The 110,834-nt window shown below is 62.5% G+C and carries 119 protein-coding genes and 2 riboswitches (2 of these 121 only partly in view); of the genes, 69 read left to right on the plus strand and 50 right to left on the minus strand.

The annotated features are described in order from the left end of the window. From dnaJ to RHP72_RS06925, 7 genes are all read left to right on the plus strand, one after another. On the plus strand, window positions 1–471 hold the end of the coding sequence (gene dnaJ, locus RHP72_RS06895; protein ID WP_003944329.1) for a molecular chaperone DnaJ. 702 nt of this gene lie to the left of the window's left edge; 471 of the gene's 1,173 nt are visible here — the last part of the coding sequence; its start codon lies beyond the left edge, outside the window; its stop codon occupies window positions 469–471. Next, complete coding sequence (locus tag RHP72_RS06900; RefSeq protein ID WP_003944355.1) at window positions 468–878, plus strand: heat shock protein transcriptional repressor HspR; 411 nt, start codon at window positions 468–470, stop codon at window positions 876–878. The genes dnaJ and RHP72_RS06900 overlap by 4 nt, the downstream gene beginning before the upstream one ends. 332 nt (window positions 879–1,210) lie before the next feature. Next, window positions 1,211–2,425 carry an ABC transporter substrate-binding protein gene (locus tag RHP72_RS06905; protein WP_007726702.1) on the plus strand — a complete coding sequence of 405 codons (1,215 nt, stop codon included), beginning with the start codon at window positions 1,211–1,213 and terminating at the stop codon, window positions 2,423–2,425. Beyond that, the gene (locus RHP72_RS06910) at window positions 2,422–3,279 is read left to right on the plus strand and encodes a branched-chain amino acid ABC transporter permease (RefSeq protein ID WP_311094496.1); all 858 of its coding nucleotides are present in this window, start codon (window positions 2,422–2,424) and stop codon (window positions 3,277–3,279) included. Before RHP72_RS06905 ends, RHP72_RS06910 begins: the two co-directional genes overlap by 4 nt. 1 nt (window position 3,280) lies before the next feature. Continuing rightward, window positions 3,281–5,131: an ABC transporter permease subunit gene (locus RHP72_RS06915; protein WP_311094848.1), complete on the plus strand. Its 1,851-nt coding sequence runs from the start codon at window positions 3,281–3,283 to the stop codon at window positions 5,129–5,131. Continuing rightward, on the plus strand, window positions 5,131–5,850 hold the full coding sequence (locus RHP72_RS06920) for an ABC transporter ATP-binding protein (RefSeq protein ID WP_003944438.1): 720 nt from the start codon (window positions 5,131–5,133) through the stop codon (window positions 5,848–5,850). Before RHP72_RS06915 ends, RHP72_RS06920 begins: the two co-directional genes overlap by 1 nt. Before the next feature lie 132 nt (window positions 5,851–5,982). Next, on the plus strand, window positions 5,983–7,158 hold the full coding sequence (locus RHP72_RS06925; protein WP_311094497.1) for an NADH:flavin oxidoreductase: 1,176 nt from the start codon (window positions 5,983–5,985) through the stop codon (window positions 7,156–7,158). A 91-nt stretch (window positions 7,159–7,249) separates the two neighbouring features. On the opposite strand, the gene RHP72_RS06930 is transcribed toward RHP72_RS06925, so the two are convergent. Further along, on the minus strand, window positions 7,250–7,711 hold the full coding sequence (locus RHP72_RS06930; RefSeq protein ID WP_311094499.1) for a hypothetical protein: 462 nt from the start codon (window positions 7,709–7,711) through the stop codon (window positions 7,250–7,252). A gap of 176 nt (window positions 7,712–7,887) precedes the next feature. Here RHP72_RS06930 and RHP72_RS06935 point away from each other — a divergent pair, with 176 nt between their 5' ends. Further along, a complete protein-coding gene (locus tag RHP72_RS06935) occupies window positions 7,888–8,547 on the plus strand; it encodes a response regulator transcription factor (protein WP_003944425.1) in 660 nt (219 codons plus the stop codon). Between the two features lie 7 nt (window positions 8,548–8,554). On the opposite strand, the gene RHP72_RS06940 is transcribed toward RHP72_RS06935, so the two are convergent. After that, the gene (locus RHP72_RS06940; RefSeq protein WP_311094501.1) at window positions 8,555–8,995 is read right to left on the minus strand and encodes a hypothetical protein; all 441 of its coding nucleotides are present in this window, start codon (window positions 8,993–8,995) and stop codon (window positions 8,555–8,557) included. 217 nt (window positions 8,996–9,212) lie between these two features. On the opposite strand from RHP72_RS06940, the gene RHP72_RS06945 reads away from it, so the two are divergent. From RHP72_RS06945 to RHP72_RS06960, 4 genes are all read left to right on the plus strand, one after another. Beyond that, window positions 9,213–10,838 (plus strand): NAD(P)/FAD-dependent oxidoreductase, encoded by a 1,626-nt coding sequence (locus RHP72_RS06945; protein WP_007726712.1) that lies wholly within the window; start codon window positions 9,213–9,215, stop codon window positions 10,836–10,838. After that, window positions 10,835–11,632: a mycofactocin-coupled SDR family oxidoreductase gene (locus RHP72_RS06950; protein ID WP_058038555.1), complete on the plus strand. Its 798-nt coding sequence runs from the start codon at window positions 10,835–10,837 to the stop codon at window positions 11,630–11,632. The genes RHP72_RS06945 and RHP72_RS06950 overlap by 4 nt, the downstream gene beginning before the upstream one ends. Before the next feature lie 4 nt (window positions 11,633–11,636). Beyond that, the gene (locus RHP72_RS06955) at window positions 11,637–12,467 is read left to right on the plus strand and encodes a mycofactocin-coupled SDR family oxidoreductase (protein ID WP_007726714.1); all 831 of its coding nucleotides are present in this window, start codon (window positions 11,637–11,639) and stop codon (window positions 12,465–12,467) included. Between the two features lie 115 nt (window positions 12,468–12,582). Continuing rightward, window positions 12,583–12,885 carry a hypothetical protein gene (locus RHP72_RS06960; protein ID WP_007726715.1) on the plus strand — a complete coding sequence of 101 codons (303 nt, stop codon included), beginning with the start codon at window positions 12,583–12,585 and terminating at the stop codon, window positions 12,883–12,885. A gap of 186 nt (window positions 12,886–13,071) precedes the next feature. Here the strand turns inward: RHP72_RS06960 and RHP72_RS06965 are convergent, their stop codons facing one another. Then, window positions 13,072–14,505, minus strand: a complete 1,434-nt coding sequence (locus RHP72_RS06965; RefSeq protein WP_311094502.1) for an FAD-dependent oxidoreductase — start codon at window positions 14,503–14,505, stop codon at window positions 13,072–13,074. A 423-nt stretch (window positions 14,506–14,928) separates the two neighbouring features. Between RHP72_RS06965 and RHP72_RS06970 the strand changes: the two genes are divergently transcribed. Further along, on the plus strand, window positions 14,929–15,240 hold the full coding sequence (locus RHP72_RS06970; protein WP_228401988.1) for an STAS domain-containing protein: 312 nt from the start codon (window positions 14,929–14,931) through the stop codon (window positions 15,238–15,240). A gap of 236 nt (window positions 15,241–15,476) precedes the next feature. Then, complete coding sequence (locus tag RHP72_RS06975; RefSeq protein WP_082900991.1) at window positions 15,477–16,748, plus strand: EAL domain-containing protein; 1,272 nt, start codon at window positions 15,477–15,479, stop codon at window positions 16,746–16,748. Between the two features lie 57 nt (window positions 16,749–16,805). Here the strand turns inward: RHP72_RS06975 and RHP72_RS06980 are convergent, their stop codons facing one another. After that, window positions 16,806–17,048, minus strand: coding sequence for a hypothetical protein (locus RHP72_RS06980; protein WP_065352072.1), 243 nt, complete (start codon window positions 17,046–17,048; stop codon window positions 16,806–16,808). 72 nt (window positions 17,049–17,120) lie between these two features. Next, window positions 17,121–18,491, minus strand: coding sequence for a cytochrome P450 (locus RHP72_RS06985; RefSeq protein WP_007726721.1), 1,371 nt, complete (start codon window positions 18,489–18,491; stop codon window positions 17,121–17,123). A gap of 91 nt (window positions 18,492–18,582) precedes the next feature. On the opposite strand from RHP72_RS06985, the gene RHP72_RS06990 reads away from it, so the two are divergent. Then, complete coding sequence (locus RHP72_RS06990; protein ID WP_042452208.1) at window positions 18,583–19,203, plus strand: TetR/AcrR family transcriptional regulator; 621 nt, start codon at window positions 18,583–18,585, stop codon at window positions 19,201–19,203. Here RHP72_RS06990 and RHP72_RS06995 read toward each other — a convergent pair. Together RHP72_RS06995 and RHP72_RS07000 are read right to left on the minus strand one after the other, a co-directional pair. Then, on the minus strand, window positions 19,181–19,858 hold the full coding sequence (locus tag RHP72_RS06995; RefSeq protein WP_042452206.1) for an AAA family ATPase: 678 nt from the start codon (window positions 19,856–19,858) through the stop codon (window positions 19,181–19,183). The genes RHP72_RS06990 and RHP72_RS06995 overlap by 23 nt on opposite strands. Beyond that, window positions 19,855–20,289: a nucleotidyltransferase domain-containing protein gene (locus RHP72_RS07000; RefSeq protein ID WP_037131485.1), complete on the minus strand. Its 435-nt coding sequence runs from the start codon at window positions 20,287–20,289 to the stop codon at window positions 19,855–19,857. Before RHP72_RS07000 ends, RHP72_RS06995 begins: the two co-directional genes overlap by 4 nt. Window positions 20,290–20,381: 92 nt before the next feature. Between RHP72_RS07000 and RHP72_RS07005 the strand changes: the two genes are divergently transcribed. After that, window positions 20,382–20,582: a hypothetical protein gene (locus RHP72_RS07005; protein WP_311094503.1), complete on the plus strand. Its 201-nt coding sequence runs from the start codon at window positions 20,382–20,384 to the stop codon at window positions 20,580–20,582. Next, window positions 20,579–21,064 (plus strand): flavodoxin family protein, encoded by a 486-nt coding sequence (locus RHP72_RS07010; protein WP_210378144.1) that lies wholly within the window; start codon window positions 20,579–20,581, stop codon window positions 21,062–21,064. Before RHP72_RS07005 ends, RHP72_RS07010 begins: the two co-directional genes overlap by 4 nt. On the opposite strand, the gene RHP72_RS07015 is transcribed toward RHP72_RS07010, so the two are convergent. The 3 genes from RHP72_RS07015 to RHP72_RS07025 all read right to left on the minus strand — a co-directional run bounded on the left by RHP72_RS07015 (window position 21,037) and on the right by RHP72_RS07025 (window position 22,281). Further along, complete coding sequence (locus RHP72_RS07015) at window positions 21,037–21,282, minus strand: hypothetical protein (protein WP_007726731.1); 246 nt, start codon at window positions 21,280–21,282, stop codon at window positions 21,037–21,039. The genes RHP72_RS07010 and RHP72_RS07015 overlap by 28 nt on opposite strands. Further along, on the minus strand, window positions 21,282–21,668 hold the full coding sequence (locus tag RHP72_RS07020; protein WP_003944423.1) for a nuclear transport factor 2 family protein: 387 nt from the start codon (window positions 21,666–21,668) through the stop codon (window positions 21,282–21,284). Before RHP72_RS07020 ends, RHP72_RS07015 begins: the two co-directional genes overlap by 1 nt. 112 nt (window positions 21,669–21,780) lie before the next feature. After that, entirely contained in the window at window positions 21,781–22,281 is a 501-nt protein-coding gene (locus RHP72_RS07025; protein ID WP_007726733.1) for a flavin reductase family protein, read from the minus strand. 240 nt (window positions 22,282–22,521) lie between these two features. Between RHP72_RS07025 and RHP72_RS07030 the strand changes: the two genes are divergently transcribed. Then, window positions 22,522–23,223 carry a PadR family transcriptional regulator gene (locus RHP72_RS07030; protein ID WP_081557518.1) on the plus strand — a complete coding sequence of 234 codons (702 nt, stop codon included), beginning with the start codon at window positions 22,522–22,524 and terminating at the stop codon, window positions 23,221–23,223. Between the two features lies 1 nt (window position 23,224). On the opposite strand, the gene RHP72_RS07035 is transcribed toward RHP72_RS07030, so the two are convergent. From RHP72_RS07035 to RHP72_RS07055, 5 genes are all read right to left on the minus strand, one after another. Beyond that, window positions 23,225–24,007 (minus strand): IclR family transcriptional regulator, encoded by a 783-nt coding sequence (locus tag RHP72_RS07035; protein WP_007726735.1) that lies wholly within the window; start codon window positions 24,005–24,007, stop codon window positions 23,225–23,227. A 210-nt stretch (window positions 24,008–24,217) separates the two neighbouring features. Further along, the gene (gene bphC, locus RHP72_RS07040; protein ID WP_311094504.1) at window positions 24,218–25,129 is read right to left on the minus strand and encodes a biphenyl-2,3-diol 1,2-dioxygenase; all 912 of its coding nucleotides are present in this window, start codon (window positions 25,127–25,129) and stop codon (window positions 24,218–24,220) included. A 39-nt stretch (window positions 25,130–25,168) separates the two neighbouring features. Then, window positions 25,169–26,350 (minus strand): acyl-CoA dehydrogenase family protein, encoded by a 1,182-nt coding sequence (locus RHP72_RS07045; RefSeq protein WP_003944352.1) that lies wholly within the window; start codon window positions 26,348–26,350, stop codon window positions 25,169–25,171. Window positions 26,351–26,401: 51 nt separating this feature from the next. Beyond that, window positions 26,402–27,598, minus strand: coding sequence for a Rieske 2Fe-2S domain-containing protein (locus tag RHP72_RS07050; protein WP_065455982.1), 1,197 nt, complete (start codon window positions 27,596–27,598; stop codon window positions 26,402–26,404). A 126-nt stretch (window positions 27,599–27,724) separates the two neighbouring features. Beyond that, entirely contained in the window at window positions 27,725–28,270 is a 546-nt protein-coding gene (locus RHP72_RS07055; protein WP_311094506.1) for a hypothetical protein, read from the minus strand. A gap of 222 nt (window positions 28,271–28,492) precedes the next feature. Between RHP72_RS07055 and RHP72_RS07060 the strand changes: the two genes are divergently transcribed. Then, window positions 28,493–30,067, plus strand: a complete 1,575-nt coding sequence (locus RHP72_RS07060) for an AMP-binding protein (RefSeq protein ID WP_039972740.1) — start codon at window positions 28,493–28,495, stop codon at window positions 30,065–30,067. A gap of 24 nt (window positions 30,068–30,091) precedes the next feature. Here the strand turns inward: RHP72_RS07060 and RHP72_RS07065 are convergent, their stop codons facing one another. Together RHP72_RS07065 and RHP72_RS07070 are read right to left on the minus strand one after the other, a co-directional pair. Further along, window positions 30,092–30,775 (minus strand): response regulator, encoded by a 684-nt coding sequence (locus RHP72_RS07065; protein WP_042452198.1) that lies wholly within the window; start codon window positions 30,773–30,775, stop codon window positions 30,092–30,094. Then, on the minus strand, window positions 30,772–32,304 hold the full coding sequence (locus RHP72_RS07070; protein WP_311094507.1) for an ATP-binding protein: 1,533 nt from the start codon (window positions 32,302–32,304) through the stop codon (window positions 30,772–30,774). The genes RHP72_RS07065 and RHP72_RS07070 overlap by 4 nt, the downstream gene beginning before the upstream one ends. Before the next feature lie 275 nt (window positions 32,305–32,579). On the opposite strand from RHP72_RS07070, the gene RHP72_RS07075 reads away from it, so the two are divergent. Next, window positions 32,580–33,587, plus strand: a complete 1,008-nt coding sequence (locus RHP72_RS07075) for a Bug family tripartite tricarboxylate transporter substrate binding protein (RefSeq protein ID WP_397517609.1) — start codon at window positions 32,580–32,582, stop codon at window positions 33,585–33,587. Between the two features lie 94 nt (window positions 33,588–33,681). Beyond that, the gene (locus RHP72_RS07080; protein WP_003944372.1) at window positions 33,682–35,067 is read left to right on the plus strand and encodes a CitMHS family transporter; all 1,386 of its coding nucleotides are present in this window, start codon (window positions 33,682–33,684) and stop codon (window positions 35,065–35,067) included. A 6-nt stretch (window positions 35,068–35,073) separates the two neighbouring features. Here the strand turns inward: RHP72_RS07080 and RHP72_RS07085 are convergent, their stop codons facing one another. Beyond that, entirely contained in the window at window positions 35,074–36,261 is a 1,188-nt protein-coding gene (locus tag RHP72_RS07085; protein ID WP_311094509.1) for a nitric oxide synthase oxygenase, read from the minus strand. 235 nt (window positions 36,262–36,496) lie between these two features. On the opposite strand from RHP72_RS07085, the gene RHP72_RS07090 reads away from it, so the two are divergent. Next, a complete protein-coding gene (locus RHP72_RS07090) occupies window positions 36,497–37,657 on the plus strand; it encodes a globin domain-containing protein (protein WP_076948819.1) in 1,161 nt (386 codons plus the stop codon). 3 nt (window positions 37,658–37,660) lie between these two features. On the opposite strand, the gene RHP72_RS07095 is transcribed toward RHP72_RS07090, so the two are convergent. After that, window positions 37,661–38,407, minus strand: coding sequence for an FAD-binding oxidoreductase (locus tag RHP72_RS07095; protein WP_076948798.1), 747 nt, complete (start codon window positions 38,405–38,407; stop codon window positions 37,661–37,663). 16 nt (window positions 38,408–38,423) lie between these two features. After that, window positions 38,424–39,620, minus strand: coding sequence for an FAD-binding oxidoreductase (locus RHP72_RS07100; RefSeq protein WP_007726748.1), 1,197 nt, complete (start codon window positions 39,618–39,620; stop codon window positions 38,424–38,426). A 182-nt stretch (window positions 39,621–39,802) separates the two neighbouring features. Between RHP72_RS07100 and clpB the strand changes: the two genes are divergently transcribed. The 5 genes from clpB (at window position 39,803) to pyrE (ending at window position 45,935) form a co-directional block, all read left to right on the plus strand. Beyond that, a complete protein-coding gene (gene clpB / locus RHP72_RS07105) occupies window positions 39,803–42,355 on the plus strand; it encodes an ATP-dependent chaperone ClpB (RefSeq protein WP_007726750.1) in 2,553 nt (850 codons plus the stop codon). A 158-nt stretch (window positions 42,356–42,513) separates the two neighbouring features. Further along, window positions 42,514–43,467, plus strand: coding sequence for a hypothetical protein (locus tag RHP72_RS07110; RefSeq protein WP_311094510.1), 954 nt, complete (start codon window positions 42,514–42,516; stop codon window positions 43,465–43,467). Window positions 43,468–43,553: 86 nt separating this feature from the next. After that, on the plus strand, window positions 43,554–44,456 hold the full coding sequence (locus RHP72_RS07115; RefSeq protein ID WP_063315132.1) for a hypothetical protein: 903 nt from the start codon (window positions 43,554–43,556) through the stop codon (window positions 44,454–44,456). Window positions 44,457–44,502: 46 nt separating this feature from the next. Next, on the plus strand, window positions 44,503–45,303 hold the full coding sequence (locus RHP72_RS07120; RefSeq protein ID WP_037131478.1) for an SDR family oxidoreductase: 801 nt from the start codon (window positions 44,503–44,505) through the stop codon (window positions 45,301–45,303). A gap of 98 nt (window positions 45,304–45,401) precedes the next feature. Continuing rightward, window positions 45,402–45,935, plus strand: a complete 534-nt coding sequence (gene pyrE, locus RHP72_RS07125; RefSeq protein WP_003944385.1) for an orotate phosphoribosyltransferase — start codon at window positions 45,402–45,404, stop codon at window positions 45,933–45,935. Window positions 45,936–45,986: 51 nt separating this feature from the next. Here the strand turns inward: pyrE and RHP72_RS07130 are convergent, their stop codons facing one another. The 3 genes from RHP72_RS07130 to RHP72_RS07140 are packed head-to-tail and all read right to left on the minus strand — an operon-like array spanning window position 45,987 to window position 48,307. Beyond that, the gene (locus tag RHP72_RS07130; protein WP_003944384.1) at window positions 45,987–47,243 is read right to left on the minus strand and encodes an MFS transporter; all 1,257 of its coding nucleotides are present in this window, start codon (window positions 47,241–47,243) and stop codon (window positions 45,987–45,989) included. 23 nt (window positions 47,244–47,266) lie between these two features. Then, the gene (locus tag RHP72_RS07135) at window positions 47,267–47,710 is read right to left on the minus strand and encodes a MarR family winged helix-turn-helix transcriptional regulator (protein ID WP_003944339.1); all 444 of its coding nucleotides are present in this window, start codon (window positions 47,708–47,710) and stop codon (window positions 47,267–47,269) included. A gap of 33 nt (window positions 47,711–47,743) precedes the next feature. Next, window positions 47,744–48,307: a TetR/AcrR family transcriptional regulator gene (locus RHP72_RS07140; protein ID WP_007726755.1), complete on the minus strand. Its 564-nt coding sequence runs from the start codon at window positions 48,305–48,307 to the stop codon at window positions 47,744–47,746. 63 nt (window positions 48,308–48,370) lie between these two features. On the opposite strand from RHP72_RS07140, the gene RHP72_RS07145 reads away from it, so the two are divergent. Together RHP72_RS07145 and RHP72_RS07150 are read left to right on the plus strand one after the other, a co-directional pair. Continuing rightward, window positions 48,371–49,051, plus strand: coding sequence for a lysophospholipid acyltransferase family protein (locus RHP72_RS07145; RefSeq protein WP_311094511.1), 681 nt, complete (start codon window positions 48,371–48,373; stop codon window positions 49,049–49,051). A gap of 49 nt (window positions 49,052–49,100) precedes the next feature. Beyond that, window positions 49,101–49,814 carry a lysoplasmalogenase gene (locus RHP72_RS07150; RefSeq protein WP_007726757.1) on the plus strand — a complete coding sequence of 238 codons (714 nt, stop codon included), beginning with the start codon at window positions 49,101–49,103 and terminating at the stop codon, window positions 49,812–49,814. A 4-nt stretch (window positions 49,815–49,818) separates the two neighbouring features. Here the strand turns inward: RHP72_RS07150 and RHP72_RS07155 are convergent, their stop codons facing one another. Then, window positions 49,819–50,262 carry a hypothetical protein gene (locus RHP72_RS07155; protein ID WP_311094512.1) on the minus strand — a complete coding sequence of 148 codons (444 nt, stop codon included), beginning with the start codon at window positions 50,260–50,262 and terminating at the stop codon, window positions 49,819–49,821. A gap of 34 nt (window positions 50,263–50,296) precedes the next feature. Between RHP72_RS07155 and RHP72_RS07160 the strand changes: the two genes are divergently transcribed. The 6 genes from RHP72_RS07160 (at window position 50,297) to RHP72_RS07185 (ending at window position 54,336) form a co-directional block, all read left to right on the plus strand. Further along, window positions 50,297–51,079 carry an SDR family oxidoreductase gene (locus RHP72_RS07160; RefSeq protein WP_003944309.1) on the plus strand — a complete coding sequence of 261 codons (783 nt, stop codon included), beginning with the start codon at window positions 50,297–50,299 and terminating at the stop codon, window positions 51,077–51,079. Between the two features lie 67 nt (window positions 51,080–51,146). Continuing rightward, the gene (locus RHP72_RS07165) at window positions 51,147–51,746 is read left to right on the plus strand and encodes a DUF6636 domain-containing protein (RefSeq protein ID WP_003944380.1); all 600 of its coding nucleotides are present in this window, start codon (window positions 51,147–51,149) and stop codon (window positions 51,744–51,746) included. Then, complete coding sequence (locus RHP72_RS07170) at window positions 51,746–52,438, plus strand: TrmH family RNA methyltransferase (protein ID WP_007726764.1); 693 nt, start codon at window positions 51,746–51,748, stop codon at window positions 52,436–52,438. The genes RHP72_RS07165 and RHP72_RS07170 overlap by 1 nt, the downstream gene beginning before the upstream one ends. Window positions 52,439–52,495: 57 nt before the next feature. Then, on the plus strand, window positions 52,496–53,617 hold the full coding sequence (locus RHP72_RS07175) for a glycoside hydrolase family 76 protein (protein WP_003944321.1): 1,122 nt from the start codon (window positions 52,496–52,498) through the stop codon (window positions 53,615–53,617). Window positions 53,618–53,628: 11 nt separating this feature from the next. After that, window positions 53,629–54,057 (plus strand): alpha/beta hydrolase, encoded by a 429-nt coding sequence (locus RHP72_RS07180; RefSeq protein WP_311094513.1) that lies wholly within the window; start codon window positions 53,629–53,631, stop codon window positions 54,055–54,057. A gap of 93 nt (window positions 54,058–54,150) precedes the next feature. Then, entirely contained in the window at window positions 54,151–54,336 is a 186-nt protein-coding gene (locus RHP72_RS07185) for a hypothetical protein (protein ID WP_238704686.1), read from the plus strand. On the opposite strand, the gene RHP72_RS07190 is transcribed toward RHP72_RS07185, so the two are convergent. Further along, window positions 54,299–55,297 (minus strand): GNAT family N-acetyltransferase, encoded by a 999-nt coding sequence (locus tag RHP72_RS07190; RefSeq protein WP_311094514.1) that lies wholly within the window; start codon window positions 55,295–55,297, stop codon window positions 54,299–54,301. The two genes, RHP72_RS07185 and RHP72_RS07190, sit on opposite strands and share 38 nt — an antisense overlap. A gap of 91 nt (window positions 55,298–55,388) precedes the next feature. Here RHP72_RS07190 and RHP72_RS07195 point away from each other — a divergent pair, with 91 nt between their 5' ends. Together RHP72_RS07195 and RHP72_RS07200 are read left to right on the plus strand one after the other, a co-directional pair. Further along, entirely contained in the window at window positions 55,389–56,741 is a 1,353-nt protein-coding gene (locus RHP72_RS07195; RefSeq protein WP_311094515.1) for an LLM class flavin-dependent oxidoreductase, read from the plus strand. 44 nt (window positions 56,742–56,785) lie between these two features. Further along, window positions 56,786–57,913: a GTP-binding protein gene (locus RHP72_RS07200; RefSeq protein WP_054187136.1), complete on the plus strand. Its 1,128-nt coding sequence runs from the start codon at window positions 56,786–56,788 to the stop codon at window positions 57,911–57,913. An 11-nt stretch (window positions 57,914–57,924) separates the two neighbouring features. On the opposite strand, the gene RHP72_RS07205 is transcribed toward RHP72_RS07200, so the two are convergent. Both RHP72_RS07205 and RHP72_RS07210 read right to left on the minus strand, forming a co-directional pair. Continuing rightward, a complete protein-coding gene (locus tag RHP72_RS07205) occupies window positions 57,925–58,587 on the minus strand; it encodes a DedA family protein (RefSeq protein WP_003944306.1) in 663 nt (220 codons plus the stop codon). Window positions 58,588–58,616: 29 nt separating this feature from the next. Continuing rightward, on the minus strand, window positions 58,617–59,354 hold the full coding sequence (locus tag RHP72_RS07210; protein ID WP_003944390.1) for a VTT domain-containing protein: 738 nt from the start codon (window positions 59,352–59,354) through the stop codon (window positions 58,617–58,619). A gap of 181 nt (window positions 59,355–59,535) precedes the next feature. Here RHP72_RS07210 and fbaA point away from each other — a divergent pair, with 181 nt between their 5' ends. Then, the gene (gene fbaA, locus RHP72_RS07215) at window positions 59,536–60,573 is read left to right on the plus strand and encodes a class II fructose-bisphosphate aldolase (protein WP_007726777.1); all 1,038 of its coding nucleotides are present in this window, start codon (window positions 59,536–59,538) and stop codon (window positions 60,571–60,573) included. A 79-nt stretch (window positions 60,574–60,652) separates the two neighbouring features. Here fbaA and RHP72_RS07220 read toward each other — a convergent pair whose 3' ends face one another. Then, complete coding sequence (locus tag RHP72_RS07220) at window positions 60,653–61,507, minus strand: nuclear transport factor 2 family protein (protein ID WP_118602858.1); 855 nt, start codon at window positions 61,505–61,507, stop codon at window positions 60,653–60,655. A gap of 125 nt (window positions 61,508–61,632) precedes the next feature. Between RHP72_RS07220 and RHP72_RS07225 the strand changes: the two genes are divergently transcribed. From RHP72_RS07225 to RHP72_RS07235, 3 genes are all read left to right on the plus strand, one after another. Next, window positions 61,633–62,049 carry a DUF3151 domain-containing protein gene (locus tag RHP72_RS07225; protein ID WP_007726781.1) on the plus strand — a complete coding sequence of 139 codons (417 nt, stop codon included), beginning with the start codon at window positions 61,633–61,635 and terminating at the stop codon, window positions 62,047–62,049. Next, on the plus strand, window positions 62,036–63,181 hold the full coding sequence (locus RHP72_RS07230) for an aromatic acid exporter family protein (RefSeq protein WP_003944297.1): 1,146 nt from the start codon (window positions 62,036–62,038) through the stop codon (window positions 63,179–63,181). The genes RHP72_RS07225 and RHP72_RS07230 overlap by 14 nt, the downstream gene beginning before the upstream one ends. A gap of 91 nt (window positions 63,182–63,272) precedes the next feature. Beyond that, window positions 63,273–64,202 carry a cation diffusion facilitator family transporter gene (locus RHP72_RS07235; RefSeq protein ID WP_311094517.1) on the plus strand — a complete coding sequence of 310 codons (930 nt, stop codon included), beginning with the start codon at window positions 63,273–63,275 and terminating at the stop codon, window positions 64,200–64,202. Here the strand turns inward: RHP72_RS07235 and RHP72_RS07240 are convergent. Then, window positions 64,192–64,656, minus strand: coding sequence for a pyridoxamine 5'-phosphate oxidase family protein (locus tag RHP72_RS07240; RefSeq protein ID WP_029538588.1), 465 nt, complete (start codon window positions 64,654–64,656; stop codon window positions 64,192–64,194). The genes RHP72_RS07235 and RHP72_RS07240 overlap by 11 nt on opposite strands. 64 nt (window positions 64,657–64,720) lie before the next feature. Here RHP72_RS07240 and RHP72_RS07245 point away from each other — a divergent pair, with 64 nt between their 5' ends. Further along, window positions 64,721–65,674, plus strand: coding sequence for a YafY family protein (locus RHP72_RS07245; protein WP_311094518.1), 954 nt, complete (start codon window positions 64,721–64,723; stop codon window positions 65,672–65,674). Here RHP72_RS07245 and RHP72_RS07250 read toward each other — a convergent pair. After that, a complete protein-coding gene (locus tag RHP72_RS07250) occupies window positions 65,671–66,612 on the minus strand; it encodes a DUF808 domain-containing protein (RefSeq protein ID WP_007726787.1) in 942 nt (313 codons plus the stop codon). The genes RHP72_RS07245 and RHP72_RS07250 overlap by 4 nt on opposite strands. Window positions 66,613–66,852: 240 nt before the next feature. Here RHP72_RS07250 and RHP72_RS07255 point away from each other — a divergent pair, with 240 nt between their 5' ends. Further along, entirely contained in the window at window positions 66,853–67,509 is a 657-nt protein-coding gene (locus RHP72_RS07255) for a class I SAM-dependent methyltransferase (RefSeq protein WP_007726788.1), read from the plus strand. 28 nt (window positions 67,510–67,537) lie between these two features. Here RHP72_RS07255 and RHP72_RS07260 read toward each other — a convergent pair whose 3' ends face one another. Both RHP72_RS07260 and RHP72_RS07265 read right to left on the minus strand, forming a co-directional pair. Beyond that, complete coding sequence (locus tag RHP72_RS07260; protein WP_042452159.1) at window positions 67,538–68,707, minus strand: thiolase family protein; 1,170 nt, start codon at window positions 68,705–68,707, stop codon at window positions 67,538–67,540. Next, window positions 68,704–70,119 (minus strand): MFS transporter, encoded by a 1,416-nt coding sequence (locus RHP72_RS07265; protein WP_064114292.1) that lies wholly within the window; start codon window positions 70,117–70,119, stop codon window positions 68,704–68,706. The genes RHP72_RS07260 and RHP72_RS07265 overlap by 4 nt, the downstream gene beginning before the upstream one ends. Before the next feature lie 58 nt (window positions 70,120–70,177). On the opposite strand from RHP72_RS07265, the gene RHP72_RS07270 reads away from it, so the two are divergent. Then, window positions 70,178–70,675, plus strand: coding sequence for a helix-turn-helix domain-containing protein (locus RHP72_RS07270; RefSeq protein WP_003944415.1), 498 nt, complete (start codon window positions 70,178–70,180; stop codon window positions 70,673–70,675). 92 nt (window positions 70,676–70,767) lie between these two features. After that, window positions 70,768–72,006, plus strand: a complete 1,239-nt coding sequence (locus RHP72_RS07275) for a DUF222 domain-containing protein (protein ID WP_311094519.1) — start codon at window positions 70,768–70,770, stop codon at window positions 72,004–72,006. 100 nt (window positions 72,007–72,106) lie between these two features. On the opposite strand, the gene RHP72_RS07280 is transcribed toward RHP72_RS07275, so the two are convergent. The 3 genes from RHP72_RS07280 to RHP72_RS07290 all read right to left on the minus strand — a co-directional run bounded on the left by RHP72_RS07280 (window position 72,107) and on the right by RHP72_RS07290 (window position 74,107). Then, entirely contained in the window at window positions 72,107–72,595 is a 489-nt protein-coding gene (locus tag RHP72_RS07280; protein ID WP_007726792.1) for a GNAT family N-acetyltransferase, read from the minus strand. Between the two features lie 70 nt (window positions 72,596–72,665). Next, complete coding sequence (locus tag RHP72_RS07285) at window positions 72,666–73,436, minus strand: site-2 protease family protein (RefSeq protein ID WP_311094520.1); 771 nt, start codon at window positions 73,434–73,436, stop codon at window positions 72,666–72,668. Continuing rightward, window positions 73,433–74,107: a hypothetical protein gene (locus tag RHP72_RS07290; RefSeq protein ID WP_311094521.1), complete on the minus strand. Its 675-nt coding sequence runs from the start codon at window positions 74,105–74,107 to the stop codon at window positions 73,433–73,435. Before RHP72_RS07290 ends, RHP72_RS07285 begins: the two co-directional genes overlap by 4 nt. A gap of 283 nt (window positions 74,108–74,390) precedes the next feature. On the opposite strand from RHP72_RS07290, the gene RHP72_RS07295 reads away from it, so the two are divergent. After that, window positions 74,391–75,680 carry an adenylosuccinate synthase gene (locus RHP72_RS07295; RefSeq protein ID WP_003944351.1) on the plus strand — a complete coding sequence of 430 codons (1,290 nt, stop codon included), beginning with the start codon at window positions 74,391–74,393 and terminating at the stop codon, window positions 75,678–75,680. 52 nt (window positions 75,681–75,732) lie between these two features. Here RHP72_RS07295 and RHP72_RS07300 read toward each other — a convergent pair whose 3' ends face one another. Beyond that, on the minus strand, window positions 75,733–76,203 hold the full coding sequence (locus tag RHP72_RS07300) for a 5' nucleotidase, NT5C type (protein WP_065454891.1): 471 nt from the start codon (window positions 76,201–76,203) through the stop codon (window positions 75,733–75,735). 45 nt (window positions 76,204–76,248) lie between these two features. After that, window positions 76,249–76,479 (minus strand): hypothetical protein, encoded by a 231-nt coding sequence (locus RHP72_RS07305; RefSeq protein WP_003944349.1) that lies wholly within the window; start codon window positions 76,477–76,479, stop codon window positions 76,249–76,251. Window positions 76,480–76,540: 61 nt separating this feature from the next. Here RHP72_RS07305 and RHP72_RS07310 point away from each other — a divergent pair, with 61 nt between their 5' ends. After that, window positions 76,541–78,016, plus strand: a complete 1,476-nt coding sequence (locus RHP72_RS07310; protein ID WP_019749471.1) for a PLP-dependent aminotransferase family protein — start codon at window positions 76,541–76,543, stop codon at window positions 78,014–78,016. A 47-nt stretch (window positions 78,017–78,063) separates the two neighbouring features. Beyond that, window positions 78,064–79,167, plus strand: a complete 1,104-nt coding sequence (locus RHP72_RS07315) for a class I SAM-dependent methyltransferase (protein WP_311094522.1) — start codon at window positions 78,064–78,066, stop codon at window positions 79,165–79,167. 60 nt (window positions 79,168–79,227) lie between these two features. On the opposite strand, the gene RHP72_RS07320 is transcribed toward RHP72_RS07315, so the two are convergent. From RHP72_RS07320 to RHP72_RS07330, 3 genes are all read right to left on the minus strand, one after another. Beyond that, window positions 79,228–80,328, minus strand: coding sequence for a CaiB/BaiF CoA-transferase family protein (locus tag RHP72_RS07320; protein ID WP_042924245.1), 1,101 nt, complete (start codon window positions 80,326–80,328; stop codon window positions 79,228–79,230). Between the two features lie 107 nt (window positions 80,329–80,435). Next, window positions 80,436–82,502 carry an ABC transporter ATP-binding protein gene (locus RHP72_RS07325; protein WP_042924214.1) on the minus strand — a complete coding sequence of 689 codons (2,067 nt, stop codon included), beginning with the start codon at window positions 82,500–82,502 and terminating at the stop codon, window positions 80,436–80,438. Next, the gene (locus RHP72_RS07330; RefSeq protein WP_007726810.1) at window positions 82,499–84,232 is read right to left on the minus strand and encodes an ABC transporter ATP-binding protein; all 1,734 of its coding nucleotides are present in this window, start codon (window positions 84,230–84,232) and stop codon (window positions 82,499–82,501) included. The genes RHP72_RS07325 and RHP72_RS07330 overlap by 4 nt, the downstream gene beginning before the upstream one ends. A gap of 320 nt (window positions 84,233–84,552) precedes the next feature. Between RHP72_RS07330 and RHP72_RS07335 the strand changes: the two genes are divergently transcribed. The 6 genes from RHP72_RS07335 (at window position 84,553) to RHP72_RS07360 (ending at window position 89,018) form a co-directional block, all read left to right on the plus strand. Further along, a complete protein-coding gene (locus RHP72_RS07335) occupies window positions 84,553–84,675 on the plus strand; it encodes a hypothetical protein (protein WP_003944443.1) in 123 nt (40 codons plus the stop codon). Window positions 84,676–84,885: 210 nt separating this feature from the next. Next, window positions 84,886–85,008, plus strand: coding sequence for a hypothetical protein (locus RHP72_RS07340; RefSeq protein ID WP_019749478.1), 123 nt, complete (start codon window positions 84,886–84,888; stop codon window positions 85,006–85,008). Between the two features lie 362 nt (window positions 85,009–85,370). Then, the gene (locus RHP72_RS07345) at window positions 85,371–85,517 is read left to right on the plus strand and encodes a hypothetical protein (protein ID WP_007726811.1); all 147 of its coding nucleotides are present in this window, start codon (window positions 85,371–85,373) and stop codon (window positions 85,515–85,517) included. Between the two features lie 240 nt (window positions 85,518–85,757). Then, window positions 85,758–87,263, plus strand: coding sequence for a GGDEF domain-containing protein (locus tag RHP72_RS07350; protein ID WP_223304638.1), 1,506 nt, complete (start codon window positions 85,758–85,760; stop codon window positions 87,261–87,263). Between the two features lie 40 nt (window positions 87,264–87,303). Beyond that, window positions 87,304–88,539, plus strand: coding sequence for a formate-dependent phosphoribosylglycinamide formyltransferase (gene purT, locus RHP72_RS07355; RefSeq protein WP_003944342.1), 1,236 nt, complete (start codon window positions 87,304–87,306; stop codon window positions 88,537–88,539). Next, entirely contained in the window at window positions 88,536–89,018 is a 483-nt protein-coding gene (locus tag RHP72_RS07360; protein ID WP_042924222.1) for a DUF456 domain-containing protein, read from the plus strand. Before purT ends, RHP72_RS07360 begins: the two co-directional genes overlap by 4 nt. Here RHP72_RS07360 and RHP72_RS07365 read toward each other — a convergent pair. Together RHP72_RS07365 and RHP72_RS07370 are read right to left on the minus strand one after the other, a co-directional pair. Further along, complete coding sequence (locus RHP72_RS07365) at window positions 88,922–89,761, minus strand: amidohydrolase family protein (RefSeq protein ID WP_223304639.1); 840 nt, start codon at window positions 89,759–89,761, stop codon at window positions 88,922–88,924. The genes RHP72_RS07360 and RHP72_RS07365 overlap by 97 nt on opposite strands. A gap of 109 nt (window positions 89,762–89,870) precedes the next feature. Continuing rightward, entirely contained in the window at window positions 89,871–91,268 is a 1,398-nt protein-coding gene (locus tag RHP72_RS07370) for an FAD-dependent oxidoreductase (RefSeq protein WP_003944405.1), read from the minus strand. A gap of 230 nt (window positions 91,269–91,498) precedes the next feature. On the opposite strand from RHP72_RS07370, the gene RHP72_RS07375 reads away from it, so the two are divergent. The 3 genes from RHP72_RS07375 to RHP72_RS07385 are packed head-to-tail and all read left to right on the plus strand — an operon-like array spanning window position 91,499 to window position 93,619. Then, window positions 91,499–91,924 (plus strand): hypothetical protein, encoded by a 426-nt coding sequence (locus tag RHP72_RS07375; protein ID WP_007726820.1) that lies wholly within the window; start codon window positions 91,499–91,501, stop codon window positions 91,922–91,924. A 46-nt stretch (window positions 91,925–91,970) separates the two neighbouring features. After that, a complete protein-coding gene (locus RHP72_RS07380; protein WP_007726822.1) occupies window positions 91,971–92,399 on the plus strand; it encodes a rhodanese-like domain-containing protein in 429 nt (142 codons plus the stop codon). Then, window positions 92,396–93,619, plus strand: a complete 1,224-nt coding sequence (locus RHP72_RS07385) for an O-succinylhomoserine sulfhydrylase (protein WP_172403504.1) — start codon at window positions 92,396–92,398, stop codon at window positions 93,617–93,619. The genes RHP72_RS07380 and RHP72_RS07385 overlap by 4 nt, the downstream gene beginning before the upstream one ends. Window positions 93,620–93,662: 43 nt before the next feature. Here RHP72_RS07385 and RHP72_RS07390 read toward each other — a convergent pair whose 3' ends face one another. From RHP72_RS07390 to RHP72_RS07425, 8 genes are all read right to left on the minus strand, one after another. Then, window positions 93,663–94,259, minus strand: coding sequence for an alternate-type signal peptide domain-containing protein (locus RHP72_RS07390; RefSeq protein ID WP_311094523.1), 597 nt, complete (start codon window positions 94,257–94,259; stop codon window positions 93,663–93,665). Then, entirely contained in the window at window positions 94,259–95,854 is a 1,596-nt protein-coding gene (locus tag RHP72_RS07395; protein WP_311094524.1) for a signal peptidase I, read from the minus strand. The genes RHP72_RS07390 and RHP72_RS07395 overlap by 1 nt, the downstream gene beginning before the upstream one ends. Before the next feature lie 5 nt (window positions 95,855–95,859). Continuing rightward, on the minus strand, window positions 95,860–96,462 hold the full coding sequence (locus RHP72_RS07400) for a SipW-dependent-type signal peptide-containing protein (protein WP_063314824.1): 603 nt from the start codon (window positions 96,460–96,462) through the stop codon (window positions 95,860–95,862). Further along, window positions 96,446–97,090, minus strand: coding sequence for a signal peptidase I (locus tag RHP72_RS07405; protein ID WP_063314823.1), 645 nt, complete (start codon window positions 97,088–97,090; stop codon window positions 96,446–96,448). Before RHP72_RS07405 ends, RHP72_RS07400 begins: the two co-directional genes overlap by 17 nt. Further along, window positions 97,087–97,653, minus strand: coding sequence for a hypothetical protein (locus RHP72_RS07410; RefSeq protein WP_311094526.1), 567 nt, complete (start codon window positions 97,651–97,653; stop codon window positions 97,087–97,089). Before RHP72_RS07410 ends, RHP72_RS07405 begins: the two co-directional genes overlap by 4 nt. Before the next feature lie 4 nt (window positions 97,654–97,657). Continuing rightward, window positions 97,658–98,215: an alternate-type signal peptide domain-containing protein gene (locus tag RHP72_RS07415; RefSeq protein ID WP_047269467.1), complete on the minus strand. Its 558-nt coding sequence runs from the start codon at window positions 98,213–98,215 to the stop codon at window positions 97,658–97,660. Between the two features lie 290 nt (window positions 98,216–98,505). Then, window positions 98,506–99,321 (minus strand): HAD-IIA family hydrolase, encoded by an 816-nt coding sequence (locus RHP72_RS07420; RefSeq protein ID WP_311094527.1) that lies wholly within the window; start codon window positions 99,319–99,321, stop codon window positions 98,506–98,508. Window positions 99,322–99,358: 37 nt separating this feature from the next. Further along, entirely contained in the window at window positions 99,359–100,126 is a 768-nt protein-coding gene (locus RHP72_RS07425) for a sulfite exporter TauE/SafE family protein (protein WP_003944404.1), read from the minus strand. Between the two features lie 199 nt (window positions 100,127–100,325). Further along, window positions 100,326–100,420: riboswitch (SAM riboswitch) on the plus strand. 7 nt (window positions 100,421–100,427) lie between these two features. Here RHP72_RS07425 and RHP72_RS29405 point away from each other — a divergent pair. From RHP72_RS29405 to RHP72_RS07480, 12 genes are all read left to right on the plus strand, one after another. Further along, window positions 100,428–100,505, plus strand: a complete 78-nt coding sequence (locus RHP72_RS29405; protein ID WP_350318888.1) for a putative leader peptide — start codon at window positions 100,428–100,430, stop codon at window positions 100,503–100,505. 110 nt (window positions 100,506–100,615) lie between these two features. Further along, entirely contained in the window at window positions 100,616–101,590 is a 975-nt protein-coding gene (locus RHP72_RS07430) for an amino acid ABC transporter permease (protein ID WP_212633984.1), read from the plus strand. Beyond that, window positions 101,587–102,372: an amino acid ABC transporter ATP-binding protein gene (locus RHP72_RS07435; protein ID WP_192712077.1), complete on the plus strand. Its 786-nt coding sequence runs from the start codon at window positions 101,587–101,589 to the stop codon at window positions 102,370–102,372. Before RHP72_RS07430 ends, RHP72_RS07435 begins: the two co-directional genes overlap by 4 nt. Window positions 102,373–102,406: 34 nt before the next feature. Continuing rightward, the gene (locus RHP72_RS07440; protein ID WP_007726832.1) at window positions 102,407–103,378 is read left to right on the plus strand and encodes an ABC transporter substrate-binding protein; all 972 of its coding nucleotides are present in this window, start codon (window positions 102,407–102,409) and stop codon (window positions 103,376–103,378) included. A 10-nt stretch (window positions 103,379–103,388) separates the two neighbouring features. After that, window positions 103,389–104,498 carry an FAD-dependent oxidoreductase gene (locus tag RHP72_RS07445; protein ID WP_311094528.1) on the plus strand — a complete coding sequence of 370 codons (1,110 nt, stop codon included), beginning with the start codon at window positions 103,389–103,391 and terminating at the stop codon, window positions 104,496–104,498. An 8-nt stretch (window positions 104,499–104,506) separates the two neighbouring features. After that, a complete protein-coding gene (locus RHP72_RS07450) occupies window positions 104,507–105,097 on the plus strand; it encodes a GNAT family N-acetyltransferase (protein ID WP_042925869.1) in 591 nt (196 codons plus the stop codon). A 17-nt stretch (window positions 105,098–105,114) separates the two neighbouring features. After that, a riboswitch (SAM riboswitch) is annotated at window positions 105,115–105,209 on the plus strand. 8 nt (window positions 105,210–105,217) lie between these two features. Next, a complete protein-coding gene (locus RHP72_RS07455) occupies window positions 105,218–105,307 on the plus strand; it encodes a putative leader peptide (protein ID WP_310504006.1) in 90 nt (29 codons plus the stop codon). 139 nt (window positions 105,308–105,446) lie between these two features. Next, on the plus strand, window positions 105,447–107,084 hold the full coding sequence (locus RHP72_RS07460) for an ABC transporter substrate-binding protein (protein ID WP_311094529.1): 1,638 nt from the start codon (window positions 105,447–105,449) through the stop codon (window positions 107,082–107,084). Window positions 107,085–107,086: 2 nt separating this feature from the next. Further along, a complete protein-coding gene (locus RHP72_RS07465) occupies window positions 107,087–108,085 on the plus strand; it encodes an ABC transporter permease (protein WP_003944382.1) in 999 nt (332 codons plus the stop codon). Further along, entirely contained in the window at window positions 108,078–108,968 is an 891-nt protein-coding gene (locus RHP72_RS07470) for an ABC transporter permease (protein WP_042925872.1), read from the plus strand. Before RHP72_RS07465 ends, RHP72_RS07470 begins: the two co-directional genes overlap by 8 nt. Beyond that, window positions 108,965–110,587, plus strand: coding sequence for an ABC transporter ATP-binding protein (locus tag RHP72_RS07475; RefSeq protein WP_058228024.1), 1,623 nt, complete (start codon window positions 108,965–108,967; stop codon window positions 110,585–110,587). The genes RHP72_RS07470 and RHP72_RS07475 overlap by 4 nt, the downstream gene beginning before the upstream one ends. After that, window positions 110,574–110,834 carry the beginning of an LLM class flavin-dependent oxidoreductase gene (locus tag RHP72_RS07480; protein WP_054186920.1) on the plus strand. The gene runs 858 nt beyond the window's last position, so the window shows 261 of its 1,119 coding nt (coding positions 1–261); it begins with the start codon at window positions 110,574–110,576; its stop codon lies beyond the right edge, outside the window. Before RHP72_RS07475 ends, RHP72_RS07480 begins: the two co-directional genes overlap by 14 nt.

The following is a 110,834-nucleotide window of genomic DNA, read 5'->3' on the forward strand; positions in this document are numbered from 1 at the left end:
ACCAATCGCACACGGACCATCACGGTTCGCGTGCCTGCCGGTGTGAGTGACGGTCAGAAGATCAGACTCAAGGGCAAGGGCGAAGCGGGACTCCGCGGCGCTCCGGCCGGCGACCTGTTCGTCAACATCCGCGTCAAGCCGGACAGTGTCTTCGGACGCAACGGCGACGACCTGACACTGACGGTTCCGGTGAGCTACGGCGAGCTGGTGCTGGGAACGACACTGTCCGTGCCGACTTTGGAAGGCCGTGTCGGAGTGAAGGTTCCGGCTGGAACGGTGGACGGACGCATTCTGCGAGTTCGCGGACGCGGTATCCCCAAGCGGCCGGACGGTGCCGGTGACCTTCTGGTCACGGTCAAGGTATCCGTTCCGCAGAAGTTGGACGACCCGGCGATCGAAGCGCTGAAAACCTATCTCGAAGCCGAGAAGGCGAGCGGGTTCGATCCACGGGCCGGGTGGGCCGGTGCATGATGACAGAGCGACCGCAGAATCAATGGGATGCGACGGTCGATCCTGACGCTCAGATCTTCGTGATCTCGGTGGCAGCCGAGTTGGCCGGAATGCACGCGCAGACATTGCGTAACTACGACCGACTCGGGTTGGTCACCCCGCATCGAACCACCGGTGGCGGACGACGCTACTCCCCGCGCGATGTTGCGCTTCTTCGTGAAGTACAACGGCTTTCGCAGGACGAGGGAGTCAACCTTGCCGGAATCAAACGAATCATCGAACTGACCAACCAGGTCGAGGCTCTGCAGCATCGCGTCCGCGAATTGGCCGAGGAGATCGCGAAAGTCCATGCGGGCTATCGCCGGGATCTCGTGCCGATTCCGCGCAACAACGCGTTGGTGGTCTGGAAGCCCCGCAACCAGCGATAGTCGGACCTTTACACAAACGGCTCCACGCCCTGTCGGATTCATTTCGTCGAATCCGCCAGGGCGTGGAGCCGTTTCGGCGTTTCCACCCAGCGGGAAGAGATCTGTCGACGCCGCCTCAATGTGCATAGCGTCCGCTTCCATGACTCCACTTTTCAGCGTTTGACGTTATCCAGATCACATTCTATGCTCCATCCCAAGCAACTGCTTGCTAGATCATCAAGCGGGTGCTTGGTTGGTTGGTGCTCGAAATCAGGCACGTCCACCGGCCGATCATTCTTTCGTCAGGTATTCGCCTGACGTTCGGTGCATACATGTGTTCTAGGAGTGCAGACATGAATCGTCGGCCCATTCTTGTTGCGGCAGTTGCCGTGACGGCTCTGGCTCTTGCAGGGTGCAGTGGTTCTTCGGAGTCCGACGGAGGTGCGGACTCGCCCTACCGTGTGCTGCTGACCGGCGGGATCAGTGCACAGGGAGTCCTCGCGGCTAATTCGCAGACCTCGCTGCTCGCCACCAAGGCGGGCGTTCAGGTCCAGAACGAAGCCGGGGGGATCGGTGGCCGTCAGATCGAGCTCACTACGGTGGACGACGCGGGTGACGCAACCATCGCCGTCACCAAGCTGCGCGAAGCCATCAATTCGGGGAACAAGCCTGACCTCTACCTGAACTCGGGTCCGTCGTCGATCGCGGCTGCGGTTCTGCCGATCCTCAAGCAGAACAACATTCTCTCGATGAGCATGGCTCCCTCGCCCGATTCGACGGACCCCTCGAAGTTCCCGCTCAACTTCGATCTGGCTCCGGGTGCGACCGATACCGCTCGCGGAATTTCCGAGTACGCGAAGTCCAAGGGTTACAGCAGCGTCGGAGTCTTGCACGGCAGCACCGCTTACGGTGAGCTGTTCGGCGAAGAAATGACCAGTGCTTTGCAATCCGCAGGTCTGAAGGCCGCCGGTAACGAGGAGTACGACGCCGCCGCTTTGGACATGACGGCGCAGTTGCAGTCGCTCAAGAATTCGGGCGCCGCGGCAATCGCCTTGGATGCGTACGGCGCTCCTCTCGGATACGTGTTGCAAAGCCTCGAGCGACTCGGCTGGGACGTGCCGCTGGTCGGAAACACCTCCGTGTCTGCCACCAACCTGATCGCGAATGATCCGCCGGCCGGTGTGCTCGGCACCCCGCAGGTGAAGAACCTGGTGACGCAGGTGTTCAGCAGCACGGTGTTCGATCCGAACAACGCACTCGTCAACACGATGGTGGACACGATGGCTTCGCTGGGCTCCATCCCGTCGACGCTGATCCTCGCAGACAACTACGACGCATTCCCCCTCGTCGCGGCGGCAGCGGAGAAGGTCGGCAGTTCGACCGATCCGAAGAAGCTCGCCGAAGCACTGGAAACCACTGAGGTCCAGGAGAATGCCAAGACCGCATTCCTCTCGCGCTACAACTTCAGCTCCGACAACCACGGCCCGAACCCGGACACCAGCGAGCTGAAGTTCATCAGCCCGACGAAGATCCTCAACGGTCAGTTCGGAAACCCGGCTGCGTCATGACCATTCTGTGGTCCGGGTTGGCGCTCGGCGCGGTCTACGTGCTGGTTGCCATCGGGTACAACATCGTTTTCGTTTCCTCCAACACATTCAACTTCGCTCAAGCTCAGCTGATGATGGTGGGCACCTTTGTCGCCTACACGGGTCTGGTGACCCTGAAACTCCCCGTTCTCGTGGTGGCCGTCATGGCTACCGTGACCGTGATGCTCCTCGCCTCGGTCGAGGAGATCGTCGCGATCAGACCGGTGGCCGATCACCAGAACCAGTTGGTCACGACGTTGGGTGTCGCAACTCTGCTCAACGGCGCCACTCAATTGATCTGGGGTAGTGAACCTCTCACGGTTCCGTTCTTCGGATCGAACGAACCGATCACCCTGCTCGGCGGCCGTACCTACCCGGTCGAGATCGCTCTGCTGGTTGCGGCGATCGCACTGGTCGTCGGGTTGAGTTACGTCTCGAAGAAAACGATGACGGGTCTGGCTCTGATCGGCATCTCCGAGGATCGTGAAGCGGCGATGCTGCGAGGAGTCAACGTACGACGGTTGGCACTGGGAGCGTTTGCCTTCTCGGGTGCCTTGGCCGGTGTCCTCGGACTCTTCGTCGGCCCCAAGACGTTTGCAGTTGCGACGTTGGGTGCAGCGTTGGCCCTCAAGGGATTCGTGGCGTTGGCGATCGGCGGGTTCGGCTCTCTGCCTGGCGCTGTGATCGGCGGTCTGACCGTCGGCCTGGTGGAATCGTTCACCGCCCTGTGGGCGGGAAGTCAGTACAGCAATATCGCCGTCTTCACGGTGCTGATCGTCATCTTGATGGTCAAACCGGCTGGACTGTTCGGCAATGTCCGAGAACGGGTGGTGTGAGATGGTAAGTGCGTGGCGGACTTTCCGTTCCCTACCGAGCTGGATCATCCCACTCGTCCTGGCCGTGGTGATCCTGCTGCTGCCCGTGATGGGACTCGACCTGTCGGCATCACGTCAGATTCAATTGGCCTGCATCCTGGCACTTGTGGTCAGTGGCCTGAACTTGAGCCTCGGCTTTGCCGGTGAACTGGCACTCGGCCAGGCAGCGATGTACGCGGCCGGTGCCTACACCGCGGGTCTGATGTCCCAGGCAGGTCACACCGACATTCTGCTTCAGCTTGCTGCCTCCGGAGCAGTGGCACTGGCGGTCGGAATCCTGACCGGTGTTCCCGGTCTGCGCCTGGGCAACTGGTCCCTGGCGATGACGTCGTTCTTCCTGGTTCTGCTGGTACCTGACGTACTGGCGATCTTCGGTGGCAAGACCGGCGGCCGAAACGGCCTCACCGGTATGGAGCCGCCGACGTTCTTCGGTTCCGAACTCGACACCCAGCAGTACTACATGGTGGTCGTCGTCGTGACCGTGCTCTGGTTCGCGGTGATGCGTAACCTGGTGGTCTCGCGGCACGGCATCGCGTTCCGCACGCTCAAGCAGTCGCCGGTTCTGGCGTCGTCGCAGGGTGTATCGGTGTTCCGGATGAAGCTGCTCGGTTATGCCATCGGTGCGTTCCCCGCCGGTCTGGCGGGTGCGCTGTTCGCCAACACCGACCTGTTCATCTCGCCGGAAGCCTTCGGGTTCACCTTTGCCACAGCAGTTCTGGCGGCGTCGATCCTCGGCGGTGCGGCAAGTGTGTACGGCGCCGTGGTCGGTGCCGCGATCATGCAGCTCGGTCCCAACCAGTCGACGGCGTTCCAGGAGTATTCGCTGATCTTCTACGGCGGCTTCCTGATCATCGGCGGTGTGCTTCTCTCCGGGGGTTTAACCAAGGTCGGGCGAGCGATCGTCTCGAAACTCGATCGCAAGGCCGGCCTGGGCGTAGTCACCGCAAAGGAAAACAGCGGTGGGACAACGGAACTGGCGCCGATCAACGGAGCACGGTTGGTGGTCGACGGAGTCTCCAAAGCGTTCGGTGGCAACCAGGCGCTCAATGCGGCAACCCTGACCGCAGAGGCCGGTAAGGTCACCGCGTTGATCGGGCCCAACGGTTCGGGTAAGACGACCATGCTCAACATGATCTGCGGCTTCTACACCGCAGATGCGGGCGTGATCACGATCGGTGACACGGTGGTCTCGCAGTCGTCGCCGCACAAGGTGGCGCGCGTGGGTGTGGCGCGCACGTTCCAAACTCCGACGATTCCGGAAAACATCACGGTTCTGAAAGCTGTTGCATCCGGACGTTATTCGGTGCACCGAGCGTCGATGGCGTCGGCTGTGCTTCGCCTGCCCAGCTTCCGCAGGATCGCGAAGGCCGACATCGTCGAGGCCGAGCGTGTCCTCGAACTCGTGGGGATGTCGCACTTGCGCAACGAGATCGCGACGTCGCTGCCCCTGGGGATGCGTCGCATGCTCGAGGTTGCTCGCGCCGTCATCGCCGAACCGAGGGTCGTCCTCTTCGACGAGGTGGCATCCGGACTCGACGAGGACGAACTCGAACGCCTGGCAGATCTGATCCGGGTACTGCGAGATGCCGGGGCGACAGTGGTGTTGGTGGAGCACAACTTCCGCCTCGTCCTCTCGCTGGCCGACGAGATAGTCGTGCTGGCGCAAGGGCAGGTGATCGCCACCGGCGATGCGGCAACCATCGAACATCACCCACGCGTCTTGAGCGAGTACCTCGGAGTCAAGTCCGGTGACGAAGAAGCACTTCTCGAAGAAATCGGCGCGGTAGACCATCAGACCAGTGAGGTGAAGTGATGGAACCGATTCTGAAGGTCCGAAACTTGCAGACCGGGTACGGCGATCTGCGCGTCGTCTGGGATGTCTCGTTCGACGTCTATCCCGGTCAGGTGACCGCCCTGCTCGGACGCAACGGCGCAGGCAAGACGAGCACGCTCCGTGCCCTGTCCGGCCTCAACAAGGTGGCCTCCGGAACCGTCGAGATGGACGGTGCCGACATCACCGGAGTCCCCGCGCACAAACGGGTACGACAGGGGATGGCGTACGTGCAGGAGGGCAAGCGGGTCTTCCACAAGCAGACCGTCGAGCAGAACCTCCTGCTGGGCGGGTACACCCGCAAGGCAAAGCGCGGCGAGCTTATGGAATCCGTCGAATCGATGTACGAGATGTTTCCGATCCTGGGGGAGAAGCGTTCGCTTCCCGCCGGTTCCATGTCGGGCGGTCAGCAGCAGATGCTCGCGATCGGCGCAGCGCTGATGGCGCAGCCGAGGTTGCTCCTTCTCGACGAACCTTCGGGCGGTCTCGCTCCCGTGATCGTCGGTGAGGTGATGGACCGCGTCCAACAACTCAAGGAAACCGGCCTGGCTGTTCTACTGGTCGAGCAGGCAGTCGAGGCCGCGATGAGCGTCGCCGATCATGTCACGGTCCTCGACATCGGCAAGGTGGTTCTCGACGCCGATGCCAAGGACATCGACGACCTGGCAGTGCTCAAGGATGCGTATTTCGGACGCGTCTGAACTGCAATGACGGCTTCAGCCCGGCCACCTCGGCCGGGCTGAAGCCGTTTCCCGCTCCGTGGCACGGGCCCTAGCCGGCTCGGGGCCATCGATCTACCGTCCTGTAAACAACTCCCGCGAGAGGCAAACTCGATGACCACTGCTCCCGACGTGCTCGCCCCGGCAAAGCTCGGCCCGGTGACCCTTCGAAATCGAATCATCAAGTCCGCGACATTCGAAGGCAAAACTCCCGACGCCCTGGTCACCGACGAGCTGATCGAGTTCCATCGTCGCCCAGCCGCCGGCGGAGTCGGGATGTCCACCGTCGCGTATTGCGCCGTCGCACCGGAAGGGCGCACCGAATACGGCCAGCTCTGGATGCGGCCCGATGCCCTCCCCGGGCTTCGGCGGCTCACCGATGCAATTCACGCCGAAGGTGCTGCTGCGTCGGCGCAGCTCGGCCATGCCGGTCCCGTGGCGAATCAGAAGTCGACCGGACTGCCCGCGCTGGCACCGTCGAGTTCGTTCAATCCGTTGAGCATGAGGATGATTCGCACTGCCACGACAGCGGACATCACCAGAATTGCGGCCGCGCACGGGAGCGCTGCGCGACTTGCCGTCGAGGCAGGATTCGACGCCGTCGAGATCCACTTCGGTCACAACTATTTCGCGAGCTCGTTCCTGAGCCCGAAACTCAACCGTCGTAAGGACTCCTACGGCGGATCGCTGGAGAACCGGGCTCGCGTCGTACTCGAAACTGCACGCAGTGTGCGCGATGCCGTCGGTGACAAGGTCGCGATCTTGGCCAAGCTGAACATGGACGACGGTGTGCCAGGCGGATTCTGGGTGGACGAAGCAATCCAGGTGGCGCAGTGGCTCGAAGCATCCGCAAGCGTCGACGCGCTCGAGTTGACGATGGGCAGTTCACTGCTCAACCCGATGTACCTGTTCAAGGGCGATGCGCCGATCCGCGAGTTCGCCGCCGCGATGCCGCAACCTGTTCGACTCGGTGTGCAGTTGGTGGGTAAGAGCATGTTGCATACCTATCCGTACAAGCCGTTGTTCATGCTGGAAGAGGCTCGGCAGATTCGTGCTGCGGTGAAGTTGCCGCTCGTGCTGCTCGGAGGTGTCACGGACAAAGCGGGCATGGATACCGCAATGGCGGAAGGGTTCGAGTTCGTCGCCATGGCACGGGCGCTGCTCAGAGAACCGGATCTGATCAATCGGATCGCGGCCGAATCCGATACCCAATCACTGTGCATCCACTGCAACAAGTGCATGCCCACGATCTTCAGTGGCGCCCGCTGCGTGTTGGTCGAACGCGTCTGAGCTGGTCAGCGCACACCACGTCCCGACATCCATGCGGATACCGGGTCGTGGGCCGTAGCGGATCAAGTTCGTGGTCGCATCAACGCTTGGTTCAGTTCTGCGTGAAGACGTCGAAGGAGGCGTTCATCGTGGGGTAGCCGGTGGCCATGTAGTCGGTGAGGATGACGTGCGTCGGGTCGCCGATGATGCGAGTCCCGTCGAGGGTGGGGTTGCCGGCGTAGTTGTTGGCAGCCATGACCGTCTGGACGCCGTCGGCGACGTTGTAGGTGACGTCGACACCGATACCGCGGGGATCGCTGCTGTAGGCGGTGACGATCTCGGTGGTGTGCGGGGCCAGGTAGGAGCGGGGGCCGTTGATCCACTGTCCGTAGGGGTTGGACGCGCTGTCCAGCAGCATCGGGTTGTCGGTGTTGTTGGTGATGGTCATGGCAACCGTCGGGCCGTCGGTGGGCATGGTGCCGGCGTTGGCGATCGCTGCGGTTCCCAGTGCGGTTCCGCCGACAGCGAGGGCGATTGCGGTGACTGCTACGAAGCGAGTGGTGTTGGTACGCATGATGTCTGCTCCTGGGATGGTGTGTGGTTGCCGTTCTCGGCGATGAATCAATCTTGTCGCGAATGAGTGCTGCAGTATGTCCGCCGACGGGGCCGTGGCGGGGTTGAATCTCTTGTCCCCCGATCGGGGGAGGCGTAAGTGCTCGCATTGCTGGTACGGGCGTGAGAAAGTGAGCAATGCGCGAAGGCACGAAGCCGCTGGCCGGCAAGGTTTCCGTGGTGGTCGGCGACGATCACCCACTGTTCCGTGAGGGCGTGGTTCGGGCTCTGACCGGCAGTGACAGCATCGACGTCCTGGGCGAGGCCGACGACGGCGCAGCAGCGCTCGCAATGATCCGCGAACTACGCCCGCAGGTCGCGCTGCTCGACTTCCGGATGCCGCACCTGGATGGAACTCAGGTCGCCGCCGCAGTCGTTCGAGACGAGCTTCCGACGCGTGTGCTTCTGCTCAGCGCTCACGACGAATCGTCTGTCGTGTACCAGGCCCTGCAAGCCGGTGCTGCCGGATTCCTGCCGAAGGAATCCACTCGCGCCGAGATCGTGAGCGCCGTGCTCGACTGTGCTGCGGGACGAGATGTGTTGCCGCCCAGTATCGCCGCCGGATTGGTAGGAGAGGTTCGGCGTCGTAGTGAACCGTCCGGTCCGACGCTCAGCGCGCGCGAACGTGAGGTTCTCGGATTGATCGCGCAGGGCGCCAGCATCCCGGTCATCGCCTCACAACTCTTTCTTGCGCCCTCCACCGTCAAAACCCACGTGCAGCGCCTCTACGAGAAACTCGGAGTCAACGATCGAGGCGCCGCCGTCGCCGCTGCAATGCGGCAGGGATTGTTGGAGTGAGCAAGCGTCACCGAAGCACGTACGTGACGTTCATGGCCGGGTAACCCGAGGTCATCGTCACCGTGACGTCGTGGCTGTCGGGGGCGTACGTACCTCCGGCATCCGCCCTGGTCTTCGAGTTGGTAGCACTGAAGACAAACACTCCACCGTCGTCGGAGCGGTACGTGAGCACGATGGGGAAGTCGTTCTGGTTCTTGCTCGTGGCCACAACGTTCACGTTCATGTTGGGGAGGATGTAGTCCGCCGGCGGGACGACCCAGTCGCCGTTCGGGTTGGATGCGTCGACCAGATACAGGGCCCCGCGACCCGAATTGCTGATCATCGCCGTCGTGACGGATGTGTCGGTCATCGACTTCACCGTGTTCGCACCGGCGGAGCGGGCAACCAGAGCTGCCATGCTGAGGCCGGAGAAGGAAAATGCTTCAGGTCGAATTGTGTTGGTGCTCATCATGTTCTCCTCGATTTGTCGGTCTCGGTGACCGTGTGTTTCTGTGATGAGACAACTATGGCCCCGAAATCCCTTCGGGTCTGTCCACCTACGGGTCCGAGTGCTGGACGACATCGCTGTCCCCCGATCGGTGGACACCAACGCTCTCCACTGCCGTAGCCCACCCAGCGGGAGAACCCGTTCCTCTACCAACCAACCCACTCGTAGCGTGGCCACCATGACCGATCCTGACTTCTCCACCGCACCACTCGACGTCGTAGTCATCGGCGCCGGCGTCGCCGGCATGTACGCCATGCACCGACTTCGCGAGCAGGGGCTGCGTGTCCACGGCTTCGAGGCGGGCTCCGGAGTGGGCGGCACGTGGTACTTCAACCGCTACCCGGGCGCACGCTGCGATGTCGAGAGTTTCGACTACTCCTACTCGTTCTCCGAAGAGTTGCAACAGGATTGGGACTGGAGCGAGAAGTACGCCGCGCAGCCGGAGATCCTGTCCTACCTCGATCACGTCGCCGATCGCTTCGACTTACGCAGTGGGTTCACTTTCGATACCCGTGTCCTGAGCGCACAGTTCGACGAGGACTCGTCGACGTGGCGAGTGCACACCGACGGTGGTCATGACGTCACCTCGCGGTTCGTGGTGTGCGCCACGGGCAGCCTCTCGACCGCGAACGTTCCGAACATTGCAGGTCGCGAGACTTTCGGCGGTGAGGTCTTCCACACCGGCTTCTGGCCGCACGAGGGCGTCGATTTCACCGGCAAGCGAGTGGGAGTGATCGGCACCGGATCGTCGGGCATCCAGTCCGTTCCGTTGATCGCCGAGCAGGCCGATCACCTCTTCGTGTTCCAGCGGTCCGCGAATTACAGTGTGCCGGCGGGAAACACGCCTCTCGATGACAAACGACGCGCAGAGATCAAGGCCGACTACGCCGAGCGTCGAGCGCTGTCCAAGCGCAGTGGCGGTGGATCTCCGTTCGTTTCGGATCCTCGCAGCGCGCTCGAGGTATCCGAGGCCGAGAGAAACGCGGCCTACGAGGAGCGGTGGAAGCTCGGCGGTGTCCTGTTCGCCAAAACCTTCGCCGACCAGACCAGCAACATCGACGCCAACGCGACGGCGGCCGCATTTGCCGAGGCCAAGATCAGATCGGTGGTCGAAGATCAGGCCATCGCCGACCTGCTGATCCCGAACGACCACCCCATCGGGACCAAGCGGATCGTGACGGACACCGACTACTACCAGAGCTACAACCGTGACAACGTGAGCCTGGTCGATCTCAAGAGCGCACCGATCGAGGCAATCGACGAGGCCGGGATCAAGACGACCGACTCGCACTACGAACTCGACGCATTGGTGTTCGCCACCGGTTTCGATGCGATGACCGGGGCACTCGATCGCATCGAGATCCGTGGCCGCAACGGCGAGACCTTGCGAGAGAACTGGCATGCGGGTCCGAGAACCTATCTTGGTTTGGGAGTTCACGGCTTCCCGAACCTGTTCATCGTCACCGGGCCGGGCAGCCCGAGTGTGCTGTCCAACATGATTCTCGCTGCCGAACAGCACGTCGACTGGATCGCCGACGCGATCAACCACCTCGATTCGGCGGGCATCGACACCATCGAGCCGAGTGCCGAAGCCGTGGACAACTGGCTCGAGGAGTGCTCACGCCGGGCGTCGGCAACATTGTTCCCATCCGCGAACTCCTGGTACATGGGAGCCAACATCCCGGGAAAGCCGAGGATATTCATGCCCTTCATCGGAGGCTTCGGTGTCTACTCCGACATCTGTGCAGACGTGGCAGCAGCGGGATACCGAGGCTTCGAGCTGAACAGCGCGGTGCACGCATGAGCCGGCTGGAGGGCAAGCGGGTACTCGTGACGGGTGCTGCCGGAGGAATGGGACGCTCACACTGTGAGCGGCTCGCCGAGGAAGGCGCGTCCGTGATCGCGTTGGATGTCGAACAGGCGCAATCGGGGTTGGCGGAAACCGCTCAGGCAGTGCGTGATCGAGGTGGTGTCGCGGTCACCGGTGTGGCGGATATTCGGGACTTCGACGGTCTGGCCGCCGTCGTGGCCGAGTGCGTTACCGAACTCGGCGGGTTGGACGTCGTGGTCGCGAATGCAGGCGTCTACGACACGCCGGGACCGTCGTGGACCATCGATCCTGCAGTGTGGAACCGCTCGCTGGACGTCAATCTGACCGGCGCGTGGCACACCGTCAAGGCCTGCGTTCCGCACTTCGGCGACGGTGGATCCGTCGTTCTGGTCAGCTCGACAGCGGGAATCAAAGGTATTGCCGGAGCAAGTCATTACAGCGCAGCCAAGCATGCCGTGGTGGGCCTGGCCAGAACGCTGGCCAACGAGTTGGGGGCGCAGAGTATCCGCGTCAACTCCGTGCATCCGGGTTCGGTACGTACCCCGATGATCATCAACGAGCGAGTGTTCGCGAACCTGTGCCCGGACATCGAGAATCCCACCGAAGCAGACGCTGCTGCAGTGCTCAGCGCTCGCAACTTGCTGCCGGTTCCCTGGGTCGATCCGGTGGACGTCAGTAATGCGGTCCTGTTTCTCGCATCCGCGGAGTCCCGCTACATGACCGGCTGTCAGTTGGTTGTCGACGCCGGCCTGACCCAGAAAGTGTGAATTGATGACTTCTCGATTGGAAGGCAAGATCGCGCTGATCACGGGTGCGGCACGAGGAATCGGGCGGGCTCAGGCCGTGCGTTTTGCCGAAGAGGGCGCGGACATCATCGCGGTCGACGTGTGCACTTCGGTGGAAACCACAGTCACGCCGCCCGCGACGGAGGCCGATCTCGATGAGACAGTGGCGCAGATCCGGGCGCTGGGGCGAAAGGTCGAATCTGCGGTAGTGGACGTTCGGGATCTCGAGGCACTACGCAGTGCCGTGGACTCGGCCGTCGGAACGCTCGGTGGTCTCGACATCGTCTGCGCTACAGCTGGTATCACGTCCTCCGACGGGGCCCTGACCATGTCGGAAACGATGTGGCAGACCATGCTGGACGTCAATCTGACCGGCGTGTGGCACACCACGACCGTCGCGGCTCCGCACTTGATCGCGCGGGGCGGGGGATCGATGACACTCACAAGCTCCATCGCCGGACTTCGGGGGCTGGTCGGAGTCGCGCACTACACCGCAGCCAAGCATGGAGTCGTTGGTCTGATGCGTTCGCTGGCAAAGGAACTGGCTCCGCACAACGTACGCGTCAATACGGTCCATCCCACCAACGTCGACACCCTCATGATTCAAAACCCGTTGGTGCGCGGCAAGTTCCGCCCCGATCTCGAGAACCCGACGCGCGAAGAATTTGCTGCCGCAGCGATGACGATGAACATGCTCGCCATTCCGTGGATCGAACCGGTGGACGTAGCGAACGCTGCTCTGTTCCTGTCTTCCGACGAGGCTCGCTACATCACGTCGGTCGCCCTGCCGGTGGATGCAGGAAGTTCGTCCCGCTGAGGTTTCGAACAGCTGAAATCTTGAACAGCTGAAATCTTGAACAGCTGAGGTTTTGACACGCTGAGTTCCGCCACGGTGTGTAGCGTCGGTTTCACCTAACCGAAAGGCGTATACCGTGGCGGAACGGCGCTATCTGGAAGTCACCGTCGGGACCAACATCGTGATGGTCCTCGACCACCGCACGGTGGAGGTCTTCGACCGCACCGCCGCGAGCACGAGCGAAGTGGCTCGTTGGCATGTCGAACACATTGCGGTGAAGGCGAAACCGTCGAAGTCGGGACTGAAACTCACCATCGGGAACAGGCTCGCCGACGACTCGATCGCGGTAGCGGGTCCACGGGCATCGCTGACTGTTCCGCCGGAGAACGAGGCAGCCGTCATCGCGTTCTTCGACGAGGTCAAGGCTGCTCGGGTGTGAATCGGCAGAAGACCTTCGGCGCGGATGATTCGGATTCTCTCGGCGAGCATGTCGTACGCTGCCACGATAGCGTCCCGGTACGAATCCCGGTTTCATCCGGCGCAGAGGATTCATCTGCGTGACGATCGACCACAACTGACCAGCCACGTAATCGTGCGTGGCTAGTCAGTCGAAAGGCCGGCGATATCAAGCTTTACGCGCGGCGGCATGGGCCCCGGCGACACGGCCGAATGCGAAGGCGTCGGCAATGTGGAATCCGCCGTCCTTGGCCGCGCTGTAGGTGGAACTGACCGCGCCCGCGGCGTAGAGGCCAGGAATCGGATTGCGGGCAGTATCGAGTACGCGGGAATGACCGTCGCGGCGCGGCCCACCGCTACTCCATCCCAGCAGTGGCGACCCGGAGACGGCGTAGAACGGAGCGGTAGCCACCGGGGCCAAAGTTTCGGGATGGCGGCCGAACGAATGGTCGATGCCGTCCGCGCACGCCTCGTTGTAGCGTCGCACGCTCGTTTCCACGACTGTTGGGTCCAGTCCGAGTTTCTCGGCGAGTTCGGCGAGCGTGTCCGCCTTTAGGATCCATCCCTTGTCGATCTCGGCTTGATTGTCCGAGCTCCACTCGTACCCTTCGTCGAGAACCCTGTGGCCGACGGGCAGTGCGTCGCGGCCGGGGCTCAGCTGTCCGGCCAACCTCATCGTCTCGTCGAAGACGACGTTCATCGGTTGCACCGGAAAGTGTTGGTAAGAACCCTCTCTGAACACATGACCATGCCGCATTTCGGCTGACTCGTCGGTGAAGCGTCTACCTTCCCGGCTGAGGAACACATAGTTGTGCGCGTTCCACAGTGCGAGGAAGAATCCAGTCGGATTTTCGAGGTCGCCGGGAATTCCCGTAATGGTCATCATGTTGTTCATGTGCCACAGATCGGCGCCCACGGCCTGTGCCATGCGGTGACCGTCGCCGGTTGCCGATGGTGAGCCCCAGATCTTCGGATTCTCCAGACGCAAGTAGTCGCGCACCATCGTCGGATTTGCTTCGAATCCTCCGGTGGCAAGGATGACGCCCCGGCGTGCCTGGATCTGCGAAGTCTTTTCACCCGAACGGATCTCGACTCCGGTCACCGCTCCGGATTCATCCGTCAGCAGTCCGGTGGCTTCGGTGTCGAATAGTGTTGTGACGCCGCGTTCAGCGAGAGCGGAGACGAGGAACCGGTAGAGAAGTTCATTGCCCATCTTCCCTTCGACGGTGTCCATCCCTGCGTAACAAGAACTTCCGTCAAGTTCGGCGAACTCTGCCGTGGAATGGAAATCGCCGGTCATCGCTACAGTTGCACCCAGACTGCGGATCCAGTCGGACAGTCCGTGAGTGTTCTCGGCCCAGGCATCGATGACGTCCTCGGCAACGGGGAACTCCCCGTTCAACGAACGCAGGAAGGTTCGGGCGGCAGCGGGGTCCTGGTTGACGAACCATCCACTGCCGGACAGTCGAGTGTTGCCGCCCGCGGAATCAGGTCCGCTCTTTTCCAGAATCACGACCGATGCGCCGTCGGCGTGCGCTTGGAGCGCTGCGGCCGATCCGGCAGCGCCCGATCCGATGACGAGTACGTCGACAATGTTATCCATGTCACAGAAGGTATTGCGGAATGGTGGTGCGGCGAACCCACCTTCCCGATGAGCGAGAAAGCCAGTGGTCGACGCCGCAGAGACGTCGCCCCGCAGGCACGTCGGGGGCCAGGCGAGGTAGCGGTTCAGTGCGTCGGGGGTGGCGCCAAAAGTGCGATATCGCGCTGTGACGTTTTCGAGACCCTAGCGTTATAGATGTGGTTGTGTCGGCGAAACCTGCCGGTGGCAGAGTTCGTCTGGAACGCAGTGACCGACACGGTTGGTTATCCGACGCACAGTGATTCATCGCTGATTCGGGCGGTGGGGCACGCCGAGTCCAGACAAGAGGCTTTCATGACTACGATCAACGAACGTTCTTCAGCTGCAAATGTTCTCGATCTCTTTGACAGCGCCGGCCGAGAAGGGCATCGGTACAGTATCGACGTGGAAAGCTACACCCCTTCGTATGCGGTACTGAGACTTGCCGGAGAATTGGACATGGGTCAGCGGGTGGAATTGGTGCACGCGCTCGACCGACTTCTCCTGGTCGGAACCGATATTCACGTCGATCTCTCCGGCGTGACCTTCATGTCGTCCGGAGTGGCGAATGCCGTTGTCGATGCTGCGGGGCGTGGCAACAACCGCATTCGCTTGTTTGCCCCGACGCGAGCGGTCTCCATGATCTTTCAGGCTCTCGGCGCCTCCGAACTCATTGCGGGCGTTGCCACGTCGACCGCTGATGCTCTCGGTGCTTGAGCCGGAAACAACTCCCACGAACGATGTGAAGTGAGCAGTGCTCGATACGCGTTGACTTGGTATCTGGTCTGATCTGCGTGTCGATGTGCACTTTGCGGCGCGGGATCAGGTTGTCGTCACCGGGTTGCGCCGAGATTTGCGGTAGTCTCGTTCGGTGTCGAGCAGCCGGCGCTGCCATCGACGCGTCCGGCCGCATGAACGCTTGGTGGTCCCGACTCGTAGTGAAGAGCCACACCATGGCGTATGACACCAGCAACGGTTCGACATCGTCGAATTCTCCGATCACCCAGTTCTCCGATGTGATTGGTCTGGAAGTAAGCATGCAGTTCGCACCGATACGCCGCCTCGACGACCACGCACTTGCAGGCGCCGAGTTGCAATTGCGTGGGCCTGACAATTCCTCTCTGTGTTCGGCGCATGCCCTCCGTCGCGCCTCGCAATTGATGCAGCAACGCTCGGAATTCGACAGTCACAAACTGGCCATGTCCCGTACTGCACTCGCATGCACCGTCGCGGATCGCCTGCCGTTGCTGGTGGCAGTCGACTCGGCTTCCCGAGCAGCTCTGAACGCTCCTGGTATCGAAGGAGCGACGAGAAATCTGCAACGGATCGTCATCACGGTTGACAGCGCATCGGTGCTTACCGATCCACACAACTCTCTGGCAGTGATCAGAGAAGCCCGCGCGGGCGGTCGTCTGATTGCACTCGACGGTGTCGGCATCGACAGGCACTCGGCGACACTTCTGTCTTTGGTCGAACCCGACATCATTATCACTTCCGCTGAATTGCTTTCCAAGGCAGCATATTTCGAAGTGGGAACGACGGTGCACGCGCTCGGCGCCTACGTCGAGCGATCGAACGCGATTATCCTTGCCGAGGGTGTCGACTCGGAATCGTCCCGTCTTGCCGCAATCACCATCGGAGCCACATACGGAACGGGTGAGTTGTATCCCGCAGTCGACGATCCGAGTTCACTGTTGTCCGAACCGGTCGTCGCGATGCCCGACAGTCCGGTGTGGAGTGATCCCATCCCCGAGGTGGGCACTCCCTACTCGATCGTGTCTGCTCACAGCCGGATCCGGCGCGGTACCAAGCGTCTGTTGATCCAACTGAGCAAGTCCCTCGAAGCGCAAGCCGCCACATCGGGTTCCTCGATGCTTGTTCTGGGCACCTTTCAACAAGCCGAGCATTTCACCGCATCCACAACAGCACGGTGGCGTCACCTCGCCGACACCGTAGGGTTCGCCGGTGTCTACGGTGTCGGACTGTCCGTGATGCTCGACGGTAAAGTTCAACACGCGCCGCTCGACCCGGGTGATGATCTCGTCAACGAGTGGACGGTCGTCACTCTGGGACCGCACCATGCGGCGATGCTGTCGGCGCGAGATCTTCATGACAACGGTCCAGATCTCGAGCGGACCTTCGACTTCGTGCAAACCTACGATCGCACCGCCGTCACCCAGGCAGCGCACTCTATTCTTCGTCGTTACCCCACGACGAATTCGTGAAACCGGTGCCAAGGTTCTCGACGTTCGCCGCGAGCGCTGCCCGACCGGCGATCGTGGCTAAGGATTGGCCGGGCGCCGCGCAGCACGTCTCTTTGCTGCAGAGTTGAGTAGATACCTTTCGGCGACCGTGTAGTCCGTGACGGTTGCGCCATCCGGCGCTGTGGTGTGGGTGAGCAGTTCGAGATAGCGGCGACGGAAGACATGGGCGTCGGATTCTGCGAGTAGGAACTCCGCCGCTGAGACGACCTCTGGTTTCGGAGCAGCGCGTGCATGCCGGTTTCGGGCGGGCCGAGTGCTCATGTTTTCCTCTGGATTTCGAAAGCGTCTGTGCCGGTAGTCATGTGCGAGTTGATCCTGACGTCTGTTCGGTCGCTACCGGTCATGAGAAGTCGTGAGTGGTTTCAGATCGATCGGCTGTCCGTCGGAGGGGAACGGCAAGGACATGTAGTTGAGAGGGGCGGTGTAGCCGGGCGCGACCTGCCAATCGAAGCGTGTGAGCAGGTGGTGCATGATCGCTTTGATTTCGACGCCGGCGAAGTGCATGCCGAGGCATTTGTGCACGCCTCCACCGAACGGTTCCCAGGCATACCGGTGCACCTTGTCTTCACGTCGGTGGTCCGCGAAACGTTCGGGATCGAAATGTTCGGGGTCGGGCCAGTACTGCGGCATGTGGTGAGTGAAATGTGGCACCACTGACACGTAGGTCCCAGCGGGTACGAAGTGGTCCTGTATCTGGGTGTCACACACCGCTCGGCGAGCCATGACCGGCACGGGAGCGACGAGTCGGAGGCATTCTTTCATCACCAGGTCCAAGCCGGCGAGTTGGTCGAGTTCGGCATAGCTCGGCGTCGACGTACTCAGTGCGAGTGATTCCGCCCGACATCTGTTCTGCCACTGAGGATTCTGGCCGAGATATTGCATCATTGTCGAGATGGTGATGGTGGAGGTGTCATGTGCGGCCATCAGCAGGAAGATCATGTGATCGATCACCTCGCCGTCGCTGAAGCGCTGTCCGGTGTCTGATTCGATGTGACAGAGAACGGAAAACAGGTCGTCGGTTTCGCGTGAACGGCGCGCAGGTAGGTAGCGGCGGAAGAAGTTTTCGAGGGTTCGGCGCCCGTCGAGGCCGCGCTTCCATCTGGTGCCGGGAACTCGATAACGGATCACCGAGGTTGCAGCTTGCACGCAATCGACGAAAGCTTTTTTCACAGAGTCGATTTCGTTGTCAGTGGTCCCTTCCGCGCCGCCCATGAAGATGTCGGTCGCGAGGTTGAGTGTGAGAGCTTTGAGGGCGGTGTAGGCGCGGAACCCATCGGACGGAGTCCAGGCGTCGAGCGCGGAGGCGATCGCGGGATTCAGCACGTCCACGGTCTTTTCGAGACGCGATCTCGTGAAGGCTTGTTGCATGATGCGTCGTTGTCGTAGGTGCTCTTCGGAGTCGAGAAGCATCAGACCCCCGTGAAAGAAGGGGCCGATGAGCACTGACCAACCGTCGCTGTTGACAAAAGCGCGGTCCTTGTTCTGGAGAACTTCTTGGCATGCGTCGGGCCCGAGGGCTGCGACCCACCGTCTACCGGCCATCGAGAACCACGAGACCTCGCCGTAACGATCCCAGCGTTTCTGCATCAGAGCGAGAGGGTCGCGGATGTATTCGAAAGTTTGCCCTATTCCGGGTAGTCCCGAATTGCCTGAGATGGGACGCAACTGCGACCGGATGGGTGGAGCGGCCAGGATTTTCGACATCACGTACCTGCCTTCCGTTTGCATCTGACAGTGGCGCCTGTCAGATGGGGGTAGTCTGCGTCACAGTCGCGTCGTCTGTCAAGATCGACTCATGGCTTCTCCCACGCCCCGTCGATATGCCGGTCTGAGTGGTGAGCAGCGGGCCGCGCTTCGGCGTGAAAGCTTGCTCGCAGCAGGACTGGACGTGTTTGCGGCCGCGGGCAGGCAGGGTGCCACCATGACCGCCATCTGTGCGCATGCCAAGCTGACAGAGCGATATTTCTACGAGAGTTTCACCAGCAGGGACGAACTCCTCCAGCAGGTTTTCGACGGAATCGTCGACGAGGTGCGCGTGGCCGGAATGGCTGCACTCCGAACGACCGAGGGGACACGGGAGGAGCGCGTGCGGAGCGCCATTGCTTCGTTCGTCAACATCCTGACGGACGATCCTCGAAAAGGGCGTGTCGCGATGGTCGAGTCGGTGGCTTACGAGCCGCTGCGCACTCACCGGCGGGGAGCGCTGCGTGGGTTCGCGCAGATGGTGGCCGACGAGGCTGCGCTCTTGTACGGCGATCGAGCTTGGCCTCCCCATCAGGGTGAGATCAACGGATTACTGTTCGTGGGCGGCCTGGCCGAATTGGTGACGGCCTGGCTCAACGGCGAAATCGACATCACGCCCGCTGAGATCGTGGATGCCGCAACCTTCCAATTCACATCCACAGCGCACCGATGAAACGCGGGGCCGGCGATGCGGACTGCCAACTCCAGTGGGCGGCATGTGTCGTGATTCGAGGCAGTTTCGGGTCTGAATTGTCGATGACACTGTCCGCGCGGGTCCAGGGCTCTGCAGCCGCGAAGTACAGACGTTGGCCGCCGACATAACGGTTCATCGACGGGTGTTCCGGATCCGCGTTCGTTCCGTCGCGAAGGTTCATTCGCTCGGCGGTGATCTCGAAGGGCACGTCGAGAAAGATCGAATAGTCCCATCGGGAAGCAAATTCGTCCCGATGCAGAAAGAGTCCCTCGACGAGGACTACGGCTCCGTCGGCTGCATGCAAGTACGCGTCGCTGTCCCGTCGTGGTCGGTACTCGCGGTTACCTCCCGGTCTCAGAGGGGCGAGAACATGACGCTCGAGGGCGTCGTAGTCGTAGCTGTCGAGCCAGAAGCCTTCCGGTGACAGCCGACCTCTGCGATGGCGAATCTCCGGCGGATTGAGGAAGTCGTCGACGTGAATCACAATGGCGGGGCGTTCATTCAGCTGTGCTGCAAGACTTTTCGTGAATGTCGTCTTGCCGCTCCCGTCGACGCCGTCGATCGCGACGACGGGAGAGCCGCGCAGCGCGTTTATTTCGGCGGCCAAGGTCTCGAAGACCGTCTTGGTGCTCATCGAGCAGTTCTTCCCGCGCTCGTAGCGACGCGAAGAGGCCCGGTGTCGTACAGGATTCGGTGGCCGTCTTCGAGGACGCGTCGAGTGCCCGCGTCGAGCGGAAGGTCGGCCCAGCTCTCGCTCGCGAAATTCAGTTCGACGAGGAGGCCGGACCGTAGGCGGAAGCGTCGTTCTCGGACTGGCCCCCAGTTGGCGGCTCTGATGAATCGCGCGTCGGGGCGGAGCCGGTCGAACCAGTCTTCATTTGCGAGCGCGTTCGCGTCGTCGGCCAGGATCATCAGATCAAGATCACTCGCCATACGCTCCGCGCCGCGCGCGTAGGACCCGACCAGCGCTACAGCTTTGACGTCATCGTGCTCAGCGGCCCATCGTTCGACGTCGACGAGCAGCGCGTTCACCGCACGTCTTCGCCCCTTCAATCGTGCTGACATACCGGCATCATTCCCCATCTCCACCATTGTCCGTAGCTTCGCCGGGACCTCTATCCTGGAACTGTCGGTGACAAGCCAGGGGAGGGATGCGTATGTCCAAGGAAGTATCGGCGGGTCTGGCTGTTGGTGCGATGGTTCTTGTTGCAGGCTTGATCTGGACTGGATTTCCCCTCGACACGTATTCGATTGTCGCCGTGATCTTTGCAATGTGCGGTGGATCCATCACTTGGATCTACGTACGCGCAAATGAAGAGAGCACCGGAGACGCTGCGACGAAAGAAAGAAATCAATGAAGACGATCATCGTGTGTACCTCTGTCTCCCATGGCAATACGAAGCTGATCGCCGACGTCATCGGAGAAGTTCTCGATGCTCGCGTGGTCGAGCCCGGTGACATCGACGCCGCGCAGCTCGCCGACTACGACCTGGTGGGGTTCGGCTCCGGCATCTACCTACGCTCGTACCACGCAGATTTACGCTCGTTCGTCGAGGCACTCCCCGAAGAACGACGATCCAAGGCTTTTGTCTTCGCCACCAGTGGATTTCCTGACAAGGGGATTCATCGCTTCTCGCGTCCACTGGTTCAGTTGCTCGAACAGAAGGGCTTCGAGGTGGTCGCAGCCTTCTCGTCCCGTGCGTGGGATACCTATCTCCCGTTCAAGCCTTTCGGCGGTATCCGGAAGGGGCGGCCGAACGCCGACGACTTGGAATCGGCGCGCATGTTCGCCGAAATGCTACGCGGAAGCGTTCAGGACAGCTTGCCCGGCACCGGGTAGCTGCGCAGGCTCATCTCCAGCTCACCGGCGTCGGCAAGGTCGTTGATCGTCTGGCGTAGAGCGCCACACGTCCGCTGAGCGTTGGCACGGCTGTTCGCGCGACCCAACTCCGGGCACACTTCCTGCGACTCTTCGAGCCATTGGACGCTGGTGTGCGCTTCGCTGTACTTCTCGACGAGGACGCGATTTCCGCAGTTGCGGCAACTGACCTGACGCATCAGCGTGCAATCAGATCGGCCGGTGACCAGAAGGCGCGCATGCTCGTGATCTTGGCGTCCTCGTCGAAAGTCATGACGTCGATCGGTTCGACCTCGTAGACCTGATCGCCCACCGGTGTGACGACGCGGAAGTGGAAGGCCGCGCTGGATCCGCTCACCCGCAAGGTAAGCAGTTCCGTCTCTTGCGAACCGCCCTCGAGAGCGCCGTAGAACTCGGTGATCGCGGCCTTGCCGACGCGGGGTTCGCTGCCGACCGGGTCTTCGAGCGTCGCGTTCTCGGCGTAGAGGGCAGCGATGTCCGCTGACGATCCGCGAGCCACGGCGTCGAGGTAGGTGGTAACCGTCGCCGTGATCGCGGCCGTGGTGTCTGGTTCGAGAGTGGTCATCGAGTTAGTCCGATCAGTCGAGAAGTTCAGGGTCTGACAACTACTTCGGACGCTATCGGTGCGGGCTCGATTCGGCGCCGGCATCTCCCACGCAGCGGGACAGCCTGAGCACTCAGGCGTCGAAGCGTCCGAATCCGCCGCGGTAGAACAGAAGCGGACCGTCGTGGCGCAGCACGTTCAGATCGGTGATGCGCGCGACGACGATGGTGTGATCACCGGCGTCGTGCTCCTGCTCGACCGTTGCTTCGATGCGGGCGAGCGCGCCGCTCAGCGCCGGAGCACCGTTGCCGGCGGCATCCCACTCGACGCCGAGGAACTTGTCCGTCCCGCCGCGCGCGAACGCCGAACACATGTCCTGCTGATCGTGGGCGAGAACATTGATGCAGAGAGTTCCCGTTTCGCGAAGCTTCGGCCAACTTGTCGACGTCTTCGCCGGGCAGAACGAGAGCAACGGGGGATCAAGCGATACCGAGACCAGGGACTGGCAGGTGAAACCGAGGGGTGAATTTCCGTCGTGAGCGGTGATGACGGTGACGCCGGTGCAGAAATTGCTCATCACGTTGCGAAGTGTGCGTCCGTCCAGAACTGGCGGCTCGGCGTTTTCCACGGTCATGTCGTCTCCTTGTTCAAATCTTTTGTTCAAAACTCTGCAAACAGCTTCAGAAGCAACGATGTGTGGCGCCGCGGCCGTAATCCAGCGGCAGTCCCACTCAATGGCAGCAATGGCTTCTCGGCACGGGTCAGGACCGACCGAGTGGCAGGTGGAGGGGTTTCGAGCAAATTTGATCCCGCTCAGCGGTCCGTTCGGATTCTACGAAACCAGCAAATGACCAGTGATTGTTAGACTTCGGGCATGTCCGAACCTGATGACGTGTCCCGAGGACTTCCCGCTACCAGCTGGGCAGTGCTCGGGATGCTGACGTTCGGGGAGGAATTGACCGGAAACGATTTGAAGAAGTGGGCTGACTGGAGCGTCGGCTTCTTCTACTGGAGCCCGTCCATCAGCCAGGTGTACGCAGAACTGAAGAAGCTCGAAAGCATCGGGTTCGTGGAGTCCCGGGTCGTCTCCGAACCAGGGGTGCGAGGCAAGCGCCTTTACTCCATTACGCAGTCAGGAACCGACGCCGTCCGGACGTGGTCACGGGAGGCACCGGTGGAAGTTCCGGTGCTCAAGCACGGTGTGATGTTGCGTCTGTGGATGGGACACCTCAACGAGCCCGAGCGACTGAAGGCGCTGGTGGAAGCCCACATCGCCAATGTCGAAGAGCAGATTCGACGCGCGAAACTCCACGCAGATCATGCCGAGAACGAGCCGGCCTGGTCGTTCCCGGTCATGACGTTGCGATGGTCGGAACGGTACTTCCGAGCCGAGATCGAACTTGCTCGCGAACTGCTCGACGACATCGATCGTGCGACCGCCGAGTTCGCGAACGTCGCCGAGCACGACCGACTGGGATCACCGTTGCCCTCGACGCCTGGCAGATGGAAGAACGTCGAGGAGTACGTGTTGGCGCTCGAGCAAGCCGGGCTCACCGGCAACGGTTCGAGTATCTGAGTCAGGCCCCGGCTGCGGTCGGCATGTTGCGCAGCAAATGACGACGTTGCAAAGTCGGAGTGACGCTCAGCGATCCGCCGTCGATGCCTCGCCAAATGGCAGCGGCCGCCATACGGACCGGCGCTGCGCTGACGTGGTCGAGGCGGAGGGCCTTCGACGGCGCGCAGATGGATACCGCGGCGACGGCGCGGCCGATGGGGCCGATCGGTGCCGCAAGACAGCTGAATCCCGGTAGGCCGTTTCCGGATTCGAAGGCCACCCCGGACTCGCGGATTCTGGCGAGGTGGGGCAGTGCGTAGCCCGAGGACTTCGGCGAACCGAACGCGAGCAGTGCCTGACCGATCGCAGTGGTCTCGGCGCGGCGTCGACCACCGACACGCGTCGGCACTGCGGCGGCGAGGCGTCCGCCGATCTTCTCCATGTAGACCACATCGGGCCCGTCGAGGATGCCGAGGTGAACCACGAATCCGGTGACTCGGTAGAGCTCATGGAGAAGGGGCATGGCTGCAGCGTGGAGGCGGTCCTGATGAACCGCGAGCGATCCCAGTTCGACGAGGCGCATACCGAGTTCGTAGTCACGGCCGTCGCGACGCAGCCAACGCATCGAGACAAGACGTTCGAGCATGCGGTGGGCTGACGAGCGGGGAAGGCCCGTGCTCCGAACGACTTGAGCGAGCGTCAACCTGCCGGGACCGTCGAAGGCGTCGAGAACCAGCGAGACGCGATCGAGAATTGCTGTCGGGGCCGAATCGGCGCCTAAAGCATCCACAGCCTGCAGTGTCATCGTGTACCTCACTTCTCTTAGAGCTCCACAACCAGTGAACTGGCTATTTCAATTAGAAATAGTGTCATAGAGTTACGGATTTGTGAAGTGGATCACCGGTCTGTTTTCGGGCGCGTCGCGGTGGAAACGACGAGGGGGTTTGCGCGAATGCTCGCGCAAACCCCCTCGTCGTTTAACTACTGGCAGGTATTACATCGCCACCGGCGGGTACTACATAGCTGCCAGTGGTTCGCTTCCGGACCAGTCGTGGTCCCAGTAGCTGTCAGCGGTGATCTCCTCGGAGGAGTACGAGTCCTGATCCACCCTCGCGCCCTCGGTGCCGAACTCGATGTCCCAGCCGCCGGGTGCGCGGACGTAGAAGGAGATCATCTTGTCGTTGGTGTGACGACCCAGGGTCGACGACACGGAGAATCCATCCTTCATCACGCGGTCGAGTGCCTGGCCGACGGCGTCGAGGGTGTCCACCTCGACCATGATGTGAATCAGGCCGGGTGCGCCGCCGTGCGGTGCCGGGCACAGGGCCAAGCTGTGGTGACGCTCGTTGACGCCCATGAAACGGATTCGCAGCGGCCCGAATTCAGGCGGGGCCGGCAGGCGGAAGGCGCCGCGCGGGTAGAAGCCGAGCACCTCGGTGTAGAAGTCGAAGCTCGCAGCACTGTCCATGACGGGGAGTACGACGTGGCCGAGACCCTGTGAGCCGGTGACGAATCGAGCGCCGAAGGGCGTCACCACGGGGCTGTGGTCGAGGATCGCTCCGTGGAAGACCTCGATGGCTGCTCCGCCGGGATCGGTGAAGGCGATGACCTCTTCGACCCGTCGAGCATCTGCTTCGGCGAGCGAAAGCTGCTCGACCTCGGTGCCGTTCTTTTCGAGTGCTTCTTGAACGCGGCGCAGTGCGGCGTGGTCGGCGACCTCCCAACCGATGTTGACGATCTCGTCGCGCTCACCCTCGACGACGACGATGCGAGCAGCACGCTCGTCGAGTCGTAGGTAGAGCGCGTTCTCGTCCGGCCCACTGCCCTTGGCGAAGCCGAGGACGTCGAAAGCGAAAGTGCGCCAACGTGCCATGTCGTTGGTCGAGATCTTGACGTAGCCAAGTCCCTTGATGTCGGTGCGTGTCATCGTGTCTTTTTCCTGTCGATTTCTTGTGTCGAAGTCTGATCAGATCATCGCCCGCAGCGGACCCTGCGGGTCTGCGCCGAGACGGCTCAGTGATGCGGCGTGGAAAACGGTGCTCGGCACGTGAATTGCGTGATGCTGTCCAGCATGAGCATCGCGCCAGAATCGCTGAAGCGGCTTGTCCATCCGCAATGCGTTGCCACCGCAGCGTGGGTAGACCTGATCGATTGCGTTGACGGCGCGCCAGGCGGCCTGTACCTGAGTCTGACGCCCCTCCGCGCGCTGCTCGAAGGTCACTTCCTTGCCAGCGTCCACTCGATCCCACATGCGGTCGACGTTGGCAAGCAGGGTGTCGCGCGCAGCCCGGATGTCGGCGGTTGCCTGACCGATGGCGAACAAGGTGTACGGGTCGTCCTTGATCGCCGTGCCCTGCGCGTTGATGCGATCGGCTTGGTACTCGTTGGCGTGGAAGAGCATTCCCTCGCAGATGCCGATCGTGGCGGCGGTGATTCCGAGGGGGAAAATGTTCGACCACGGCATGAGGTACAGCGTCTCGGTGCGCCCGTACTTGCGCACTGCCGTGCCGTCGATGACCTCGTCGCAGTCCATGACGCGGTAATCGGGGACATACGCATCCTTCACTACGAGATCCTTGGAGCCGGTGCCGCGAAGTCCCATGACATCCCACGAGTCTTCGATGATCTCGTAGTCGGTGCGCGGAATGATCACATGGAGCATGCGCGGCGGCATCTCCATGTTGCCGTCCTTGTCACACGCCATCGCGCCGAGGAATGCCCAGTCGCAATGGTCGGTACCGGAGGAGAACTGCCAGCGGCCGGAGAACTTGTAGCCGCCGTCGGTGGGGATACACATTCCGCCGGGCATGTACGGCGATGCCATCCAGGTGTCGGGATCGGATCCCCAGATCTCCTGCTGCACCTTGGGATCCGCGAACGCGAGTTGCCACGGGTGAACTCCGACGATCCCGTGGACCCAGCCGGCCGACGGGTTCAGTGAAGCCATGCGCATGACGGTTTCGGCGAATTCGCGCGGATGCGCCTCCATGCCGCCATGCTCCTTGGGCTGCAGCATGCGGATGGAACCGATTGCCTTCATCTTCTTGGCGGTGTCGTCGGCCACCCGGCCGATCCGCTCGGCCTCGATGCCTTCGGCGAAGATGTCGTCGGCCATCGCGTTGATCTGTTCGAGCACTTCGTACGTCATGTTGTTCCTTGCATCCAGTCTGGTTGTCTCAGCAGTGTTTTCGACTGCGGATCAGGAGGTTGTCTCGAGTGCCTGGGCGTCGCGTGCGGCAACGTTTTCGGCGACTTCCCGCTTCCAGCTCTCCACTGCGCGGGTGGTGTCGATCTCGAATTCGAAGCGCTTCGTCATGTCTTCCGTGACATTCTCGACGTCGGTGTAGAACTGGTTGTACCAGCGACGCAACTGGTAAACCGGGCCGTCCTCCTCGGAGAGCAGGGGGTTGTCGATCGGAGCTTTGTTCTTCCAGATCTCCACGTCCTGAAGGAATCCCATCTCGACGCCCTCGGTGAACTGCGCGGCCATCGCGGCAGTGGACTCGTCGTCCATACCGGGTAGCTTCTTGACCATCGCGCCGTACTGCAGGACGAACGCATTGTTCGAGATCGGGTAGTGGCAGTTGATCAGGACGGTCTCGATGATCTGCCCGTTGGCTTCGCTCTTGATCCAGTCGATCATGTAAGACGGTCCGAAATATGAAGCATCCGAACGGAGCACAGCGTTGGGATCGCCGTAGTTGGTGCCGCTGATGACGTCCTCACGTCCCACCGATTCCATGTACTGGCTCGCGACATGACCTTCGAAGATGTTCTTGAAGTACTTGGGGAACGAGTAGTGAACGTAGAAGAAGTGGGCCATGTCCACGACGTTGTCGACGATCTCGCGGCAATGAGAGCCTTCGATGGTGAGCGTGTTCCAGCTCCAGTCGCTCCACTCATCGCTTCCGAAGCCCTCGATGTCGGGGATCGTGACCTCGGCGGGCGGGGGATTTCCCTGGGGATCGTGCCAGACGAACAGCTGACCGTTCTTCTCGAGAGTGATCCATGCCCGCGTCTTGGCCAGCGGCGGAACGCGTCGTGCGTAGGGGATCGCCGTACATTTTCCGTTACCGCTCCAACGCCAGTCGTGGAACGGGCAGGCGATCGAATCGCCCTTGACGGTTCCGTGAGCGAGGTTGCCACCCATGTGGCGGCAGTAGGCGTCGAGAATCTTGATGTCGCCCTTGCTGTCGGCGAAGACGACAAGGCTGGTGCCGAATGCCTCGATCTGGTGGGGCTGACCGTCGCGATAGGTATTGCTCAGTCCGAGGCAGTGCCATCCACGTGCGAACCGTGCGGGAGGCGCTGCCGCTTCGATTTCTCGAATTTCCTCGCCGGCGCCCGTCTGCGTCGGGGTGTCCGTAGTGGTGAGTGGGCCGGTTCCGAGTGCCATGTCTTCCTCCGAGCCGCGTCTTGCGACGCTCCAGTGATGTGATCCGTCTCATACAACGACGAAGCGTCCGCTGGAGATACGGCAGTTCCCGCTGGATGGAACGCCTACTCGGTGACCTGCAGAGATTCAGCTCGCGAGTGTCGCCACATCGTCGATCGCGTAAGTCGCCCAGGCCCGGGCAGTGACGACCCCAGCGGGATCGGTGGCGACCAGAGCTACGTCGGCCACGCTCTCGTGGTCCTTCTCGTACGTCGCGAGCACTGTCACGGAGCAGTGCAGATCTGTTCCCGTGGAAGTCGCGGTGGAACGTCCGCGGAAGCGTCGTAGTGACGCCGAGCCGTAACGACGAGCAGCGAAATCAGCAAGGGCGGCAACGGAATCGGTTCCGGTGCCCGCTGTCGGGACTTCCCGGACGAAGACCTCGGCCACCAGATGTCCGGTCTGGTCGTGGTATTCGGTGATCCGCTCGAGTGTCGAACTCAACGCCCTCACGGATCCGGTGAGCAGTGCGCCGGGATCGGGGCGTCCGAAGAACACGACGTCCTGCTCGACGACGGCCCCGTCGGGTGCCGAGCACACGGTGCCGTACAACGAGTCGAAATCGGAGAGGAGCGTGGTGGCAGTACGCGGAGCAGTTGCCGTGAAGTGGGCGGTACCGAGGTTGGTAGTCATGACACTCTCCGTTGGACGCGACCGAGACGCTGTCGTCTCGGTGGGTACATCGACGCTAACCACCGCTCTCGCGGGTGACGACGGGCTTCCCGCTGATCGGGAGCATTCTCGGATTCGATCGAAGAGGTGGAACCTGTTCCAGTTTTGTGCAATTCTGGATATCGTATCCGTGACCGGGAGCACATCTCGATGACTGCACGCGCCGAGCAGAAGGAAGACCAGATGACAGACGAGTTCGCTGACCTGCACCGACCGGTATACGGTCCGGACCTGCTCATCACCGCTCTGGAACGCAATCACGACAAGCCCGCGCTGTACCTCGGCGACGTGATCCTCACCGGCGGTCAGATGCGCGATCAGATCAGCTGCTTCGCCCAGGCGCTCGCGTCTTTGGGAATCACTCAGGGCACCAGCACCGCGATGCTGTCGAAGAATCGCCCCGAGGTTCTGATCAGTATGGGCGCGACCATGATCACCGGCTGCCGGGCGAGCGCCTTGAACCCGATGGGATCGCTCGACGACCACAAGTACATCGTCGACGACGCCGAGATCGAGACGCTGATCTTCGATCCCAATGCCTTCGAAGAGCGTGCCGCCGAGTTGAAGGCGTCGTCACCCTCGTTGACCAACGTGCTCTCGATGGGGCCGTCCGAGGTGGGAATCGACATCCTCGCGCTGGCTGCCACGTTCGAGCCCGCGCCGCTGAAGGCAGCGCACGTCGACGCCGAAGACGCCAGCAGCATGGTTTACACCGGTGGAACGACCGGCAAGCCCAAAGGTGTTGTCGGATCCTTCCGTTCGGGTGCTGCGCTCAATCAGATCCAGATGTCGGAGTGGCAGTGGCCCGAGGACAACCGCTTCCTCATCTGCACGCCACTCTCACACGCAGGTGCAGCGTTCTTCATCCCGACCTTGCTGCGCGGCGGTGCGTTGATCGTCCTGCCTGCCTTCGAGCCAGGTGCTGTGCTCGAAGCGATCGAGAAGCACAAGATCACGGCAACCATGTTGGTGCCCACCATGATCTACATGCTCATGGACCACCCCGATCTGCCCAAGCGGGACGTCTCGAGTTTGCAGACGCTGTTTTACGGAGCGTCCGCGATGTCTCCCGCCAGACTGCAGGAGGGCATCAAGAAGTTCGGTCAGATCTTCTTCCAGTTCTACGGTCAGACCGAGTGCGGCATGACTATCTCGGTGCTGCGCAAGGAAGAACACCTCGCCGACGATCCGGCCCGCCTCGCCACGTGTGGGCGTCCGGTGCCGTGGCTCGACGTCCGGTTGCTCGACGACGACCTCAACGAGGTGCCGCAGGGAGAACTCGGTGAGATCTGCGTCCGTGGCCCGCTGATCATGAAGGGCTACTGGAAGAAGCCGGCCGAAACCGCCGAGGCGTTCCGGGGTGGTTGGCTGCACACCGGCGACATCGCGCGCAAGGACAAGGACGGGTTCATGTCCATCGTCGATCGCAAGAAGGACATGATCGTGACCGGTGGTTTCAACGTGTTCCCCCGCGAAATCGAAGACGTGATCTCGGCGCATCCGTCCGTCGCGTCGGTGGCGGTAGTCGGTGTGCCGGACGACAAGTGGGGCGAAGCCGTCAAGGCCTGTGTCGTACTTCGTGCCGGACTGACCGTCGACACCGAGGAACTGGTCGACAAGGTGAAGGCAGCCAAGGGTTCGGTTCACGCTCCCAAGAGCATCGACTTCGTGGAATCACTCCCGCTGACACCGCTGGGCAAGCTGGACAAGAAGGCGCTGCGCGCGCGGTACTGGGAGACCAGCGCCCGCGCGGTCTAGGAACCAGCGTCGTGTAGCGAAGGGTCAGCGTTTCCAGACGTAACGACGTTCCGGGCGGCCCACCACTCCGTATTTCAGCGAAGTGGTGGACCGCCCGGTTTCGTAGAGGTATTCGAGGTAGCGCCTCGCGCTCGCGCGTGAGATGCCGACCCTCTCGGAAATATCTGTGGCCGAGGCGGGTTCGGTTTCGTCTCGTAGTGCTGCCTCGACCAGCTGAAGGGTCTCAGGACTGAGTCCTTTGGGCAAACCTTTGTGGGACGACGCCCCGGGCGCGCCACCTGCCACACCGAAGGCCTCGTCCACTGCTGTCTGTTCTGCTTCGCCGGAGCTGTCGAGATTCGCATATGTCGATCGGTACCGCTCGAGACGCTCACGGAGAACCTCGAACGTGAAGGGCTTCATCAGGTAATGCACGACGCCGCTGCGCAGCGCTTTCTTGACCGAGCCGGCCTCACGCTCACTAGTGATGACAAGAACATCCAGCTCCGGTGCCAGCTCGCGAAACGGGGCGATCAGATCGAGTCCGGTGGTGCCGGGCAGGTGGACGTCGAGAAGAACCAGGTCGGGTTGCAACTCACCGACTGCGGCCAGTGCGGTCTCGGCCGAATGGGCAACGCCGCACACTTCGAAACCGTCTATCCGTGAGACGAATCCGCTGTGCACCTTCGCCACCATGAAGTCGTCGTCGACCACCAGTACCCGGATCATGCGCCCTCTCCGTCGTGTAGGACTGCGCTGAAGACAGTCCACTCGATGTCCTCTGCCGAACGAGTGCTCACGGTGACGTCGCCGCCCCGCCGACGACACGTCAGGCGCACCAGCGCCAAACCGAAACCGTGTCCGTCGCTCGATTGTCCCTTGGTGCTCCAACCCTGGCCGAACACCCTGTCGCGATTCTCCGGCGCGATACCGGGGCCGGCGTCCTCGACCCGAACTTCGACCGCGGTGCCACGGCCCCGAATCGACAACCGAACCTTGCGGCGCGAGGCTTCCGGCATCTCGCCGACGGCGTCGATGGCATTGTCGACGAGGTTTCCGACCACTGTCACGAGATCTCGTCCGAGTCTGCGGTCCACCGTCTCCAGATGTGTGTCCGCCGCCAGCTCGACCGTGACCAACCCCTGTGCAGCAGCACCTATCTTGGCGATCACGAGTGCGGCGGTGCCGACGTCGGCGATCTTCTCGGTCACGGTCGCGCTGACCTGCGCGCGCTCCATGGTCAGACCCTCGACGTAGCCGACCACCTCGTCGTATTCGCCGAGCTGGATGAGGCCGGAGATGGTGTGCAGTTGATTGTCGAACTCGTGGATGTGGGCGCGTAGTGCGTCGGTGCTGGTTTTGGTCACGTCGAGTTCTTCTTCCACGGAGCGCAATTCGGTGCGGTCGCGGAAAGTGGTGACCGACCCGATGGTGCGGCCTTTCGATTCGATCAAGACGGTGTTGAGGACGAGCAGGCGATCGCCGACAAGAACCAACTGATCGGATTCGGTTGTGCCGGAGGTCAGTACACTCTGGAGGCGGTCGTCGAGACCGAGGTCCCGCACCGATCTACCGGCGCTGCCGCGTGGGATGTCGAGGAGTTGGTGGGCACTGTCGCTCATCAGCACCACCTTTCCCTGCGCGTCGAATGCGATGACGCCTTCCTTGAGACCGCGCAGCATTGCTTCACGTTGGCGAACCAGGTCCAGGATCTCGCCGGCTTCCATGCCGAGGGTTTGCCGTTTTACCCTGCGGGCCAACAGGATCGAACCGACGCCGCCGAGAAGGGATGCCACCGCGAGGTATACCAGGAGATTCGGTGCAGACTGCAGCAGCCGTGTCCAGATCGAGGGGTACTCGATGCCGACGATCGCGGTTCCGGTAATCGCTCCTTCGCTGCCGAGAATCGGAACGTGCGCCTCCACGGCCTTGCCGGAGGGCGTGTCGACCAAACCCGTCCACGACCGATCCTCCGTCTGACGTGCGTCGATGCCGACATCACCGGGACGCGTCGAAATGACGACACTGCCGTCGGCGTCGGCAAGCGAGACGTAGGTGACGCCCGAGATGGCGCGTACCGAGTCGACCGAACCTTGTAGTCCGGAGCGGAGGCGGGTCTGCGCCTGGGGGAGTAGCTCGCGTACTGCCGGATTGGCTGCGAGCGATTCCGCTGGCGAGTGCGCGACGTCCCTCCTCGCGTTGGAAACTCGCGGACGACTGCGCGAGGGAGAGGGCGGTGACGCACACGAGAACTGCAACGACGATCAGAAGTTGCAGTTCGAGAAGTTGTGTCGCCAGAGTGTGCCGGCGGCGAAACAGCCGGGCAAACAGAGACGACTTGCTCTCTCGCTCCGCCTGCTCGTTTCCTGAGGACACCAGCCAGACCCTAGCCTTCAGTTCGATGCCGGGAAAGCGGCCGTTCGTGAGCACAATGAGCACAAATCAATTTGCTTTCCCAATGGTGACCCCAGTCACAAAGTGCGTCAGTATGAAACCTGTTCACACATCGGTACCGGCAGACAAGGACGAAGCCATGAGCACATCGAAGGGGCTGAGCAGGCATATCGCCCTGCTCGGTGCCTGCGCGATGACTCTCGTGCTCTCGACCGGATGCACTCCGGTCGAGTCCTTCTTCGCCGGTGGCCGAGCGGGTGAGAGTTCCGAAGAACTGCGCGTACTGGTGCCCTCGGTGGCCGGTGGTGGTTACGACCTGACCGCCCGGACCATGGTGCAAGCACTGGCCGACGAAGGGACCGTCGACGCCGACGTCGTTGTGCTGCCCGGATCGGGCGGCATCGTCGGACTCAACCGGTTGGCTCTCGAAAGCGGGAATCCCGACCTACTCATGGTCATGGGGCTCGGAGTTCTCGGTTCGCTCGAGATACTGCCGTCCGAGCACACACTTGCCGACGTGACACCGATTGCGAGACTCGTCGAAGAACCGGAAGCGCTACTGGTTCCAGCAGATTCACCGTACAAAACTCTCGCCGATCTGACGCAGGCCTGGGTGGCGGATCCGTCGTCGATCTCGATCGGCGGTGGTTCGAGTGAAGGTGGACCGGACGGGTTGTTCCGCCTTCTGTTCGCACGGGCGGTCGGCGTCGATCCGTCGCGCTCCCCGTACCGCATCTACGACGGCGGCGGCGAACTGCTTCCCGCACTGCTCACGAGGCAGGTCGACGTAGCCGCCACCGGTATCGGTGAGTACCTCGATCAGATTGCGGCAGGCACGGTTCGGGTCCTTGCGGTCAGTTCGCCGGCCCGTACCCCGGCGGTGGATGCGCCCACGATGGCGGAGTCTGGCGTCGACGTCACGTTCACCAATTGGCGCGGCCTCATGGCGCCGCCGGGCCTGACGGACGATCAGCGTCAGCACTTGCAGAATTTGGTGCGGGATCTGGCGGCAAGTCCGCGCTGGAACGAGCTGTCTCGCCGAAACGGTTGGAACAGTGCAGTTCTCGCCGAACCCGAGTTCTCCGCATTCCTCACCGATCAATCCCGGTTCGTCGACGCAACACTCGATCCGCCCGGCATCAACTGAGCACTACCGAAGTTTCGTTTCACCTCCACGAAGGTCACCGGCTCGATTTGCCGTGCCGTTTTTTCTCGGCAATTCAGCACTAAAGGAGTTCATCATGCTCGTCACACTCGGCTTCCTCATGGTTGCGGTGTTCATGTTCCTGATTCTCACCAAACGCGCGACCCCGGTGGTGGGACTGACTCTGGTTCCGGTGGCCTTCGGACTACTTGCCGGGGCCGGCCTCGGAATCGGCGACATGATCACCGACGGCATCAAGTCGCTCGCACCCACCGCGGCGCTGTTGTTCTTCGCGATCATCTTCTTCGGAATCATGATCGACGTCGGCCTCTTCGATCCGCTGGTCAAGCTCATCCTGCGGATGGTGCGAGACGATCCGATGAGGCTCGTGGTCGGAACCGCAGTGCTCGCGATGGTGGTCTCGCTGGACGGAGACGGTTCGACGACCTTCATCATCGTGACCTCGGCGCTGCTTCCGCTCTACCTCAAACTCGGTGTCAGTCCCGTCGTTCTGACGGTGATCGCCGGCCTGTCCAACGCGACGATGAACATCATTCCGTGGGGCGGCCCGACCGTCCGGGCCGCGAGCGCGCTGGGACTCTCACCCTCCGACGTGTTCGTGCCGATGGTGCCGTCGTTGATCGTCGGCCTGATCATGGTGCTCGGATTCGCGATTCACCTCGGGATCATGGAGCGCCGCAGGATCGGGACTTTGGTCCTGACTTCTGAGCGCATCCTCGAAAAGGTCGGAAACGGTGGAAGTTCCAGCACCGGTAGCGCCGGCACCGGCGGCTCGAACGACTCCGAGGACGACGGCGGCGACACCGGACGATTCATCGACGGCCTCGACCCCAAGCGGGACACCTTGCGGCCGAAATTGCTCTGGTTCAACGCTGCGCTGACGACGATCCTTCTCGTCGTACTCGTGATGGACATCCTGCCCATCCCGGTGCTGTTCATGATCGCGTCGTCGATCGCCCTCGCGGTGAACTTCCCGGCGGTCAAGGATCAGGGTGAAGCAATCGCACGCCATTCGTCGAGCATCGTCTCGGTGGTCGCGATGGTGCTGGCAGCAGCGGTGCTGACCGGCGTTTTCCAGGGAACCGGCATGGTCGAGGCGATGGCAGAGTGGCTGCTTCAGGTCATCCCCGACGCGATGGGCCCGCACCTCGCCGTCATCACGGGCGTCCTGAGTATCCCGCTCACGTTCTTCATGACCAACGACGCGTTCTACTTCGGTGTGCTGCCGGTGCTGTCCGAGACTGCAGCGCAGTACGGCATCGAGCCGGTGGAGATGGCGCGCGCCTCGATCACCGGGCAGGCCGTGCACATGCAGAGCCCGCTGGTCCCGGCGATCCTGCTACTGGTCACACTCGCCGGTGTTTCTCTGGCGGATCACCACAAGAAGGTTCTGTGGCGAGCGGGCCTGATCTCGATCACGATGCTCGTGGTCGGCGTCGGATTGGGGCAGATCCCCTTCTGAGCGCGATCAGTTGTGGAAGGGGCACCGGCCTTGGTCGGTGCCCTTCTTCTTTTTTGTCACGAAATTGGGCCGGATGTCGAGATCGGGCTCGTCGTACAGGCGGTGGAACGTCGGCGTGAGCGAGCTGGACATGGGCGGGTTCACCCATGACCAGTCGGTCGGGCACTTGCGCCCGGCCTTGTCCTCACGCGCGATGTGATCGATGAATTGCTTTGCGACAGTGTGATGGTCGACCATGATGACGCCGGCCTTGCGGTAGCTGTGGATAACTGCACGGTTCAGTTCGACCAGTGCGCGGTCCTTCCAGAGCGTGCGGTCGTGGCTCATGTCGAGCTCCATCATCGCTCCGATGGTGGGCAACATGTTGTAGCGATCGGTGTCGCTGAAGTTGCGTGCGCCTACCTCGGTGCTGACGTACCAACCGCTGAACGGCGTGCAGGGATAAACGATTCCGCCGATGTCGAGGTTCATGTCCGAGACCGCAGGGACGGCATGCCATTTAAGCCCCAGATCAGCGAACCAGCTGTATTCGGGGTGCTCGATCTCGACCTCGAGAACCAGGTCGGTCGGGACGTCGAAGTACTGCAGGGGTTCGTCGGGAACCGAAATCAGTACGGGGAGAACGTCGAACGGCGTACCGGCGCCCTTCCACCCCATCGCGGTGACCTGAGCAGTCAGATCGACGTGCCACGGGTCGCCCAGAATGGTGCCGTCAGGCTGCCGGTAGCCGGCGTAGCGGATCAGTTGCGGGCTGAGGATTCGGTACTCCTGACCGTCCTCGCGGGGGAGTGGTCCGACCGTCACGACCGACTGCAGAGCGCCGCCGTTGGTCGACAGTCGCAGGTGCTCCCAGCATGCTTCGGCGAGAGCGGAAGCCGTGACGGCATCGCGCGCGTCGATGAGTTTGAGGGTCCGCCAATGCGCGCGACCGACGCACCTGGCGTGGTTTCGCCACGCGAGTTTGGCGCCGACGAGCAATTCCTCCGCTGTGTGCGTGTAGGTGTCGGTCCGATGGAGTTCACGCAAGGCCTCACGCCGCCGAGACGTCGGGAGGTGGCCCAGTTCCGGAGAGTCGAAAAATTCGACGCACTCGAGTTCCCGACGTTGAAGCTCGGTCAGCGTCGGGGTAGTGGAGGCGATCTGGGACGTAAGCCCGCTATCGGTGGGCAATTCGTCCTGTCGAACAAAATCCACGGCACGACTCCTGTTTGGCTGGTTGAGATTTCGCTGAACGTTAGCTCGGCGATCGAGAGTGTCGAAGCTCTTGTTTATCTTGCACGCAAGAATAAGAAAGGGACGGTCACACCGCGAAATGGGGTCGCATTGTGACACTTGTCCAGAATGATTTACGAGTCAGACATTTGTGACATAAGCTGCAGACGAAATTCCGCGGCGGGTCTTGCCGCGTCTAGTCGGGACGAGGATGAGCGTGGATTCGCAAGCAATCTCTCTGGTCCGGTCGAGCTTCAAATCCGTCGCTGCGGTAGAAGATGGTCCGGAACGGCTCGCCCGTACCTTCTATTCGATCCTGTTCGCTCGATCGCCCGAAACCCGGGAGTTCTTTCCGGCAGCGATGGATGTGCAGCGTGACCGGCTTGTCAGCGCTATCGCTCACGTCGTCGAACGCCTCGACGAGTCCGACGCGATACTCGAGTACCTCGCTCAGCTCGGCCGCGATCACCGTAAGTACGGCGTCACCGACGAGCACTACACGGCAGTCGGCAATGCCTTGATCGAAGCACTCGAGACTTTCGGTGGCGCCGAAATGTGGACAGACGAGGTCGACAGCGCGTGGCGCAACGCGCTCGCGATCATCTCGGCAGCGATGATGGACGCCGCCAACGCGGAAGACGGTCCGCCCGCGTGGAGTGCCACGGTCATCGAATGCCGCCCGGTCATCAAGGGCGTCGCCGTCGTGCGGCTGCAACTCGACCAGACGATGGAGTACCGCGTCGGTCAGTACGTCAGCGTGCAGGTCGCCGCGAGGCCACGGATGTGGCGCTACCTCTCTCCGGCCACGCCGTACGACGGGACCGGAATCCTCGAGTTCCACATCCGCCAGGTCACCGGCGGGTGGGTCAGCCCGGTCATGGTGAACCAGACCGCTGTCGGTGACACCTGGGTGGTCGGTTCGCCCATCGGCGCCTTGGGGATTCCGGAGAACTCCAAGGACCTTTTGATGATCGCGTCGGGAACCGGAGTGGCTCCGCTGCGCGCTCAGATACTCGAGCTGATCCGACGCGGCAACACCCGCAAGGTCCACCTGTTCTACTCCGGACAGCATCCGTGCGATCTCTACGACCTTCCGCATCTGTGGAAGCTGGCAGAGAAGTACCCGTGGCTCACGATCATCCCGGTCTCCGAAGAAGACGAGAATCCGTGGTGGCACACCGAAGCGGAGCCACTGCCGCCGATCGGCATGAAGCGGCGCATCGTCGGCAAGGTCGGTAAGGTCGTGACCTCGTTCGGGGACTGGGCGGGCTACGACATCCAGGTCGTCGGCAGCGAATCCATGGTCAACAGCACCAAATTCAGGCTTCGCGCAGTGGGCATCGACGTCGACACCGTTCGCAACGACCCGACGTACTGACCGTCAGTACGGATCGAACTGAATGACCTCGGCCGGCGTTCCGGCCTCGATCAATCGATCACGCGTCGACCGAACCATGGCCGCCGATCCGCACACCAGGACCTGATGTTCGGTGAACGCACCGTACGACGCGACGACGTCGGCGAGCGTGCCTTCGATGAGATGATCGTCGCCGAATCCGATGTCGACGTTCAACCGGTCGAACCATCCGTCGGGCGGGCCGCCGTCGGAGAGATCTTCGACGACAGGAATGGGCTGCAACCACGGAAACTGGTCGGCGAGCAGCCACAGCATGTCCGCCGCATAGAGATCACGAAGCGTTCGGCCACCGAAGAAGAGGTACACCTGCGGCGGGTTCGGGGTCTGAGCCAGATCGAGAATGATCGACCGGAGTGGGGCCAAACCGGTTCCGCCCGCGACCATGATGACGGTGGGGCCGTTCTCGTCGACGGACAGGTTGCCGCGCGGGTCGAGGATCTGCCAGACGTCGCCAGGCTGGGTGTCCTTGACTATCGGACCGCTGACCCAACCGCCGGGAACCGTCTTGACGTGAAACTCCAACTTCCCGTCGTGTGAGGGAGGCAGTGCAGGGGAGAGTCGACGGAGCAACCGCGAATTCTGGGGGACGCTGACGTCGACGTACTGGCCGGGTCGGAACGGGACGACGTCGCCGACAAGACGAACAACCGCCAGATCCTCACGGAGACGGTGATGTTCGACGACTGTGCTCGACCAGGTTCGCTGGGCCATGAAAGTACTCCTGTAGTCAGTAGAGCGGGTCGTGCCGGATCTGGTCGAGCGGAGTTCCGCCGGCACGCAAGGCGTAGACGGTTGTCTTGATCATCGACGGTGACCCCGAGATCTGCACCTGACGGTCGGCCCACGAACCGAACTGCGCGACCACTTTTCCGATCGGTCCGATCAGCCGGCTGTGCATTCCGAACGGTGGTTCGAGCACCGGTCCGTTGTGCCACCAAGGGTTTTCGGGTTCTTCGGAAACCGGTACGACGGTCAACCACGGGTTGCTGAGCGAGATGTGCCAGAGGGTTTCGAGGTCGTACAGATCGCAGGGATAGCGGCCGCCGACGAACAGGTGCACGCGCGGGTTGTGCGCGCGTTGAGACATTTCCATCACCTGTGCCCGCAGTGGAGCGATACCGGTGCCGGACCCGATCATGAGAACGTCACGGTCGCTGGTGAAGTCGACCTCGAGGCCGCCGAGGGGAGTGGACATGACCCAGCGGTCACCGACGTTGGTCTCGCTGACGATCGCGGGGCTGACCCATCCTCCCGACACCTTGCGGATGTGGAACTCGAGCTGACCGAAAGGGTTGGTCGGAATCGCCGGTGAGTAATACCGCCACATTTTCGGGCGCTGGGGAATCTGAACACCTACGTATTGCCCCGCCCCGTACGGAATGGGTGGGTCGGCTTCGAGGCGAACAATCGCCAGATCGTCGAGGACTCGTTCGTGGCTGACCACGGTTGCGCCCCAGAGCGCCGGGGTCGTATCGGATTCGGCGCCGTCGGCCATCGTGCCGACGACGAGGTCGGTGAACTGAGACCAGGCCTCGTCCAGCTCCGGCGTCCACTTGTAGCGGCTGTGCGCGCTCGTGCCGTACATCGACCGAACCGCGCGCTTCAGAGCGACGCCGGCGGCCTCGTAGTGCTCACGCTCGACGCCGTAGCGACGGTGGTCGCGGCCGAGTTGGGTGAGGAACTTCCGGATTCGGCGATGCTGGGGCAGATTCTTCACGACGAACTCGATGGCTCTGAAGAAACGGTGGCCCTGCGATTCCATCCCGGCCGGGAACAATGAGCGGTACAGAGGATGTTCCGCAAAGAGGCCGGTGTAGAACACTGCCGAGAAGTGCGCACGGCTCTCTTCGTCGTCGGTCAGAGAATCGAGGCTGGATTGCAGACGGGCGATCACTGTCGGATCCAATCCATCCCCCTTTCGCACCAGCTGCAACTCTCGCCACAATTCTAGTACGGCTGAAAATGTGACCTACGAAACCAACTCGGCCTGGCGAAAACAAACTTGAGCGGAATAGACTCAAGTTTGTCCGCGTTGAGCATATTGACACAGTCGCAATACCAACCGGTCGCGGCTCTTCCCGTTCGACTTCGCCAGAAAGGTGACAAGTGGACTCGTTCACACCAACAACCAAGACCCAGGCTGCGATGACGGCTGCACTGCAGTCGGCGTCGTCGGCGGGTAACCCCGATATCCGGCCTGCCCATCTGCTGGTCGCATTGCTCGACCAGACCGACGGCATCGCTGCCCCACTACTCAAAGCTGTAGGCGTCGACCCCACGGTCGTACACCGTGAAGCACAGGCAATCGTCGATCGCCTGCCCAAGACAACCGGCGCAAGCTCCACCCCGCAACTCGGGCGTGAGGCACTCGCGGCACTCACTGCTGCTCAGCACCTCGCCACCGAGATGGACGACGAATACGTCTCCACCGAGCACGTCCTCTACGGACTGGCCGGCGGCGACTCCGACGTCGCACAGTTGCTCGTACGGCACGGCGCCACCCAGGACGCATTGCGTGAAGCCTTCACCACCGTCCGCGGCAGCGCTCGCGTCACCAGCCCGGAGCCCGAAGGCACCTACCAAGCGCTGGAAAAGTACTCCACCGACCTCACCGAAGCTGCACGTAGCGGCAAGCTCGACCCGGTGATCGGTCGCGACACCGAGATTCGCCGTGTCGTGCAGGTGCTCTCGCGTCGTACCAAGAACAACCCGGTACTCATCGGTGAGCCCGGCGTCGGCAAGACCGCGATCGTGGAGGGCCTTGCCCAACGCATCGTCGCGGGTGACGTCCCGGAATCGCTGCGAGGCAAGACCGTCGTGTCCCTGGATCTCGGGTCCATGGTCGCCGGTGCCAAGTTCCGCGGTGAATTCGAAGAACGCCTCAAGGCTGTCCTCGACGACATCAAGAACAGTGCCGGACAGGTCATCACCTTCATCGACGAGTTGCACACCATCGTCGGCGCCGGAGCCACCGGTGAATCCGCGATGGACGCAGGCAACATGATCAAGCCGATGCTCGCCCGTGGTGAGCTGCGGCTGGTCGGTGCGACCACACTCGAGGAGTACCGCAAGTACATCGAGAAGGACGCAGCACTCGAGCGTCGTTTCCAGCAGGTGCTCGTCGGTGAGCCCTCGGTCGAGGACACCATCGGTATCCTGCGCGGCCTCAAGGAGCGCTACGAGGTGCACCACGGCGTGCGCATCACCGACTCCGCGTTGGTGGCGGCTGCCGCGCTGTCGGACCGCTACATCACGTCGCGGTTCCTGCCGGACAAGGCCATCGACCTCGTGGACGAAGCCGCATCGCGACTTCGTATGGAGATCGACTCGCGTCCCGTCGAGATCGACGAGGTGGAACGCACGGTTCGCCGACTCGAAATCGAAGAAGTGGCACTCGAGAAGGAAACCGACGACGCGTCCAAGGCGCGGCTCGAGAAGCTGCGTCAGGAACTCGCGGACGACCGCGAAAAGCTCAATCAGCTCAGCACCCGCTGGCAGAACGAAAAGCAGGCCATCGACTCGGTGCGCGTGCTGAAGGAACAGCTCGAAACCCTGCGAGGAGAGTCCGAACGCGCTGAGCGTGACGGCGATCTGGGCAAGGCAGCCGAGTTGCGCTACGGCCGTATCCCGGCGCTCGAGAAGGAACTGGAAGAGGCAGCAGCCGCTTCCGGAGCTGCCTCCGACGGTGACGTGATGCTCAAGGAAGAGGTCGGGCCCGACGACGTCGCAGACGTGGTCGCAGCCTGGACCGGAATCCCCGCCGGCCGGATGATGGAAGGCGAAACCGAGAAGCTGCTCCGCATGGAGTCCGAACTCGGCAAGCGCGTCGTCGGCCAGACCGACGCCGTCGTCGCCGTCTCGGATGCGGTTCGCCGCGCCCGAGCAGGTGTCGCCGACCCCAATCGGCCCACCGGTTCCTTCCTGTTCCTCGGCCCGACCGGCGTCGGTAAGACGGAGCTCGCCAAAGCCTTGGCGGACTTCCTCTTCGACGACGAGCGCGCGATGATCCGCATCGACATGAGCGAATACGGTGAGAAGCACTCGGTGGCCCGACTCGTCGGTGCTCCTCCGGGATACGTCGGCTACGAAGCCGGTGGCCAGCTCACCGAAGCAGTTCGACGACGCCCGTACTCGGTGGTCCTCTTCGACGAGGTCGAGAAGGCACACCCCGACGTGTTCGACGTCTTGCTCGCAGTACTCGACGAAGGCCGACTGACCGACGGTCAAGGCCGCACGGTGGACTTCCGCAACACCATCTTGATCCTGACCTCCAACCTGGGATCCGGTGGCACGCGGGAGCAGGTCATGGATGCGGTACGCCACGCGTTCAAGCCGGAGTTCATCAACCGTCTCGACGACGTGGTCATCTTCGACTCGCTCTCCGAGGAGCAGTTGGAGCACATCGTGGACATCCAGCTCGAGCAGTTGCAGAAGCGTCTGGCTGCGCGTCGTCTCACCCTCGAGGTGAACGGTGCGGCTCGGATGTGGCTCGCAGTGCGCGGCTACGACCCGCTGTACGGCGCTCGGCCATTGCGTCGACTCGTTCAGCAGTCGATCGGCGACCAGCTCGCCAAGCTGCTCCTGGCCGGCAAGGTCCAGGACGGCGACACCGTGCACGTCGGTGTCAGCGAGGACGCGGATCAGTTGGTCCTCTCCTGATTCGGTAAGCGGAATGCCCCGTCGATCCACTTGGATCGGCGGGGCATTCGCATTTTGTTCTACCCTGGATGGCTGGATGCTCGAACCGGGGACGAGTGCACCCGCGCCTCTCCGAACGACTTCGACGCTCTTTCGTCCCAACCGAAGGTGAGCCAGGCATGACCGATCAGAACGATCCGCGTAACTCGGGTGGGCCGCGCCGTGAGGATCCCGAGGCCACCGAGGTGTGGGTGCGTACGCCCGACCAGCCGACGGAGCAGTACGGGACGGTGTCCGGCCAGAATCCGAACCAGCCGACGGAGTATTTCGGTCAGCAGCCGGGGGCACAGCAGTATCCCTACGGGGGCCCGGATCAGAACACGGAGTATTTGGGGCAGCAGGGTCAGCAGCCGAATCCCACTCAGGCGTTCCCTGCCTACAACCCGCAGTTCGATCCGCAGGCGCCGCCGCCTGGTGCGACGCAGGCCTATCCGCCGTACACCGCTCAGCAGTACGGGAACCCGGATCAGTACGGGAACACGCAGCAGTACGGAAATACACAGCAGTATCCAGTTGCCGGTGGTGGCGGTGGAGTTCCGCCGGAACAGCCGTTCATCGACGATGGATCGTCGGGCGGCGGTAAGAAGCGCAAGCTCGCGACGTGGGTGGCCGCCGGTGTGGTCGGGATCCTGGTCGCCGTGATCGCGATCATCGCGTTCTCGGCGTTCGGCTCGAACGACAAGGGCACCCAGACCGCTTTCGTTCCCCCGACCACCACGACGCAGGCGCCGACCACGACACCGCCGAAGGCCAGCACCACGGCGCCGACTCCGACGACGGATTCTCCGCTCAGCCAGCTTCCAGGCGGGCTCGGCGAAGTCATCGGTGACGCCGGGGGAGCCGTCGGCACCGTGAAGTCGAACGACGGCGGCACGTTGGTCATCGATTCGATCGGGGGTTCGCAGGTGACGATTCTGACCACCGCGGACACCACGCTCATCGCGCTCAACCGCGCCACCATCGCCGATCTGCAACCGGGAGACAACATCGTCGTCGACGGCACGCCGGTGGAGAACGGCACGATGACCGCCAACACGATTCTGAGTACGTCGCTGCCGAAGTTCGGCAACTGAGTCGTTCACGACACATCGGGCGAGTCCACCAGGGTGTCGCGGGAGGTTGAGGCCGCGAGTCGCTACCCTGGAGGGTGATGACTGGAATGTGGTTCGGACTGGCAGCAATTGCACTCGCAGGCGCGGGTGCGCTTCTGTACGTCGACAGGACGAGGCGAGATCAATCCGGGCGAGTGCGTCAGATCTGGGCCAAGGCGCAGGGTTACACGTACACGGCCACTGACGATCAGCTGGCAGGCGAATGGCACCGCGCGGTCATGGCCAAGCAGGACTACCTGACTGCTACCGACGTCGTCCGCGGCCGCCGTCGCGGAGAGCAGTTCGTGCTGTTCGACCTGGAGGAGACCGCAACCATCGTGGCTGTTCGCCGCGAGATCGGGTCGGACGTCGACATCGATCTTCGGTTGAAGTCGACGGCTCCGCCCAAGGACGGCGACCTGAACCTGTTGGGTGCGATCGGTTCACGAGTCGTCTTCGCGACCGATCTCGAGATCGCACGTCGTGTCTGTGATCAGCGCATGGTGGCGTTCACCGAATCGGTTCCGCCGTCGATCAGCATGCTGTGGAGCGAAGGGCAGTGGACGCTCGGTTCGCTTCCGGTGACCAGTAACGGCCGGGACTGGGACGCGGCAATCGAGTCGGTTGCGCGCCTGTCCGGCATTCTGCATGTCCTGCCTCCCGTCACCGATCCCAACGAACTCGAGGTCGATCACGATCCGAGCCGCCCGCGGCCGGGCGCCGAGAAGTCTCGCCCAACTCCGGATCCGGTAGAACAGCCCCGTTCGCGTCAAGAGCAGCCGCCCCGTGACGCTCCGCCGCGTGAATTTGCCCCGCGTGAGTCCGCACCGCGTGAGCCCGCACCGCGGGAGCCCGCACCGCGGGAATCTGCGCCACGTCCGGATCAATCGCTGCGCAAGCCCGAGGCGGCTGACAAGCCGGCTCAGCGTCCGGCGTCGCAGCGCTCGGGCACAATTCGCCCGGTCGACTGACCTTTAAGGTTCCCGTCCAGGCGTGATAACCACTAGCGTGGCCGGTATGTCGACTTCCCACTCGGATCGCCCTGTGCGTCCCGTTGCCCTGGTGACCGGACCCACCTCTGGTCTCGGCGCCGGTTTCGCCAAGAAATACGCCTCCCTCGGATACGACCTGGTTCTCGTCGCACGTGACGAGGTCAGATTGCACGACCTCGCGTCCGAGTTGAAGACGATGTTCGGCACCGAGTCGGAGATTCTGGTTGCCGATCTCGCATCGGAGGCCGGACGCGACACGGTCGCGCTTCGTCTGGAGAAAGGCGTCGAGGTGTTGGTGAACAACGCCGGGTTCGGTACCTCCGGCGAGTTCTGGACCGCCGATCCGGCGCTTCTTCAGTCTCAACTCGACGTCAACGTCACCGCCGTGATGCGGCTGACCCGTGCGGCGCTGCCCAGCATGATCGCGTCGGCGCACGGAACGATTGTCAACGTGGCGAGCGTCGCGGGCCTGCTGTCCGGGCGGGGTTCGACGTATTCGGCAAGCAAGGCCTATGTCATCTCGTTCACCGAAGGGCTGTCCGGCGGGTTGGCCGGGACGGGAGTGCGCGTGCAGGCGCTGTGCCCGGGCTTCATTCGCACCGAGTTCCACGAGCGCGCGGGCATCGAGATGTCCACGATCCCCAAGCCGATGTGGCTGAGCGTCGACCAGGTGGTTGCGGCGTCGATGAAGGATCTCGGTGACGACAAGGTCATCAGTATTCCGGGATTCCAGTACAAGGTCCTCACGACGGCCGGGCGTCTCGTTCCCAAGGGGCTGGTTCGCCGGCTGACCAACATCGTCGGACGTGGCCGCGGGCGGACGTAGCCCAGAGGCGGAAGCCGGACGTAGCCCAGAGGCGGAAGCCGGACGTAGCCCAGAGGCAGAAGCCGAACACAAGGCAGTGGTCGGTAGGCTGAGCACTCATGAGCGATCGTGAGGATTTGGCTGCGCTGGTGCGCGAATTGGCTGTTGTACACGGAAAGGTGACGTTGTCCTCGGGCAAGGAAGCCGATTACTACGTCGACCTTCGCCGCGCGACACTTCACCACAAGGCAGCGCCGCTGATCGGCTCGCTGCTGCGTGAACTGGTCGCGGACTGGGATTTCGACGCCGTCGGCGGTTTGACGATGGGCGCCGATCCGGTTGCCATGGCGGTGATGCACGCTCCCGGCCGACCGATCGATGCGTTTGTCGTCCGCAAGGCTGCGAAGGCCCACGGGATGCAGCGCCAGATCGAGGGCCCGGACATCGTCGGCAAGCGTGTCCTGGTTGTCGAGGACACGACCACGACGGGCAATTCGCCGTTGACAGCAGTGAAGGCCCTGCGCGAGGCAGGGGCCACCGTGGTCGGAGTCGCTACGGTCGTCGATCGCGCCACGGGTGCGGATGCGGTGATCGGTGCCGAGGGCGTCGAGTACCGCTCGCTGCTGGGCCTGGAAGATCTGAACCTGAGCTGACGCCCCGTGAGTGGTTAAGGAGTCCCTGCACTCCTCAACCACTCACAGGGGTCAGTCGCCTACGGTGACGGCGAGTGCTTCGTCGACGCTGTGCGGCGCGGGATCGTGGTCGTCGACGTGAGCGAGAACCTTACGTCCGCTCGACAGGACGAATACGGCGGCGAGGGTGAGCACCGCGCCGACCCAGAACGGCATGTGGACGTTGGATTCGCCGAGCTTGCCGGCTACCCACGGAGCAGCGGCGCCGCCGACGAATCGAACGAAGCTGTAAGCAGCCGAGGCGGTCGACCGCTCCACGGGTGCTGAGATCATGACGGTTTCGGTGATGAGTGTGTTGTTCACGCCGAGGAACAAACCGGCGAGGACGACACCGACGATCAATACGATCTTGTTCTCGGTGAAGAGCGCCATCATGCCCAGGTCGAGTGCGAACAGGGTCAGTGCCAGCATCATCATCGGCAGGGTGCCGAAGCGTCGTTGCAGGCGAGGGGCGAGGAAAACCGACGAGATCGCCAGCATCAGGCCCCAACCGAAGAAGATGAATCCGATCGGGTACGCCCCCATGTCGAGGGGGAACGGCGTGTACGCGAGCAGCGTGAAGAATCCGTAGTTGTAGAGCAGCGCGGTGATGGCAACGGTGAGTAGCCCGCGGTGCCGCAACGCCTGGAAGGGCGCAGCGATGGACGTGTGGTGTTCGGGCTTGGGTGCGCTCGGAAGCATCACCACGATGAGAATGAAGGCGACCGCCATCAGGGCTGCGACGCCGAAGAACGGTGCGCGCCAGCTGATGTCACCGAGAACTCCGCCGACCAGCGGTCCGACTGCGATACCGATGCCCAATGCAGCCTCGTACAGGATGATCGCCCGTGCCACGCCGCCGCTGGCCGCGCCGACGATTGCCGCGAGCGCCGTTGCGATGAACAGTGCATTGCCGAGTCCCCAGCCCGCACGGAATCCGACGATCTGGCCGATGGTGCTGGAAGCGCCTGCCAGAGAAGCGAACACGATGATGATGGCAAGGCCTGCAAGAAGTGTTTTCTTGGCGCCGATGCGGCTGGACACCACACCGGTGATGAGCATGGCCACGCCGGTGACGAGCATGTAGCTGGTGAACAGCAGCGAAACCTGCGACGGTGTGGCGTCGAGTTGTTCGCCGATCGGTTTGAGGATCGGATCGACCAATCCGATACCCATGAAGGCGATGACGCTGGCAAAGGCTACCGCCCACACCGCTTTCGGTTGTTTCAGGAGGCTCGGCGGAGCCTCGTTCTGGTGCGTTGATGTCGCGGTCGTGTTGCTCACGGCCACCTCCTTTTTCAGTGGTGGGTGTTTCAGCTGGGATCGGAAGTCTTGATGATGGACCGCAATTCGGCCAATCCGTCGGCCAGTTTCTTGATCTGCTCGGGCCCGAGTTCGACGAAGTGGGGGACTAGAGCGTCGGCGATCTCGTTTCGACCGTCGTTCAAGATCTTTCGGCCCTTGTCCGTCATGGCCACTCGAACTGCCCGGGCGTCCTCGGGGTCGGCGCGGCGTTCGACGTAACCGTTCTCGCCGAGTTTGCGCAGTAGTGCAGTGGCAGAGGGCTGCGAGCTTCTGTCGAGTCGAGCGAAGTCGCTGATCCGCATTTCGCCGTATTCCTCGAGTAACGAGAGTGCGCGCAGCCAGGCGCGTGGGTACTGATCGGACGCGAAGGAGCCTGCCAGCTTCGCGAAGCGGTGCGTATTGCTCACGAGGTCGACGAGTAGTTCGTGCAGTTGCTGTTCTTCGTCTGTCACGAAGAACATTATTGCATAGGTTAACTATGTAAATCAACGAGTCCGTGGAAGGTGGTCCGTCACGGCGGTGGCTACCAGCGACGGCACATCGAGGTCGGGTGCGACGAGTGCGAGGCTTCGATTTGCCGCCAGCACTGCGATGCCGTGGGTTCCGGTCCAGATGTTCAACGCAGATGTGGTGGGATCGGAGGCGTCGGCCTCTTCGGTCAGGGATTGCAGGGCGGCGAAGAGTGGGAGAGAAGACTCTCGGAGGTTGCTGCCTGCGCCCTCGAGGAGGTCGTGGCGAAACATCAACTCGAACATCGCCGGTCGCTCCTGGGCGAATGACACGTATTCGATTGCTGCCGAGATCAATCGGCTACGAGCGGATTGTTTGCCGGCGAGGACGGGATCGAGTCTGTCGGCGAGATCGCGCAGGCCGTGTGAGGCAATTGCGGCTAGCAGGCTGTTGTGGGTCGGAAAGTATCTCCGCGGGGCGCCGTGCGACACGCCCGCCCGACGCGCTATCTCCCGTAGCGTCAGTTCTGTGGCGCCGTCGGCATCGAGAATCTCGACGCCGGTGGCGACGAGTGTTTCGCGAAGGCTGCTGACAGTCATGGAAGACAGTGTCTACTATTCTTGTCGTAGACACTGTCTACTAGACGGAAAAGGTGATGCCCTGTGCTCTATTGGCTGTTCAAATACGTCCTGATCGGCCCGGTCCTCTGGCTGTTCGGGCGGCCGACGATCGAGGGTCAGCACCACATCCCCAAGAAAGGGCCGGTGATTCTCGCCGGCAACCATCGGGCAGTCGTCGACTCGTTCTTCCTGGTTCTCATGGTGCGCCGACGCATCACCTTCGTCGCGAAGAGTGAATATTTCACCGGGACCGGTGTGAAGGGCGCGATGCAGCGCTGGTTCTTCGGTGGGGCCGGTCAGGTGCCGATCGACCGTAGCGGCGCCGACGCCTCCCGTGCGGCGTTGGACACGGCCATCGGGATTCTCGACAAGGGTGGTGTCTGGGGGATCTACCCCGAGGGAACACGATCACCCGACGGTTGCCTGTACAAGGGAAAGACCGGAGCGATTCGAGTTGCATTGGAAACCGGGGCGCCGGTCACTCCCGTCGTCGTACACGGCGGCGACGCAGTCAACCCGCCGGGTACGCGGATGTGGCGCTTCAGCAAGGTCCGGATCACGGTAGGGGAGCCGATCGACTTCTCTCGGTACCGCGAACTTCGTGGCTACCAGGCCGTCGTGCGTGCGGCGACGGACGAATTGATGGCAGTGCTCTGTGACCAGTCGGGGCAGGAATACGTCGATGTCTACGGCGCGGACGTCAAATCCGGCGATGCCGCCTGAGTGACCCAGTACGGTCGCTGTTGGACGTGTAACCAACAGGAGGATTGTGATGGCGGGCAAGTGGGGCATCGAGCACGCAGTTTTTGCGGCGGCGACGGCAGCGACAGTGGTCGGGGCAGTAGTCGGTAACGAGCGGGTTCAGCAGATCGCGAAGCCGTTGATCGCACCCGCTCTGGCCGCCCGAGTGCTGCGCAAGCGCTCGGAGACGGAAACTGCCGATACCGCACTGCTTCTGGCCGGTCTCGCCGCTGCAACTGTCGGCGACGTGTTCATGATCGACCCGGACAACGATGCTCGTCTGATCAAGGGCGCGTCCTCGTTCGCGGTGATGCAGGCCAGTTACTCGGCGCTCCTGCTGCGGCGCGGCGCTCGGCCGACCCGCGCTGCCCTGCGGCCCCGCATCAGCGGTTGGTCGACGGCGTCCGGACTGCTCCGTGCCAAGGCCCCGAGCGTGTCGACGCCGCTCACCGGATACGGATTGATGTTGGGAACCACCTCGACGTTGTCGGCGGACCCCGCTCTGGCACCGCAGTCAAAGGCCGTGCTCGACGTAGTCGTCCCGAACAAGGATCGACGCTCCTGGCTCGGATTGGGCGGAGTGCTCTTCACCGCATCCGACGGACTGATCGTGGTGCGTCGTCTGTTCATCCGCGGGACCGCCGGCCGCGCTGCTGCCGAGGGTGTGATCCTGGCGTCGTACGCGGGAGCGCAGCTGATGCTGGTGGAAGGCATGTTGGCGCTGGGACGCAAGAAGAGCGTCTAGTCTTTCACGGGCACAGCATGATTCGGTCTCGGTTCTTCGGGTCCACCATGACGGTGACCGTGGATCCGGGAGTGATCTTGTCTTTGTACTCGGGTCGGATCTCGTACTCGACCCGGCCCGAGTACGAATCGGAACCTGGAACCGTGAGGTGGAGTGCGAGCTTGGCCAATTCGCCGTCGACGGTTCGGCGCAGGGGTGTGACGGTGTCGATTCGTGCCCACCCTTCGAGGCCGTGCTTTTCGAGTTTGCGCTCGGCGCGGGTCGGGCGGTTGGCCCATGCCATTCCGAATCCGAGAACCGAGCCGAAAGCGGCGAGCAGCCCGCCGATCTGATAGGGCAGCGTGCCAGGCGGAGTGTGCTCGACCAGCCATCCGAGCCACACGGCGAGCACGATCAGATACCCCACCGCGATGAAACACACGGTGTGTACGACGCGACGGTGATTCATCAGATTTCCTCCACATCCAGGATAGCCTGACCGGATGAGCGAACCGAACGTCTTCATCACCGGTGCTGCGGCTGGAATCGGGCGGGAGACGTCGCTGTTGTTCGCGCGCAACGGATACCGCGTCGGCGCGTTCGACATCGACGACGCCGGCCTTGCCTCCTTGAAGGCCGAGATCGACGGTTTCGGCGGCAGTGTCGTGACGGGTGTCCTGGACGTCACCGATCCGGCCGGATGGGCGCAGTGTCTGGCCGATTTTGCCGGGGAGTCCGGGCGTCTGGACATCCTGATCAACAATGCGGGCGTGCTCTCGTCGGGACGGTTCGAGGATATTTCTCTTGCGGCGCATCGCCGAATGGTCGACATCAACATCACCGGCACCCTCAACGGCACGCACACGGCTTTCCCGTACCTCCGCGATACCGTCGGCGCCCAGGTGGTCAATCTGTGCTCCGCTTCGGCGATCTACGGCCAGCCCGAACTCGCGACGTACGGTGCAACCAAGTTCGCGATCCGCGGCCTGACCGAGGCGCTCGATCTGGAATGGGCACAGCACGACATCCGTGTTCTCGCGCTCTGGCCGTTGTTCGTCCAGACCGCGATGGTCACTGGAATGGACACCGGAGCCACCAGATCGTTGGGTATCAAGCTGACTGCAACCGACGTCGCGCAGGAACTGTGGGCGGCCACACGCGGCGCCGGACGGATGCACAAGGTTCACTACCCGGTCGGAACTCAGGCGAAGCTCTTCCTCAGCGCGTCGCGGTTCTCGCCCGCGTGGCTCTCACGGCTGATGAACAAGCGCGTCACCAGCACTTAGTCGACCACACGATAGAGTGCACTGTCGGCTGTTGCTGGGCCAAGATGACGTGTGTGGAGGTAGTCGGGTGGTTCGTGTTCGGGTGGGGTTCGTCTTGTTGGGCGTCGGGTCGGCGCTCGTGCTCGCAGGGTGCAGCGGGGAGGCGGATTCAGCGCCGACCGTAGCGGCGCAGCCCAGTTCGTCCACCACTACCGCAGTGCCGACGACGACCACCACCGTCGCGCCCGTCGTCCCCACGACCACCGAACCACCGACCACGACGCTGCCACCGACGACGACACTCACGGACGTGCAGTTCGAGCGCAACGAGTCGTACTACTTCACCACTCCAGACGGAAACTTCCAGTGCGGCATCATCAAGTTGCCCACCAGAATCGAAGCCGGGTGCGAGGGAACGACCACTCCCGTTCCGCCGCGGCCGGAGAGCTGCATGGTCAACTGGGGCAACGGTATTCGCGTCACCGACGAGGGTGAGGGTGCTTTCATGTGTTCGGGCGGAGAGGTGTACACCTCTGGCGGCCCCGACGCCGATCCGGTGTTGGCGGCCGGTCAACCGCTGAGCAAACTGGGTTTCACCTGTACGACCACCGCGACAGACGTCTCGTGTGTCAACGATCAGACCACGCACGGCTTCACCGTGGCTGCAGATTCCAACGAGGTGTTCTGATGACCGAAGTCGCAGCCGACGACGTGTCCGGCGGAGCCGGTGAACCGGGACCCACCGAGTGGGGCGAGAATCCCAACGGCGTCGGACCCTGGGCCGAGGAGCACGACACGGAACCGCCGACCGACGAGCGCTACGACCCGGTACTTCTGGCCGAGGGTGATCGTCGAAACGTCTTGGACGAGTATCGGTACTGGACGCGGGAAGCGATCGTCGAGGACATCGACTCGCGCCGTCACACGATGCATGTCGCCATCGAGAACTTCGCGCACGACGCCAACATCGGCACGGTGGTCCGCACGGCCAACGCGTTTGCCGCGGCCGCGGTCCACATCGTGGGGCGTCGGCGCTGGAATCGGCGGGGCGCCATGGTGACCGATCGATACCAACACATCGTTCACCATGCAGACATCGGCGAACTCGTCGAGTACGCCCGTGAGAATTCACTCACGATCGTGGCCGTCGACAACACCCCGGGGTCGGTGCCGCTGGAAACGGCAAGCCTGCCGCGGGAGTGCATCCTGCTGTTCGGTCAAGAAGGCCCCGGAGTGACCGATCATGCGAAAGAGGTTGCGTCCATGACGGTCTCGATCGCACAATTCGGTTCGACTCGCAGCATCAACGCCGGTGTCGCGGCCGGCATCGCGATGCACGCGTGGGTACGTGAGCATGCCGATCTCGCCGATTCCCGCTGATCTCGCTCGCGAATTCCGGCTAGCGTGTAGCGCCTCGACCAGACAGGATAGGTAGTTATGCAGGAAGTGTGGGCAGAGCGGGCCGATGCGGCTGAGGGCGCGATAGTCAGTCGTCACCTTCGGCGCCTGTGGGGAATGCCCCGGACAGCACTCGGCGTGGTTGCCTGGCCTGCTGTTCGACGCGAGCGGATGTTCAAGCCGTGGCACTACTGGTGGCAAGCGCACCTGCTCGATACTGCGATCGACGCACTCGAACGTGACCCGACCCCCAAGCGTCGTCGCCGGGTCGCGAAGGTTGCCCGCAGTGTGCGGGTCCGCAACGTCTCGGCGTGGACCAACAACTACTACGACGACATGGCGTGGCTGGGCCTCTCGCTCGAACGTGCGCAACGCATGTTCTCGGTCGATCACCGAACCGCGGTTCAGGCGCTCGAATCGCAACTCTTCGATTCGTGGTCCCCGGCCGACGGCGGCGGTATTCCGTGGTGCAAAGGCTCCGATTTCTACAACACACCGGCAAACGGACCCGCCGGAATCATGCTGGCGCGCACCGGAAAACTCTGGCGTGCGCAGGCAACGGCCGACTGGATCGACGAGACACTGCGGGATCCGGACTCCGGACTGATCTTCGACGGTATCCGCCGCGACGGCACCCTCGAGCGCGCGATCTATTCGTACTGTCAGGGCGTCACGCTGGGGTTGGAAACCGAGTTGTCGACACGATTGGGCGAACCGCGTCACCGCGAGCGAGTCCACAAACTCGTCGACGCCGTGTACGACGGCATGACCGAGTACGGAGTCATCACGGGCGGTGGCGGAGGCGACGGCGGACTGTTCAACGCAATCCTGGCTCGCTACCTCGCGTTCGTGGTGGTGAACCTGTCCTGGGAGACTCACGAGGACCTGCGAGCGCGCGAACTCGCAGCGCAGATCGTTCTGTCCTCCGCGGAAGCGGCCTGGAACAACAGACTGCAGATCGAAGGTCTGCCGCTGTTCGGGCACGACTGGACCAAGGATGCTCAGTTGCCGAGTCTGTCCGGCGACATCGCCACCTTCGCCGCCGGAACCGTGCGCTCGTCGAGCGTGCCCGAGCGAGACCTCTCGGTGCAGGTAGGTGGGTGGATGCTCATGGAGGCGGCATTTGTCGTCTCGGCGGCTGGATACCCGCGTAAGCGTTAGGCTTTTTCCTCATGGAATCCCGGCACGCGGTCGACACGGACGGCGTACGTCTTCACATCGATGTCGGTGGGGCAGGGGCGGACGTTCTGGTTCTCTCCGGCGGCCCGGGATGCGTTCACTATCTTGCTCACGACGAGCTGGTTCCGGAAGGAATGCGCGCGTGGTGCCCTGAGCCACGCGGAGTCGGCCGGTCCGGTGGCGGCGCTCATACGATGGCGCAGGCGGTTGCGGACCTCGAACTCGTCCGACGCACGTTCGAGATCGACAGTTGGGTCGTGCTGGGGCACTCGTGGGGATCCGACTTGGCGGTGCGGTACGCACTCGACTGTCCGGAATCGGTGTCCGGCGTCGTCGGCATCGCGGGGCACGGCCTCCACAAGGACCGGACATGGTCGAAGCAGTACGAAGCGGGAATCGAGCCGGACCCGCAGATACCTTGAGAACCTGTTGTCTGGCAATCGCTTCAAGAATCGTTCATCGAATGGATCCATGAACCACAGCTGTTTCGGCAGTTGGCCGACTCACCCGTGCCCATGACATTTCTCGCGGCGGCCGACGACATTCGCCCGTCGTGGCCGTTGCAGCAACTGGCCGAGCTCGTGCCTAACGGTAGTTTCGAGGTCGTCGACGGTGTCGCGCACAACTTCTGGCAGTCTCACCCGCTCCTGTGGAGGAAGATCGTCACCGAGGCTTGTGCGGCGCACTCTCGGCTCTCCTGATTTCCACCAGGATCCGCTCCGCGACGGTCTGGTATCCCAGGCTCCGATTGACGGTCAGCATCGGGTGATTCTCCGCGTTCACCGTTGTGTAAATCTTTCGCAGGGAGGGAAATTCAGCTGCCAATACAGACGCTTGTTGCTCCTTGACCCACTGAGCGAGACCGTGCCCGCGGTGCTGGGGAAGTACCACGGTGTCGTGCTGCGATGCGTGGGTGCTGTCATGTTCGTCCACCGTCACCACTGTCGCTGCGGCTACTTCGCCGACGCTGTCGTCGACCGCGCAGCACACCAGGAGTAATTGAGAGCCGTCCGTCATCTTCTGTTCCCACGATCTGACCTCGTCGGCTCCCCAATTGCGTTCGGGCACCTGCAGTTCGGCGCCCGGCGCGTCGAGGAGTCGGTTCAATGCCTCCGAGAAGGAGTGGACCAGCTCGTCCGGGGTTCGGTTGCGCCAACTGACGATTCGATAGCCGGGGCGAGCGCTGTGTGCGGTGGGAGCACTGAGGTGCTGGACCTGGTTGGCCAACCGAAGCAACACGCGGTGACCGTCGAACGATCGCAGGAAATGCTCGGCTGCGCTTCCGACGAGCGCCGTCACTCTGATTCTTCGCACGCCGAACCCGGCGATGTCGACTTCGACGAGTTCGGCAAGCGCTCGTCCCACCCCTCGTCGCTGCGCGTGGGGTGTCACGTACATCCGAAACTCTGCGAGATCGGCTTCGGCCGAGTTGCGTCGTGCCTGGGCGATGCCGAGGACCTCGTCGGTGCCGGCGTCGCGTGCAATCCAACGCCGTACATCGGCCGAATTGTCTTCGGCCTCGATCATTTCCATCAGCGCAGTCGCTGTCGGCGCAGTCCCGGACAGGTGACGCTGGCCTTCGGCGAACACCTCACACCACTGATGAAGAACAGTTGCTGTCGCTCCGGACGGTACGAACTCGGCTACAACTACGCGGCTCACCCATGTGACGATACCGACCTGCCCACCCTGAGTTGGAATCACGCGAACCCTAACCCTGTCGGACTGCGGCGGCAGTTGCCAGCATTCAGGCATGCCTGATTCTCCGCGCCAACTGAGCCTCAACGCGTTCATCCACCCCGCCGGTCATCACGAAGCGGCGTGGCGTCATCCGTGGACAACCCCGGAACGTCTGTTCGACGTCACGTATTTCCAGGAGATCGCTCGCACTGCTGAGGCGGCGAAGTTCGACGGAATCTTCTTCGCCGACGGTCCCGCGTTGCGCAGCGACGTCGAGCACGGTCCCGCAGGGACATTGGAGCCGATCACCTTGTTGACGGCCATTGCAGTGGCGACCGAGCGAATCGGATTGATCGCGACGGCGTCGACCACGTACTACGAGCCGTACAACCTGGCTCGGCTGTTCGCCTCGCTCGACCACATCTCGAACGGACGCGCGGGGTGGAACATCGTCACCACGGGTACGGATCTGGCTGCCGCCAACTTCGGGCTGGCCAAGCATCCGGACCACGGCGACCGGTATTCGCGTGCAAGGGAATTCGTCGACGCGGTGGTGCGGTTGTGGGACAGCTGGGAGGACGACGCGATCAGTCTGGACCGGGAGAACGGAATCTACGCGGACAGAAACAAGATTCACGAGATCAACTACGTCGGGCGGCATCTGCGGGTGCGGGGACCGTTCAACGCACCGCGAACTCCGCAGGGATACCCGGTGCTGGTGCAGGCCGGTGCGTCCAACGACGGTCGCGCATTTGCCGGTCAGTACGCGGAGGCGATCTTCACAGCGCACCAGAGACTTTCCGATGCTCAGGCGTTCTACACCGACATCAAGTCGAGGGCTGCGCAGTTCGGGCGTAACCCCGACCACGTCAAGATCCTGCCCGGAATCAGCCCGTTCATCGGTGACACCGAGGAGCAGGCCAAGGCGCTCGAGCGAGAATTCAACGAGTTGACCTCGCCGGAGTACGGCCTCGCGCAACTCGGTGCACTCACCGGGGCCGATGTTCGGAATCTGGAACTGGATGCACCGGTTCCTGTCGAATTGTTCGCGACTGCAGGGGATGTCACCGACAACAAGCAAAGCAGATTGCAGGTGATCGCCGGCATCGTCGAGCGCGAGCGTCCGACGGTTCGTGGCCTCCTTCATCGATTGGCGGGTGCGCGCGGGCACCGGGTGTTTGCCGGAACCGCCGAGCAGGTAGCCGACACGATCGAGGAATGGTTCACCAGCGGTGCTGCTGACGGCTTCAACGTCATGCCGCCGTACTACCCGGGTGGGCTCGAGATCTTCACCGAGCGTGTGGTCCCGATCCTGCAGGTTCGCGGTCTTTTCCGGACCGAATACTCGGGTACGACCCTTCGTGATCATTTCGGTTTGCCGAGGCCCGAGAGCCAGTTCTCGGGTAGTGCCTCTGCAGTGCAGTAGGCCCGCCCGCTGTTGTCGATAATGACAATGGTTACCATTAAGGAATGAAGCAGCTACCGGTAACCGTGCTGTCCGGATTTCTGGGCGCAGGCAAGACCACACTCCTCAACCACATTCTCGCCAATCGCGATGGCCGGAGGGTCGCCGTCATCGTCAACGACATGAGCGAGATCAACATCGACGCGGCCCTCGTCGCGGGCCAGGGTCATCTCGACCGCACGGAAGAGAAGTTGGTCGAGCTGACCAACGGATGCATCTGCTGCACGCTGCGTGAGGATCTGATCGACGCCGTCGGCGCCCTGGCCCGAGAGGGGCGATTCGATCAGTTGGTGATCGAGTCCACCGGCATCTCCGAACCGATGCCGGTGGCGGCCACCTTCGACTGGGAATTCGAGGACGGTTTCAGCCTCGGCTCGCTCGCGAAGCTCGACACCATGGTGACCGTGGTGGACGCGTCGACCTTCCTCGGCGAGCTGGCAAAAGGCGAACGACTGGACGAGCGCAACCTCGAAGCCGGGGAGGGGGACGGACGCAGCATCTCCGATCTCCTGGTCGATCAGGTGGAGTTCGCCGACGTCATCTTGCTGAACAAAACCGACCTGGTGAGCCCGCGGGCGGCAGGAACCGTCGAGGCGACGCTTCGTAGGCTCAACCCCACCGCTCAACTGATTCGAACAGATCACGGCAAAGTCACCCTCGACCGTGTCCTCGAAACCGGTCTCTACAACCCGGAACTTGCTGCGCAGGTACCCGGTTGGGACGAGGAACTGGCCGGTGGGCACACCCCGGAAACCGAGGAATACGGAATACGCAGCGTCACATACCGCGCCTCGCGACCCTTTCATCCGGCGCGACTCGAGGCCGCGCTCGGTCAGTTCGCCGGACTCCTGCGGAGCAAGGGATTCTGCTGGATCGCCAGTCGGCCCGAGTTCGCCGCGATCTGGTCGCAGGCAGGCCCCAACCTCGTCATCGAACCGGCTCAACTGTGGGCGTCGGCGGCGGAGGTGCCAGGGCAGGAGATCGTGTTCATCGGAGTGAAACTGGACCCGGCGGCGCCGTCACGAATCCTCGATCCGGCTCTGCTGACCGATGACGAACTACGCGAAGGGCCGCGGGCATGGACTCGCTACGAGGACCCGCTGCCGGCGTGGGACCAGGGCCACCTGCACTGAGCAGTCAGCTCCTAGTCGAGGACTTCTTCGACCTCGACGTCTTCGGCCGGTCGGGCCATCTCCTTGCGGTACTGCCAGATTCCCAGCGCAGTACCGATGACCAAGCTGACCATCATCACGATCAGCACGGCGGGCAGCAACCACGGCACGCGATCGAGGAACGAGCCACCGTAGAAACCGAGTAGCAGGAGCACGGGCGCCCAGATGATCGCGCCGATGGTGCTCGCGATGGTGTAGCGCGTGTGGTTCATCTTGGCTGCGCCCGCGACCATCGGGCACAGGGTGCGCACCCACGGAACCCAGCGAGCAATCAGGACCGCCCAGAATCCGTGTTTTTCCAACAGGATGTTCACGCGGTGCAGGTTCTTCTCGGTGAAGTACTTGCCGCCCTTACGGGCTTTGATGTGATTGCCGGTCCGGTGGCCGATGACGTACCCGACCTGGTTGCCGGCAATGGCCGCGATCATCGCACCGACAGACAACGCCCACACGTGGCCCGCGCCGGATTCGTGGCCGGCAAGAACGATTCCGGCTGTGATCAGAAGCGAATCACCGGGGAGAAACAACCCGAGGATGATCGCGCACTCGATGAAGACGAACGTGACGACGATGATCCAGACCAACAGAGGCCCGGCAGTCTCGAGCGGGGAGAAACTGCCGGATGCGAGCGTCATCGTCGTCAGTTCTTCGCCTCGTTCTGCAATCAGGGGGTGGGGTCTTCGGGGACTGTCACCGTCGAATTGTCCGTAGTGGAAGTATTCGCCGTTTCACCACGTCTCGACGCCAGAATTCGCTTCCCGATTTCGAAGACGATCGGCAGAACCGACACCAGGACGATCAAGATGAAGATGTAGTCGACATTGTCGCGGATGAATTCGATCTGCCCCAGGAGGTAGCCGAGCAAAGTCACGCCGGCACCCCACAGGATGCCGCCGACGATGTTGTACGTCAGGAACAGTGAGTACTTCATCTTCGAAGCGCCGGCGACAACCGGAGCAAAAGTACGCACGATCGGCACGAACCGAGCCAGGATAATGGTGATCGGGCCGTGCTTTTCGAAGAAGGCGTGTGACTCGTCGATGTACTTCTTCTTGAAGAACCGCGCGTCGTCCGTCTTGAACAGGGCAGTTCCGCCCTTGGCGCCGATGTAGAACCCGACTTGGTCACCCAGAATCGCGGCGATCGGAATGGTCACCAGGAGCACCCACAGCGGCGCGAACGGTTCGATCTCGGTGGACTTGGACGCCGCGATCAGCCCTGCGGTGAAGAGGAGCGAATCGCCGGGCAAGAGCGGAAACAGCAGGCCTGATTCGATGAAGACCACCAGAAGCAATCCCACCAGAACCCACGTTCCGAAGGAATTCAAGAGGTTCACGGGATCGAGGAAGCCGGGCAGCAAGGCCAGGTTCGTCACGGATTCAGTTGCTGCCTGCACATTCACGGTGGCCAGAGTACCGGCCGAATCTGAGTGTTTCCCACCACCGCAGGTCATCGCGTCGGTGGCGGCGGGCCGAGACCGCAAAGAGACGTGACGAGTCGGACTTGCCATACTGCTAGGACCACACGAAGCGCTTTCACATCGCCGAGCGCTCCGAACGACACGTATATGGAGGACTCCCGCCGTGCCTATCGCAACTCCCGAGGTCTATGCCGAGATGCTTGGTCGGGCCAAGGAGCATTCCTTTGCCTTCCCCGCCATCAACTGTGTCGGCTCCGAATCCATCAACGCAGCCATCAAGGGCTTCGCGGACGCCGGCAGTGACGGCATCATCCAGTTCTCGACGGGCGGCGCCGAGTTCGGTTCCGGTTTGGGCGTCAAGGACATGGTCACCGGCGCTGTTGCGCTCGCCGAGTTCGCACACGTGATCGCGGCAAAGTACGACGTCACCATCGCGCTGCACACCGATCACTGCCCGAAGGACAAGCTGGACACCTACGTGCGTCCGCTGCTCGCGATCTCGCAGGAGCGCGTCGACGCCGGTCGTAACCCGCTGTTCCAGTCGCACATGTGGGACGGCTCGGCTATCCCGATCGACGAGAACCTGGCCATCGCCAAGGAACTGCTCGCCCTCTCGAAGGCTGCACGCATCATCCTCGAGGTCGAGATCGGTGTCGTCGGCGGTGAAGAAGACGGCGTCGAAGCCGAGATCAACGACAAGCTCTACACCTCGAGCGAAGACTTCGAGAAGACGGTCGATGCTCTGGGCATCGGCGAACAGGGCAAGTACCTCCTTGCCGCCACCTTCGGCAACGTCCACGGCGTCTACAAGCCGGGCAACGTCAAGCTCAAGCCCGAGGTTCTCGAAGAGGGCCAGAAGGTCGCCGCTGCCAAGCTCGGCCTGGCTTCCGGTTCGCAGCCCTTCGACTTCGTCTTCCACGGTGGATCGGGATCGTTGAAGTCGGAGATCGAGGACTCGCTGAACTTCGGCGTCGTCAAGATGAACGTCGACACCGACACCCAGTACGCGTTCTCCCGTCCGATCGCCGGACACTTCTTCACCAACTACGACGGCGTCCTCAAGGTCGACGGCGAGGTCGGAAACAAGAAGGCATACGACCCGCGCAGCTACCTCAAGAAGGCCGAAGCCGGCATGACGGCTCGCGTCGTCGAGGCGTGCAACGACCTGAAGTCGGCCGGACGCTCGGTGTCGGCAGGCTGATCGGTTTCACAACTGCGCTTCACAGAACAAAATGCGCGCCGGCGAAATTCTCGCCGGCGCGCATTTTCTGTTCAGGTACCTACTTGCTGGGATCGCAGACCTTCCACGTGCCGTCCTGGCGCTCGAGGTCGAACGTGCGCCACGACTGCTCGCCCGTGCTCGGCAAACTCGCCTGGACCTGAGCGATCGCGGTGTCGTCGGTGATGCGCACCGCGTCGACGGCTCCGACCTGCGGGATCGTCTTCTGAGCGACGGCATTGTCGTGGACCTGAGCGAACGCTGCGTCGGGAATGGTGCGGTAGTACTCGCCCAACGCCCCACAGGTCGACGTTCGCAGCGTTGCCAGATCGCCGGTCTGCAGAGCGTCGACATACGTCGAGATGGCGGTCTGGACCTGAGCTTCGGGTGAGCTTTCACCGCTACCGCTGTTGGACGAGACGAATACGGCGACGCCGATCGCCGCGAGGACGGCGACGCCGGCCGCTGCTGCCGCGATGTACCAGCCCTTGCCGCTGCGCTTGGTCTTCTCCGGCGCGGCGGGCTCGATGCGAGTCGGCATCGGCTGAGCCGGCGGTGGGGTCGCTGCGACACCCACACGTTGAGGCGCGGCGCGCTGCGGTGGTTGAGGCGCAGCGCGCTGCGGTGGTGGTGGGGTCGGAGCCTGCCGGGGTGGTGGTGTCGGCTGCGTGGCTTTCGGAATCGCGACGGTGGCAGGCTCCGGCTTGGGCTGGGGTGTCGGTGCTGCTGTGGTTGCCTGAGTTGCCTTGGGGATCGCGACGGTTGGTGCGCTGGCAGTTTTGGCGTCGCCGTCCGCTTTCGAGGCCTTGTCTGTCTTCTGGATCGCCACAGTCGCAGGTTCGGTCGGGGCCGACTTCTCGGGCGCACCCTTCGGTGCTGCGCTCTTTTTCGAGTTGTCGTCTTTCGAGTCCGGCACGGGTAACCCTTCGGTCTTATGCAGCAATGACCATGTCAGGGTAACGACCGGTATGTAGCCTGCATAACTCCGACCGTCGGCGAGGCGGTCCTGTGGCAGAAAGGCGTAGCGGGCACAATGAGCGCATGACCCAATTCGGTGACCTGCTCGGACCCAAGCCCACTCTGCTTCCCGGCGACGACGACGCGGAATCGGCACTGCTCAACCACGCTGAACCGGCCCAGGTAGCGGCCGACCACCCCACTGCCTCCATTGCGTGGGCCTACCTGGCCGAGGCTGCCCTGGACAAGGGCGAAACCATCACGGCCTACGCCTACGCGCGTACCGGATACCACCGCGGACTCGACCAACTGCGTCGCAACGGTTGGAAGGGTTTCGGTCCCGTGCCCTACAGCCATGAACCGAACCGTGGTTTCCTGCGTTGCGTCGCAGTCCTGGCCAAGGCCGCGAAGACGATCGGTGAAGCCGACGAGTACGCGCGTTGCCTCGATCTGCTCGAAGACTGCGATCCCAACGCCGCCGAAGCGCTTGGCCTCGGTTAGCAGTTTCCGTCCGAGCCGGGCCGGCATCAAGGACCGGGCTCGCAAATCGGTGCGTCGGCTTCAGACGTCGGCGCTACCGATCATTCAATGTGCCTTGGCGGCCGGATTGGCGTGGTGGGTTGCCACCACGGTGATCGGGCACCACGCGCCGTTCTTCGCGCCGATTGCCGCTGTGGTCTCGCTCGGTCTGTCGTTGGGTGCACGACTACGACGCTCGTTCGAGTTGGTTGCGGGAGTCACGGTCGGTATCGGAATCGGTGATCTGATCATCTCCGGTATCGGGAGCGGACCGTGGCAGATCAGTTTGGTTGTCGTGCTGGCGATGTCCGTCGCGGTGCTTCTCAACAGCGGGCCGATCTTCTCCATGCAGGCGGGAAACTCGGCTGTGCTGGTGGCGACGCTGATCCCGCCGGGCGGCAGCGGCGGTCCCGATCGCATGATCGATGCCCTTGTCGGTGGTCTGGTGGGTATCGCGGTGGTCGCGATCATCCCCACTCACCCGGTACGACGCGCGCGCAAGGATGCTGCATCAATCCTCGGAACAGCTTCCGAGGTACTGCAATTGGTGGCAGACGGCCTCGTCGCGAATGACCCGGACCCGATCGTGAAGGCACTGCAGAAGGCGCGCGCAACTCAGGGTGCCATCGACGGGTTGCGCAGTAACCTTCTCGGCGGGAGGGAGATCAGCCGAATCTCCCCGCTGTACTGGAACAGTCGGCCTCGCCTCGAAAGGCTCATGGCGACAGCCGATCCCATCGACAACGCGATGCGCAACATTCGAGTGCTCGCGCGTCGTTCGTTGACGTTGGTCAGGGACGACGAGATCCTCGATCCGCGTCTGGTGGCTCAGGTCGAGCGCTTGTCGAAAGCCGTCGAAGTTCTCGAGGACATGATCCTGGCGGAGCCGGGGGAGCAGCCTGATCAGGCCGAAGCAGCGCGCGTCCTGCGCTCGGTGGCGAAGGAACTGAAACCGGCGATAGTGGAGAACGCAGGCCTGTCCTCGACGGTGGTGTTCGCCCAGATTCGATCGCTGGTCGTCGACCTGTTGCAGGTCGCGGGCATGAAGCGAATCTCGTCGATCGCCACTCTGCCGCCCACCGTGCCTCATCCCGCCTACGAGCCGGATCACTGACCTCTGCCGTTTCCCGCTCACTGAGCAACTCGTTGTATGTATGCGAATGTATGCATATGCTCTGAGAAGGACTTGGGAGGGAACAGGACAAATGGGAGCAGGGCACGGTCATTCACATGGCCACTCGGCAGCAGATTCGGTCGGCGTAGGACCGTCACCGCAACGCATCAGAAAAATGGCGATCGCGCTTGCGATCCTCGTTGCGTTCCTCGTGCTCGAGGCCACGGTCGGCATCCTGATCAACTCGTTGGCTCTGCTTGCCGACGCCGGTCACATGCTCACAGACGTGGTGGGTATGGCCATGGGGCTGACGGCGCTGCTGCTCGCGAAGAGGGGCAGCACCACCGCGGCCAGGACCTTCGGTTGGCACCGCGCCGAAGTGCTGACCGCCATGGCCAATGCGGTGATGCTGCTGGCCGTCGCCGCCTGGGTCTTCTACGAGGCAATCGGCCGCATCGGTCACGAACCCGAGATCCCGGGCGGCGCCCTGATCATCACGGCGGCCGCCGGCCTGGCCGCGAACATCGTCGTGATGCTGATGCTGCGCGGCGATTCCAAGGACAGCCTGGCCGTGCGTGGCGCCTACCTCGAAGTGCTTGCCGACGCCGTCGGTAGCGTCGGCGTTCTGATCGCCGGTGGCCTTGTCCTGCTGTTCAACTGGACGTGGGCAGACGTCGTCGTCGGTGTTCTCATCTCGCTCTGGGTGGTGCCGCGCGCGATCAAACTGGCCGCAGCATCGCTGCGCATTCTGACGCAGGCGTCGCCGGCCGACGTCGACGTCGAAGCAGTCGAGGCCGACCTGGCGGCGCTGCCGAGCGTGATGGGTGTTCACGACCTACACGTCTGGACGCTCACCACCGGCATGGATGTCGCGACGGTCCACCTGACCAGTGACGCGAATTCGTCGAACGTTCTGGAATCCGCGCGCACCGTCCTCGAGAGTCACGGTCTTTCCCACGCCACCGTTCAGGTGGAATCGTGTGCCAACGGCGAGCATTGCGAGAAGAACGTCACTTGGTGAAGCGGGTGATCTCCTTGCCCGGCTTCCAGAGATCGACGTACATGTGCTCGTCGTCGACCGTCGTGTGCACCACCTCGTCGATGTCGAGGACAAAGAGGTGCAGGGGTTTCGGAACCTCGTAGGTGTAGCTTGCGAGCACGGCTTCGAACTCGTCGCCGGTCACCTCGCGTGCGATTCCGGCGATCTTCGCATCGCCGCCCTCCATGGTGTGCTCACCGGGATTGCTGTGTAGGGCGTAGCGCCCGTCACGGATGAGGTCCTTCGCCTTGAGTGCGCCGAACATCGAACCGAGCACCAGACGCCCGTCGAGGATTTCGACTTCGGTGCCGCTGACCCGCGGTGAACCGTCCTTGCGCAGCGTTGCGAGGACGTGATGCTTGTGGGCTTTGAACCGTGCTTGGACCGCGACGGCAAGAGCGGGTACTTCTTCGGAGAACTGCTTCCAAGTGACCATGACGGTCATTGTGCACCCCTATTCCTGACAACTTCTGTCAGTAATTCTCGGTAATGTTCGGTCCATGAGATCCGCGCGGTTGCTCCAACTCATGCTGCGTTTGCAGGGGAGTCGCGGCGTTATCGCCGATCAGTTGGCCGACGAGTTCGGTGTGTCAGTGCGGACGATCTACCGCGACGTGGCCTCGTTGTCGGCTGCCGGCGTGCCGATCTGGACCGAGAGCGGCCCCGGTGGTGGCATCCGTCTGCTCGACGGTTGGCAGTCCAAGTTGTCCGGCATGACGGACGACGAGACGTCCGCACTCATGCTGTTGGGCGTGCCGTCCATCGCTGCAGATCTCGGACGATCAGACGCCGTCGGTTCGGCGGGGGCCAAACTGCTCCGCTCCCTGCCCGGTCCCCTGCGCGAGAGTGCACGACTGTGGCAGGACCGCATTCTCGTGGACGTTCCGGGTTGGTTCGGCGGCGTCGACGACATCTCTGCGCTTCCGATCGTCACATCCGCTGTGCTGGACTCGCGTCGACTGCGCTTCGCCTATCGCGATCGCGAGCGGACGGTCGAACCGCTGGGTCTGGTCATCAAAGCCGGAATTTGGTATCTCGTGGCAGGTTTGAACGGACGTACGCTCTCGTTCCGGGTCGGCCGCATCAAAAACGCCGTCGTAGAGGATGATTCGTTCGCCCGCCCGGCGGATTTCGACCTGCCGTCGTGGTGGGCGGCGTCGATGGCCGAGTTCGACCGTTCGCTGCTTCGCTTCGAGTGTCGCGTGCGATTGTCACCAGAGGGCAGGCGCCGGCTCCCCGATGTGGTGGGCGAGCTTGCCGCTGCAGTCGAAGTGGGGTCAGAGGACAACGACGGATGGGTCAGTGCCGAGCTGAAACTCGAGAGCGAAGCTGTCGCGCTCTCGCAGTTGATCGGGCTGGGAGCCGACTTCGAGGTGCTCGAACCCTCGTCTTTGCGTGAAGGGATACGCACCGTGGCGGAGCAGATGGTGCTCCGCCACGGGCACGACAGCTAAGCCGTCGCAGAACGCTTTGCGAGCATGCGGGTGATACCCAGTTGAGCGGCGACGATAACGGCGCCAACCACCAGGCCCAGTGCTGCCGAGGCAAGTGTGTTGACGATCCACGCCAGCACGCCACCGACTCCGGCGATGTCACTGACTGCTTCTTCGCCGTGATGAACGGCGTCGTAGAGCGGGTGGAAGCCCAGTTCGTCGATGCCGACCAACAGGATGTGGCCACCGACCCACAGCATCGCGGCGGTACCCACGACCGAGAGCACTGACATCACGTGAGGCATGCCGCGAACGAGGCCTCGGCCGACCTTGTGGGTGAAGCCAGACGACGTCTCGGCGATCTTCAATCCGATGTCGTCCATCTTCACGATCAGTCCGACGACGCCGTAGACGACCACGGTGATGACGACCGCCACGACGGCAAGGATCACCAATCGGCTCCAGAAGCCTTCGCCTGCGATGGTGTTGAGTGCGATCACCATGATCTCGGCGGACAGGATCAGGTCGGTGCGGACGGCGCCCGAAACCACTGCTTCTTCGTCGCGAGGATGCTCGTCAGCGGCCTCGTGGTGGTCACCGTGGCCGAAGATTGCACCCCAGATCTTGTGAACCGCTTCGTAGCTGAGGTAACAGCCGCCGACCATCAACAGTGGCGTCAGCAGCCAGGGGAGGAACTGACTCAGCAGCAGAGCGATCGGAAGGATGATCAGCAGCTTGTTGCGCAGCGATCCGATGGCGATGCGCTTGATGATGGGCAACTCGCGTTCGGCTGCGAGCCCACGGACGTACTGCGGCGTGACGGCTGCGTCGTCGATCACCACGCCGGCCGCTTTGGCGGTCGCCTTACCGGTTGCGGCGGCAACGTCGTCGATCGAGGCGGCAGCCATGCGAGCCAGGGCTGCGACGTCGTCGAGCAGGGCGAAGAGTCCGCCGGCCATCACAGACCTCCAGTGGAATCAGTGGAAAAAGGTGGCCGGACCGAACCGGTGACGCAGTTACTTGATCGCACGAGGTCTCTATCCATGATCGTCGTAGGTGAGGTCAGGTCACCTGGAACGATACCGGGGGCATCCGTCAGGGACGACCTCGCGAGGTCGGTTGCCCTTCGTCACGAAAGGTCTTCCCGACCCGGTGCTCGCGTGTAAGACTGCACAGAAGATCGATCGAAACGGGGCACTATGCGTGAACCAGACACTGCACAGGTCGCCAAGACTTTCGACGCAATGGCGGCGCACTACGACCGACAGATCGGGCGCTTCGAACGCTTTGTGCTCGGTGACGCCCGGAAATGGGCCGTGGACCAGGCGCATGGCCGCGTGGTCGAGATCGCCGTGGGTACCGGACTGAACCTGCCTCTCTACGGAGACGACGTCGATTACGTCATCGGCGTGGACATCTCGACTGCGATGCTCGATCAGGCCAGGCTCAAGGTCTCCGAAGGAGTGAAGACCGAAGTCGACCTACGACTCGGAGACGTGCAAGCACTCGATGTTCCCGACGAGTGCGTGGACACGTTGGTCTCGACCTACGCCTTTTGCACGATCCCCGATCCGGACCGAGTTGCGAGCGAAGCATTTCGAGTCCTGGTACCCGGTGGTCGATTCGTCCTCGCCGAGCACGGACCGAGCAAGAACGTTGTTGCTCGTACGTTGATGAAGGTCGTCGAACCGCTTTTTGTTCGGTTCGGTGCCGATCATCTCACCCGTGAACCGGTTGAATACCTCGAAAACGCCGGTTTCCTGATCGACGAGGTGCAGCGCAGCGGCCGGGGCGGAATCGTGTTTCGGGTCGTTGCGCGCAAGCCGGATCCCGAATGGACGGCACTCGGTCACTGATGTCGGAATGCCGTCCATCGGGGATCGCTCAGCCCAGGCGCTCCAGGATGGTCGCGTTGGCCAACCCACCTGCCTCGCACATGGTCTGGAGTCCGTAGCGCGCGCCGCGCTGCTCCATCGCGTTGACCAGGGTGGTCATGATCCGCGTTCCGCTGCCGCCCAGTGGGTGGCCGAGCGCGATGGCGCCGCCGTGGACGTTCACCTTGGACAGGTCGACGCCGGTGTCCGCTGCCCACGAGAGGACCACTGGGGCAAAGGCCTCGTTGACCTCGAACAGATCGATGTCCGAGACCGTCAATCCCGCACGGGCCAGGACCTTCTGTGTAGCCGGGATGACCGCGGTGAGCATGTAGAGCGGATCGTCGCCGGCAACTGCGAAGCTGTGCAATCGTGCCTTCGGGGTGAGGCCGAGTTTCGCGGCGATCTCACTGGTCGTGATCATCACCGCCGAACTGCCGTCCGAAAGCGGGCTGCTGTTGCCCGCGGTGATGGACCAGTCGATCTGTGGGAATCGCTGTGCGTAGTAGTCGGATTCGAAGGCGGTCCGTAGGCCGGCCAGGGTCTCGACCGTGGTGCCGGGGCGGATGGCCTCGTCGACCGACAGCTGCGGGAGCGTGGCGAGTTCCTTGGTGAAGTACCCACTCTCGGTTGCCAGCGCGGCTTTCCGATGACTCGACGCCGAGAACTCGTCGAGTTGGGTGCGGCTCAGTCCCCACTTGGCGGCGATCAATTCGGCGCTGATGCCCTGCGGTACCAGACCGTCCGGATAGCGCTCTTCGAAACCCACGCCGAGTGATTCGCGCCCGATGCTGCTCGAGCCCATAGGGACTCGGCTCATCGACTCGACTCCGGCAGCGACAACGATGTCGTACGCACCGGCAATGACGCCCTGAGCGGCAAAATGAACTGCTTGTTGGCTACTTCCACACTGTCGGTCGACGGTGGTTCCCGGTACCGACTCAGGGTAGCCTGCGGCGAGAAGGGCAGTGCGAGTGACATTCTGGCTCTGTTCACCGACTTGGCTTACCGCTCCACCGATGACGTCGTCGATCAGTGCTGCATCGATTCCAGTGCGTTCGACTACCGCCTTGAGGCTGTGGGCGAGGAGGTCGACGGCGTTGATGCCGTGCAGGGCGCCGTTCGCCTTTCCCTTGCCGATCGGAGTGCGAACGGCTTCGACGATAACTGCGTCTCTCATGACAAATTCCTTTCAGGGATGGCGGATTCAGCAGGGACAACCGGGGTGGGTGTGGTCGCAGGCGTCATTCCCAGTGATGCCAGGGCAGACACAAGCGCGACGCCAAAGATCACCCACCAGGCCTGGCGGAAGGTGTCGTAGTCGACAGCAGAGCCGAGAACCGCGATCAGAACGCTCACGCCGAGAACGGTTCCGATCTGTCGGCTCATGCTGACGATTGCGCTACCGGTGGCCGATCTGGCAGGTGCCAGATCCGCCGTGGCCTGCGACAGAATGGTCGGCAGGGCAAGACCGACACCGATCCCGGCGATGATCCAGCCTGGTAGGAGTCCGGTCGCGTAGTTGGGCGTCGTATCAACCGAGACGAGAACGAGTACGGTTCCGACTGCCCACAGAAGGCTGCCGAGTGCGGCGACGCGTCCCGCCGAGTACCTCCGCGTCAGCGATCCGCCGGCGATGGCGAACAGCGGAACGAGAAGCGGACCCGGTGAGACGGCGAAACCGGTTCGCAGAGCGGAGTATCCCCAGGCTTCCTGGAGCCACAGGATGTTCGAGAGAAGACCCGCGGCGAATGCTGCGCTGAACAGGATGGCGGTGACGTTGGACCAGGCAAACGAGCGGATCTTCAGAAGATCCGGAGCAATCAACGGAGTCCGGTGACGAGAGTTGCTCCACCAGAACGAGAGTAGTGTCACGGCGGCCACGGCGAAGGCAATCAGAACGCGATTGTCGGTCCATCCCCAGTCCGGACCCTGGACGAGTGCCAGGGCGAGAGAGCCGATTCCGACGGTGAGGAGGGCAGCGCCGACGAAGTCGATACCGGCATCGGGGTCCTTGTGTGTTGTATCCGGTACGAGTCGGACTGCGAAGTAGAGCAACACGATGCCCACTGGAACATTGATCAGGAAGACCCAGCGCCACGAGGCCTCTACGAGGATGCCGCCCACGACAGGGCCGAATGCAGCTGCTGCAGCGCCGGCGGCTGCCCAGATGCGAACGCCGGATTGACGTTTCGCGGCGGGAAGCGCATTGATCAGAAGCCCGAGGCTGGCCGGGGTGAGCGCAGCGGCGCCGACTGCCTGGACGATACGGAAGGCCACCAGTGCCCACAAGGACGGGCTGAAGGCACAGGCGGCGCTGGCGAGGGTGAACAGTGCGAGGCCGGCGATGAAGGCGCGCTTGTGCCCGATCCTGTCCGCCCAGCGTCCGAGGGGTATCAACAGTGCGGCGTAGACGATCGCGTAGCTGTTGAGGATCCAACTGAACTCGCCCAGCGAGTGACCCGGGTAGCTCTTGGCGATGTCGCCGAAGGCCACGTTGACCACAAAAAGATCGAGGCTGGCGACAAACGGCGCCCCCGACAGTATCGCGAGCAGGGGTCCGGTCCGCACCGGCTGGCTATGAAGTTCCATAGTCAGCAATCTAGACTCTGGCTATGGTTATGGCAAGCCAGGGGGTATGGTGAATTGCATGGACGCTGTACGACTGACCGGAGTGCTCGAAGATCGCGACGCCTGGCGGGCCACGCACTGTTCGATCGGGCGGGCCATGGAAGTGGTCGGCACTCGATCCGCGATGCTCATTCTGCGAGAGGCCTATTACGGCACAACGCGTTTCGATGACTTCGCGTCGCGAGTCGGCATCACCGAGGCGGTTGCGTCGGCGAGGCTGAAAGAACTCACTGAGGCGGGACTGTTCGAGCGTGTGCCGTACAAGGAGCCTGGAAAGCGGACGCGGCACGAGTATGTGCTCACCGAGAAGGGCCGTGACCTGCTGCCGGCGGTTCTCGCGCTGATGCAGTGGGGTGACAAGTATCTGCACGGCGGAAAAGGTGGACCGTTGGAGGTGGCCGACGACGCTACAGGTGAGCGCGTTCGCGTCGAGGTGCGCAGTGAGTCGGGTCGTGAAGTGCCTTTGGGGGAGTTGCGAGTCTCTGTCAACGAATCGCGTCGGCGGTTGCGCGAATAGCGATGCATCTCAACAGCTCTCGAGTGTAGGTCTTCTTGAAGTTGTCCGGTTTGGCTCTGGTTATCGAAAATATGTTCGATTAGACTTTTAGCATGGACAGTCGGGAAGCGTGGCAGCTGGATGGCGAGGACCTCAAGGGTGAGGTTCTAGGTCTGGTGCGCGCCCGACACGAGTTGCAGTCGCGGATGGTGTTGCTGATCGTGGAGATGTTTTCCCGGGACGTTCTCGGCGGGAAGGGTTTTCGGGCGATCGCGCAGTGGTTGCATGGTTCGACGAATCTGGAGATCGGTGAGTGCAGTCTGCTGGTCGGGTTGGCGCGGTTGCTGATGCTCGAACCGGTTGTCGCGGATGCGTTTCATCGCGGTGAGGTTGATGCGTTGAAAGCCCGTCAGGTGGCGTCGTTCTGTCAGCATCCACCGAAGAACATGACTCTGGCGGATGTGGACAAGGCCCGCGGGATCCTGCTTGTCCTGGCGTCGCAGAACATTGCTGATTGTGATGCGGTGCGGGCGGCGATCCGGCGGATCGAGAAGCAGTACGGCAAACGCGAGGACGGGGTTCCGGTCGGTGAGGATTCCGAACGTAACGAGTTCTACGCGTCGAAAGGCCTGTACGGCAGAGTAACTGTGAAGGGCGACCTGGATGCTGTGAACGGGGCCCGGTTGATCACGTTGTTGTCGAGCCTGTCGGCTCCGACACCGGAGAAGGACGGCGTGAAGGACACCCGTACTCCGGCGCTGCGGCGCGCGGACGGGTTCTGCGAACTACTGCGGCGGTACGAGCGGGCGGGGTTGGGTCCGATCGAGGGCGGGGTGAAACCGCACGTCACGGTGACCGCGTCGGCAAAAGATATGACGGACCTTAAAGTTCTGAAAGACCTCTTGCCGTCCACTGAGGAGTTGGGGTTCGCGTGGGCGGATTGGGTGGGCCCCATCAGTATCGATACCGCGCGGATGTTGGCGTGCGACTGCACCGTGACGCGGATTTTGTTGGATGAGAATGGTGTTCCGCTCGAGTGCGGTAAGGAAGCGAGAACAGCGACGGTGCCGCAGCGGCGGGCGTTGGCGGTTCGGGATGGTGGGTGTGCGTTCCCGGGATGCGGGACACCATCGGGGTGGTGCGATGCCCACCATATTGTTCACTGGAACGTTGGTGGCCCAACGGATCTCGACAATCTGATCTTGTTGTGCGGTCATCATCATCGGACGATGCATCACACGGAGTGGCGGGTGGAGATCGGCCCGGATCGGAAAACGGTGTTCTATCCACCGATGTCGATCGATCCGTATCAACAGCCGATCGGCGGGAACAGCCCACCCACAGCGGCGTGAACCGCGACAACTGAAGACGTGAGCACCGGGGCACCTCTACGCCCCGGTGCTCGAGCTCGCGTTTGGGAGTCCCCGCGTTTGGGAGTTTTGTGGCAGGGCGTCAGCTCAGTGACTTCTTGAACCCGACATGGGAGGCCACAAATCCGAGTCGCTCGTAGAAGTCGTGAGCTTCCTTGCGAGTTTGATCCGAGGTGAGCTGCGCCAGAAACGCGCCGCGCCGGGCACCTTCTTCGCAGGCCCATCGGATCATCGAACTGCCGATGCCTTTACTTCGGTAGTCCTCGTGGACGCGAACAGCTTCGATCTGCAGTCGCGTGGCACCCATCCGGCTCATACCCGGAATGAAGGTCAATTGCATTGTGCCGATTACCGCGTCGCCGACCAGAACGGTGACGAGAAGTTGAGCCGGATCCTCGTCGATTCGCTTGAACGCGTCCTCGTAGATCGTTCGGGCTTCGGGGTTGGTCGTCTCCCGGGTGCTGCCGATCGGGTCGTCGGCGAGCAAGTCGATCAGTGCCTCCACGTGTCGAATCTCGGCCCGCGTGAGGGTGTACTCCACTCCGCCGGACTGAAATGACGTCGCAATCATCGATGCTCCCCTGAAGAAGAATGAATGTCTGAAATGTCAGACTCTCACGAGTCTCCTCCAGCGCACTCGATCACGTCCAAAAACGCATGAGGGCGTTACCGAGCATGGCGTAGTAGTCGGACACACCGCTCAATTCGAAGATCCAGTAGATCGCGTCGAAGAAGACGACATTGACCTGTGGGACGAACAGGAGCGCAACCAGCAGGAGCAGTCCGTACGGCTTGAACTGGTCGAGTTGGTGCCGTGTGTTGGGTGCGAGGTAGGGCTCCAGCGCGTTGTAACCGTCCAGACCCGGGACTGGGAGCAGGTTCAAAACTGTTGCCATGACCTGCAAGAAGGCCAGGAAACTGAGGCCTGCCCAGAACGTCAGATGCTCGGCCGATGAGCCGTACGTACGTATGACGACGAGGAGGATCACGGCGGCGACGGCATTCGTGAACGGACCGGCGAGCGATATTCGGGCCTGCACCTTGGGCGGGAACATCCCGGTGCGCAGGTACACGGCGCCGCCGGGAAGCCCGATGCCGCCCAATGCGATGAACAGCACCGGCAGACCGATCGAGAGCATCGGATGGCTGTACTTGAGCGGGTTGAGCGTCAGGTAGCCACGAGCCTCGACGTCGGTGTCTCCATGACGCCACGCCAGATAGGCATGCGCGAATTCGTGCAAGCAGAGCGTGACCACCCAGCCGGCAACCACGAGGACAAAAACACCCGCGCGGCCCGCGATGGAACCCCACGTCGAGTTCCAAGCGACGATTCCGGCGATGACAGTGATCGCAACGACGCCGAGGAAGACAGGGCTCGGCCGAACCGCCGACCGTGCTGCTCCGGTTCTCACCTGACCAACAACCAAGTCTTGTCGTGCCGGTAGAAGGTCGAACGCTTCAGATCGCGTGGGTTGGCCACCCCGTCGCGAACCAGTCGCGCTGCCGGCGAGCCCAGTTGAATGGCTCGGCCTTCCAGCCAGCGTCGCCCGCTCCAGCGGCTCTTGCGGTCGACTGATGCCTTGATCCCGGGGAGCTTGGGGCTCGGCACTATCCGGATGCCGGGGACTGTACCGGAGAACAGCTTGTTGTCGTCGACGTAGGCCTCGCCGATCAGTTCGACTGCATCCGCCGGACCCGTGACAGTTGCTGCACCTACCAGCGCGATTCCAGCGTCGTCGCGAATGAGCGGCACGGTGTGGACTGTGCCTTTCAAGGCCGTGCGCGCAGCTCGTGCACCGGTCGCGAGTTTGTACGCGTCGGTTGCATCGGACCTGTTCTCGGTGACGTAGGCGAGTTCGACGTTGAGTCGCTCCAATCGCATCAACCGCGTCAATGCCGCGGCAAACGCGCCGTCGTTACCCACGACGATCAAGCGAGGCTCCGTCACGACCTGCAGTTGGGACAGTGCCTCGTCGAAGTCTTGCTTCTCCGGAAGTTCAGGGACAGTGAACGACGTGAGTTCACCCAGGGGGAGTGGAACCGGCGAATCGCCACATTTGAGCACCACAGGGGTCAAAGCCACTCCTAGCTCGATCAAGACTTCTTCTCGGGTAGTGGGACCTCGCCACCCTTCCCCGAAATGGCCGTCCGAATCACTGCCGACGATCTTAGTGCGAGTCTCTGTGTCGACTCGCAATCGTGATGGTCACCGGCCAAATTCTGGACCGTCAGGTCTGGTCTGATGCTCTGGGCTAGACTGCTCCTTCGGTCACTGCAACAGTTCGGCGCTGCATCATGTGCGCGGAAGCCAGGCAGTACCAATGCGGCGGGACAACTGCTGCACGTCGACCGTAGGAGACAACGTCATGCCGGCAATCGTCCTGATCGGCGCCCAGTGGGGCGACGAAGGTAAGGGCAAAGCTACAGATCTACTGGGCGAGCAGCTTCAGTGGGTCGTGCGATACCAGGGCGGTAACAACGCCGGACACACCGTGGTTCTGCCGAACGGTGACAAGTTCGCACTGCACCTCATCCCGTCCGGAATCCTCACCCCCGCCGTCAACAACGTCATCGGTAACGGTGTCGTCGTCGACCCGGGTGTGTTGTTGACCGAATTGGCAGGCCTGGAAGAGCGCGGCGTGGACACGTCCCGCCTGCTGCTTTCTGCTGATGCGCACCTGATCATGCCGTACCACGTGGCCATCGACAAGGTCACCGAACGCTTCCTGGGAGCGAAGAAGATCGGCACGACCGGCCGCGGTATCGGCCCGTGCTACCAGGACAAGATCGCCCGTGTCGGTGTCCGTGCCGCGGACGTCCTTGACGAGAAGATCCTGACCCAGAAGGTCGAAGCAGCACTCGAATTCAAGAACCAGGTGCTGGTCAAGATCTACAACCGCAAGGCACTCGACCCGCAGCAGGTCGTCGAAGAGGTACTGACGCAGGCCGAGGGTTTCAAGCACCGCATCTCGGACACGCGCCTGGAACTCAACCTCGCCCTCGAGCGCGGCGAGACCGTTCTGCTCGAAGGTTCGCAGGGCACTCTGCTTGACGTCGACCACGGCACGTACCCGTACGTGACCTCGTCCAACCCCACTTCGGGTGGTGCGGCGGTCGGTTCGGGAATCGGTCCCACCAAGATCACCACAGTGCTCGGCATCCTGAAGGCGTACACGACGCGTGTCGGTTCCGGTCCGTTCCCGACGGAGCTGTTCGACGATCACGGCGCATACCTGGCGAAGCAGGGCGGCGAGGTCGGTGTCACCACCGGACGCGCTCGTCGTACGGGATGGTTCGACGCTGTCATCGCGCGTTACGCGACGCGCGTCAACGGCATCACCGACTACTTCCTCACCAAGCTGGACGTGCTGAGCAGCCTCGACACCGTGCCGATCTGTGTCGCGTACGAGGTGGACGGTGTCCGCCACGACGAAATGCCGATGTCACAGAGCGACATTCACCACGCCAAGCCCATCTACGAAGAGATGCCCGGCTGGTGGGAAGACATCTCGGAGGCTCGCACCTTCGAGGAACTGCCGCAGAATGCGCAGAACTACGTGCTTAGGCTCGAAGAGCTTTCGGGTGCGTTCATCTCCTGCATCGGTGTCGGCCCCGGCCGCGACGAGACGATCGTCCGGCGCGAGATCGTCCGCTAGTTCGTTCCCTCGAAATCCCCGCTCATGCAAGCATGAGCGGGGATTTCGAGTTTCAAGCCAGCTTCGACAAGTGTGCGGTGACGGTCATCCAGTCGGGAAACTTGGTGCTGCCGAACTTGATCCACTCGCCCTCGAATCGATCTGCTCCGTTTGCTCCGCGGTCGTCGACGAGGTAGTCGCCCCGATTGAGGTGTTTGTGGTGCGAGAGGATCAGACGTTTGTACGCGACGCTGCCTTCCTCCATTCCGAGGTGCTCTTGTACCCACAGAACCTTGTCGTGCCAGGCTGTGGCGTTCTTCCACGGCGCTGTCGAGAGGATGTAGGTGTCGAACTGCTGTGCCAGTTGGTGGTAGGCGTCGATAGCGCCGTCGAGAGGATCCATGCGAGAGAAGATGTGCGGCGCTTCGTCGAGGTCGTTCTTGTACTTCTCTCGGACGCCGTCGGTCAGGCGATCGATGCCCGACTGGAAGTTGACCAAGGTGTTGTCGAGATCGACGTAGAGAATCTTTTTGGAAGCCGGCATGGGAACCCTCTCTGGAGACTTTCTGAGTGCGAAAAGAGTCCAGTTTTACGCAACTGGACTGAGATCAGTGAATTCTTCCCCCTGATCACAATCGCACGGGGGTCTGACAGCGTCGTTCTCGCGGTCTGAAGTCTTGTCGTGGAAGATGCCGCCGAGGGGTGCTGCCAGGCGAAACTGCTCCAACCGAATGTATGTACCTTCACCTTCGGCGGGCGCGAAGAAGTAGACGAGTGCCACGAAGAGTCCGATGCCGATCAGGGTTGCGAAGGTAGTCATGGACATATGATCAACTTGACTGGTATTGAGTTACATAGCCAAGTTGTCGATACTGGACTGCATGATGACTCGAGTTCTCGGTGCCCGTTCGCTCGCGCGCGATCTGGGATCCTGGCAGGAAGAGTCCGGACGCAGGCCCGCGTACCGTGCGCTTGCCGACGGTATCCGCCTGCTCGTGCACGACGGTCGCGTTCCGCTGGGAGTCGCACTGCCGAGTGAGCGTGAACTTGCGGCGGTACTCGAACTCAGTCGAACCACGATCACGTCGTCGTACTCGGTGCTGCGAGACGAGGGGTACCTGATCAGCAGGCAGGGTTCGCGAAGCACCGTGGCATTGCCTGCCGGCGCGCGGCCGAACGGGTTGATGTTCCGCTCCCATCAACCCGGGCCGAGTGGACCCGTCGTCGACCTCAGTTACGCGGCGATGGCAGCTCCCGCCGCTCAGGTCGAACTGGCGTATGCGTCTGCGCTGCAGGAACTTCCGAACTTCCTTCCCACGCACGGGATGGAACCGGTCGGGATCGCCGACTTGCGTGACGTGATCGCGCAGCGCTACACGGCGCGGGGTCTTCCCACCACCGCCGAACAGATCATGGTGACCTCGGGTGCGCAGCACGCGCTTCGATTGTTGCTGTCGGTGCTCACCTCACCCGGCGAGCGAGTGCTGGTCGATCATCCGACGTACCCCAATGCGCTGGAAGCGATTCGGCGAAACGGCGCTCGGCCCGTACCGGTTCCGGTCCGACCGGAGTTCGCGGCAGCCGGAGCCTGGGATCTCGACGGGATTCGTAGTGCAGCAAGGCAAACCGCTGCCAGAATGGCATACCTGATCCCCGACTTTCACAACCCGACCGGCCTCTGCATGGACTCTTCCGGCCGCGCCGAGCTTGCGAAGATTGCGCACGAAACGCGAATGACTCTGGTCGTCGACGAGACGATGGTGGATCTGTGGCTCGACGCACCACCGCCGGCGCCGGTCGCCTCACATGGGCGAGGCGCAGCGAAAACCGAAGTGGTGACGCTCGGTTCGACCGCGAAGTCGCTGTGGGGCGGGCTACGTGTCGGTTGGATTCGCGCCGATGCCGCGCTCATCACCCAGTTGGTGGGGGCGCGTGCCGCGGTCGACCTCGGTACTCCCGTCATGGATCAGTTGGCAGCCGCCTACTTGCTCGCCGACGACCGCTCGTTGCTCGAACAGCGTCGCGAAGTTCTGCGAGAACAGCGTGCGGTACTCCTCGGTGCGGTGGCCGAGCATCTGCCGGACTGGCGTCCCACCATCGGTTCCGGCGGAATGTCGGTCTGGATGCGAATGTCCGCGCCCGTCTCGACGGCGTTGGCGGCGGTGGCACCCAACTTCGGCGTACTCCTTGCCGCCGGCCCCCGTTTCGGCGTAGAAGGTGCGTTCGAACGATTCATCCGCGTGCCGTACGCACGTTCTCCCGAGGACCTCATTCGCGGCGTTGCATCCATCGCCGCTGCGTACGACACTCTCGCGACGGATCGCGACACGGCAGACCAACGAATGGTCGTCGTCTGAGAACTGGGTACACACCCTGAAAGTGGTGTGAAACCAGGAGGTAGGGCATGACGGCGGTAGACGGTACAGGCGCAGCGGGAACCAGTGCGGCGGAAGCGCTCGCAGAACGATTGTTCGCGGCCACGCTCGGGGCATCGGAGCTGCAGGCCGTGTATCTGGGCGACCGGTTGGGCTGGTATCGCGCGCTGAGCGATCACGGCCCGCTCACGTCGACGGAGCTGGCGGACCGGACAGGGACCGTCGAAAGATATGCGCGGGAGTGGCTCGAGCAGCAGGCCGTCGCCGGTTATGTGGACGTCAATTCGGATGCCGATCGCCGGTACAGCCTGCCGCAGGCTCACGCCGATGTTCTGGTCGACGACGAGAACCTACTTTTCCTGGCGCCGCTGGCGAGGCTGTTGGTCGCGACGACGTCGTCGATGCCACGTCTACTCGACGCTTATCGTCACGGTGGGGGAGTCACGTGGGAATCGATGGGCCCCGATGCTCGCGAGGGTCAGGCGCTACTGAATCGGCCGATGTATCTCCATCAGCTCTGTCAGCAGTTTCTGCCGGTGGTCACCGACCTGCACGCCACACTTTCGGACGGCGGGCAGGTTGCTGATCTCGGGATGGGGGAGGGCTGGTCGTCCATCGCGCTCGCCCTCGGATACCCGAAGATCGAAGTGCACGGCTTCGACGTCGACGCGGCGTCGGTGAACGCTGCCCGTCGTAACGCTCATGATCGGGGGGTGGACGACCGCGTGCATTTCTCGTTGGTCGACGTCGCCGGACAGGCTCCTGAGGCCGGGCGAGCCGATGCCGGGACCTACGACGCCGTCTTCGCTTTCGAGTGCCTTCACGACGTTCCGGATCCGGTGGGTTTTCTGTCCACGGCTCGGGCGATTGCCCAGCCGGGCGCTCCGGTGATCGTGATGGACGAACGAACGGCGGATGAGTTCGATCCCGAGGCGGGTCCGATCGAGCAATTGCTGTACGGATTTTCGCTGACCTGCTGCTTACCGGACAGTCTTTCGCATCCGGGAAGCATTGCCACCGGGACGGTGATGAGGCACTCGACACTCGAAAGCTATGCCAAGGCGGCAGGTTTCGAGCGGGTGGACGTGCTGCCGATCGAGCACGAGATGTTCAGGTTCTACAGGTTGGGCTGACGCCCCGTGCGCCTTTTTGGTTGCAGTAACTACCAAAAAGGCGCACAGGGGCCGAAGGCCCTAGGTCCAGACCGTATCGATATCCGTCGCCTCACGCGCCGGCGCAGCAGGCGTCGTGGTGGGCGTGCGCGAGAAGCGCGGTGCGGGAGCATGCTGGGTGACGCCGTCCAGTTCGATGAGCGAACCGCGAGCCGCGATGTGTTCGTTGGACGGAGCCTCGGCGAAAGTCAGGACAGGGGAGACGCAGGCGTCGGTGCCGAGGAAGATCTTGGCCCACTCGTCGCGAGTCTTGGACAGGAACTTTTCGGTGAAGAGCTTCTTCATGTCGTCCCACTTGGACGTGTCCATCTGGTGAGGGAGCGTCGCGGGATCGAGTTCGAGGCCCTCGAGCAGCAATGCGTAGAACTGGGGTTCGATGGATCCGACGGCCATGTACTTGCCGTCGGAGGTCTCGTAGGTGTCGTAGAACGGAGCGCCGGTGTCGAGGAGATTGACGCCGCGCTCGTCGGACCAGACGCCGCGACCGCGGAATGCCCACATCATGTGGGAGAGCGCGAGGGTTCCGTCGACCATTGCCGCGTCGACGACCTGGCCCTTACCGGACGTCGAGCGCTCGACGAGAGCCGACAGAATGCCGAAGATCAGGAACATGGAACCGCCGCCGAAATCGCCGACCATGTTGAGCGGCGGGACGGGACGTTCACCCTTGCGTCCGATGGCGTTGAGGACACCGGTCAGTGAGATGTAGTTGATGTCGTGACCGGCGGCGTTGGCGAGCGGTCCTTCCTGTCCCCAGCCCGTCATACGGGCGTAGACGAGGCGCGGATTGCGCTCCGAGACCACGTCGGGTCCGAGTCCCATGCGTTCCATGACGCCGGGGCGGAAACCCTCGATGAGGACGTCGGCGCGGCCCAGGAGATCGAGCACTTTCGCGACGTCGGCCGGGTCCTTCAGGTTGGCCTCGACGATGCGGCGGCCGCGCTTGATCTGGTCGGTTGCGTTCGAGTCCTGCGGAATCTGCCCTGCGCGCTGCACGATGACGATGTCGGCGCCCATGTCCGCCAACAGTGTCGCGGCGTGCGGGCCCGGTCCCAATCCAGCGAATTCCACGATCCGAATGCCCGCGAGCGGGCCCTTCTTCTCCACAGCTTCTGCAGACACACGCACTCCCAATTCAGACGGTGACAACACTTCTGACCCGACGGTAACGTGTCGAATCGATCAGGTGTGCTCCGGGGCACTGTGTCCACCGAGGGAGGCGCCGATCACTAGACGGCGGCACCCTCGAACTGAGCGTTGTAGAGACGGAAGTACGCGCCCGCCGCTGCGATGAGTTCGTCGTGTGTGCCCTGCTCGACGATCTTGCCCGACTCCATCACGACGATCAGATCGGCGTTACGGATGGTGGAGAGCCGGTGCGCGATGATGAAGCTGGTCCGCCCGACGCGCAACGCGGACATTGCTTGCTGCACAAGCTGTTCCGTACGTGTGTCGACCGAGCTCGTCGCCTCGTCGAGAATCAGCAGCGACGGCTCCGACAGGAATGCTCGGGCAATCGTGATGAGCTGCTTCTCGCCGGAGCTGATGTTCGACGCCTCCTCGTCCAGCACGGTGTCGTAACCGTCCGGGAGCGTGTGGATGAAGCGGTCGACGAAGGCAGCGCGTGCGGCTTCGTGAATCTCGTATTCGCTGGCGTCGAGTCGGCCGTATGCGATGTTGTCGCGGATCGTGCCGCCGAAGAGCCAGGTGTCCTGCAGAACCATGCCGACGTGCTTGCGCAAGTCGGAGCGGCGCATCTGCGAGATGTCGACGTCGTCGAGAGTGATTCGGCCGGAGTCGACTTCGTAGAAGCGCATGAGCAGGTTGACCAAGGTGGTCTTGCCGGCACCGGTGGGCCCGACGATGGCGACCATCTGCCCGGGCCGGGCCGTGAGGTACACGTTCTCGATCAACGGCTTGTCCGGCTCGTACCGGAACGAGACGTTCTCGAACTCGATGTGACCGACGTTGCGATGACGTCCGGCGGGCTCGGGGAGAAGCGGCACGTCGATGTCGGGCGACTGCTCGGGTTCGTCGAGAAGCTCGAAGACCCGCTCCGCCGACGCGGCTCCGGACTGCAGGCTGGTCGACATGGACGCGATCTGCGTCAGTGGCTGGCTGAACTGGCGCGAATAGACGATGAAGGCCTGAACGTCACCGAGTGACATGTTGCCGCTGGCGACCTTGAGAGCGCCGACCACAGCGAGCAGCACGTAGGTGATGTTTCCGACGAAGTTCATGACCGGCATGATCAGGCTGGAGAGGAACTGTGCGCCGAAGGACGCGTCGAGGAGCTTCTTGTTCTGCTCGGCGAATTCACGCTCGGCTTCGGCCTGATGCCCGTACACGCGTACCAGGTCGCGACCGCTGTAGTTCTCCTCGATCTGCGCGTTGATCTTGCCCGTCTCGGTCCACTGAGCCTTGTACAACACCTGTGCTCGCTTGGCGACCCTGGCAACGAGGAGCACCGATACCGGCACCGCGATCAGTGCGATCAGGGCGAGCATCGGAGAGATGACGAACATCATCGTCAGGACGCCGAGGACGGTGAGCACCGACGTCAGGAGCGAGGTCAACGTCGACGACAGCGTCGACGAGATGTTGTCGATGTCGTTGGTGACGCGGCTGAGGATCTCGCCGCGCGGTGTCTTGTCGAAATACGGAAGGGGGAGACGGTGAAGCTTCGCCTCCACCGAGGCACGCAGGTTGTAGATGGTCTTCTGGACGATGATGTTGAGGAGGAATGCTTCCAACCAGGCAAGCAGCGACGAGAGCAAGTACACGCCGATCGCGAGCATGACGACTTTGCCGATGGCGTCGAAGTTCAGACCCACACCGGGAACGACGTCGGTCGAGTTGGCGACAAGATCGGCGAACGTCGAATTCCCTGATGCCCGGATGGCGTCTGCGGCCTGCTCGCGGGTCAGTCCGGCGGGCAGGCTCTTGCCGATGAACCCGGCGAAGATGAGGTCTGTCGCGTGACCGAGGATTTTCGGCACTGCGACCGACAGCGCGATGCTGGCGATCGTCGCAACGACGACACAGAAGACCGCAAACTTGTGCGGCTGCAGAAGCGAGAGAAGCCGTTTCATCGTCGCCTTGAAGTGGCGAGGTTTGGTGTCAGTCGCGGTCAGCGCGGGCTTCGGCTCTTTGTCGGGGGTCTCGGGGTTACTCGACTTCGCATCCCCGTCCGCGGATTCAGGTTCGCTCGGGATCTTGGCGAACACCACCGTCGGGGCATCGTCGAAGTACTGGCTGTTGGGGCCGCCCCATGTCGGGTCCTGCGGGCTGGTCATGCGCTCATCTCCGCGGGAATCTGGGAAGCCACGATCTCTTGGTACGTCGGACAGTTGGCCAGAAGGAACTGATGGTCGCCGAGGCCGACCGGCGCACCGTCTTCGAGGACCATGATCTGGTCGGCATCGATGATGGATGCGACGCGCTGAGCCACGATGATGACCGTCGAATGAGTCGAAACCGTCCGGAGTTCGCGTCGGACCGCGGCGTCCGTATGCATGTCGAGAGCGGAGAACGAATCGTCGAAGACGAAGATCCGGGGTCTGCGGACCACCGCTCTGGCGATGGCGAGACGTTGTTTTTGTCCGCCCGAGAGATTGCCGCCGCCCTGGGCGATCGGTGACTCGAGACCGTCGGACAGCTCCCGGACGAAGTCGTCTGCCTGGGCGATGGTGAGGGCTGCCCAGATGTCGTCGTCGGTGGCGGTCGGGTTTCCGTAGCGGATATTGCTCGCGATCGTGCCGGCGAACAGATAGGCCTTCTGGGGCACGTATCCGAAGTTGGCGAAGAGTTCGTCCTGATCCCAGCCACGGACGTCCAAGCCGTCGACCAGGACGGCGCCGGCGGTGACGTCGAAGAGTCGGGGGATGAGTGAGACGAGGGTCGATTTGCCACTACCGGTACTGCCCACGATCGCGGTGACCGTGCCTGGCATGCATCGCATCGAAACATTCGACAGAACCGGCGTTTCTGCTCCCGGATACGTGAATCCGGCTCCACCGAACTCGACCACGCCGTATGGGCTGGTCGGGCGAAGGGGCTGGGCCGGCGCGGGCACGGTCGCCTCGGTGTCGAGTACTTCGGTGATGCGGTCGGCGCACACGGCGGCGCGGGGGATCACGACGGCCAACATGGTCGCCATGACCACCGACATCAGGATCTGCATGACGTAGGCGAGGAAGGCGCTGATCTGTCCGATCTGCATGTCCCCGGTGTCGACCAGATGCGCGCCGAACCACAGGACCGCCACGCTCGACAGGTTGGCGATCAACATGACGGTGGGCAGCAGAACCGCCTGGTACCGGCCGATGAGGAGCGAAGTGTCGGTCAGTTCCTTGTTGGCCTTGTCGAAGCGGATCGTTTCGTCGGGTTCGCGAACGAAGGCGCGAATGACACGCATACCGGTGAGCTGTTCGCGCAGTGATCGATTGATGTTGTCGATCCGCGTCTGCATCGTCCGGAAATGCGGGATCAGCTTGGCCACCACGACCGAGACGGTGATGCCGAGCAGTGGTACCGAAATCGTCAGGAGCCAGGACATCTGCAGGTTCTCGCGCAGAGCCATGATGATGCCGCCGATGCACATAAGTGGGGCGCTGACGAGCATCGAGGACGTCAGCATGACCAGGGCCTGGATCTGCAGGACGTCGTTGGTGTTGCGTGTGATCAGCGTCGGCGCACCGAAACTGTTGAATTCGCGATCCGAGAAACTGCCGACTGCCTTGTAAAAGGCGCCTCGAACGTCGTGGCCGAAGCCCATCGACGATTTTGCAGCCAGATAGGTCGATGCGACCGACGCGATGATCGACGCAAGCGAGACCAGGAGCATGATCCCGCCGGTGGACATGATGAATCCGGTGTCGCCTCGGGCGACGCCGTCGTCGATGATCCGCGCGTTGAGTGTGGGGAGGACCAACGACGCGATGGCCCCGAAGAGTTGCAGTGCGAGGACCCCGGCAAGCAACCAGCGGTACGGCGGCAGGTACGTCTTGAGGAGTTTTGCTAGCACGACGGTTCCCGGTGAGTTGCCTCGGTTGCCACTCGTTCGCGATTGATCACACGCACACGGTATGACAGATCGCGGTCGAGGTTGGCACCGACTCTGACGATTGCATCCTTTTGTCCCAATTGACTGTGATCTCGAACACACTCGAATTCGAGATTGGATTCAGGTCACAGCACCTGAACTGCAGGTTTACATATTCATCCAATGTGTCACGTTTTCGATTGGACAGAAACAAACTGGACGTACGTATTTAGCTTGGCTACAAAGACGTGCAGCGAACAAAACGTGCGCCGCGTCATAGATATTCATGCAAGGAGTCACATATGGGATCCCTCGGAAACCTCCTCAAGGCCAACGGTATGGGCTGGGGCATTCTCCAGCTTCTGCCCCTGGTCAACATGCTCAAAACCCTTCAGGGGCTGGACACTGCGAGCTCGAACTCCTGACGTTCGACCTCGAGAAATCTTCCGAAACAACACAGGAGTAGTCGCATGACCTCGATTCAGAATCTCGACGCCTTCCTCAAGAGCGTTCTTGCATTCGTGACCAAGTTGAACGCGGGATCGGCAGACGGCTCGGGTTCGGCCGGTTCGGCCGCCGAGTAGTTCTCGGTCCTCACTTCATCTCAACTGCATTCCGACAAAAGGAGGCCCGACATGGGTTCATTCGAAGACTTCAGCGGCGTCGTCAAGACGTTCATTCCGGTGCTCAAGGACCTGTTCACGGCACTCGGTGGTGGCTCTCTCACCCCTGGGACGGGATCGGCGGCCGATAAGTAAGTCCAGTTTGTCCGAAAGTGTGGCTCGCAGTTGTCTGCGGGTCACACTTTTCGGCTTTTCACTGTGAGCTAAATCACATTATGCGACATTCTAGAGGGTGAATTTGCGCTTTGAACTGCAATTATCCGTAAAGGTGTGACCGAAAGTCCGCATTGATAGCTATTAGGTAGCTAGACAAGTGTGGAAAGCCGGTCTATAAATGCAGGCAGCGCCAAGTAAGTGCGCTACATCACAGCTCGGGATGTTGTTCGGGGGGCGGTTCAGCCATCCGTGCGGCAGAAGTTCCCGAACCATCTCGGCCACCGCCTGCGGCCGGAATGGCGCTGGAACATCACATCACCTCACATACAGGAGAACCTCCTATGTTCGGATCACTCAGCACCCTCGGACCCCTGCTCACCGCGCTCGGAGCTTTCCTCAAGTCCGTTCCCACCGAATCGCTGTCCGGCAAGGGCGAGGGCTCGTCCACCGGTTCACTCTCGGGTCTGTCCAGCGGATCCGCCGAGTAGTCATCCCTTCCGGCAGGTCCATTCGGCTCTGCCGATCGGATTGCATGCAGGTGCCCTCTGTCCACTGTCGTGGCCGGAGGGCACTCGCGTTTGCGGAGATGGTCGCAGCTGCCGTTTTGGCATGTGAACACAGAACTGCGAGTGGCAGCACCTGCGTACGATGGTTCGACGACATCGGCATACGGTCACCGCGACGTCCGGTGCTCCCGAATTCAGAGGTAGCCGACCGCGAGGTGACGCATGGTAGGGACGAGTCGCTTTCTGCGCCTTCTCCTAGTGCTGGCCGTCGTACTTGCGGCATCGTTGATCGGCATCCTCACGCGCCCACCAGGTTTGCTCGCGACTTTCTGGTGCGCCAACGCCATTCTGCTGGGAATGATGGTCAGATGGCCGGTCCTGATCGAATGGCGGACGTGGATCGCCGCGGCCGTCGGATACGTCTGCGCTGACCTGATTACGGGCAACTCGCTGTCGCTTGCCCTGCAGCTGAACGGGGCCAACCTCGCCGGAGTGACGCTCGGTGTTCTCGTTCTGTACTACTTGAAGCGCACACCGTTCCGATTGGTCGATTCGCAGTCGCTGGTATGGATGGTCTTCGTTTCGTTCGTCGCGGCGACTGGTACCGCGGCCACGGCCGGCGCCTTGGACCGGCTCTTACGCGGTCAGTCCTTTGCCGACACGTTTTTCCACTGGGGTGCCACCGAGGTCATGGCGTACCTGCTGGTCCTTCCTCTCATTCTCACTCTCACCATCCCATCGAGTCTTGCCGAGTTCCGCAGGAAACTGACCGCCAGAACTGTCGCCGCTCTGAGCGTTCCGCTACTCGCCACTGCAGCCTGCGTGCCGATCGCCCTCAGTATCGAAGGGCCGATTGCGCTGGTCTTGCCGATTCCAGCTCTCCTCTGGTGTGCCACTCGCATCTCGGTTCCGAGCACTGCCTTCGTTTCAGTGGTCTGGTCGGTGTGGTCACTCATGATGGCGGGTAGCGGTCGACTCGACATCGGAGATCAAGCCGCCTCGACGTGGAACGAGGACGTCATCACATCCATAGCGGTCACCCTGATCGCGTTGGGGCCGATAGCGGTTGCCTGTGCGACCGAGGAACGCCGTGCTGCCGAGCGTGAGCTCTTCCTTGCCGTCGAATTCGACCATCTGACCGGGGTCCTCTCGCGCGGTGCGTTCCTCGGCCACGCGGAAGCGGAACTTGCCGACGCGACTCGCACACAATCTCCGGTCGGCCTGCTGATGCTCGACCTGGACCACTTCAAGAGCATCAACGACACGCATGGACATATGACCGGTGACAGCGTTCTCGCGAACTTCGCCGAGCGGGCCGCTGACCGATTGTCGGACGGCGATCTGATCGGAAGGCTCGGCGGCGAGGAGTTCGCCGTTCTGCTTCCGGACTGCAGCTACGCGCGAGCAATCGATGTCGCCGAGGCGGTCCGCGGCGCGCAAGTCGAGTACTCGGCCGAATCAGATGTGACGAGCACCGTCAGCGTCGGCGTCGCGTGGGTCGATCATGCGACGCCGGCGCTGTCGACCCTCATGAGCGTCGCAGACGAGGCTCTGTACGACGCCAAGCGTGCTGGGCGCAACCTCGTGAAAGTGCACCGCGTCGGCAACGACACCGTGCCGCAACGGAATTCCGAGCCGGACACTGCCACCCACACCTATCGCAAACCTGCGCTACCCCGAACGATCCGGCGAGGATTTGGCCGCGAAGGTGTGGTGGACGGCCGATAACCGCGCTGACCTGCATCGGGATTGGCATATAGTCGCACCCATGCAGCTTGATTCGACGCCTTCGCCCCTGCCGACGCTTCCGCTCCGATTCGGAACCCCACTGACCGAGAACTCCATCCGCGTGATGATGTTGGGATCAGGCGAGTTGGGTAAGGAAGTTGTCATCGCGCTGCAGCGTCTGGGCGTCGAAGTGATTGCGGTGGATCGGTATCCCGATGCCCCTGGGCACCAGGTGGCTCATCGTGCTCATACCGTCGACATGACCGATCCGGAAGCACTGCTTGCCGTCATCGAGTTGGAAAAGCCTCACTTCGTGGTTCCCGAGATCGAGGCCATCGCGACGGATGCGCTTGCACTCGTCGAAGAACGCGGGGGTGCGGTGGTCATTCCGACCGCCCGAGCCACCCAGCTCACGATGAACCGTGAGGGAATCCGTCGGCTCGCGGCCGAGGAGTTGGGCCTGCCCACTTCGCCGTACGCTTTCGCGGACTCGCTTGCCGAAGTGCAGGCAGCGACAGACCGAATCGGTTTCCCGTGCGTCATCAAGCCAGTCATGTCCTCGTCGGGGAAGGGACAGTCGACGGTTCGATCCGCCGAAGATCTCGACGCCGCATGGGATTACGCGATGGCCGGAGGTCGTGTGAATCACGGCCGGGTGATCGTCGAAGGCTTTGTCGATTTCGATTACGAGATAACGCAATTGACAGTTCGAGCCGTCGGTGAGAGCGGTCAGGTCGAGACGTCGTTCTGCGAACCGATCGGGCACCTGCAGGAGGCCGGAGACTACATCGAATCGTGGCAGCCGCAGCAGATGTCCGCGGTTGCGCTCGCCTCGGCCCGAGACGTCGCCGAGAAGGTGACCACGGCTCTGGGCGGGCGAGGCATCTTCGGCGTCGAGCTATTCGTGAAGGGCGACGACGTCTTCTTCTCCGAAGTGAGCCCACGGCCGCACGACACCGGATTGGTGACTCTGCGGACGCAGCGACTTTCGGAGTTCGAACTGCATGCCCGCGCGATCCTGGGCTTGCCGGTCGACACGACGCTCACGTCTCCGGGAGCATCGGCAGTGATCTACGGCGGAGTGGAGGCAAAGGGGATCGGATTCGACGGCGTCGCCGAGGCGCTCGCGGTTCCCGAGACGGACCTGCGGCTCTTCGGCAAGCCGGAGAGCTTCACGCGTCGTCGCATGGGTGTTGCAGTGTCGACGGCCGCCGATGTGCCTACTGCACGCGACCGTGCTCGCGAGGCTGCGTCGAAGGTGCGTCCCGTCGGATGAGTCCAGCGGCCGAGGTCCTCGTCGGGCTGGTCATCCTGGTCGGTCTGATCGGTGTCGTCGTTCCGATTCTCCCGGGGACGCTTCTCGTTTTCGGTGCAATTCTGGTGTGGGCGATCATGACCGGTGGTGCCACGGCGTGGACGGTGTTCGCGCTGTCCGCGCTGGCACTGGTGGTCACCGGGATCGTGAAGTACACGTGGCCGGGCAAGCGGATGAAGTCCGGGGGAGTGCCCAACCTGTCGGTGGTGGTCGGCGGCGTCGTCGGCATCATCGGGTTCTTCGTGATTCCGGTCGTGGGGTTGTTCCTCGGATTCATCGTTGGAACGTATTTCGCGGAACTAGCGCGGCTGCGCCGTTACGACATCGCTTGGTCGTCGACGCTTCACGCGGTGAAGGCAGTCGGATTGTCCATGCTGGTGGAACTGTTCGGAGCGCTGATCGCGGCGGGGCTGTGGCTGGGAGCCGTTGCGTTCACCTGAGCGCAGCGGTACCAGGAGCGGGCGTTGTCGCACATGACCGCGGGCAGGTCGTCGCCGACAGCGTCGGCGATCACGTCCAGGTCGTGGACCTCGAACGCTCGACGTGCCCGTGTACCGGGTAGATCGGTGCCGAACATCAGCGCAGCGGGATTGACCGCGTGGATCTGGCGCAGCACATCGCTGACGTCGGAGATGGTGGTGCGGCCGAACCCGGTGGCTTTGACGCGCACTCCGCGGTCGACGAGGTTGAGGAGATACGGCAGTCCGCGGGTGGACATTCCCAAGTGGTCGATGCTCACCGCGGGCAATTTGGCGAAGACCGGTTCCAACGACAGCAACAGCGTGGCATCGACGTAGAACTCGGCGTGCCAGCCGACCAGATCGAATGCGCGGTTGGCGAGATCGGCGAGCAGACGCAGGTCGGTGGCGCCGCGGCGCAGGTTGAACCGGACGGCACGTACTCCCAGTGCGTCCAGGGCAACGATGTCTTCATCCGTCGCATCGAGCGGCAAAGCAGTGACGCCCACCCAGCCTTCGCCGAGTTCGGACAAGGCAGCTTTCAGGTATTCCTGGTCATTGCCCTGGTACGACGCGGTCACCACCGCGCCGCCGTCAACGCTGAGGCCCTTCAGCGAGGCAATCCGGGCCCGGTAATCGGCCACGGTGAAGGGCTCAGGCAGGTACCCGTGATTCTCGACCAGCGGGAAGCGCGGGTCGATGATATGCACATGGGCGTCAAACACGGGGTCTATTTTGCCCTGTTGCCCTGGGTCCCTGCACACACCACCGGCCCGATGTGACCTGGGTCGCGTCGGGCCGGTGGAGGGCTTCTGTTCAGTTACTTCCGCGCACTCAGTTCGCGCGGTCGGGCTCGGATGCCTTCAGCATGTCGTGACGCTCGACGACCTTGATGCGCTCACGGCCCTCGGGCTCGCCCAGGCTGCGCTCGTGCGCGTCGAGGCGGTACCAGCCCTGCCAGGTCGTGTACGGAACCTGCTTGCCTTCGAGGAACTCGATGACTGCGTTCTCGTCGGGGTTCGCGGCGCCCGCGAAGTCGACGGAATCCTCGAGAAGATTCGCGACGGTTTCGTTGGCGTCGCCCTTGGTGTGGCCGATGAGGCCGACGGGGCCGCGCTTGATCCAGCCGGTGACGTAGGTGGCCGGCATGAACCGGGCTGCGCCCTCGGCGTTGTCGTCGGCGACGACGCGTCCGGCGTCGTTGGGGACGGTGCCGGCCTGGTCGTCGAACGGCAACTGCGTGATGTTCTGCGAGAGGTAACCGACGGCGCGGTACACGGCCTGGACATCCCAGTCCTTGTACGTGCCGGTGCCCTTGACGTTGCCGGTGCCGTCGAGCTGAGTGCGCTCGGTGCGCAGGCCGACGACCTTGCCGTCTTCACCGAGGATCTCCGTGGGAGATTCGAAGAAGTGCAGGAACAGCTTGTGAGGACGGGCTCCGACGTCTCGAATTGCCCAGTCCTGCAGCGTATTCGCAACCATGTCGACCTGCTTGGAGTTGCGGCGAGCCTGCTCGGAACCCTCGTCGTAGTCGATGTCCTCGGGGTCGACGATGACCTCGATGGTCGGCGAGTGGTCGAGTTCGCGCAGTTCGAGAGGGGTGAACTTGGCCTGGGCCGGGCCGCGGCGTCCGAAGACGTGAACCTCGACGGCCTTGTTGTTCTTGAGGCCCTCGTAGACGTTGGCGGGGATCTCGGTCGGCAGCAGTTCGTCGCCGGTCTTGGCGAGAACGCGGGCGATGTCGAGCGCAACGTTGCCGACGCCGAGGACGGCGACCTTCTCGGCTTCGAGCGGCCACGTACGCGGTACGTCGGGGTGGCCGTCGTACCAGGAGACGAAGTCGGCCGCGCCGTAGCTGCCGTCGAGTTCGATACCCGGGATGCCGAGCGCACGGTCGGCGTTGGCGCCGGTGGAGAAGATGACCGCGTCGTAGAACGACTGCAGGTCGTCGAGGGTGATGTCGGTGCCGTAGTCGATGTTGCCGAGCAGGCGTACCTGAGGCTTGTCGAGCACCTTGTGCAGGGCGGTGATGATGCCCTTGATGCGCGGATGATCGGGCGCGACGCCGTAACGAATCAGGCCGAAGGGCGCGGGCATGCGCTCGAAGAGGTCGATGCTGACGCCGCGGCCGGAAACTGCGGTGTCGGATTTCATGAGGGCGTCGGCGGCGTAGATGCCGGCGGGGCCGGCGCCGACGATCGCGACCCGGAGTGGGCGGTTGGAGTCAGTCATCGTGAGGACAGCTACCTTCTTCGAAGTTCGGACAACATATCGACAAGTATCCAATTTAGCCGAACCTAAGCACAGTGCCTCGGTTGCGGCCGAACGGATCCACACTCTCACTCGATCGGTTGTGGGTAAACCTATTCTTTCCTCCCATTCTCCTGTTGTCTCGGGTATCCGGGGTAGGGGCCTGATCCTTGACGGGCCACAATTTCTAGTTGTGGGGGACTATTGGCGTTATGAGTGACGAGCTGCGCGAATCCGACAACATCGATGGCAAGAAGGCGTCTGCGGGGCCGTTCCTCTTGGCTGTCGCCATCGTCGCCTTGATCCTGGGTGGAATCTTCGTCGCTTCGTGGATCTCGCCGGCCGAGGAGAACGTCACCGAGTCGGACCGCGTGAGCCGCTCCGTCACCGACTACGTCGATGCCGAGAATCGGAATGACGCGGAGACGATCAAGACCCTGACCTGCGCGAGCTTCAATTCGAGCAACGGTCCTATGGCCGGCGTCGACGGGACGGTCGAGCTGAAGGGTGTGGACGGGGTCGCGGTCAACGGCGATCGCGCCCGGGCCGACGTGACGATCACCGGTGGCGGAGCGGGCGAGCGAGTCTCGACCTGGGCCCTGACCCGTGACGGCAACCGTTGGGTCGTCTGCAACTGACGGCCCGCTCAGGCGCTCACGGCAGTCTTGTGAAAACATGGACTACGTGAGTTACGCAGGCGATCTGACGCCGGAGCAAGCCTGGGAGCTGCTCCGCGAAAACCCCGACGCCGTGCTGGTCGACGTGCGGACCGATGCGGAGTGGAAGTACGTCGGTGTCCCCGATGTGTCCTCCCTCGGCAAGCAGGCTGCACTGATCGAATGGGTGAGCCACCCGACCGGCGCGCGCAATGACAACTTCGTCGACCAGTTGAAGGAAGCCGGCATCACTGCTGATTCCTCCGGGTCGGAGCGTCCGGTGATTTTCCTGTGTCGATCCGGACAACGTTCCATCGGTGCGGCGGAAGCTGCGACTGCGGCGGGCATCGGCCCGTCGTACAACGTGCTCGACGGGTTCGAAGGCGCATTGGGTGCCGACGGACATCGCGGACTTGTAGGTTGGCGGGCCATCGGCTTGCCATGGAGGCAGCAGTGAGCGGAATTCCCCAGGGTGGCGCATTTCAACGAGCGCTGCCGGACGACGTCGGTCTCGGCACCCTCGGTGTTCGCGGCGGACTGATGCGTACCGGGTTCGAGGAGACTTCCGAAGCGCTGTTCCTCAACTCCGGATTCGTCTACGAGAGTGCAGAAGCCGCCGAACAAGCCTTCACCGGCGAGGTGGATCATTTTGTCTACTCCCGCTACGGCAACCCGACCGTCAAGATGTTCGAAGAGCGTCTGCGTCTCATCGAAGGTGCAGAAGCCTGCTTTGCGACTGCCAGCGGAATGTCGGCAGTCTTCACGGCGTTGGGCGCACTGTTGGCCAACGGCGACCGATTGGTGGCTGCGCGCAGTCTCTTCGGATCCTGCTTCGTGGTGTGCAACGAGATTCTTCCGCGCTGGGGAGTCGAGGTCGTCTTCGTCGACGGTGAGGACAACGCGCAGTGGGAAGAGGCGCTGTCCGTGCCTACCACGGCAGTGTTCTTCGAGACGCCGTCCAACCCGATGCAATCTCTCGTCGACGTTCGACGGGTGTCGGAGCTTGCTCATGCAGCCGGTGCAAAGGTAGTGCTGGACAACGTCTTCGCGACGCCGCTTCTGCAGCGCAGCCTCGATCTGGGGGCCGACGTCGTGGTGTACTCCGGCACCAAGCACATCGACGGTCAGGGGCGCGTGCTTGGTGGCGCGATTCTCGGTACCGAGGAATACATCAGCGGTCCCGTTCGAGAACTGATGCGGCACACCGGTCCTGCGCTCAGCCCGTTCAATGCGTGGACTCTGCTCAAGGGCCTGGAGACGATGCCGGTTCGTATTCGGCACTCCGTGGCTTCGGCACTCGAGATCGCCGAATTCCTCGAAGGACACTCCGGCGTCAAGTGGGTCAAGTATCCGTACCTGACGTCGCATCCGCAGCACGAGCTCGCGAAGTCTCAGATGAGCGGTGGCGGAACGGTTGTCACGTTCGAGCTCGATGCGCCTGACGGAGAGGGCAAGAAGCGGGCGTTCGAGGTTCTCAACGGCCTGCGCGTCATCGACATCTCCAACAACTTGGGAGATTCCAAGTCGTTGATCACTCACCCCGCCACGACAACGCACCGGGCCATGGGGCCGGAAGGCCGTGCAGCAGTGGGTCTTACAGACGGCGTTGTCCGTCTGTCCGTCGGGCTCGAAGACACGGCTGATCTGTTGGCTGATCTGAAGCGAGCACTCGGCTGAATCGCTGGAGCGCCTTGCCTCGAACTTCCGACGGCAAGGCGTTCTACGGTGCGGGCGTGAGACCCAGTTGTTTGACGTCGATCGTCAACGCCGTCGTATTCAGTGTGAGACCTGAGCTTGTCGTGTCGGTGGGGTAGATCGTGAACAACACCTGCGCCGTCAGATTGGTGTTGTTCAGGGCCGACGTGACCGCGATGAGGTTCGGCGTCGGTGCTGTGCTGTCGTAAAGCAGATTGTTGCTCTGATCCGTGACGTACGTGCGAAGGTCGATGTTGGCGGCTGCGAGCCCGCCGCTCAACTTGGTCTTGTCGACTGTCACGTTCGCTTTCAGACGTGGGCCGGTGGCCATCACCTTCGAATCGCAGAAATACGTGTAGTTGAATCCGGGCTTGAGCCGGTAGGTAGTGATGTCCGGGATATATACGAGTGGATTCGGATTGGTGGGCGCGTTGACGTAGACCTGCGAATACCAGCCCCCGCCGTTCGTGGTCACGCATGCTCCCAGATCCAGGGTCCCGGACTGGACAGCGACGCTTGTCAGGGTCGCACTGTCGGTCCACTTCGCCAATGTGCCCGAGCCGCCGAGCAATACAGCTCCGGCCGCGGCGACTGCCATTGCAGCCTTCGTCGTCTTCTTCATCACGGCACCAGTGCCTTGATTTCGTCCGGAAGTTCGCTCGGGGTAGGAGATTCGGCCCAGACTCCCGTTGACGTGTCGATGACGGTGACTCCGGAAGGGGTGATTACGTATAGCTGATCGGTACCGGTGAGCCAATGCAGGACAGCGTCGCTGTCAACGGGACCTCGATATACCTCAGCGCCCGATGAATTCGACACGGACACAACCGTTCCGCTGGCAGTCGAGAGCTTCTGGGCGCTGAGACCGGTCGTGGTCGCCGGGGCGTCGACGGGAACCTCGCTCGGGGTGGTCGTAGTTGGTGGCACCGTTGTCGTTGTCGTTGTAGCGGTCGTCGTCTGGGGCGCCGTAGTTGTAGCCGGTGACGAGGTGGTTGTCGACGGTGCAGTTGTGCTGGTGGTTGTCGACGGTGCAGTTGTGCTGGTGGTTGTCACAGCCGGCGCCAATGTCGTGGTGGGCGTGGTGGATGAGGCGGTCGTGGAAGTGACGGCCGTAGTAGGAGTGCTCGGAGCGTCTGCCGCCAGTGCCGGCGCTGCCGATCGACTGAGAGCAGATGTCCCGCTGATCGGACCGCCACACGAGTAGAGCAGGCCGACGAGAATGCTGAATTGGTAGCCGGAGTACGACGGCGTGACCGACGTGCCGCTCAGTCCATGGATTTCGATGTTGTAGGTGCCGACTATGAGCGGGAACGCGACTGTTGTACCGCCCGAGCCGTATCTCATGGAGCCTGTAGTAGACGTTGCGGTGTAGTCGTTCGACCCCAAAAGGTTTCCGCTGGCGTCGCGAGCGATGAGGCGGTATGAGCTTCCGACAGTCGCGGGCCAAGTGATCGTTACTGCGACCGGAACAACGAGCGCAAAATTCACCGCGCAACTGGCTGTGCTTGGCGACGTGGGAAAGGTTGCAGCAGTGCCGAACTGAATGCTTGTTGCCGCGGCTGTGTCGGTGTACCCCGCCTTGGTACCACCGATCTGGGACACACCGACCACCGTGAGACCGACCGTAGCCAAGGCGACGATGGCCTTGAGGGCATGGGAGTCGCCGCGTATGTCCTGACGATCCCGCTGAGGTTCCTCCGCGTCGGAAGCCTCACGTCGACGGAACGCGATGTACAGGAGCCCGCCGACGGCAATCGCACCAAGCACAAGCCCACTCGGTCCGGACAGCCAGACTGCCACGTATCCGAGGCGGTTGATGCTGAAGAAGACGCGATCGGCTTCGGTGATGACGTAGGGATCGGGATCGGCGATCGGATTTGCATCACCACGCAGTTGTGCGACGGCAAGGTTGTTGCCCTGCTGATCTATTGATTCCACACGATGGGTGATGCGCGTGCCTTGGCTGTCGGAGACGCTGACGATGTCACCGACCAGCACTTCCGAAGCAGGCACGGTGCGCGCGAATGCGAGAGCACCGGTATCGATCGTGGGTGACATCGATCCACTCCGAAAGATCAGCGGGGTGATACCGAAAGCCAGACCGGCGATGAAAATGATGATGGATACCAAGCCTGCGAGGGCTCCCAGGCTGAGCAGGACTTCCCGTACCCGGTTCTGCATCGAGGCCTTTGCATGTTTTTTCGTGTGTCGAGCCATTGCCATCACACCTTTGCCGTGAAGGTCAGGACGATGTTCGACGTGCTGTTCGTCGGCGGTGTCGGTGTTGTCGGAAGCTGCACCGAGACACATAAATTCTCGGTAGCCCCGACCGCCAGTGGGCGGTCGGGGCTACCGATGGCTTGATTCGCGGTGAGTGTCAGCGCCAGCGAGGACACAACGTTGGCGCCGTCAGTGCACTTGTTGGCAACAGTTCCGTTGGAGGAAACCGTCATTCGTAGAGAAGTCGTCAACGCACCGCTACTCGTAGACGTGATCGTGTACTTCAGTGGGACAGTTGCCGCTGTGCCCAGGTTGTTGACCTTGATCAGAGCGGTGTTCGAATCACCGGGAATCATTCCGGACTTGCCAAGCTCACTGAAATTCAGGGACTTGGTCAGGGTGGGCTGGGCGGTGCTGTTCAACTGCAGATTGATAGAACCCGTCGTGATGTTGCCCGAGGTTGCCGTGGCGGAAGACGTCCAGGCCGCGAGCGTGGTCACTCCGCCGACACCAAGCACCATCCCCAGCGCGAGCAGCGCGCGAAAACGCGTGCTGGTCAACAGGTGACGAATCCGATGGGCCGGACGGTCAGGGCGCGAGGGCATCGTGCTGGCCTTTCTCGATCTGGGCGGAGTCTGCGGGCGCGAAAGTTGCAGGGTCAGGAGCCAATCGGGCTCGAGCTCGCTCCTTCCGGCCGTCACGGATGCCGCTGATCATCATGTACGACGCGTACAGCAGTAGAGCGGTCACTACGATCACCACGATCACGGTGCGCTGCTCTCCCGTCAGCCAGGTGTTCACGTAACCGAGATAAGGCAGGCTGTACCAGACCTTTCCCCGGATCTGCACCGGCCGCACTTCCTTCTCGTCAGGCTCACCGTTCGCATCGCCCTGGGTGATGAAAGTTCTTTCACCCTTCTGGTTTTCACTTGTGGCGATGATCCGGTGCGTGACGACGGTCGGCTGACCCGATTCCAGCTGGTACGTAATAGGTGTACCGATCCCCAGTTCGGACGGATCGACAGGTTTGACCACTACCAGTGATCCAGGGTTGTACGTCGGGCGCATCGAACCGGTCAGAATCGTGAAGCGCTGTGCTCCGGCAAAGAAGGGAACGACAATCGTTGCGACGATGACTGCCGAAATTGCCAGCAGCAGTGTCCAACTGACGATAGAGGTGATCCACCAGAGTGGGCCGGTGCGATCGGTGCGCTTCGTGGAGTGTTTTGTCATACCGGACCTGCCTGGAAGGTCAAGGTCGTGGTGCTTGTTGCACCTGAGACCGCCCCGACGCCTACCGTGAGTCGCAAGCACAGAATGTACGTACCGCCTGAGACCAGTGGACTCGGCATGTACGCCGGTGAAACCGGGTACTGCAGCGATGCATCCATCGATCCGGACGTCAGTGGGGTCACTGCCGGAGCCGCGGTGTTGACGCCGGCAGGGCAGGCGCCTTCGTTGGCGACTCCGTAAGTGGTCAACGTGAATCCCGTAAATGCGGTCGTCGACTGCATTCGCCATTGCAGAGGATCAGCCCCCGAATTCTTGACGGTGAGCGGTGCTTGCACCGTGTTTCCCGGGACAACGGGCGTCGCGGCCGTCGTCAAGTTCGCCAGGGTGTACGCCGCACTGGTTCCGGCAGATGTACCAACCGTGAGGTTGACGCTGGCGGCTGTCGCCGTACCGCCATTCGCGCTCGCCGAATCGGACCACAGCGCGAGCGACTGCTGCGACGATGCGAACACCGCTACAGCAGCCACCGCGACTGCGATCGCTCCCCAGACCTTTTTCCTCATGAAATTACGGGGCCGGTGTCAGTGCTGTCTGAGTGACGACCAACTTCATCGCCGACAAGTTCAGCGACTGGTTCTGCGCGACCTGATTGGCCACCTCATTGAAGTTCAGCCGGACTCCGACGTGGACGATCGTTCCGTTCTGGGCTTTGGTGATCTGCGAAATCGGGTTGCCACCAGTGTCCTTGATTGTCGTCACGGGCACGACAGCAGCGGCAAGCTCGGCGCTGTTCGCACCCGGAACGATTCCGGCCGTATCAGCGGTCAGAACAGCCGCGAGACGATCGCCCACTGCGGTCACAGTGACGTCGCAGGTGTATTCGATGCTTTCGGTCGTGACGATGCGGTAGGCCGAGATGTTGGTGATCGCGGTCTTCGTCGGGTTGAGGGAGTTCCAACCCCCGCCGACCGGTGCGCAAGAGCTCAGGTCGAGGGCGCCGGACGTGACGGGCCCGCCGCCACTGACGTCGGCCGAATCGCTCCAGACTGCGAGCGAGCCGGCACCGCCGAGGAGGAGGGCACCGGCCGCCGCAGCAGCGATCGCACCCTTGGTCTGCTTCTTCATGAAAATCTCATTTCATGTCTGGGACCCGAAATGGGGCCATTCAGACATGAGTATCAGACACGGCAAACGATTCGTTACCACTTTTCGAAAAATCAATTTTACGACTGGAGTCCAACTGTCACTCGGTGTCGAAATGATCTTTGACCTGCGTCTAATTACTCGTTTGTAAGTTTGGTGCGAATAAAACCGTTGGTTTGTTCAGTTGGACAAAGCGGACGAGTCGGAACCTGGCAAATCTTCTGTTTTTTACCAGTTAATTACCGAGTTTCGGTTTTGTTTTGCAATTTGAATCAATTGTCTGTGTTGCTACGAAATGGATCGGTTGTTGTTCCCACAAGATCGGCGACCGACTCGAGGACGATGGTCGGGCGGTAGGGATAGAGCTCTACCGACGCGCGGGTCGAGATCCCGGTCATCACCAGAATCGTCTGCAGTCCGGCTTCGAGGCCACAGACGATGTCGGTGTCCATGCGGTCGCCGATCATCAACGTATTGGCGGAATGAGCGCCGATGGACCGCAGGGCTGAGCGCATCATCAAGGCGTTGGGCTTGCCGACGTAGTAGGGATCGCGTCCGGTTGCCTTGGTGATGAGTGCCGCGACAGAGCCGGTGGCCGGCAGCGAGCCGTCTCGCGACGGTCCGGTGGCGTCCGGGTTGGTGGCGATGAACCGCGATCCACGCTCGACCAGGCGAATGGCGGTGGTGATTGCCTCGAAGGAGTACGTTCGCGTCTCGCCGAGGACGACGTAGTCGGGGTCGCTGTCCGTCAGAACGTAACCGATGTCGTGCAGGGCAGTGGTCAGGCCCGATTCGCCGACCACGTAGGCGCTGCCGCCCGGCCGCTGGTTGGCCAGGAACGTCGCGGTTGCGAGCGCTGACGTCCAGATCGACTTCTCCGGGATGTCGAGTCCCGAATTGAGCAGGCGTGCTCGCAGGTCACGCGGGGTGCGGATGGAGTTGTTGGTGAGCACCATGTACGGGATGTCGTTCGACGCCAGCTCTGCCAGGAACGTGTCCGCTCCAGGTATCAAGTGCTCCTCGTGGACGAGAACCCCGTCCATGTCCATGAGGTAGGTCCAACCGGTCTGATCTTCTGTACTGGTCATTACTCCAGTATGTGCGGGTGGCGCCCGATGTGGGCGGTCAAGCGAGAAGGCGCCACAGTCCGATCAGGCCGACGACGACAATCGTGTAGCGCAGTGCAGTGGGGGACAGGCGCCGTCCGTAGCGGGCACCGAGAACGCCACCACCGAGTGAGCCGACGGCGATCAAACCGGCTGCTGCCCAATTGATCTGATCGAATGCCAGAGTGATGTACATCCCTGCTGCAACGATGTTGACGAGCAGCGACAGCAGGTTCTTCGCGCCGTTCATGCGCTGGAGGGTTTCCGGGAGGATGGCACCCATCACACCGATGAGAAGGATGCCCTGCGCGGCAGTGAAGTACCCGCCGTAGATGCCGACTGCAAAAGTGCCGGCGGTCAGGAGCATCAGCCTCTTGGTGGACAGCGTCGTTTCTTCGGTGGAACGCTTCTTGGCCCACGCCTGGATGCGTGGTTGGAGGAGGACGAGCGCGAGAGCGAGGACCAGCAGCACCGGAACGATGGTCTCGAACAGTTTCTCGGGTAGATGCATGAGCAACCACGAACCGAGTAGTGCCCCGGCGAGTGACGCCGGAATCTGCCACTTCAGTCGATCCCACTGTCCGGACAGCTCACGTCGGTAGCCCCAGGTACCCGAAACTCCGCCGGCGACGAGCCCGACCGCGTTGGACATGGTTGCGGTCACGGGCGGCATGCCGAAGGCGACCAGGGTGGGAAACGTGATCAGCGTTCCACTGCCGACCACGGCGTTGATCGCGCCCGCGCCGATACCGGCCAACAAGATGAAGAAAGCGTCGAGTCCACTCACTCCGCAGACGGTACGGCAGAGGAAAAGTCAGTCCGGACGGCGGTCCCGGTCTTCATTCGAACGCTCCATTCAACACGCCGAACGCGGCTGCGGACACCGTTGGAATCAATGCGATTTCAACATCGTGGACCCTTCATTTCCCTTGCAGTGCAGGGAAATACAACATTTGACGACTCGACATTTCGCGTCTAGTCTTTGCTTACCATCCAGAGCGACCGAGAGACCTGGCTCGTCGACGTCGCAGCAACCCCCCGAGTGATCGGGAGCGGGTGCTACCGCCAGGACCGATGGAAGGCATCACATGGGTACCACTTCGCACGCTGCGCACAAGCGACGTCACATCGATCTGTGCCGCACCGCTTCGTGTCACTGTCGCTGACCGAACTCTCGTCGTCTTCGCAACTCGAGCTCACCAACTCGAGGACACAGCTGCGTTCCCATTTCCCCGAAAGGTCTATTCGTGATGTCCACTCCGTCAGGTAGCGCGCCGTGAGCGCGCCCACCGATGTCCGCCCCGAAAAGTCGGTGTCCGAGTCGCAACTACCCGACTCGGAGCTTGTCGTCGCTCGCACCTGGCACCCGCTGCGCTGGGTGATCAGTGCGGTCGTGCTGGTCCTGCTTGCTCAGTTCATCCACGGACTCGTCGTCAACCCCGGCTGGGACTGGCCGACGTTCGCGCAGTACTTCACCGCGAAATCAGTGCTCGCCGCGTTGTGGATGACGATCAAACTGACCTTGTGGGGGACGATCCTCGGTTTCGGTCTCGGTGTCTTCCTGGCGCTCGGTCGGTTGTCGAAGAATCCGGTCCTGCAGGTGATCGCCTGGACCTACATCTGGGCCTTCCGCTCGATTCCACTCATCGTGCAGCTGCTCTTCTGGTTCAACATCACTTACCTGTACCAGACACTTTCTCTCGGAATACCTTTCGGGCCTGAGTACTTCACCTTCCAGGTCAGCGGTGTGATCGGCGGATTCACCGCAGCAGTCATCGGTTTGGCGCTGCACCAGGCTGCATACTCGGCCGAGATCATTCGCTCCGGAATCATCTCGGTGGATCACGGTCAGATCGAAGCTGCTCACTCGCTCGGCATTCCGCGCAGTCGCCAGTTCTTCAAGATCGTTCTCCCGCAGGCAATGCGGGCGATCCTCCCCAACGCCGCCAACGAGGTCATCGGACTCTTCAAGGGAACGTCGATCGTCTCCACCATGGCAATCGCCGAACTGTTCTACCAGGTGCAGGTCATCTTCGGCCGCAACGGACGAGTCGTGCCCCTGCTGATGGTCGCCACGATCTGGTACATCATCCTCACGACGTTGCTCTCGATCGGTCAGTACTACGTGGAGCGCCACTATGCACGAGGATCCGCCCGTGCTCTTCCGTTGACTCCGGTACAGAAGGCGCGCAAGAAGTTCGAAGAGATTCGCGATGCGCGTCTCGATATTCCGAGAGGTGCGACCCGATGACCGCAGAACTGGCCGAAGATACGGTGTACGCCGTCGAAGCACGCGGAATTCACAAGTCCTTCGGCACGCTGGAAGTACTTGCCGGCGTTGATCTCCTGGTCCGCAAGGGCGAAGTGACCGTCATTCTCGGTCCGTCGGGTTCCGGTAAGTCCACCTTGCTGCGCACCCTCAATCACCTCGAGAAGGTCGACCGCGGGACCGTACGGATCGACGGAGAGCTGATCGGATACCGGCGCAAGGGAAATCGACTCCACGAACTGCGTGACCGCGAGATCCTGAAACAGCGTTCGCACATCGGATTCGTGTTCCAGAACTTCAACCTGTTTCCGCACCTGACCGCGTTGGAAAACGTGGTGGAAGCGCCGCTCTCGGCCCAGAAGCGTGATCGTGACGAGGTGTACCGCGAGGCCCGCGCACTGCTCGAGCGAGTGGGGGTGGGCGACAAGGCAGACGAGTATCCGCGCCAACTCTCCGGTGGCCAGCAACAGCGCGTCGCGATAGCGCGAGCGCTGGCACTGCGGCCGGCGGTCATTCTCTTCGACGAGCCGACGTCGGCGCTCGACCCGGAACTGGTGGGCGAGGTTCTCGAAGTCCTGGCTCAGCTGGCCCGTGACGGCGCCACCTTGGTGATCGTCACACACGAGGTCGGATTTGCTCGGGAAGTGGCGGACACTGCGGTCTTCATGGACGGCGGCGTCATCGTCGAACAGGGCCCACCTTCGCAGGTGATCGACAATCCGGTCCACGAACGGACCAAAGCCTTTCTCTCCCGCGTCCTCTGACGCGACCCAGACTCATTCCCGGAAGGAAAAATTGATGTTCTCCACATCCCGTCGCGCGACTTTTCTGATCTCGGCGCTTGCCACCGTCGGATTGCTCAGCGCTGCATGCAGCAGCGCGGACGCCGAGTCCGACGGCGCCCAGGTCACCGCTGCTGCGGGTTACAACCTCACGGCCGATCAGAACCGCATCACCACCGACAAGGTGGATTCAATCGCCGCCGAGCTACCTCAGGACATCCGCGATCGTGGCACGCTGCGCGTCACCGGTAGTGCCGGTTCCGCTCCGCCGCTCCGTTTCTACGCCGACGACGACACCACCCTCATCGGTTCCGAGACCGACTTCGCCTATCTGATCGGTGACGTTCTCGGCTTGAAGGTCGACCTGCAGACAGCAGATTGGGCACAGAACTTCGTCCGGATCGACTCCGGTGAGGCCGACGCCTTCCTCTCCAATGTGACTGTCACAGAGGAGCGTAAGGAGAAGTACGACTTCGCGACCTACCGTCTCGACACCCTCGCCTTCGAAGCCAAGAAGGGTGCCGGAATCTCCATCAAGGAACCCAAGGACGTCGCGGGCAAGAAGATCGCCGTCTCCTCGGGCACCAATCAGGAAGCGCTGCTGGTCAAGTGGAGTGAGCAGAACGTCGCGGCCGGCCTGGCGCCTACCGACATCTCCTACTACCAGAACACCACCGACTACTACCTCCCGCTGCAGTCCGGCCGGATCGACGCCTACTTCGGCCCGAACCCGTCATCGCAGTTCCACGCCAAGCAGTCGGGGGAGACCGAGGTTGTCGGTGAGTTCTCCGGGGCCGGCGACACCCTGCAGGGGCAGATCGCGGTGCTGGTGAAGAAGGACAACGGCCTGATCAAGGCGATCAACGACGCGATCAACCACACGATCGAGAACGGCACGTACCAGCAGATCCTCGAGCGCTGGAACATCACCAGCGAAGCCGTCGACACGTCCCTGATCAACCCGCCCGGCCTTCCGAAGACCAAGTGAGCTCTCGTCCATGAGTGAGATTTTCGATGTGATCGTCATCGGCGGAGGACTCGTCGGGTCCTCCGCCGCCTGGCGGCTCGCGGCACGCGGACGTAGCGTCGTTCAGCTGGAACAGTTCGGGCCGGGGCACAAGCACGGTGCGTCGCACGGTACTTCGCGCATCTATCGGCAGGCGTACGACAATCACCTGTACACAGGTTTGGCGGCCGGCGCGCTGCCGCTGTGGCGGGAGTTGGAGACCACGACGGACATCGGGTTCCTGGAACTCACCGGTGCCGTCGATCACGGCCTGCCGCAGGCAGTGCAGTCCAAGGCGAAGATACTTCGCGAGGCGGGCATCAAGGGTGAGATCCTCACTCCTGCCGAGGCGTCCGCCCGTTGGCCGGGGCTGCGATTCGACACCACGGTGCTCCATCATCCCGACGCAGGCCGGTTGCACGCGGACCGCGCAGTGACCGCTCTGAAGGCAGGAGCGGTGTTTGCGGGCGCCGAGGTCCGTCACGATGTTCGGGTGTTGGCACTCGCGCGGGCGTCCTACGGCGTGGACGTGGTGACGGACAGTGGAACGCTCGCAGCTCGTCAGGTCGTGATCGCGGCCGGTGCGTGGACTGCAGATCTGATCGCAGACAGCGGTCTCGGCTCCGAGATCGTACTGCCGACATTGCGCACGACACAGGAACAACCGGCACACTTCGCACCGCTCGATCCCGGAGTCGAGTGGCCGAGTTTCGTTCACCACACCGGCGCAGAATTGGAGACCGCGGGGATCTACGGGCTCGGTTCCGAGGACGGGATCAAGATCGGCGAACACGCGACCGGGCCGGTGGTGACTCCGCAGACCCGTGACTACACCCCTGGTGTCGACGGAGAGCAGCGATTGGCCCAGTACGCCGAGTCGTGGTTGCCCGGTGTCGACACCACCCGTGTCGAGTCGCTCACCTGCCTGTACACGAGCACGCCGGACAGTAACTTCGTCATCGACCGAGTCGGCGCCGTCACGGTGGCGGCGGGATTCTCGGGGCACGGGTTCAAGTTCGGTCCGGCCTTGGGTGAACTTGTGGCGGACCTCGTCGACGGAACCACCCTCGCTCCGGAAGTTTTCAGGCTGGGGGAGCGTTGACCAGATTCATGGAGGAAAGTGTTGTGGCACTGGAGCTCGGAACTCGACAGCTCGAGGGTGTCGGAGCGGTAGAGGTCTATTCGGTATCGCAGGACGATCCCTTGGCAGCTCCACTGATCGCGGAGTTGGCACTCGAATACAGTTCGCGTTACGGCGGGACTCGCGAAGCGATGCTCGATGATCTCACGACGTATCCGGCAGAAGAATTTGCCTACCCGCAGGGTGCGCTTCTGGTGCTCACCCACGACGGTCTGCCGATCGCCGGTGGTGCGTTTCGTCAATTCGATTCCACCACTGCCGAACTGAAGAGAATCTGGACGTCGGTCGACTATCGGAAGCGCGGCCTCGGCAAGGCCGTCGTTCGCGAGTTGGAACGAGAGATCGAACTTCGTGGATACAACCGTGTGTTTCTCACGACGGGTCCTCGGCAGCCGGAGGCCGTCGCGCTGTATCTGTCCAGTGGATACACACCGCTTTACGACGCTTCACTCTCGCCCGAAGAGGTGGGCGTCCACCCGTTCGAGAAACAACTTCGGGTGCTCGAAAATGTGACTCGAGCAGCAATTCCTACCGACCGGGTTGACAACACCCGGGTTTGACCTCGTACACTTGCGAACGACCATCCAGAGCGACCGAGAGACCTGGCTCATTGAAGTCGCAGCAACCCCCCGAGTGATCGGGTGCGGGTGCTACCGCCAGGACCGATGGAGGAACACGAAATGAAGGCAGTCGAAGGCGGTTTCGATACCGCCTGGTCGCGTCGTCACGTAGACCTGTGCCGCACCGCGGGATCTTTCTGTACCAACTGACCTCTCGGTCAGTCATTCACACTCAGGCGAGTCGTCGACAAGTCTGTTTTCTCTTCTCTCACAAGTGATTCGTGCTCGATCGCCTTTTTCGTCTCAGGCGACGGGTGCGCTCTTCGGCATGCCTCTTTAGGAGTTCTTGGTGTCTTCGCCCTCATTCGGTGCCCGCAAACGCGCGACCGTAATCGCCGGTATCGGTGCTGTCTCGGTTCTCGGCACCGTCCTCGCCGGCTGCAGCAGCGGGAGTGACAGTGCTGCCGACGCAGGCCCCGCCCAGTCCGGCGGAACCCTTCGCTACGGTCTGTCGCAGGCGCCGACGTGCGCCGATCCGGCCCAGGCCGGCAGTAACCAGACCGTGTATGTCACTCGGACAGTGGTGGATTCGCTTACCGATCAAAATCCCGACACCGGAGAGATCACCCCGTGGCTCGCCAAGAGTTGGGAGATCAGCCCCGACGCCGCTAGCTTCACGTTCGTCCTTCGCGACGACGCCACCTTCAGTGACGGCACACCGGTGACGGCGGATTCGGTGAAGAAGACCTTCGACTCGGTCAAGAACCTGGGACCGAACGCGTCGTTGGCGAAGAGTTACCTGTCCTCGTACACCGGTACCGACGTCGTAGATGCTCACACGGCGAAGATCAATTTCTCCGGACCCAATGTTCAGTTCCTGCAAGCAACTTCGACGCCACAGCTCGGAATCCTCGCCGATTCCACCACCGCGCTGGCATCCGAGCAGCGCTGCCCCGGTGCAGCGGTGATCGCCTCCGGACCGTTCGTGTACACCGACTGGCAGCAGGACAAGAGCGTCAAGATCGCCAAGCGTGCGGGATACAACTGGGCCTCGGATGCGGTCGCGCATCAGGGCGAGGCGTACCTCGATGGCGTCGACTTCACGGTGGTTCCCGAATCCGGTGTGCGGGCGGGCAGCGTGGCCTCCGGCCAGCTCGATGCGGTCAGCGATGCGCTTCCGCAGGATGCGCCGCAAATCGAGGGCGCGGGTGGACGAATCCTCACAAGGCCGAACCCGGGTGTGAGCTTCTTCTTCCAGCCCAACGTCAGTCGCGGCGTTCTCGCTGATCAGGCTGTTCGTCAGGCCATCATTCCCGCGATCAACCGCCAAGAACTCGTCGACACCGTTCTGGATCCGTCGTTCTTCCCGGCCACGAGCCCGCTGGCTCACACCACTCCGCTCTACAGCGACGAATCCAGTGTCGTGACGTACGACGCCGACAAGTCGGCGAAACTCCTCGACGCGGCTGGTTGGAAGACCAGCAGCGACGGTATCCGCGAGAAGGACGGGCAGAAGCTCACTTTCAGCGTCACCTTCAGTCCGGTGTTCTCGGGTAACCAGGCCATCCTCGAGCTCGTGCAGCAGCAGCTCAAGAAGGTCGGCGTCGACCTGCAGCTCAACTTGGTCTCGAACGGTGAATGGACCGAGAAGGGAGTATCGGGTGATTACGATTCGCTGTATTACAACAGCACTCGCGCGGACGCCGACATCTTGCGGGCATCGTTCAGCACCGAAGGCCGCAACCTGAACCGTCGCGGCGCAGATCCGGAGCTCGACAAGGTACTCACAGACCAGCTTGCAGCCACGGACAACGGCCAACGCGGCGAACTGGTATCCACCGCACAGGAATTGATCCTCGACCGTGGACTCTCCATCCCCACCATCGAGCTCTCGCAGGCCATCGGCGCCGGATCGAGTGTGCAGGACCTGAACTTCGAAGCCTCCTCGCGCCTGCAGTTCTACGACGCATGGTTGTCGGGTAAGTAATCATGACTCGATACGTACTCACCCGACTGGGCCAGGCCGCAGTGGTTCTGTGGGCCGCCTTCACCATCTCGTTCGTGATTCTGTTCCTCCTGCCGAGTGATCCCGTCAGCATGGCTGCCGACTCGTCCGGTCAGGGTGTTGCAGTGGATCAGGCTGCGCTCGATCAGCTTCGGGCACGGTACGGCTTGGACCAGTCGGTGTGGGTGCAGTACTGGACGTCGCTGACGAATGCTCTTCGCGGCGATTTCGGTACGTCCATCTCCACCGGTCAGTCGGTGACGGATGCCATCTTCTCGGCGCTGCCGAGCACTCTGGTCTTGGCAACAACCGCTTTGGTTCTGGCCGTGTTGTTCGGAGTGGCGATCGCGTTCTTCGCTACCTACACCCGCAAGCGGTGGCTCGCGAATCTGTTGTTCTCGCTGCCGCCGCTGGGTGTGGCGGTGCCTACCTTCTGGGTTGGCCTGATTCTTCTGCAGCTGTTCTCGTTCCGTCTGCACATCTTCCCCGCTTTCGGAGACAAGGGATTCGCAACGGTGATTCTTCCGGCGATCACCTTGGCGATCCCGACCGGCGCGGTGATCGCGCAGGTGCTCACGACCAGCCTGCAGTCGACGCTACGTTCGCCGCACGTGGAGACTGCGTACGCCAAGGGCGCAAGCCGTTGGCGCGTGCAGACCCGTCACGCGTTGCGACTGGCGAGCATTCCGGCATTCACCATTGCCGGTGTGCTGGTCGGCACGCTGCTGGCGGGCTCGGTGGTTGTGGAAACGGTGTTCTCCCGCGCGGGCGTCGGCCGTCTGACACAGACGTCGGTGATGGCGCAGGACATCCCGGTGGTGCAGGGAGTCGTTGTGTTCGCCTCTCTCGTGTTCGTGCTCGTCAACCTCGCGGTCGACCTCTTCTACCCCTTGATAGATCCACGGATCATCCAGACGAAGAAGAGTCACACCGAAAAGTCGAATACCGAAAGCTCGACCGATCTGGAGCCGGCTCATGTCTGACACATTGATCGAACCCCTACTCCTCGATCCGACCGTCGAGGCGAAGGCACCTGTTGTTTCGCGCCGAAAGTCCACGGCCATCGGCTGGATCCGAAAGCCCGGCTTGGTGATTCCGGTGTTGATCGTGTTGCTTGCCATCGGCTTTGCCGTCGCACCCGGATTCTTTGCCAGCGGCGATCCGTTGTCCGGTGTCCCGGCGGACAAACTGCAGGGCCCGAGCCTGGCTCACTGGTTCGGAACCGACAATCTCGGTCGTGACCTGTACACACGGTTCGTGCACGGCGCCGCGCTGTCCCTGACCGCAACTTTGGTGGCGGTCGGAATCGCATTGGTGGCGGGATCGATAATCGGTTTGCTCGCGGGCTTTGTCGGTGGCGTCGTCGACGCCGTGCTGATGCGCATCGTCGACGTGCTGCTGTCCATTCCGGCCCTGCTGCTCTCGTTGGCACTGGTGACCGCACTCGGCTTCGGCACCATCAACGTCGCCATTGCTGTCGGCGTCAGTATGGTCGCCAATTTCGCGCGAGTGATGCGTGCCGAAGTGATGCGGGTGCGCGGAGCTCAGTACGTCGAGGCCGCGTTCAGTTCGGGTGTGCAGTGGCTCGGTGTCCTGCGTCGGCACGTGCTTCCCAACTCCTACGCGCCGGTGGTCGCGCTGTCCGCTGTCGAGTTCGGGCAGGCAGTACTGGCGGTGTCGGCTCTGAGCTTCTTGGGATTCGGCGCCGTTCCGCCTACCCCGGAATGGGGATCGCTGGTATCCGAGGGGCGTAACTTCCTCGCCAATGCCTGGTGGATGACAACACTTCCCGGTCTCGCGATTGTCGCCGTGGTCATCTCGGCACACCGTATCGGCCACGAGATCGAAAGGAACAACCGGCGATGAGCACGACCGAAGAACAGCTGCTTTCCGTCACCGACTTACAGATCGCCTACGGCGCCGAGCCCGCGGTATCCGGTGTGAGCTTCACCGTCGGTCGGGGCGAAGTAGTTGCGGTGGTCGGGGAATCGGGTTCCGGTAAGTCGACCACGGCTCACGCGATATTGGGTCTGCTCGCCGGCAGTGGCCACGTCACCGGCGGGACCGTCGAGTTCGAGGGTGAACAGATCGACTCGTATTCCGACCGTGCGTGGCAGCGAATCCGCGGCGCGCGTATCGGTTTGGTGCCGCAGGATCCGACGACCTCGCTCAACCCGGTGACCCGGATCGGCGACCAGGTTGCAGAAGTCCTGCGGATCCACGGCCTCGCAGACCGTCGCAAAGCCCGGTTGGACGCCGTCGAGGTGCTCGAGCGCGCGGGTATCGACCGGCCGGAAATCCGAGCACGCCAGTACCCGCACGAGCTCTCCGGCGGTATGCGGCAACGCGTTCTGATCGGTATCGCGCTTGTCGCGAACCCGGCCCTCGTAATCGCCGACGAGCCGACCAGTGCTCTGGACGTCACGGTTCAACGGCGCATTCTCGACCATCTCGACGAGCGGATTGCCGAATCCGGTGCCGCCGTGCTCCTGATCACGCACGACCTGGGTGTGGCCGCAGACCGCGCGGACCGGATCCTGGTGATGCAGGGCGGCAGGATCGTCGAATCCGGCCGCACCGCGGATATTCTGGACAACCCGCGAGACGAGTACACGAAGAAACTTCTGAGCTCTGCGCCGAGCCTGTCCTCGGGACCAGTCGTTCGCCCGGTCCGCCAGGACACCAGCCCGCTGCTGACCCTGACGGGAATCACCAAGCACTTCAACGTCGGACGCGGGAGTTCGATCACCGCGGTGAACGAAGTGTCGCTGACTGTTCCGAGGGGTCAGACGGTGTCGCTGGTGGGGGAGTCGGGCTCCGGCAAGTCGACCACCGCACGCATTGTCGTGCGATTGGAGCAGGCGGATGCCGGCACCATCACCTTCGACGGCCAGGACATCACGAAGGTCAAGGGCAGCGACCTGCGTGAGCTGCGCCGAAGGATCCAGCTCGTGTATCAGAACCCCTATGCATCACTCGACCCGAAATTGTCCGTCCAGGACATCGTTGCGGAGCCGCTGCGGGCCTTCAAGGTTGGTGGACGCAGCCAGCAGCAGAGTCGTGCAGCAGAGTTGCTCGATCAGGTTGCACTTCCCGAGCAGTTCCTGAGCCGCAAACCGGCCGAACTCTCGGGCGGCCAGCGTCAACGGGTGGCGATCGCTCGTGCGCTCGCTTTGAAGCCGGACCTGCTCGTTCTCGACGAACCTGTGTCCGCTCTCGACGTCTCGGTGCAAGCGCAGATTCTGGCGCTACTCGACGAGTTGCAGCGCGAACTGGGCCTGACCTATCTCTTCATCTCCCACGATCTTGCGGTTGTTCGCCAGATCAGCGACGTCGTCGGCGTCATGCAGGCCGGGCGATTGCTCGAAATCGGTACTACCACCGAGATTTTCGACAATCCCCGAAACGAGTACACACGCACACTTCTCGACGCGATCCCCGGGCGGGATCATTCGACACGAAAGGCCGAACATGTCCGAGCGTAGTTCCGGAGCATTCCTGGTCGGTCTCGAATTCGAGGGCACCGGAGCTCATCCGTACTCCTGGCGACGCGAGGACTCACGCGCCGAAGATCTGTTCACACCGTCGTACTGGGTGGACCTGGTGGCCACCGCGGATCGGGGTGGGGTGGATCTGGCGTTCCTCCCTGACTCGTTCGGACTGCAATCCGAGGGCCAGCACGCAGTGCGGGGCAGATTGGAGGCGGTTGCAACTGCGGCGCGGCTGAGTGCT

Origin of the sequence: Rhodococcus sp. SG20037 (assembly GCF_031763325.1) — a bacterium.
GTDB classification, from domain to species: Bacteria; Actinomycetota; Actinomycetes; order Mycobacteriales; family Mycobacteriaceae; genus Rhodococcus_F; species Rhodococcus_F qingshengii.

Excerpts from the sequence above, each read along its gene's own strand:
- RHP72_RS06900 (WP_003944355.1), top strand. The coding sequence starts at position 468 with ATGATGACAGAGCGACCGCAGAATCAATGGGATGCGACGGTCGATCCT.
- RHP72_RS06905 (WP_007726702.1), top strand. The coding sequence starts at position 1,211 with ATGAATCGTCGGCCCATTCTTGTTGCGGCAGTTGCCGTGACGGCTCTG.
- RHP72_RS06910 (WP_311094496.1), top strand. The coding sequence starts at position 2,422 with ATGACCATTCTGTGGTCCGGGTTGGCGCTCGGCGCGGTCTACGTGCTG.
- RHP72_RS06915 (WP_311094848.1), top strand. The coding sequence starts at position 3,281 with ATGGTAAGTGCGTGGCGGACTTTCCGTTCCCTACCGAGCTGGATCATC.
- RHP72_RS06920 (WP_003944438.1), top strand. The coding sequence starts at position 5,131 with ATGGAACCGATTCTGAAGGTCCGAAACTTGCAGACCGGGTACGGCGAT.
- RHP72_RS06925 (WP_311094497.1), top strand. The coding sequence starts at position 5,983 with ATGACCACTGCTCCCGACGTGCTCGCCCCGGCAAAGCTCGGCCCGGTG.
- RHP72_RS06930 (WP_311094499.1), bottom strand. The coding sequence starts at position 7,711 with ATGCGTACCAACACCACTCGCTTCGTAGCAGTCACCGCAATCGCCCTC.
- RHP72_RS06935 (WP_003944425.1), top strand. The coding sequence starts at position 7,888 with ATGCGCGAAGGCACGAAGCCGCTGGCCGGCAAGGTTTCCGTGGTGGTC.
- RHP72_RS06940 (WP_311094501.1), bottom strand. The coding sequence starts at position 8,995 with ATGAGCACCAACACAATTCGACCTGAAGCATTTTCCTTCTCCGGCCTC.
- RHP72_RS06945 (WP_007726712.1), top strand. The coding sequence starts at position 9,213 with ATGACCGATCCTGACTTCTCCACCGCACCACTCGACGTCGTAGTCATC.
- RHP72_RS06950 (WP_058038555.1), top strand. The coding sequence starts at position 10,835 with ATGAGCCGGCTGGAGGGCAAGCGGGTACTCGTGACGGGTGCTGCCGGA.
- RHP72_RS06955 (WP_007726714.1), top strand. The coding sequence starts at position 11,637 with ATGACTTCTCGATTGGAAGGCAAGATCGCGCTGATCACGGGTGCGGCA.
- RHP72_RS06965 (WP_311094502.1), bottom strand. The coding sequence starts at position 14,505 with ATGGATAACATTGTCGACGTACTCGTCATCGGATCGGGCGCTGCCGGA.
- RHP72_RS06975 (WP_082900991.1), top strand. The coding sequence starts at position 15,477 with ATGGCGTATGACACCAGCAACGGTTCGACATCGTCGAATTCTCCGATC.
- RHP72_RS06980 (WP_065352072.1), bottom strand. The coding sequence starts at position 17,048 with ATGAGCACTCGGCCCGCCCGAAACCGGCATGCACGCGCTGCTCCGAAA.
- RHP72_RS06985 (WP_007726721.1), bottom strand. The coding sequence starts at position 18,491 with ATGTCGAAAATCCTGGCCGCTCCACCCATCCGGTCGCAGTTGCGTCCC.
- RHP72_RS06990 (WP_042452208.1), top strand. The coding sequence starts at position 18,583 with ATGGCTTCTCCCACGCCCCGTCGATATGCCGGTCTGAGTGGTGAGCAG.
- RHP72_RS06995 (WP_042452206.1), bottom strand. The coding sequence starts at position 19,858 with ATGAGCACCAAGACGGTCTTCGAGACCTTGGCCGCCGAAATAAACGCG.
- RHP72_RS07000 (WP_037131485.1), bottom strand. The coding sequence starts at position 20,289 with ATGTCAGCACGATTGAAGGGGCGAAGACGTGCGGTGAACGCGCTGCTC.
- RHP72_RS07005 (WP_311094503.1), top strand. The coding sequence starts at position 20,382 with ATGTCCAAGGAAGTATCGGCGGGTCTGGCTGTTGGTGCGATGGTTCTT.
- RHP72_RS07010 (WP_210378144.1), top strand. The coding sequence starts at position 20,579 with ATGAAGACGATCATCGTGTGTACCTCTGTCTCCCATGGCAATACGAAG.
- RHP72_RS07015 (WP_007726731.1), bottom strand. The coding sequence starts at position 21,282 with ATGCGTCAGGTCAGTTGCCGCAACTGCGGAAATCGCGTCCTCGTCGAG.
- RHP72_RS07020 (WP_003944423.1), bottom strand. The coding sequence starts at position 21,668 with ATGACCACTCTCGAACCAGACACCACGGCCGCGATCACGGCGACGGTT.
- RHP72_RS07025 (WP_007726733.1), bottom strand. The coding sequence starts at position 22,281 with ATGACCGTGGAAAACGCCGAGCCGCCAGTTCTGGACGGACGCACACTT.
- RHP72_RS07030 (WP_081557518.1), top strand. The coding sequence starts at position 22,522 with ATGTCCGAACCTGATGACGTGTCCCGAGGACTTCCCGCTACCAGCTGG.
- RHP72_RS07035 (WP_007726735.1), bottom strand. The coding sequence starts at position 24,007 with ATGACACTGCAGGCTGTGGATGCTTTAGGCGCCGATTCGGCCCCGACA.
- bphC (WP_311094504.1), bottom strand. The coding sequence starts at position 25,129 with ATGACACGCACCGACATCAAGGGACTTGGCTACGTCAAGATCTCGACC.
- RHP72_RS07045 (WP_003944352.1), bottom strand. The coding sequence starts at position 26,350 with ATGACGTACGAAGTGCTCGAACAGATCAACGCGATGGCCGACGACATC.
- RHP72_RS07050 (WP_065455982.1), bottom strand. The coding sequence starts at position 27,598 with ATGGCACTCGGAACCGGCCCACTCACCACTACGGACACCCCGACGCAG.
- RHP72_RS07055 (WP_311094506.1), bottom strand. The coding sequence starts at position 28,270 with ATGACTACCAACCTCGGTACCGCCCACTTCACGGCAACTGCTCCGCGT.
- RHP72_RS07060 (WP_039972740.1), top strand. The coding sequence starts at position 28,493 with ATGACAGACGAGTTCGCTGACCTGCACCGACCGGTATACGGTCCGGAC.
- RHP72_RS07065 (WP_042452198.1), bottom strand. The coding sequence starts at position 30,775 with ATGATCCGGGTACTGGTGGTCGACGACGACTTCATGGTGGCGAAGGTG.
- RHP72_RS07075 (WP_397517609.1), top strand. The coding sequence starts at position 32,580 with ATGAGCACATCGAAGGGGCTGAGCAGGCATATCGCCCTGCTCGGTGCC.
- RHP72_RS07080 (WP_003944372.1), top strand. The coding sequence starts at position 33,682 with ATGCTCGTCACACTCGGCTTCCTCATGGTTGCGGTGTTCATGTTCCTG.
- RHP72_RS07095 (WP_076948798.1), bottom strand. The coding sequence starts at position 38,407 with ATGGCCCAGCGAACCTGGTCGAGCACAGTCGTCGAACATCACCGTCTC.
- RHP72_RS07110 (WP_311094510.1), top strand. The coding sequence starts at position 42,514 with ATGACCGATCAGAACGATCCGCGTAACTCGGGTGGGCCGCGCCGTGAG.
- RHP72_RS07115 (WP_063315132.1), top strand. The coding sequence starts at position 43,554 with ATGTGGTTCGGACTGGCAGCAATTGCACTCGCAGGCGCGGGTGCGCTT.
- RHP72_RS07120 (WP_037131478.1), top strand. The coding sequence starts at position 44,503 with ATGTCGACTTCCCACTCGGATCGCCCTGTGCGTCCCGTTGCCCTGGTG.
- pyrE (WP_003944385.1), top strand. The coding sequence starts at position 45,402 with ATGAGCGATCGTGAGGATTTGGCTGCGCTGGTGCGCGAATTGGCTGTT.
- RHP72_RS07140 (WP_007726755.1), bottom strand. The coding sequence starts at position 48,307 with ATGACTGTCAGCAGCCTTCGCGAAACACTCGTCGCCACCGGCGTCGAG.
- RHP72_RS07150 (WP_007726757.1), top strand. The coding sequence starts at position 49,101 with ATGGCGGGCAAGTGGGGCATCGAGCACGCAGTTTTTGCGGCGGCGACG.
- RHP72_RS07155 (WP_311094512.1), bottom strand. The coding sequence starts at position 50,262 with ATGAATCACCGTCGCGTCGTACACACCGTGTGTTTCATCGCGGTGGGG.
- RHP72_RS07160 (WP_003944309.1), top strand. The coding sequence starts at position 50,297 with ATGAGCGAACCGAACGTCTTCATCACCGGTGCTGCGGCTGGAATCGGG.
- RHP72_RS07170 (WP_007726764.1), top strand. The coding sequence starts at position 51,746 with ATGACCGAAGTCGCAGCCGACGACGTGTCCGGCGGAGCCGGTGAACCG.
- RHP72_RS07175 (WP_003944321.1), top strand. The coding sequence starts at position 52,496 with ATGCAGGAAGTGTGGGCAGAGCGGGCCGATGCGGCTGAGGGCGCGATA.
- RHP72_RS07180 (WP_311094513.1), top strand. The coding sequence starts at position 53,629 with ATGGAATCCCGGCACGCGGTCGACACGGACGGCGTACGTCTTCACATC.
- RHP72_RS07185 (WP_238704686.1), top strand. The coding sequence starts at position 54,151 with ATGACATTTCTCGCGGCGGCCGACGACATTCGCCCGTCGTGGCCGTTG.
- RHP72_RS07195 (WP_311094515.1), top strand. The coding sequence starts at position 55,389 with ATGCCTGATTCTCCGCGCCAACTGAGCCTCAACGCGTTCATCCACCCC.
- RHP72_RS07200 (WP_054187136.1), top strand. The coding sequence starts at position 56,786 with ATGAAGCAGCTACCGGTAACCGTGCTGTCCGGATTTCTGGGCGCAGGC.
- RHP72_RS07205 (WP_003944306.1), bottom strand. The coding sequence starts at position 58,587 with ATGACGCTCGCATCCGGCAGTTTCTCCCCGCTCGAGACTGCCGGGCCT.
- RHP72_RS07225 (WP_007726781.1), top strand. The coding sequence starts at position 61,633 with ATGACCCAATTCGGTGACCTGCTCGGACCCAAGCCCACTCTGCTTCCC.
- RHP72_RS07235 (WP_311094517.1), top strand. The coding sequence starts at position 63,273 with ATGGGAGCAGGGCACGGTCATTCACATGGCCACTCGGCAGCAGATTCG.
- RHP72_RS07240 (WP_029538588.1), bottom strand. The coding sequence starts at position 64,656 with ATGGTCACTTGGAAGCAGTTCTCCGAAGAAGTACCCGCTCTTGCCGTC.
- RHP72_RS07245 (WP_311094518.1), top strand. The coding sequence starts at position 64,721 with ATGAGATCCGCGCGGTTGCTCCAACTCATGCTGCGTTTGCAGGGGAGT.
- RHP72_RS07250 (WP_007726787.1), bottom strand. The coding sequence starts at position 66,612 with ATGGCCGGCGGACTCTTCGCCCTGCTCGACGACGTCGCAGCCCTGGCT.
- RHP72_RS07255 (WP_007726788.1), top strand. The coding sequence starts at position 66,853 with ATGCGTGAACCAGACACTGCACAGGTCGCCAAGACTTTCGACGCAATG.
- RHP72_RS07260 (WP_042452159.1), bottom strand. The coding sequence starts at position 68,707 with ATGAGAGACGCAGTTATCGTCGAAGCCGTTCGCACTCCGATCGGCAAG.
- RHP72_RS07265 (WP_064114292.1), bottom strand. The coding sequence starts at position 70,119 with ATGGAACTTCATAGCCAGCCGGTGCGGACCGGACCCCTGCTCGCGATA.
- RHP72_RS07270 (WP_003944415.1), top strand. The coding sequence starts at position 70,178 with ATGGACGCTGTACGACTGACCGGAGTGCTCGAAGATCGCGACGCCTGG.
- RHP72_RS07275 (WP_311094519.1), top strand. The coding sequence starts at position 70,768 with ATGGACAGTCGGGAAGCGTGGCAGCTGGATGGCGAGGACCTCAAGGGT.
- RHP72_RS07280 (WP_007726792.1), bottom strand. The coding sequence starts at position 72,595 with ATGATTGCGACGTCATTTCAGTCCGGCGGAGTGGAGTACACCCTCACG.
- RHP72_RS07295 (WP_003944351.1), top strand. The coding sequence starts at position 74,391 with ATGCCGGCAATCGTCCTGATCGGCGCCCAGTGGGGCGACGAAGGTAAG.
- RHP72_RS07300 (WP_065454891.1), bottom strand. The coding sequence starts at position 76,203 with ATGCCGGCTTCCAAAAAGATTCTCTACGTCGATCTCGACAACACCTTG.
- RHP72_RS07305 (WP_003944349.1), bottom strand. The coding sequence starts at position 76,479 with ATGACTACCTTCGCAACCCTGATCGGCATCGGACTCTTCGTGGCACTC.
- RHP72_RS07310 (WP_019749471.1), top strand. The coding sequence starts at position 76,541 with ATGATGACTCGAGTTCTCGGTGCCCGTTCGCTCGCGCGCGATCTGGGA.
- RHP72_RS07315 (WP_311094522.1), top strand. The coding sequence starts at position 78,064 with ATGACGGCGGTAGACGGTACAGGCGCAGCGGGAACCAGTGCGGCGGAA.
- RHP72_RS07325 (WP_042924214.1), bottom strand. The coding sequence starts at position 82,502 with ATGACCAGCCCGCAGGACCCGACATGGGGCGGCCCCAACAGCCAGTAC.
- RHP72_RS07335 (WP_003944443.1), top strand. The coding sequence starts at position 84,553 with ATGGGATCCCTCGGAAACCTCCTCAAGGCCAACGGTATGGGCTGGGGC.
- RHP72_RS07340 (WP_019749478.1), top strand. The coding sequence starts at position 84,886 with ATGGGTTCATTCGAAGACTTCAGCGGCGTCGTCAAGACGTTCATTCCG.
- RHP72_RS07345 (WP_007726811.1), top strand. The coding sequence starts at position 85,371 with ATGTTCGGATCACTCAGCACCCTCGGACCCCTGCTCACCGCGCTCGGA.
- RHP72_RS07350 (WP_223304638.1), top strand. The coding sequence starts at position 85,758 with ATGGTAGGGACGAGTCGCTTTCTGCGCCTTCTCCTAGTGCTGGCCGTC.
- purT (WP_003944342.1), top strand. The coding sequence starts at position 87,304 with ATGCAGCTTGATTCGACGCCTTCGCCCCTGCCGACGCTTCCGCTCCGA.
- RHP72_RS07360 (WP_042924222.1), top strand. The coding sequence starts at position 88,536 with ATGAGTCCAGCGGCCGAGGTCCTCGTCGGGCTGGTCATCCTGGTCGGT.
- RHP72_RS07370 (WP_003944405.1), bottom strand. The coding sequence starts at position 91,268 with ATGACTGACTCCAACCGCCCACTCCGGGTCGCGATCGTCGGCGCCGGC.
- RHP72_RS07375 (WP_007726820.1), top strand. The coding sequence starts at position 91,499 with ATGAGTGACGAGCTGCGCGAATCCGACAACATCGATGGCAAGAAGGCG.
- RHP72_RS07390 (WP_311094523.1), bottom strand. The coding sequence starts at position 94,259 with ATGAAGAAGACGACGAAGGCTGCAATGGCAGTCGCCGCGGCCGGAGCT.
- RHP72_RS07395 (WP_311094524.1), bottom strand. The coding sequence starts at position 95,854 with ATGGCTCGACACACGAAAAAACATGCAAAGGCCTCGATGCAGAACCGG.
- RHP72_RS07400 (WP_063314824.1), bottom strand. The coding sequence starts at position 96,462 with ATGCCCTCGCGCCCTGACCGTCCGGCCCATCGGATTCGTCACCTGTTG.
- RHP72_RS07405 (WP_063314823.1), bottom strand. The coding sequence starts at position 97,090 with ATGACAAAACACTCCACGAAGCGCACCGATCGCACCGGCCCACTCTGG.
- RHP72_RS07410 (WP_311094526.1), bottom strand. The coding sequence starts at position 97,653 with ATGAGGAAAAAGGTCTGGGGAGCGATCGCAGTCGCGGTGGCTGCTGTA.
- RHP72_RS07415 (WP_047269467.1), bottom strand. The coding sequence starts at position 98,215 with ATGAAGAAGCAGACCAAGGGTGCGATCGCTGCTGCGGCGGCCGGTGCC.
- RHP72_RS07420 (WP_311094527.1), bottom strand. The coding sequence starts at position 99,321 with ATGACCAGTACAGAAGATCAGACCGGTTGGACCTACCTCATGGACATG.
- RHP72_RS29405 (WP_350318888.1), top strand. The coding sequence starts at position 100,428 with ATGGGTACCACTTCGCACGCTGCGCACAAGCGACGTCACATCGATCTG.
- RHP72_RS07435 (WP_192712077.1), top strand. The coding sequence starts at position 101,587 with ATGACCGCAGAACTGGCCGAAGATACGGTGTACGCCGTCGAAGCACGC.
- RHP72_RS07440 (WP_007726832.1), top strand. The coding sequence starts at position 102,407 with ATGTTCTCCACATCCCGTCGCGCGACTTTTCTGATCTCGGCGCTTGCC.
- RHP72_RS07445 (WP_311094528.1), top strand. The coding sequence starts at position 103,389 with ATGAGTGAGATTTTCGATGTGATCGTCATCGGCGGAGGACTCGTCGGG.
- RHP72_RS07450 (WP_042925869.1), top strand. The coding sequence starts at position 104,507 with ATGGAGGAAAGTGTTGTGGCACTGGAGCTCGGAACTCGACAGCTCGAG.
- RHP72_RS07455 (WP_310504006.1), top strand. The coding sequence starts at position 105,218 with ATGAAGGCAGTCGAAGGCGGTTTCGATACCGCCTGGTCGCGTCGTCAC.
- RHP72_RS07465 (WP_003944382.1), top strand. The coding sequence starts at position 107,087 with ATGACTCGATACGTACTCACCCGACTGGGCCAGGCCGCAGTGGTTCTG.
- RHP72_RS07470 (WP_042925872.1), top strand. The coding sequence starts at position 108,078 with ATGTCTGACACATTGATCGAACCCCTACTCCTCGATCCGACCGTCGAG.
- RHP72_RS07475 (WP_058228024.1), top strand. The coding sequence starts at position 108,965 with ATGAGCACGACCGAAGAACAGCTGCTTTCCGTCACCGACTTACAGATC.